The organism is Klebsiella sp. 141240, from assembly GCF_050600805.1.
In the GTDB taxonomy this organism is placed as follows: Bacteria; Pseudomonadota; Gammaproteobacteria; order Enterobacterales; family Enterobacteriaceae; genus Klebsiella; species Klebsiella aerogenes.
In genome coordinates this window covers 56,497-171,233 of record NZ_JAQIRK010000008.1, presented here as the reverse complement: position 1 = coordinate 171,233, position 114,737 = coordinate 56,497, and the positions used below count along the sequence as shown (strand labels likewise).

Genomic DNA, 114,737 nt, shown 5'->3' with positions numbered 1-114,737 from the left:
GCCATTTTCTGCAATCAAACCGGAGCACGTGGTCCCTGCGATCACCAAAGCGCTCGATGATTGCCGGGCTGCGGTGGAAAGCGCGGTGGCGCACGGCGCGCCGTATAGCTGGGAAAATCTTTGCCAGCCGCTGGCGGAAGTGGACGATGTGCTGGGACGCATCTTCTCGCCAATCAGCCATTTGAATTCGGTAAAAAACAGCCCGGAGCTGCGTGAAGCCTACGAACAGACGCTGCCGCTGCTCTCCGAGTACAGCACCTGGGTCGGCCAGCATGAAGGTCTGTATAAAGCCTACCGCGACCTGCGCGACGGCGACAACTACGCCACCTTGAATACCGCGCAGAAAAAAGCGGTCGATAACGCGCTGCGCGATTTTGAATTATCCGGGATTGGCCTGCCGCCGGAAGCGCAGAAACGCTACGGCGAAATCGCCGCGCGCCTCTCTGAACTTGGCAATCTGTACAGCAACAACGTGCTTGATGCCACCATGGGCTGGAACAAGCTGGTGACCGACGTCGCCGACCTCGCAGGCATGCCGGAAAGCGCGCTGGCCGCCGCTCAGGCCCAGGCGCAGGCGAAAGAGCAGGAAGGGTATCTGCTGACCCTGGATATCCCGAGCTACCTGCCGGTGATGACCTACTGCGATAACCAGGCGCTGCGCGAAGAGATGTATCGCGCCTATTCCACCCGCGCCTCCGATCAGGGGCCGAACGCCGGTAAATGGGATAACAGCCCGGTGATGGCTGAGATCCTCGCGCTGCGTCACGAGCTGGCGCAACTGCTGGGCTTTGACAGCTACGCCTTTAAATCTCTGGCCACCAAAATGGCCGAAAACCCGCAGCAGGTGCTCGATTTCCTGACCGACCTCGCAAAACGCGCGCGTCCGCAGGGCGAGAAAGAGCTGGCTCAGCTGCGTGCTTTCGCCAAAGCCGAGTTTGGCGTCGATGAACTGCAGCCGTGGGATATCGCTTACTACAGCGAAAAACAGAAGCAGCATCTCTACAGCATCAGCGATGAGCAGCTGCGCCCGTATTTCCCGGAAAACAAAGCCGTTAACGGCCTGTTTGAAGTGGTTAAGCGTATTTATGGTATTACCGCCAAAGAGCGTACCGATGTCGATGTGTGGCATCCGGAAGTGCGTTTCTTCGAGCTGTATGACGAAAATAACGAGCTGCGCGGCAGCTTCTATCTCGACCTGTATGCCCGCGAACATAAACGCGGCGGGGCGTGGATGGATGACTGCGTCGGCCAGATGCGTAAGCTGGATGGTTCCCTGCAGAAACCGGTCGCTTATCTAACCTGTAACTTCAACCGTCCGGTAAACGGTAAACCGGCGCTGTTCACGCACGATGAAGTGATCACCCTGTTCCACGAGTTCGGCCATGGTCTGCATCATATGCTGACCCGCATTGATACCGCCGGCGTTTCCGGCATCAGCGGGGTGCCGTGGGATGCGGTCGAGCTGCCGAGCCAGTTTATGGAAAACTGGTGCTGGGAGCCGGAAGCGCTGGCCTTTATCTCCGGTCATTACGAAACCGGTGAACCGCTGCCGCAGGAGCTGTTGGAGAAAATGCTGGCGGCGAAAAACTACCAGGCGGCGATGTTTATTCTCCGCCAGCTGGAGTTCGGTCTGTTCGATTTCCGTCTACACGCGGAATATTCGCCGGAGCAGGGGGCGAAAATCCTCGAGACGCTGGCCGAGATTAAAAAACAGGTCGCCGTGGTGCCGGGCCCAACCTGGGGCCGCTTCCCGCATGCGTTCAGCCATATCTTCGCGGGTGGCTATGCCGCGGGCTACTACAGCTATCTGTGGGCCGATGTATTGGCGGCAGATGCCTTCTCACGCTTCGAAGAAGAGGGGATTTTCAACCGTGAAACCGGTCAGTCATTCCTCGACAATATCCTGAGCCGCGGCGGTTCCGAAGAGCCGATGGAGCTGTTCAAACGCTTCCGCGGGCGCGAGCCGCAGCTGGACGCGATGCTTGAGCATTACGGGATCAAAGGCTGATTGCTACGTGAAGATCTGCTTAATTGATGAAACAGGCGCCGGTGACGGCGCCTTATCTGTTTTGGCCGCCCGTTGGGGGCTGGAGCATGATGCTGAGAATCCGATGGCGCTGGTGCTGACGGACGCGCATCTGGAGCTGCGTAAGCGCGATGAGCCAAAGCTTGGCGGCATCTTTGTCGATTTCGTCGGCGGCGCGATGGCCCATCGGCGCAAGTTTGGCGGCGGCCGCGGTGAAGCGGTAGCCAAAGCGGTGGGCATTAAAGGCGATTATCTGCCGGATGTTGTCGACGCTACCGCCGGGCTGGGGCGTGATGCCTTCGTGCTGGCGTCGGTCGGCTGTCGCGTGCGGATGTTGGAGCGTAATCCGGTGGTCGCCGCGCTGCTCGACGATGGTTTGAAACGTGGCTATGCCGATGCGGAGATCGGCGGCTGGCTGCAGGAGCGCTTACAGCTGATTCATGCCTCCAGCCTCAATGCGTTGACCGATATCACCCCGCGCCCGCAGGTGGTGTATCTGGATCCGATGTTTCCCCATAAGCAGAAAAGCGCGCTGGTCAAAAAAGAGATGCGGGTATTTCAGTCGCTGGTGGGGCCGGATTTAGACGCCGATGGTCTGTTGGCGCCAGCGCGTCAGCTGGCGACCAAACGAGTGGTGGTGAAGCGTCCGGACTATGCGCCGCCGCTGGCGGATGTCGCCACGCCGAACGCGGTGGTGACCAAAGGACATCGTTTTGATATTTACGCCGGTACGCCGGAGTAATATTACGCCGTGGTAGTATTTCCCGGATAGCGGCGCAAAGCGCCTTATCCGGGCTACTTATTGAGGCCTAACGCGGCCAACTATTCTGAAAGAAATCATTCTCTAATAGATAGCTTAAGTTTTCAGCCTGCCATGGGCAACCGAGGCATTTGCCAGGCATTTCAACTTCAATGGGCGCGATCGGATTGGTATATATTAGCGCGAACTTTCGCCAGAGAACGTTGCGCATTTTAATTTCGCGTATATCAGTATAAGGGATGCGCTGGTAATTATCTTTGTAATCATAAAACAATGAAAGATTAAGCTGGACTATTTGTGTGTCGGCGAAGTACAGCACCGCTGGCTTCGAACGAATAAGACCATGAACATATTTTCGTTCATCAATGGTTTCATTTGGCAATAATTCGCTAAGTATCTGGAGCAAGTTATCCCTTTTAAACCCATTATTCATAATAATTCCTTTTATCTATGATTTATTTACCGGACGCTTGTGTTTGAAATGTGTTCGCGGTTTTTCATATGTATTAATTAAGGCCACGTATCTTGCAGAGTAGTTTATCATACTAAAAACACCACAAATAATATGGTAATAAAATAAGACTTATGCTTATTTTCCTGCGGAGATATTTGGGGTCTATATCAAATATATTTTTATATTGATATTATAAATAAAAAGCGGTGACCGGATAGATAGAGCATTAGAAAGTAGCCCGACTCGCGTAGCGCAAGCCGGGAACCGCAATACTTAAACAAACGGCGCCAGCGGATCGGCAATCTCAAACGCGGCGGCTTTATCGGCTTTCGGCGGATAGATAAGTTCGCTGACGATCGACACCTTCACCTTTTTTGCCTCTTCGCGCGTCAGTTTCACCTGCTGATCCCAACCCTCGGTGTAAACCGCGCCCCAGGCGCCGAGATCCAGACAGGTAACGTAGGTTTCCTGGCGATAGGGCAGCGGCGCGACGCCCAGCAGGCCGGCGGCGGCGTTATTACCGGCGAATTTACCGAGCAGGATAGCGTGCTGGCAAGTCATCAGGGCGTGATTGCCCTTATCATCGGTCGCGGCATAGGCCACGTCGCCGGTCGCGTAGATATCATCGTAACCCACCACCTGTAGTTCGGCGTTGACATGCAGACGCCCTTGACGGTCGCGCGGCGCATCGATTTGCGCTGTTAGATTATTCGCCTGCACGCCGACGGTCCAAATCACGGTCTGCGAGTCGATACGCTTTCCGTCTTTCAGGTTCACGCCAGCGGCATCGACGCTTGCCACTTCAGCATTCACAAGCCACTCGACGCCCAGTTCTTTTGAGGCCTGAATGATGACTTCACGCAGCGCATCGCTGTATCGAGAGCCCGGCTGCGGACCGCGTTCAACTACGACTACTCTGGTCTTAGAATTCGAGCCGAAGATCGCGCGCAGCTTGGTCGGTAATTCCATCGCCATCTCGATACCGGTAAAGCCGCCGCCGCAGACTACCACGGTGTTGCGCGCATCGCTTTGCGGACGCTGTGCTAAAGCAATTAAGTGGTTTTCCAGCGTCGTAGCGCTTTCGAGCTGATCGAGGTCGAAAGCGTGCTGTGCCGCGCCCGTGACCATCGCGCGGTTGACGTGACTACCGCTCGCCAGGACTAAACGATCCCAGTGCTGAGCGTGGCTTTCGCCGTTGCTATCGGTCCAGGTTACCGTTTTATCCGCAGGATGGATCTGCGACACGCTGCCACGAAGAAAACGGATCCCGGTAGCATCGAACAGCGGCTGTAGCGGCGCAACCAGCGACGGTACGTCGCTTTCGTAGAAACGAGGACGAATGCGCAGCTCAGGCTGCGGCGCAATGACTGTGATATCAACGGCCTGCTGTTGATTTTTTTCCGCTAAACGCGCGGCGCTCAGGGCCGCCCACATCCCGGCAAAACCGGCGCCTACGATCAGGATTTGTTTACGCATCTTTTTTTCACTCGCTGTTAACTACGATTCATTTACTCGGATTTTATTGGTCGTAGTTAAGAAAAGCAATGCCTCTCACGCGATCCTGAGGATCCTTTAGCAGCGTTTTTATTTAATATACTGATAAATAATAAATTAAATTTTTGTCTTGCGAGGGGAGATATCAGATATCTGGAATGAGGCGGTGGGAAAAGCTACAATAACTCAGATTAATATTGGCTGAGATAAGTGAATGGCATTTTACAGTTCCGGAGTTGAGTACGGCATCCATAGCCTGATGTGTATGGTGGACAGCAAAGGCGACGCCCGCGATATGAGCGTGCGCGAAATCGCCGAGCTGCAAAACGTGCCCTACGATTATCTGGCCAAGATTTTTACCCGCCTATCGAAAGCGGGCCTGGTGCGCAGTATTGAAGGCAAAGGCGGCGGCTTTCAGCTTGCCAGAGCGGCTGAGCACATCACCGTGTTGGATGTTGCCAACGCTATTGATGGCGAAAAGCGTATTTTCGAGTGCCGTGAGATCCGCCAGCGTCTTGCGGTGTTTGATGAGCAGCCGCCGCAGTGGGCCTGCGAAGGTATTTGCGGTGTGCGTGCGGTCATGGATATGGCGCAGCAGCGAATGGAAGAGGCGTTAGGCCAGCATACTATCCTCGATCTGGCGCGTAAGATGTACCGTAAAGCGCCGGATGAGTTTGTGATTGAAGTGCAGGAGTGGATCGCGGCGCGTAAGAACTAGGCCGCGCGCCCCGGCGGTTGTCGCCGGGGCGGCTAACGGGTTACTCGGCGCTGGCCGGGGTATTGATCATCCGGTTCAGCCACGGCACCATAAAGGCCATCACCACCGTCACCGCCAGGGTCACGAGGCCAATTTTACTAAACACGTTGGTGTAGATCGGCAGCGTCTGCAGCGGGTCGGTTATATTTTCCGGCACCGCGGTGAAGGTCGCGACATAGCCGCCCATCAGGAACGCGGCGGCCTGTGTCAGGAACCACATCCCCAGAATAAAGCCCATCAGCCGCTGCGGAACCAGCGCGGCGACCATCGCCAGTCCCAGGGCGCTAATCAGCAGTTCGCCGAGACTCTGGAACAGATAAACCAGCACGATAAACCATGGCGAGGTGAGCCCCTGCGGGTCGGCAAACCACATCCCGGCCGCGGCGGCGGTCAGAAAGCCCAGCGCGCAGAGGAACATGCCGAGAGTGAATTTCATCGGCATGGTCAGGTCTTTACCTTTGTTGCCAAGACGGGTGTAGATAGCCGCCAGTACCGGGCTGGCGACCACCACCCAGAACGGGTTCAACGCCTGGAAACTCACCGGGTTAATCGCGATGCCGAGAATGTCGTGATGCACGTTATTGATGGCGAAGAAGTTCAGCGAGGTTGGCATCTGGGCGTACAGGATATAAAACACCACCGCTTCGAGCATCAGGATGAAGGCGACGAACATCTTGTTGCGGCCGGTTTTATCGAGGCGGAAGGCTTCGCGGAAGAAGAAAATCGTCACCACGATGGACAGCACAATCAGCACCAGGTTGGCGATTTTAACGTTATGCATCAGCCAGGCGCAGAGGAAAATCATCACCACGGTGCCGACCAGCACGTACAGCAAATTACGGAAACTCAGCGGCTGATGATCCGGGGTTGAACCGATATCTTTCACCATTCCGCGGCAGGCGAAGTAGACCAGCAGCGCGACGATAAGCCCGGCGCCGCACAAGTTGTAGGTCACCGCGTAGCCGAACTTATCGGCAATAACCGGCGCCAACGACAGCGACAGTAGCGAGCCGATGTTAATCGACATATAAAACAGGGTGAAGGCGCCGTCGAGACGGGCGTCTTTCGGCGGATAGCATTTTGACAGTAGGCTCGCTGGATTGGCTTTAAACAGCCCATTGCCGACGGCGATAGTGCCAAGCGCGATAAAGATAAGGTCGGGTTTGAGCAGCGACAGGCCGGTCATAAAGTAGCCGATAGCCAGCACGACGGCGCCGAGCACCAGCGTGCGTTTGGTTCCCAGCAGATGGTCACCGACATAGCCGCCGATGGAAATGAGGCCGTAGACCAGCGCCGCAAAGGCGCCAAAGGTGATAAATGCCTGTTCCTGAGAGAAACCAAGCTGTTTAACAAAGAACACCGCCAGGATGCCCTGGACGCCGTAATAGCCAAAACGCTCCCATAACTCTACAAAAAAGATCATGAAGAACGGACGGGGTTGCTGTAGCAAACCCGTAGGTGCAGTTGTTTTCATATTCCTTCGCCTTTTAGTGCTATCCCAAAAAGTATGAACGCGTCTGCCAAAACGCGCCGAAAAAGTCTGATGGCCCATAATGATTCGGCCATTGGCTGAATGTATAGATTATTATATAGATATTAATTCTAATAAATGGTTGATCACACTAACCGATATTAATTATCTGGATTGATATCCTGATGGGGTCAATGGGATTCAGGCGGGATGCAGCATAAAAACAAAAACGCCCGCAGGCGCGGGCGTTGGCTGGCGAGGAAAAGCGATTATTCGTCTTCTTCGTCGCGCAGCGGTACGATCAGCATATCAACGTGAACGGTGTTGATCAGCTGACGCGCGGAGGACATCAGCTTGCTCCAGAAGTCCTGATGGTGACCGCAGACCACCAGGTCCATATCATATTTTTTAATCGCGTCGACCAGCACCTGGCCAAGATCGCCGCTGCCGCTCAGGGTTTCGGTAATCGGGTAGCCGGCGTTGGTGGAAAGCTCGGTCAGCGCGTGGTGCGTCTCTTCAGAGATGCGTTTCTGCATGTCGCCCAGATTGACATCGATAAGACCGGTGTAGAGGTCGGAGTAATTCACATCCACGTGAATCAGGGAAACTTTCGCATTGTAGGGACGCGCCATAGAAACCGCTTTCTCTACCAGCACTTTGCTTTCCGGTGATAGGTCTACTGCAATAAGAATGTGTTTGTAAGCCATAGTGTTACTCCTTCCATAAGTTGTCGATGACCGTTGGACCAGACAGCCTGTGCTGTCGATTCGCCCGCGTCCTGCAAGCTAGATTCGCGGGGGGTAAGCCTTTAAGGACTTAATTGTAGAAGATAATTTCTACAATATAGCGCCCCTCGCACTCCGTCAATGCACCTGGTTCACCGTTAGTTAAACAAATTATTCCGTCTTACGTATTGATAACGATTAACCTTGTGGTAAAAAAATTAACTGATCTCCTACACTATTTAATGAGCCGGTCGGATAAATAAACGTGACCGGAATCGCACTCTTTTACTGTACGGTGGGTTGGATGATATTGGGGAGCGGTAGTCCCGGAGGGATCTCCGTGGATGGGTCGCCGGGGAGGAAGTATGATCAGCACTGTTGCGCTGTTTTGGGCCCTGTGTATCGTTTGTGTGGTGAATATGGCACGTTACTTCTCATCGTTGCGTGCATTATTGGTTGTGCTACGTGGTTGCGATCCCTTGCTCTATCAATATGTTGATGGCGGAGGTTTTTTCACCTCGCATGGGCAGCCCAGTAAACAAATGCGGCTGGTTTGGTATATCTATGCCCAACGATATCGCGACCATCATGATGACGAGTTTATTCGTCGCTGTGAGCGTGTTCGCCGGCAGTTCATCCTGACCAGCGCGCTGTGTGGTCTGGTGTTGGTGAGTATGATTGCGTTGCTTATCTGGCATTGAGCCGTGCTGAATAGACGGCAAAAAAAATGGGCCAGTTTCCTGACCCATTTTTCGCATGACTACTGCTTAGATAAGCTTCAGAGCCAGCCAGTACAGCACGCCTGACAGCAAAATGGCTGCCGGCAGGGTGAGTACCCATGCCATCAGAATGCTGGTGACGGTTTTCTTCTGCAGACCGCCGCCATCAACGAGCATTGTCCCCGCAACCGAGGAAGAGAGCACGTGGGTGGTGGAAACCGGCATCCCGGTGTAGCTGGCAAGGCCGATAGACACCGCGGCGGTCATCTGGGCGGACATACCTTGCGCGTAGGTCATACCCTTCTTACCAATCTTCTCGCCGATGGTGGTCGCCACGCGGCGCCAGCCGATCATGGTGCCAATACCCAGCGCCAGCGCGACCGCCATAATGATCCAGATTGGCGCGTACTCGATGGTGCTCAGCATATCGGTTTTCAGTTTCTTCAGCAGGCGCTGGTCGTCAGAGCTCACATCCGGCAGTTTTGCCACTTTGTCGGTGGTGTCGGAGATGCAGAGCATAATACGACGCAGCTGGCCGCGCTGATCCACTGACAGCGAATCGTAGCTTTCCGTTCCGGTGAGCATCGTCTTCACGCGGTCAAGCGCATTGATGGTGTTCGCCGGATGGCAGTGGAACTCGCCGTTGGCCGCGGTGTTGGTCTCCGGTGACGGAACCAGTTGATCAACGCCGGTGGCTTTCTTCAGCAACTCAGGGCGCTGTTGGAAGAAGGTTTCCACGTTGTTGACCGCATCGCGGGTACGAGTGATTTCGTAACCAGATGCGTTCATGTTGACCACGAAGCCCGCCGGCGCGACGCCAATCAGTACCAGCATGACCAGACCAATGCCTTTCTGCCCATCGTTGGCGCCGTGCGAGAACGACACGCCGATAGCGGACAGGATCAGCGCGATACGGGTCCAGAACGGCGGTTTTTTCTTACCGTCTTTCTTTTCGCGTTCCGCTGGGGTCAGGTGGATACGAGCGCGTTTTTTGGTACCGCTCCAGTAACGACGCAGAATGAAAATCAGGCCGCCTGCTACCACCAGGCCAACGATCGGCGAGACGATGAGCGAGGCAAAAATGCCGATGACTTTCGGGATATTCAGTGCATCCACCACTGAAGTACCGGTCATCAGCGCATTGGTTAAACCAATACCGATGATGGCGCCAATCAGGGTGTGAGAACTGGAGGCCGGGAGGCCGAAATACCAGGTTCCGAGGTTCCAGATGATTGCCGCCAGCAGCATAGAGAACACCATGGCGAGGCCATGTGCGGAACCCATGTTAAGCAGCAGGTCCGTTGGCAGCATATGCACGATGGCATAGGCTACGCTGAGACCGCCCAGCAGAACGCCGAAAAAGTTGAAGAGTGCCGCCATCGCAACAGCAAGCTGCGACCGCATTGCGCGAGTGTAGATCACCGTTGCAACAGCGTTTGCGGTATCATGAAAACCGTTAATCGCTTCGTAAAACAGTACAAAAGCTAAAGCAAGCAATAACAATAGTCCGGTATGTAAATCCAGACCGGCAAATAAATGTAGCATAGGACGTTACGCCATTTTGAGGACATGAACGCGGCGCATTATCAGTGACTTTAGCGGCGCGGGCAAAGTGAAATATAGACTTTTTTTGATTTTCTTCCTGTTTGGGTTTTACCCGGTTGGGAGTAATCCTATATCTTTCAAAGACGTAACTGATTGTTGTTTTTTTCGTGCTGGTGTGACCAGAGTGAAATATTTACAATTCCCGACAATTCGGGAATGAGGAAAGTTGAGTGGAAAGGTTTGATGCCATTGTGATCGGCGCCGGTGCGGCGGGAATGTTTTGTGCGGCGCAGGCGGGGCAGTTGGGCTGCCGGGTACTGCTGCTCGATAATGGCAAAAAGCCGGGGCGCAAAATCCTGATGTCCGGCGGTGGCCGCTGCAACTTTACCAACATGTATGTCGAGCCCGCGGCGTATCTCAGCCAAAACCCGCATTTTTGCAAATCTGCGCTGGCGCGCTACACCCAGTGGGACTTTATCGAGCTGGTTGGCAAATATGGCATCGCCTGGCATGAGAAGACCTTAGGTCAGCTGTTTTGCGATGATTCAGCGGAGCAAATCGTCAACCTGCTGTTGTCTGAATGTGAAAAAGGCGGCGTACAGATCCGTCTGCGCAGCGAAATTCTCAGCGTCGAACGCGATGAACAAGGCTACCGGCTACAGGTGAACGGCGAAACGCTGGCGGCGAAGAAGCTGGTAATCGCCTCCGGCGGTCTGTCGATGCCGGGGCTGGGCGCATCGCCGTTTGGTTACAAGGTGGCTGAGCAGTTCGGCCTGAAGGTGCTGCCAACCCGCGCCGGGCTGGTGCCGTTTACTCTGCATAAACCGCTGCTTGAACAGCTGCAGGCGCTTTCCGGCGTTTCGGTGCCAGCTACCATTACCGCCGAGAACGGTACGCTGTTCCGCGAAAATTTGCTGTTTACCCATCGCGGCCTTTCCGGCCCGGCGGTGCTGCAGATTTCCAGCTACTGGCAGCCCGGTGAGTTTGTCACCGTCAACCTGCTGCCGGACTGCGATCTTGAGGCATTCCTCAACGAGCAGCGGGGCGATCATCCGAACCAAAGCCTGAAAAACACCCTTGCGATGCAGTTGCCGAAGCGGCTGGTCGAATGTTTACAGCAGCTTGGGCAGATACCTGATGTGACACTGAAGCAACTGAACGTTCGCGATCGGCAGACGCTGGTGGAGACGTTAACTGCCTGGCGCGTGCAGCCGAACGGCACTGAAGGTTATCGTACTGCTGAAGTGACGCTCGGCGGTGTGGATACCAACGAACTTTCGTCACGTACTATGGAAGCGCGTAAAGCGCCGGGGCTTTACTTTATCGGTGAAGTGATGGACGTCACCGGCTGGCTCGGCGGCTATAACTTCCAGTGGGCGTGGTCAAGCGCCTGGGCCTGCGCGCAGGCGCTGGCGGAAGTTTAATCGAAGGACCCGGGCATCCTGATGCCCGGGCTTTTTCGATCAGTTCAGCCCAAGAAAATACTGGGCGATTTTGAAATAGATAATTAATCCGGTGCCATCAATCAGCGTGGCGATAAACGGCGCGGAAACCACCGCCGGGTCGATACCGATCCGCTTAAGCAACATCGGAATAACCGAAGACACCACCGCGCTCCACAGAGTAATGCAGACCAGCGTCAGGCTGACGATCAGCGTGATTTCCATGCCAATCCCCATCATCCAGGCGCGCAGGCAGCCCGCCAGACCCAGTGTCAGGGCAATCAGAAACGAGGTCGACACCTCTTTGCGGATTACCCGTCCCATGTCACGTAAGCGTACTTCACCCAACGCCATCGAACGCACCAGCGTTGAGGTTATCTGAGTTCCGCTGTTGCCGCCGGTGCCGATCAGTAACGGGATGAAGAAGGCCAGCGCGATGGCCGATTCCAGCGCCTCTTCAAAATGCTGCAGCACGCTGCTGGTGTAGGCTTCGGCAACAAACAGCAGCAATAGCCAGACCGAACGTTTCTTCCACAGCGTCCACGGACTGATTTCCAGATACGGTTTTTCCAGCGGTAGCGTCGCCCCCTGCAGTTGGGCGTCTTCGGTGACGTCATCCTCCAGCAGATGAGCAATTTCTTTTTCCATCAGGCAGCCGACCAGCTCGCCTTTATCGACAACCGGCACCAGATCGAGGCCGCGCTCGGTGAGTTCGGCAATGACCTGAGGGCGCTCATCGTCGGGTTTAACGCGGAACAGACAGCTGTCCATCAGGTAGCGAATAGACTGGCCTACCTCTGCTTCCTGCAATAGTTTTTTGACTGATAAGCTGCCGCGCAGCTTGTTACCGGCGACGACAAATACCTGGCCGGGAATATCGTCGCTGGCGAGCTGCGAGATAAAGTGTTCACGCGCCTCGTGGACGCTGAAATGTTCCTGCAGCGTAATAAAGTCGGTACGCATGTACTGGGCGATAGCATCGCCGTCGAAGCCAGAGGTCGCCTGATGCGCGGCGCAGAGTTGAATGGAAGACATGATTAAAATCCCTATAAAAAATCACTCATAGGGGCGAACAAGACAGGGTTAGCGCAGGCAGATCCCTACGTCCTGGTTTTAGCACTGCATAACGTATCTGAACGGTTATGACCGCCAGAAGTTACCTTGGCAACACCTTGATTCGATGGAAGCCTGTATTTCCCTGAGTGGTCTCTCTCGATACCAACAGGGCGGTAACTTGTATTTATGCAGGAGCCTCGCCATAACGAGATCGTTAAATGAGGCGCCATTATTAGCGAACAGGGATAATTAACAAAGCGTATAGTTTATGTGGTTTATCAACTGTTGATAAACCACATAAATCATTCTCAATTTTTTATGGATTTAGCAGCTTAATTTTCAAGGTTTTTATCATCCCCTAAACACCGCAAATGCCCATGCCGCACGCCGCGCTGGGCAATCACCTCGTCGGCAAAATGCTGTACTTCGTCCATGTTGCCTTTCAGCACCGCGATCTCCAGACAGTCATCATGATTGATGTGGACATGTAACGTGGCGACCGAAAGATCGTGATGCTGATGCGAAGAGGCGACCAGCCGGCTCGCCAGTTCGCGTTTTTCATGCTCATACACGTACGACAGGACCGCATAGCCGCGCTGCGCCGCCTGCTGTAGCGGATTGTGGTGGAGCGCGTCACGCAGAATATCGCGCACCGCTTCCGAGCGGTTGTGGTAGCCGCGGTGGGCGCTGTGCGCGTCGAGCGCGGTCAGCAGGTCATCATCCAGAGTCAGGGTTACGCGCTGCATGGCATGGCCTCGTTAAGCAGAGTGTGGGGAAAGGGCGGGAGCACCGCGCGCTGTAGCGCCTGTCCGGCAGCGGATGTAAGGCGCAGCGGCAGACTAACCGTTGCCGTTTCAACGATGCGTCCGCTATCCATCACCAGCACCCGCTGGCAAAAACGCTCCACCAGCCGCAGGTCGTGGGTGATAAACAGGCAGGCGGTGGCGAACTGCGCCTGCAGGCGTTTGAGCAGGGCGATAATTTCCGCCTGAAGCATTAGATCGAGATTCGATACCGCTTCGTCGAGAATTAATAGCTGCGGACGGACCACCAGCGCCCGCGCCAGGCACACGCGCTGCAGCTGTCCGCCGCTGAGCTGCGCCGGACGCTTGTCGAGCAGCGCCGGGGCGAGATCAACCGCCAGCAGCATCTCCTCCACCCGCTGCGTACGCTCATCGCGCGATAAACTAAGCAGGTGCCGCAGCGGCTCGCTGATAATCTCGCGTACCGTTTTGCGCGGATTCACCGCGCTAATGGCATCCTGAAACACCAGCTGAATATCGCGGCGAAAGGCGCCGGTCGCTTCCCCCTTCAGGGAGGTCAACGACGCGCCGCGCCAGGCGACATCGCCATACCGCGGCGTTTCGAGACCGACCAGCATCCGCGCCAGGGTACTTTTGCCGCAGCCGCTGCGCCCGAGCAGCGCCACCGTTTCACCGGGGGCGATATCGAACTGGATATCGCGCAATACCCGGCCATGATGGGGGTAATCGTGGCTCACTGCGTTTACGCTGAGTAAATTCATGGTGTTTTCTCCAGACCATACAGCGCCAGATGGGCGGCCAGCAGGCGCTGGCTGAGCGGGTGCTGTGGGGCGCTAAATAGCGTGTTGACGTCGCAGCGTTCAACGAGACGGCCGTTTTCCATCACCGCCACGTCATGCGCCAGACGGGCGACAACGCCCATATCATGCGTCACCAGCAGCAGCCCCTGCCCGCGGTTGGCGACGATATCCGCCAGCAGGTCGAGAATGCGCGCTTGGGCAACGGCATCAAGGTCGGTGGTCGGCTCGTCGGCGATAATAAACGGCGCGCGGCTGAGCAGGGCCAGGGCCACCATCATCCGCTGCAGCATGCCGCCGCTCATCTCGAAGGGGTAGCGCTTAAGTAGCGAGAGCGGATTTTCCAGCCCCACTTCTTCCATCGTCGCCAGCAGGGCGGCGTTATTGACTTCGTAACCCGCCGCCCGGCAGGTTTCCCACGCGTGCGCCGCCATGGTATGTAGCGGATTAAAGGCGCTGCGCGGATTTTGCATAATGGTGGCGATGATCGAGCCGCGCAGCTGTTCACCATACACCGGGATACCATCGAGCAGCACCCGGCCCGCGATTTGCCTGACGCCAGGCGGTAAAATACCGAGCGTGGCGGCGCAGGTCAGTGATTTACCGCTGCCGCTACTGCCGAGCAGTGCCAGAACCTGACCGCGGCGCAGGGTAAGGGAAACGTCGCTGACCAGCGGACGGTCGGCGACGAGCGAAAGTTGTTCCAGTTGGATCTTTTGCGGCATCAGTGGTTATGCTCCGCGATCAGCTGAGGATCGAGACGATCGCGCAGCGCGTCGCCTACCAGGTTAAAAGCCATCACGCTGATAAACAGCGCCAGCCCGGGCCAGACCATTTGCAGCGGCTGCGTCCAGATATACTGACGGGCGTCGTTGATCATCACCCCCCATTCCGCCGTCGGCGCGCTGACGCCGAGGCCGAGGAACGACATACCGGCCACGTGCAGCATCATATGACCGATATCCAGCGAGGCGAGCACCAGTAGCGAAGGGATCACCGCGCCGGCCAGATGGTCACGGAACAAGGGCCAATGTCCCGCGCCGCTCAGGCGCGCGGCGAGAATAAACTCGCGCTGGCGCAGAGAGACCACCAGGTTACGCACCATCCTTGCGTACCAGGCCCAGTGCGACAGCGCAATGGCGATAATCACGTTGCTAAGACCGGTACCGAGTACGCCGACCATAAAGAACGACAGTATTGAGGTTGGGAAGGTCATAAATAGTTCGGCCAGGCGCATCAGGCCGCGATCGACGCGGCCGCCCACCATCCCGGCGCTGCCGCCCACCGTAAGGCCTATCAGCAGCACCAGCAGCAGGCAGGCCATCACCGCGCCCAGCGAGACGCGGGTGGCGGCGAGAAGGCGCGAGAAAATATCCCGGCCGAGATGATCGGTGCCGAGCCAGTGGGCGTCACCTGGAGAGAGCAGACGTTGATGGAGATCGATGGCCGCCGGGTCATAGGGCAGCCACCAGCCGCTGCTCATGGCGATTGCCGCCAGCAGCGCAATAATGAGTAGCGCCAGTTTTACCGGCCAGCGGAAGGTTGCGAACAGCGTCATACGGTAGCCTCCTCATGGCGACGCAGGCGCGGATCGAGCGCGGCGTTAAGCAGGTCGACCGCCAGATTGGCCAGCACGAACACCGCCACCATCATCAGGGTGAAGCATTGGATCACCGGGTAGTCGCGATTGAAAATCGCGGAAACCGCATAGCGACCGACGCCGGGCCAGGCGAAGATATTTTCGATGATCATCGTGCCGCCAATCAGCTCGCCGATGTGCATACCCAGCGCCGTCACTACCGGCAATGTCGCGTTACGCAGCACGTGTCGCCGCTCCACCTGACCCTCGCTCAGCCCGCGCAGACGCGCCCAGACCACGTGGCGCTGGCTGGACACTTCCAGCATGCTGGCGCGCAGCAGACGGGCATTGATCGCCAGCGACATCAGGGCGATGGAAAACGCCGGCAGCAGCAGATGTCGCCAGCCGCCGTAGCCCATTGCCGGCAGCCAGCGCAGATGGACGGAAAAGAGCATCACCAGCAAAAAGGCCAACCAGAAGTTGGGCATTGAGACGCCGAGGAAGGCAATCAAACGTACGGCGAAATCGGGTAATCGGTCGCGATGGCGCGCGGCCCAGATCCCCAGCGGCAGCGAGGTCAGCAGAATAATCACCAGCGCCGCGCCGGTGAGCTGTAGCGTCGCGGGCAAAAAATGCAGCAGGTCGTCCAGCACCGGGCGCTGGCTGGCGTAGGAGACGCCAAAATCGAGATGCAGCGCGCGCCACAGCCAGTGTATATACTGCAGCGCCAGCGGCTGATTGAGCCCGAGCTGCTCGCGGGTAGCGGCAATCATTTCGCTGGTGGGCGGCACGTTAGAAAGGCGCAAATAGTCCAGCGCCGGGTCGCCGGCGCCAAGACGTAACAACAGGAAGATGATCGCCGAGGCGGCAAGCAGCATCAGCGGCAGCGGTAGCAGGCGGCGAAGGAGATATTTCAACATCATGGTGCCACCGGCGTAATGAGTTCTAACGGCAGATCGGTGGTCACCGGCGCGAAGGGCACTTTGCCCAGCGTTTTGCGGGCGACGGACATCAGCGAGACGTAGCTTATCGGCAGATAGACCGCTTCGTTGTGCAGACGGGTGAGGATATCGCGATACAGTTCGCGACGGCGGCCTTCGTCGGTGGTAGTCAGTACCTCTCCTATCTCTTGATCAATCACTGCTTTATCCGGCAGGCCGCGCTGCGCCTGATAGTCGGCGTGCGAAGCGACGCGCATTGAGCTCATAAACGCGTGCGGGTCGAAGGGCGCGCCCCAGGTATGGTTGAAGATCATCGTGAAGCGGCCATCGTGCTGGCGGGCATAGATACTGCTCTCCTCTTCGCCGACCAGCCCGACATCGATACCTACCTGGCGCAGGTCGGCCTGGATAATTTCCGCCATCGACTTAGCCAGCGCATCGGTGCCGATAAAAGCCAGTTCAAGTCGCAACGGGCGCCCGTCTTTTTCACGAATATCCTTGCCGGATATTCGTTTCCAGCCAGCGCTTTCCAGTAGCGTTCGGGCTTTATCTGGATTGAAGCGGCGCGGCGGCAGATCATCCGGCGCGTAAGGTACCGACGGTGCGAAAAGCGCGTCGGCGACCTGCTGAGTGCCGTACAGCACGCCGTCAATGAGCGCCTGTTTATTGACGGCATAGTTAAGCGCCTCGCGTACCGCCAGTTCATTCGTTGGCGCTTGCAGCGTATTGAGCGCCAGCATCACGGTTTGCGACGGGGCGGAAAGACGCGTGCGGTACTCGTCCTGCTGGCGAAAACGGGCGAACGTATCCAGCGGCAGTAGCCCTTCATCGCCGTATAGCAGATCAACTTCACCGGTTTCAAAGGCGACCGCCCGGCTGGTGGCATCGGGGATCACTTTCACGGTGACTTTCTCAAGCGCCGGTTTTTTGCCCCAGTAGCGCGGGTTGCGTACCAGTACATCCTGCTGATTAGGCTGCGAGCTGGCCAGCATCCACGGACCGGTGCCGATGGGCGCCTTGATGCCTCGCTGCGTACTACCGTCAACAAACTGCGAGGGGGCGATAAAACGAAACGGGCGGGGAAGGGCGAGTTCCTGTAGGAACGGGTAGTAGGCGCTTTTCAGGGTGATTTGTAGTTCGTTATCGCTGAGCGCTTGAACGTCCGTTATTTGATTGGTCAACTCCAGCCAGGCGTGCCGCTGGCGGTTGGCCAGCACCGCCTGAAAATTGGCCACCGCGGCCTGGGCGTTAAAAGGTTCGCCGTTGGAAAAGTAGACATCATCCCGCAGGGTGAAACGCCAGATTTTACCATCGGCTGAGTGGATCCAGCGGGTAGCCAGCCAGGGGGTAACCCGGCCATTAGCCTGATATTTGACTAGCGGCTCATACACCATACTTTGGGCGAACATTTGGTTCGGCGTATACAAATGTGGATTAAGAGGACCGACGTTAACCGGCCAGGCGATGGCGATTTCATGCATGGCGGCGGGCGCGAGCAGAGGAATGCAGGCGCAGAGCGCCAGCAAGGTGGTGCGGAAAATAGACAAGGTTTACATCCAGAAGGAACGAAAAGTATGACGATTTTAATAATTTGTCATACTTAAGGAGTAACCTGGATCAATATGTTGGGAGAAAACCATAACAAAATCATATGTAGCATATGATTACGATTGTCTGAACAAATCCAGCAGGGTGGTGACCTGTTCATCGAGCGGAGCCAGGTCCCGCTTCACTATCAAATGCAGCGGCGTGGCGCGGCGGGCACCATGGCTCAGCGGCAGCGCTTTCAGCACGCCCTGTTCCAGGTGTGCGCGGATTCGCTCCTCAGGTAACCAGCCGAATCCCACCTGATACAGCACCGCATCTATAGCGGCATCAATAGTAGAAAAGGTCCAGGCATCGCGCGTGGATGAGGCATCGCCGCTACGGTCGGCAATGCGGATCAGCGGCCAGGGAGCCAGCGCGTTGTCGTCCAGCAATTCATCCGATTGCGACAGCGGATGGTCGCGATGGGCGACCGCGATAAAGTCGATATTCATCAGCCATTCACCGCGCCCGGTAATATCCTGGCGACGGGTTAAGACCATCACGTCGGCCTCGCTGCGGACGGCGCTTGCCTCATCGACGTTTTCCAGCACTTCGGTCAGCCGAACCTGAGTTTGCGGGTAGCGTTGCTGAAACTGACGCAGAATGGCGAACAGCCGCTGGCGGGGAAAAATGCTGTCGACGACCAGATCCAGCCGGGTGCGCGCGCCGTTGCGCAGCGTCGCGGCGTGGGTCTCAACCCACGAAAAGGCCTTCAGTAGCGGTTTCACCTGATTGAGCAACAGTTCGCCAGCGGGCGTCAGCACCGCCCGCCGCCCGGACGGCGCCAGCAGCGCCACTCCTAAACGTTCCTGCAGCAGCGCCAGGTTATAGCTCACCGAAGACTGGCTGCGGTTGGTCTCTTCCGCGGCTTTGGCAAAGCTGCCCAGCTCAATCACCTTTTCCAATAGCGCCCATTGTTCCAGCGTGGTCTTGTGCATAATTCATCTAAAAATTAGATTATTTTCATCCAAACATAGCGTTATTCATTCAATTTTTAAAGCCGTATTCTTACCTCAACGAAACAGAGGAGAATAAATAATGAGCACTTTCGATAAACATGACCTCAGCGGCTTTATCGGTAAACATCTGGTTTATACCTACGACAACGGCTGGAACTACGAAATTTACGTTAAAAATGGCACCACCCTGGATTATCGTATTCACAGCGGCATCGTTGCCAACCGGTGGGTGAAAGACCAGCATGCGTACATCGTGCGGGTAGGCGAAAGCATTTATAAAATTTCCTGGACCGAACCAACCGGTACCGACGTCAGCCTGATCGTCAACCTGGGCGACAAACTGTTCCACGGCACCATTTTCTTCCCCCGCTGGATCATGAATAACCCGGAAAAAACCGTCTGCTTCCAGAACGATCATATTCCGTTAATGAACGCCTATCGTGACGCCGGCCCGGCCTACCCGACCGAAGTGATTGATGAATTCGCGACTATTACCTTTGTTCGCGATTGCGGCGCGGATAATAACGAAGTTATTAATTGCCCTGCTAATGAATTACCTGCTGATTTTCCTGCAAATTTGTAATACAGCAGAAATAATTCTGTGATCTAACGCTAATTTTTACCGATAGATTAAAACGTAAATAAATATTTATTGCGGGCTGGTTGACGATTCGTTTACTTTTACCCGTTAAGCCCCAGTTTTCTCTATGAAACTGGGGCTTTTTACTACTAATTCCTGCCATAAGAAAATACTATCCATCTGATTCTCAATGAGATATTACTATTCTCGCGAAAAATATTAATTTCTTAATATTATCCTAAGCAACAGCGACTAGATTTATAACCGTCGAAATACCCTGGAATGAAATGTGGCGGTGAACCGACTTCATTTTCATTTTGTTTAAGTCCGCTGGCGCAGGATATTTCTTTCTACCGACCCCCTTTTTTAGTGGGTTATTAATAGAACAGGAAAAAGATGAGCGAATTTCTGCCGTTTTCGCGCCCGTCGATGGGCGACGCAGAGCTGGCTGCGCTGCGTGAAGTTTTGCAATCAGGATGGATTACTACCGGTCCTAAAAACCAGGCGCTGGAAGAAGCATTTTGCCAACTGACCGGCAACCGCCACGCTATCGCCGTCAGCTCCGCCACCGGCGGTATGCACGTCACGCTAATGGCGATGGGCATTGGCCCTGGCGACGAAGTGATCACCCCTTCGCAAACCTGGGTGTCGACGTTGAATATGATCTGTCTGCTGGGCGCTACGCCGGTGATGATTGATGTCGATCACGACAATCTGATGATTACCCCTGAGGCGGTGGAAGCGGCGATCACCTCGCGGACGAAAGCGATTATTCCCGTCCACTACGCGGGCGCGCCTGCGGATATCGATGCGATCCGCGCCGTTGGCGAGCGCCACGGTATTCCGGTTATCGAAGATGCCGCGCATGCCGCGGGAACGCACTATAAGGGCCGCCATGTCGGCTGGCGCGGCACCGCGATTTTTTCGTTCCACGCGATCAAAAATATGACCTGTGCCGAAGGGGGGCTTATCGTCACCGATGATGACGAGCTGGCTTCCCGCATCCGCAGCCTCAAATTCCACGGCCTGGGCGTTGACGCCTACGACCGCCAGACCCACGGCCGCGCGCCGCAGGCGGAAGTGATTACACCCGGCTTCAAATACAATCTGGCCGATATCAACGCCGCGTTGGCGCTGGTGCAGTTGGATAAGCTTGCGCAGGCGAATCAACGTCGCGCTGCAATCGCCCAGCGCTACCTGCGCGAGCTGGCGGATACCCCGTTTAAGCCGCTGACCGTTCCGGCATGGGATCACCAGCACGCCTGGCACCTGTTTATTATCCGCGTTGATGAAGCGGCCTGCGGCATCAGCCGCGATGCCCTGATGGAAAAACTCAAAGCCATGGGCATAGGCACCGGTCTGCACTTCCGCGCGGCCCATACGCAAAAGTATTACCGCGAGCGTTTTCCTGAAGTTTCGTTACCGAATACCGAATGGAACAGCGCGCGCATTTGTTCCATCCCGCTGTTCCCGGATATGACCGACGACGATGTCACCCGCGTCATTACCGCGCTGCATCAGTTGTCAGGACGTTGATATGCTTACTTATCCTCCCGTAAAAAAAGTCTCGGTGGTTATCCCGGTTTATAACGAACAGGATAGTCTGCCGGAGCTGCTGCGTCGTACCGACGCCGCCTGTGCGACGCTAGGGCGCCAATATGAAATTCTGCTGATCGACGACGGCAGCAGCGACGATTCCGCGCGCATGCTGACCGAGGCCGCCGAAGCCGAAGGCAGCCACGTGGTGGCGGTGCTGTTGAACCGTAACTACGGCCAGCACTCGGCGATTATGGCCGGTTTCAGCCATGTCACCGGCGATCTGATCATCACCCTTGATGCCGACCTGCAAAACCCGCCGGAAGAGATCCCGCGGCTGGTGGAAAAAGCCGATGAAGGCTACGACGTGGTCGGTACCGTACGTCAGAACCGTCAGGACAGCATCTTCCGTAAATCTGCCTCGAAGATGATTAACCGCCTGATTCAGCGAACCACCGGTAAAGCCATGGGTGATTACGGCTGCATGTTGCGCGCCTATCGCCGCCATATCATTGACGCCATGCTCAACTGCCATGAGCGCAGCACCTTTATCCCGATTCTGGCGAATACTTTCGCCCGCCGGGCGGTCGAGATCCCGGTGATGCACGCCGAGCGCGAATTCGGCGACTCCAAATACAGCTTCATGCGTCTGATTAACCTGATGTATGACCTGGTGACCTGTCTGACCACCACCCCGCTGCGTTTACTGAGCATATTTGGCAGCGTGATAGCCCTGTTGGGCTTCGCCTTCGGCCTGCTGTTGGTGGTGCTGCGTCTGGCTTTCGGTCCGCAGTGGGCGGCTGACGGGGTGTTCATGCTCTTCGCCGTGCTGTTCATGTTCATCGGCGCTCAGTTTGTCGGTATGGGCCTGCTCGGGGAGTATATCGGCCGCATCTATAACGATGTTCGCGCCCGTCCCCGTTACTTTATTCAACGTGTTGTTCGTCAGCCGGAAACGGCGTCTCAAGAGGAAGATCGTTCATGAAAGCAGTAGTCTTCGCTTATCACGATATGGGTTGCGCAGGTATTCAGTCACTGCTGGATGCCGGTTATGAAATCGCCGCTATTTTTACCCATCCGGATAACCCTGGCGAAAACCATTTCTTTGGTTCCGTTGCCCGTATTGCCGCCGAGCAAGGTATCCCGGTATGGGCGCCGGAAGATGTCAACCATCCGCTGTGGATTGAACGTATTCGCGAGATGAAGCCGGATGTGCTGTTCTCGTTCTACTACCGCAACCTGCTGTGCGATGAGATCCTGAATATCGCGCCGAAGGGGGCTTTCAACCTGCATGGTTCTCTGCTGCCGAAATACCGCGGTCGCGCGCCGCTGAACTGGGTGCTGGTCAACGGCGAAAGTGAAACCGGCGTGACCCTGCACCGAATGGTTAACCGCGCCGACGCGGGCGATATCGTCGCTCAACAAGCTGTGGCTATCGGCCCGGATGAAGCGGCGCTGGCGCTGCACCGTAAACTGTGCGCCGCCGCCTCCGATCTGCTGGGCCAGGCGCTGCCGGCTATCCGTGAGGGTAAGACTCAGGAACGCGCGCAGGACCACAGCCAGGCGACCTACGTGGGTCGTCGTACCCCGGAAGATGGGCGTCTCGATTGGGACAAACCGGCGCAGACTCTGCACAATCTGGTGCGCGCGGTGTCCGATCCGTGGCCGGGCGCCTTCGCCTATGCCGGCGCGAATAAATTTATCGTCTGGAAATCCCGCGTGCGCGCCGACCTGCCAGCAGCCAAGCCCGGCACCGTGATCTCTGTCGCGCCGCTGGTAGTGGCCTGTCAGCAGGGGGCGCTGGAAATCGTCACCGGCCAGACCGAACGCGGCGTTTATATGCAGGGAACCCAACTGGCGCAGGCGCTGGGGCTGGTGACCAGCGCGGTACTGAGCAGCAAACCGGTGGTGGCGATTAAGCGCCGTACCCGCGTGCTGATCCTCGGCGTCAACGGCTTTATCGGTAACCATCTGACCGAACGTCTGTTGCAGGACGACAACTATGAGATTTACGGCCTGGATATCGGCTCTGACGCCATCAGCCGTTTCCTCGATAACCCGCGTTTCCACTTCGTAGAAGGCGATATCAGCATTCACTCCGAGTGGATCGAATACCACATTAAGAAGTGCGATGTGGTACTGCCGCTGGTCGCGATCGCTACGCCTATCGAATACACCCGTAACCCGCTGCGCGTGTTCGAGCTGGATTTCGAAGAGAACCTGAAGATTATCCGCGACTGCGTGAAATACAATAAGCGCATCATTTTCCCGTCGACCTCGGAAGTGTACGGCATGTGCACCGACAAAAACTTCGACGAAGATACCTCCAACCTGGTGGTCGGGCCGATCAACAAACAGCGTTGGATCTACTCGGTTTCTAAACAGCTGCTGGACCGCGTGATCTGGGCCTATGGCGATAAGAACGGCCTCAAATTCACCTTGTTCCGTCCGTTCAACTGGATGGGACCGCGTCTGGATAATCTTAATGCCGCGCGTATCGGTAGCTCCCGCGCCATCACTCAGCTGATCCTCAATCTGGTGGAAGGTTCGCCGATTAAGCTTATCGAAGGCGGTAAGCAGAAGCGCTGCTTCACCGATATCAGCGACGGTATCGAAGCGCTGTTCCGCATCATTGAGAACAAAGACGGTCGCTGCGATGGACAGATAATCAACATCGGTAACCCGGAAAACGAAGCGAGCATCAAAGAGCTGGCGGAAATGCTGCTTGCCTGCTTCGAGCGCCACCCGCTGCGCGATCGCTTCCCGCCGTTCGCCGGTTTCCGTGAAGTGGAAAGCAGCGATTACTACGGTAAAGGTTACCAGGACGTTGAGCATCGTAAGCCAAGCATTCGTAACGCAAAACGTTGCCTGAACTGGGAACCGACCGTCGAGATGGAGGAGACCGTTGAGCACACTCTGGACTTCTTCCTGCGCACCGTTGAGCTCACGGACGATAAAAACTCATGAAACAAGTCGGCTTACGCATAGATGTCGATACCTTTCGCGGGACGCGTGATGGCGTACCGCGGCTGCTGGCCCTGCTGGGCAAGCACGGGATTCAGGCAAGCTTCTTTTTCAGCGTCGGGCCGGACAATATGGGGCGCCATTTATGGCGCCTGGTAAAACCGAAGTTTCTGTGGAAAATGCTGCGCTCTAACGCGGCGTCGCTGTACGGCTGGGATATTCTGCTGGCCGGTACCGCGTGGCCGGGGCGCAGGATTGGCGCGGGTAACGAAGAGGTTATTCGCGCCGCCGCGCAGATCCATGAAGTGGGCCTGCATGCCTGGGACCACTACAGCTGGCAGGCATGGAGCGGCGTGTGGCCGCAGGAACGTCTGACGCTGGAAGTGGAACGCGGTCTGCTCGAACTGGAACGCATTATCGGTCGCCCGGTGACCTGCTCAGCCGTCGCCGGCTGGCGCGCCGACCAGCGGGTGGTAAAAGCGAAAGAATCCTTCGATTTCCTCTACAACAGCGATTGTCGCGGCACGCGGCCATTCCTGCCGCAGCTTGGCGGCGGGGCCTCCGGCACCGTACAAATCCCGGTGACGCTTCCCACCTGGGATGAAGTGGTCGGTAGCGCCGTCGATATCGCCGGCTTTAACCGCTATCTGCTGGACTGCATCCATCGCGACAAGGGAACGCCGGTCTATACCATCCACGCCGAAGTGGAAGGCATTGCCTACGCTGACCAGTTCGATGCGCTGCTGACCATGGCGGAGGAAGAAGAAATACAATTTTGCCCACTGAGCCAGCTGTTGCCCGCTGACTTTAGCGAGCTGCCGTCAGGCAAAGTGGTCCGTGGTGAACTGGCTGGCCGGGAAGGTTGGCTTGGACGTGAACAATTACTGGGCTCGGGTGTATGAAAAGCATTCGTTATGGCGTCTCTCTGGTTGTGCTCTTTGCGCTGTATTACTTATTGCCGCTGAATTTCCGTTTGCTGTGGCAGCCTGATGAAACCCGTTATGCCGAGATCAGCCGTGAAATGCTGGCTTCCGGCGACTGGGTTGTGCCGCATCTGCTGGGTTTGCGTTACTTTGAAAAGCCAATTGCCGGTTACTGGATTAACAGTATCGGCCAGTGGTTATTCGGCCATAATAACTTCGGCGTGCGTTTCGGTGCGGTTTTCGCCATTACCGTCAGCGCGTTGCTGGTGGCGTGGCTGGCGTGGCGTATTTTCCGCGATAAACGCGTGGCGATCCTGTCGCCGGTTATCTTCCTCACCGCGCTGCTGGTATACGGTATCGGAACCTACGCGGTGCTGGACCCGATGATCACCATGTGGCTGGCGCTGGCGATGTGCAGCTTCTGGGGGGCCTCCCAGGCGCAGAGCCGCGGCGGTAAGATTTTAGGTTATGTCTTGCTGGGCTTCGCCTGCGGTATGGGGGTGATGACCAAGGGCTTCCTGGCGCTGGCGGTGCCGGTAGTTGGCGTGCTGCCGTGGGTGATTGCGCGTAAGCGCTGGCGCGAAGTGCTAACCTACGGTTGGCTGGCGGTAGTGGTCTGTACGTTGGTGGTGCTGCCGTGGGGGCTGGCTATCGCTAATCGCGAACCGGATTTCTGGCGCTATTTCTTCTGGGTCGAACATATTCAGCGTTTCGCCGAGAAAGACGCCCAGCATAAAGCGCCGTTCTGGTACTACATTCCGTTCCTGATAGCCGGAAGCCTGCCGTGGCTGGCGCTGCTGCCAGGCGCGCTCAAGCGCGGCTGGGTCGAACGCGATGATGCCCGCGGCGCACTGTATCTGTTAGGCTGGGTGGCGATGCCGTTCCTGTTCTTCAGCATCGCCAAAGGAAAACTGCCGACCTACATTCTGCCGTGCTTTATGCCGCTGTCGATTCTGATGGCCCGCTACGCGCTGGATGCCGCGAAGGCGGGGGCGAAAGCGTTGCGCATCAACGGCATGATCAACCTCGGTTTTGGCCTGATCGGCCTGGTCGCGGTGCTGGTGGTCTCACCGTGGGGCGTCATGCATAAACCGGTGTGGACGAAGATCGAGCTGTATAAATGTCTGCTGGCGGCGATCGCCTTTGCCGTATGGGCGCTAATGGGCTGGTTGGCAATCAAGGACAATGGTCGTCGCTGGACGCTGGCCGCCATCTGCCCGCTGGGGCTGGCGCTGCTGGTGGGCTTCGCTATTCCGGATCGGGTTATTGACAGTAAACAGCCGCAGTTCCTGGTGGATATCGTGAGTGAATCGCTGGCGCCAAGCCGCTATGTACTGACCAACAGCGTCGGTATCGGCGCGGGGCTGGCGTGGGAGCTCAAGCGTGACGACATCATTCTGTATGACAAGCAGGGGGAGCTAAAATATGGCCTCGGCTGGCCGGATGCGCAGAGCAAATTCCTGGCGACTCACGAATTTGCTGATTGGCTGGCGGCGCACCGCCAGCAGGGTCCCATCTCTCTGGTGCTGCTGATGGATAAAGGTGAAACGATGAACGAACTGGCGTTACCGAAACCTGATAACTCCTACGAGCTGGGGCGCGTGGTGTTTATTCAGTATCTGCCGCAATGAGTGTCTGGTTCTGTCTGGTACTCGCCAGCCTGCTTAGCTGCGCCGGCCAGCTGTGCCAGAAGCAGGCGACCCGGCCGTCCCGTAGCGGGCGGCGCGGGCGGCATATCCTGGTCTGGTTGGGATTAGCCCTGCTGGCGCTCGGCGGCGGTATGCTGCTGTGGCTGGGGGTACTGCAGGCAATCCCGGTCGGTATTGCCTATCCGATGCTGAGCCTCAATTTTGTCTGGGTGACGCTGGCGGCATGGGGCATCTGGCGCGAGCCGGTGGCGCGCCGCCACTGGCTTGGCGTCGGGCTGATCGTAGTCGGTATCGCCGTTCTGGGGAGTAGCGTCTGATGGGCTTAATCTGGGCGTTATTGAGCGTTGGCCTCGTCAGCGGCGCACAGCTGCTGTTGCGCAGCGCGATGGTCGAACTGCCGCCGTTGACCGATATCCTGACCTTCCTCAATCATCTGCTGCATTTTCGCACCGGTACCTTCAGCCTGGGTTTCGGCCTGGTTGGCTATCTGCTGTCGATGGTCTGTTGGTATTTCGCGCTACACCGCTTACCGTTGGCCAAAGCTTACGCGCTGCTAAGCCTGAGCTATATTCTGGTGTGGGCCGCCGCCATCTGGCTGCCCGGCTGGCATGAACCGTTTTACTGGCAATCGCTGCTGGGCGTGCTGATTATTATCGCCGGCGTGCTGACCATCTTCTGGCCGGTCAAGCCGCGCCGTTAAAACATTGAATGTGCGCTGCCGTCAGCTTAAACGGCGTTGGCGTACAGACCGCAATACTTAACCCTTCATATTGAATCTGGCTCAATGACAGCGCGCCGTGAAAGGCGCTGTCCACAGAGGCCATCTGCCAGGCGCTGCCGCCGCGTTGTTTCACCAGCGCTTCTTTGCGCGTCCAGATACGCCAGAAGGTGGCTAACTGTCGCTTCGGCGGTTCACGCTCCAGTTCCAGGTGCTCGCCCTCGCTGAACAGGGCGTTAGCCAGCCGCTGCCAGCCGTTGCGCGGGCGAATCACTTCGATATCGCAGCCAACCTCGCCTTCATCGCTCAGCAGTAGGGCAATATGGTTGCCGCTGTGGCTAAGGTTAAACCACCGCTCGCAGCCGGGCGGGAAAGCCGGTTTACCCTGTTCGCCATACTGAATATCCATTAGCGGGGTAGTCGCATGCGCCAGCAGCGCGCGCCCGGCAAGCCAGCTGGCCCGCCGCGGACCGTCCGGCGCCTGCGCCATCAGCACAGGCGGCAACGGCAGGGCGCTAAGGGTTGAGATGTGGCCGAGGATAAGCTGATACATCTTACGGCCAGCGCTGAATAATGATTGAGGTGTTAATGCCGCCGAAGGCGAAGTTGTTGCTCTGCAGGAATTCACAATCAATCTTGCGCGATTCGCCCATGATGTAGTCAAGATTACCGCAGTTAGCATCCGGATTATGCAGATTCAGCGTAGGCGCGAACCAGCCCTCGCGCATCATCTGCAGGCTCATCCATGCCTCCAGCGCCCCGCAGGCGCCAAGGGTATGGCCGAAATAGCTTTTCAGCGAGGAGATCGGCACATTGTCGCCATAAATCGCCGCCGTCGCCTGGCTTTCGGCGATATCGCCGCGGTCGGTCGCGGTGCCGTGGGCCGAAATGTAGCCAATATCCCGGGCGCTTAAGCCCGCCATTTTTAACGATTGTTCCATGCAGATCTGCATGGTTTCGCGCTGCGGCTGGGTGATATGCGCGGCATCGCAGTTGGTGGCGAAGCCGATGATTTCGCCGTAAATAGTCGCGCCGCGCGCTTTGGCGTGCTCCAGCTCTTCCAGTATGAGAGTACCGGCGCCTTCGCCTATCACCAGCCCATCGCGCTGTTCATCGAACGGGGCGGGGGTGATCTCGGGCTGTTCATTACGCTGGCTGGTGGCGAACAGGGTGTCGAATACCGCGGCTTCCGACGGGCATAGCTCTTCTGCGCCGCCGGCGACCATCACCGTTTGATAACCGTGGCGAATGGCTTCCCAGGCGTAACCGATCGCCTGGCTACCGGAAGTACAGGCGCTTGACGTCGGAATAACGCGGCCGCGCAGACCGAAAAACAGCCCGGTATTAACCGCGGTAGTATGGGGCATCATCTGCACGTAGGTGGTGCCGGTAATATTGTTGGTGTGCTTTTCCGTCAACATGGTAGCGAACTCGCTCACCGGGCCGGTACTGCCGGTTGACGAGCCGTAAGCGATGCCGGTCTCGCCGTTGCTCAGCACGGCATCGTCGATAAGCCCGGCCTGCTCGAGCGCCAGTTCAGTGGCGCGGGTAGAAAGTAGCGACACGCGGCCCATCGCGCGAATACGCTTACGGGTATAGTGGGCCGGAAGGGTGAAATCATCGATCGGCGCGCCCAGTAGCGTATGCAATCCGTCGTAAATGCGCCACTCCGGCATGGCGCGCACGGCGTTTTTATATCTCTGCAGCCCCGCCGAAACATCCTGCCAGTTGTCGCCAAAGGCGGTGACGCCGCCCATCCCGGTAATGACCACACGACGTGTCATAACATCCCTCCATTGATTGAAATGACCTGCCGGGTAACATATCCCGCTACATCCGACATTAAATAACTAGCAAGCCCCGCGACCTCGTCCGCCTGTCCCATACGTTTCATCGGGATCATCGACATCGCCTCTTTTAGCGCAGCCTCTTCCATTTCGATCATCCCGGTGTCGATAAGCCCCGGGGCGATGCAGTTCACGGTGATTTTGCGTTTCGCCAGTTCAATGGCCAGCGCTTTGGTGGCGCCGATGATCCCCGCCTTAGCGGCGCTATAGTTGACCTGGCCGCGGTTGCCCATGACGCCGGAAACGGAAGATAGCGTGATGATACGCCCGCCCTGACGCGCGCTAATCATCGGCATGATGCACGGATGAATAACGTTGTAGAAACTGTCGAGGTTGGTGTGGATCACCGCGTCCCAGTCATCCTCGCCGAGCGCCGGGAAGGCGCCGTCGCGGGCGATGCCGGCGTTGCTGATAATGCCGTACCATGCGCCGTGTTCGGCCATATCCTGCTCAAGCACTTCGCGACACTGCGCGCGGTTGGCGACATCAAAACTCAGTAGACGACCCGAGCCGCCAGCCGAGGTAATCGCCTCCAGCGTTTGCTGTGCGCCCGACGCATCGCGATGATAGTGGATGCCTACGACAAAGCCATCCGCCGCCAGCTGACAGGCGATAGCGCGACCGATGCCTTTACTGGCACCGGTGACCAAAACTGAACGACTCATTCTGACGCTCCTTGTTGAAATAGGGTGTTAAGTTCTGTTGGCGTCGGCTGGAAGGTATTGACCCGTCCGCTTGCCAGTTCTTCATTGCCTGCCGTAATGGCGCATTCGAAGCTGCCGAAACGCTCGTCCTGCATTAACAGCTTCACGGTAACGGACAGCGCCTTGCCGCCCGGTAGGCATCCTGTCGCGCAGACTAACTCGCGTGCGCCAAGCACCATACCTAGTGCGATGGACGTTTGCCCCCGCTGTTGGCGGTGCCATCCGGACCAGACGCCAACGGTTTGCGCCATGAGTTCCAGGGCGAACCAGCCGGGGAGATTGCCCTCTGCATCGAGAAACGGCGCCAGGACGCCATGGGGAGAGACAGTGACCCCGCAGGTAGCGGTTTCGTCGGTGACATTGATGACCTCTTCCAGCAGCAGCATTGGCGACTCGTGCGGTAAATAAGCGCCGGGCGATAAATAGTGGCTCATTGAATGCTCCCGAGCAGAATGCTGGCGTTATTGCCGCCAAAGGCAAACGAGTTCGACAGGATAATCGGCCGCGACAGCGGCAGGGGGCGTTCGATAATCCCGCACGGCGGAAGGGTGGCGTCGCGCGGCGACTGGCTGAAATCCTGCGCCGGCAGCGGCAGATTGCGTTGCAGGATCAGCATGCCGATGGCGGCTTCGGTGATCCCCGCCGCGCCCAGCGTATGCCCGGTCAGATGTTTGGTGGAGCTGCATGGAACCTGCTCGCCAAATAGCGCGTTGACGACGTGAGACTCTATCCGATCGTTAAGCGGCGTGGCGGTGCCGTGCAGGTTGATATAGCCCACCTGTTCAGGGGCGATCCCCGCATCCTCCAGCGCCTGCTGAATGGCGCGGATCGCCCCTTCTCCTTCAGGATGCGGGGCGGAAATATGCCAGGCGTCGCTGGACTCGCCGATACCCAGCAGCGCGACAGGCTGCGGTTCGCGGGTCAGCAGCATCAGCGCCGCCCCTTCGCCGATGGTGATGCCGCAGCGATCGCGGCCAAACGGCTGGCACAGGGTCGTGGAGAGCGACTCCAGACTGTGAAAACCGTTGATCGGCATACGGCTGAGGGTATCCGCGCCGCCGACAATCGCCGCATCCGCCAGCCCGGCTTCAATCAGTCGGCGCCCACTGATAATCGCTCTGGCGCTGGAGGAGCAGGCGGTTGACAGCGTAAATGCCGGGCCATCCAGCGCCAGCCAGTGGCTGAGAAAACGCGATGGGTCTCCCAGCTCCTGCTGCGGATATTGCCAGGCCGCGCTTTCCGCGCCGCTAAGGGTCGAAGTGACGTGCGCGTCGCCCTCATCCAGCCCCGAGGTGCTGGTGCCAAGTACCACGGCAACGCGCTCCCGCCCGTACTGGGCGATGGCGTCATCCACCTGCGGCTGAATTTGCGCCAGCGCCGCCAGCAGCAACTGATTATTGCGCGAACGATGGGCGCTAAAGGTATCGGGAATGGCGGGTAATTCGCCGTCCACGCCTGCGAAAACCGCCTGCGGATGTCCCTGTAGCCACCCCTCGCGTGGGCGCATGCCTGGCGCGATACCGCGAACCAGATTGGCGGCGATTTCATGATTATCGCGCCCCAACGCGTTAATCATGCCGACGGCAGAAATGTAGATCATCTCAGTCACCCAGGTATTGAATGGTGATGTGGTATTTAAAGACGTGCTGTTCGATGCTTATCGGCACGCGCTTGCCTTTGCGGTTGATATAGGTGATTTCCGTGACCAGCTTCCCGCGCGCGTTACGCAGTTCGCGTTTGTCGCCGCGGTCGGTCAACGTCCACCCTTTTGGCAACTGCGGCATCCATGCGCTAACCGGCCAGTGGCTGAGCATCACGTCGGCCAGTACCTGGCTGGCTGGCGGCAGTTGCGGAACCACCATCGACTGTTCAGCATGCAGCCCTCTTTCATCATAGGTCACCAGGAACAGGCGGATACCGACGGACGACAGGCCCGCCAGCGTGAGCTTTTTATCATCGGCATTAAGCATGACCAGCAGCGACTGGGTTTGGCCGTTGAAGCTGCCGGTGAGTAACTGCTGCGAGTCTATGGCCGGCGAGATGCCAGGCGGCGGCAACGTGACGCGCGTACCCGGTTCCAGCCACGCCTGCGGACGGCCTTTCGGCTCCGGCTCCGGCTGCGAATGGCTGCAGCCGGCCAGTAATAAGGCGGCGAGTAGCGCGAAGGCGCGCCAGAATGATGGTCTTATCATCGTCTTTTTTTCTCTTTTTTGGTCGGCATCGCCAGCGGCGAAAGCAGGAAGGCGGTGAAAATGCCGCTTACCAGAACAATACCAAAACTACTAATGGCCTGAGTGGCGCTAAAGACCAGCATGCCAAGCGTCAATAAGGTGGTCATCATTGCCAGCGTGACCGCCAGCAGCGATGTCAGCGGCGTGCCGCGCGGGTTGCTGAAAAACAGCGTGTAGTTAATGCCGATGCCCAGTACCAGCACCAGCGCCAGCAAGGAGAACAGGTTAACCGGGTGGCCGCTAAGCGCCAGCGCCGCCAGCCCGCAGCCCAGCGACAATACGGACGGCACCAGGCTTATTAGCCCTTTGCGCCAGCCAAGGCGGATAACGGCGCCACAGGCAATCACCGCCAGCGCAACGCCCAGCAGCCCGGTTAAAATATGGCGGTAGAGCGCGAATAGATCATCGAGGCTACTTTTACGATCTACCCATGCTATACCACCAGGAAACAGCTCGCTCAGCATGCCCACCTCTGCGCTGTTTCTCACGCCTTCAACCGGTACCAGCACGCCGCTTTCGCCATCCGGCAGCGTCAGCCACAGCAGCCGCCAGCCTTCGCTGGCCGGGCTGGCAAGCCAGTCATCGACCGTTACCGGCATGGCGCTGAGCTCGGGATTTACTGCTGGCATTCCGGCGTTTTGTAACGCTTTTGCTACCGCAGGCGCTGCATTTTTCAGTAACGTTAAATCCTGCTGCTGGCGTTTGAGTGAATTCAGCGGAATAGCGCGATATCCGCTGATTAATCCATCGGTTTTTGCATGTTCCAGCTGTAAGGTAAACCTCTCCAGGATCTCCAGCGTTTGCTGGGCGGATTCGCCGTAAACCACAAACCACTTCTGGTCGACGCTTTGTCCGGTGAGCGCGGTAATCGCTTTTTCCTGAGCCAGGATATCCTGCGGCAGCGCCTGGAGCTGCGAAATATCATCATCCACCCGCAGCGTCGCGAGCCCCGCCAGCGACAACAGCGCCAGCGCAACGGGAAGGCCGATGGACAGCTTTTTATTGCGCCGCCAGGCGGCGAGCCAGCGCAACAGCAACACCATCGCCGGCACCGGGCGCACGGGGAGCCCCCGGCATAGCCATGGATGCCAGAAAATTACCGTCAGGCATGAGGCGCTCAGGCCGACCGCCGCGAATAGCGCCATCTGGCGAATCGCCGGAAAGGGAGCCAGCATCATAATCAGATAAGCCGCCACGGTGGTGAGCAGCGCCAGCAGCAGCGCATGACGCACTTTGACGAGGCTTTGCCACGGGGTTAATTCCGCGCCATGCACCATCCGTTCGGTCAGATAATAGAGCGTATAGTCGGCGGAGATGCCGATGATGCTCATGCTCATCACCAGAGTCATCAGATGCAGTTCGCCAAATAGCAGCAGCGTGACGACGGTGCCCGCCAGCGCGCCGATCGCAATGGAGAGCAGGCACAGTAGCAGCGGGCGCAGGGAGCGGAATACCGCCACAATCAGTAGGATCACGCCAAGCAGGGTGGCTACCCCAAGGGTGGAGATATCCTGTTTGGCCTGCTGGCTGGCGTAATCGCTGTAGAACACGGTGCCGCGTGACAATAGCTGCGCCTGCGGATGCTGCGTTTTCCACTGCTTCTCCAGCTCGCCGAGCGTAGTGACCAGCCGGTGCGTCTGCTGCATATCGAATGAGGAACCCGCCAGTTCGCCATGCAACAGATACCAGAGGTTGCCCTGGGCGTCTTTGGTCACCAGCCAGCCATCCTGCAGCTGCATCCGCTGGCCGCTTTTCGCCATCGCCAGCTGCGAGCCGCGCATCAGCATCAGCGGATCGTTTTGCAGTTCTTTGCCGCTGACGCCGGAAAATGCCGAATAGAGCTGCGAGAGGATCCATTGCGCCTGCGCTTCGCCGCCGTTTTGCAGGCGCGCGCGGGTAGCGGGGTCAATTAAACCGTTACGATGTTGCCAGAAAAACGCGCCCCAGGCCTGCTGGCTCTCAGCATCCATTGGGCCTTTTACCTCGGCCAGCGCTTTCGATGTTTGCAGCAGTCGCAGCCAGTCGCGGGCCACCTGCGGATCGGCCTGTTTACCGGGGCTGACCAGCCACACCAGTTGGCGGTCAAGACGCTGCATAAAACCGTCGTTCAGGCCAGGCGGGATTGCGCCAAGCGTCTGCTTCGGCAGCATAGCCAGTACGCTGCTGTTAAGCCGGGCCTGCGGCAGCAGCGCCAGCAGCGCGCCCGCCAGGATCAGACAGACGATAGCCCATAACAGCGCAGGGCGTTTACTGGGCGGCAAAGCGTTGGCGTTCGTCATCGGTCAGTTGCGCTGGCGTCAGTTGATGTTGGGAAAGCGTAATATCGGTGCGATCGCCTTGTTTGTCGTTGAGCTGAATATGCTCCAGATAGGTTTTTCCGGCCAAATCGATGCGGGCGAAAATCTTATCCAGCGGCGTAGTGATGGGCGTCAGGCGCAGCGTCCACTGGCCTTCGCCTTTATCGGCAAATTCTACGCGGAAGTTCTCTTCCAGGACTTTACGATCCGCCTGGAACAGCGCGCGTAGCAAATGGTTGAACTGGAACATCTGCGGGTTGTTTTCAGCGGTGATGGTCTGCGGCGGCTGACCGTTAATTGCCTGCACCATCCGTTTGTCATCCAGCAACAGCTGCATTGGGAACGGCGAGGTTTGGTCCCACAGTAAACCCTTATCGCGGGCGATCAACATCTGTCCCTGGGATCGCAGCGGCTGCGGCAGATCCTTAATCGTGCGAACTTGATCAAAGTGGGCGCGCACCACCGGCTGTTCGGTAAAACGTTGTTGCAGGGTATCAAGCGTCAGGGCGCTGACTAACGGGCTGATAAACAGCCCTAACAGCAGCAGTAATCTCATGGTGTGACCCCCATGCGTTCAAACAGGATATCCGGGCTGACGAAACACATCTCGCGGCTATTTTCGTCCACCGCGACCTGGATGGTGTAGCCGGTGGTGGTACGTTTGCCGCTATCGGCATCAAAAATTTCGTAGCCAATGCGTAGACGGTTCTCAAACTCTTCTATCCGCGCGCGGACGCGAATGCGTTGCTCGAAGGTGATAACGTCGCGGTATTTCACGCGGGTATCGACCACCGGCCACAAATAACCAGAATCTTTCATCTGCCGGTAGCCGTAGTTGAACTGGTTAAGCAGCGCCTCACGGGCAATTTCGAAGTAGCGGAAATAGTTGCCATGCCACACGACACCCATCATATCGATGTCATGAAACGGAATTGTCAGCTCTACTTCAGCAGTAAAACGGGGATCGTTAAGCACCCTTTACTCCTTGTCTTTGGGATCCGGCAGATGCCAGAAATCGAAAAAGTTGAACCAGTCGAGCGGCGACTGCAGCGCGTAGTGTTCCAGCCGTTCGGCGTAGCGGTCGATGATGTGTTGCAATGCCTGCTGGCGTTCGGCGCGCGGCAGCAGCAGCGGATCGGCGAACGGTTCGCAGTAAATGCGTAGTTTGCTCTGTTGGCGTAGGGCGAAAATCAAATTAACCGGGCAGCGCAAAATGGCTGCCAGGATAAACGGCCCTTGTGGAAAGGGGGCGGCTTGCCCCATAAAACGGCTCCAGCAGACGCGCCATTCACCGCCGCGCTGCGGGTTAACCGCAATACGGTCGCCGACAATAGCGATCCATTCGCCGCGATCCAGCTTTTCTTGCAGCAACATGGCGGTTTCCGGGCCGATATCGGTCACCAGCATCAGGTTCAGCCCGGCCTGAGGCGCCATCTCCGCCATAATTTGTTTAAAACGTTGCGCGTTTTCGCTGAACACCAGGGCGTTGATGGTTTTGCTGCCCTGCAGTTGCGCCAGCGCGCGGCAGGCTTCGACATCGCCGAGATGCGAGGCCAGCAGTAGTTTTCCTCGCGGGTCGCTAATATTTAGCGTCTCCTCGGCGCCTGCGGCAAAGACCACGTCGCGACCAAACTGTAACTCGCCGCGCCAGCTGGCGATTTTATCCAGCATCGCCTCGCCAAAGCGCAGGAAATGCCGGTAGCTGGTCAGAGTTGGCGGTAACGGCATCTGGCGCGCGGAGAGCTGTTCGCGCGCGCGGGTTATCCATTGTTGCGACGCGCGGCGCGCCGTCGCGGCCGTCAGCCAGTACACACCGACTACCGGATAAAGCAGCAACGAGAATGCCTTGCGCCCCAGCAGTCGCCACACCAGCAGCATCAGGCGCATTCCCCATAATCCTTTTACCTCCTGCTGGCGCGCCCAGTGCGGCGAGGCGCGGCGAAACAGCAGGGAGGGGATCCGCGGCAGCATGCCGAGGAACAGACGCGTGTGCATCAGCGAGATGCGGCAGTTATCTTTGAAGGCATCAAAATGCGACAAACCGTCCGGTGGATAGGTCACGCGGGTCGGAATAAAGTAGCTGGTGTTCCCCTGCCAGTAGAGGCGCACCATTACTTCGGTATCGAAATCCATGCGCTGGCCGAGCGTCACGCGCTGCGCCAGCCGCAGCGTTGGCATCACCGGATAGACGCGAAAGCCGCACATGCTGTCTTTCAACTGCAGTGATAGCGTTTCAATCCATACCCAGATGTGGGTTATCCAGCGCCCGTACAGGCGCGAACGCGGGATGGAGTCGTCGTAAATCGGCTGCCCGGAAATTAACGCTTCGGGGTGGGCCTGCGCCAGCGCCAACAGTTGCGGAATATCTTCGATGGCGTGCTGACCATCGGCATCGACCTGCACCGCGTGGCTGAACCCAGCTTCCGCAGCGGCCTGTAGTCCACGGATCACCGCAGCGCCTTTGCCTGCGTTCCGGGGTAAGCGGATTAGGGTCAGATTGGCAGTTTCCGCCGACAGCCGATCCAACTGCTGCCGCGTGCTGGTATCGCTGCCGTCGTCCACCACGATGCAAGGCAGGCCAAAGGGCTGCAGGCGCGCCAGCACTCGCGGCATCATTGCGCCGTGGTTATAGCAGGGGATCAGCACGCAGGGAGAGAAATCTAACGGCATAAGCGAATTTTCCCGCTGCTGGCGGTGTGTCGCGCTTCGCCGTCGTGGCGCAGATAGCTAAACGTAAGAGTCTGGCGCGCTTCCTGCCAGTTGAGGGCGAGCGTAACGGTTGTGTCCGGCAATAGCGGCGACTGAAACTTCACGTTCTGAACGCTGTGAAAACGCCAGCCGGGGGCCAGCAGCGTGGTGGCGTAATGCATCGCCCAGTCCATCTGCGCGACGCCGGGTAGTAGCGGCTGCACGGCAAAATGGCCGCGAAACCAGAATAGCGCCGGATCGAGATATAGCACGATTTCAACCCGATCGGCTTGCGGCTGACGGCGCTCAATTTCATGGGGCTTCACGAAATAACTCCTGTAATTGCGCGTAGACACGCTTGTTCATGCTGTTAACGGGGAGCTCGTCAATCACCCGCCAGTAACGAGGGATAGCCACAGGCTCCAGCAAGGCGCGCAGCGCTTTCCGCCACTGTAATTCCTGGCTTTTCCCCCAGCGGCGGCGGGTATCGTCGTCCAGCACTAACAACGCGCCAACGCTCTGGCGGCTGCCGCGGGTAATCGGCACGACGGCGGCCTCAAGAATGCCATCCAGCTCCAGTAATCGGTGTTCCACTTCGCTTAGTGAAATGCGCTTCTCTTCAATTTTAACCACCCGGTCGCGACGACCTGCCAGCTGGAATTGACCACTTTCATTGAATTGCAGAATGTCATCGACAACCAGGCCGTTATCGTCGGCGATTAGCGGCGAAAAAAGACGGAATGTGTCGCCATGCGGCTGAAAACGGATGCCGGTGAACGGCTGCCATGGCGTGTCATCCTGCAGGCGCTGACGGCAGGCGATAACCCCGCTTTCCGTGCTGCCGTAGATTTCATCCGGCCAGACAGCAAGCCAGCTGGCGGTTTGCATCGCATCCTGCCAGAGCAGCTTGCCGCCGGCGGACAAAATCATCGTGACCGGTGGTGGGGGCAACTGGCGATCGAGACGTTTGAGGAAAGCCGGACTGCTGATAAACAAATAATGATGATCATGGCTTAATGCCGCTAACTGCTCGGCGTACTCAATCATCGCCGCGTGCAGCGGCAAACCCAGCGCCATTGGCAAAAACAGGCGGAACGTCAGGCCATATAAATGCTGTGGCGCGACCGATGCCACTACTCTGATATCTGCCAGGCGTCCGGCATAGTGCGCAGCTAACAGCGCCGCCTCGCGGTCGAGACTCTTGACGGGCTTACTAATTCGCTTCGGTTCACCGGTAGAACCGGAGGTAAAAAGCTCAATATCGGCGTCATCGTCGATTGCCGGGAATGCGTATTCGTGGGGGGCGGCCGTCATTGCGGAATGCACAACCTGTACCGGCCCGCGACACGCCAGCGCCTTATCGCTCAATATGCCGTCGAAAAGCGCCCGCTGCTCGTTTAATAGCGACGCTCGGCTATGGCCAGGGAGCACAGGTGTTTTCCCCGCATGCAGCGTGGCCAACAGCGCAACCATAAACAGGTAGCTGTTGTCAAAACAGAGCGCCCAGCGCTCGCCTGGCTGCTGTTGCAAGCAGGAAAGCAAATGAGCGACATCGTAGCGCAGATGCGCCAGCGTCCAGCGGCGCTCTTCCTGCCACGCAATCAGAGTTTGCGGCGGGCGCGGGGCGCTGAGCCACTGGGCCAGCGTGAGGGGCTGCATCATGGTTTATCTCGTTTAATCACCCGCTGACGCACCAGCCACTCGCCGGCCATCAACATCCCTATTAGCAGATAGGAAATCATGCCGTTCCAGGCCGTCCACAGCGACATGTCGCCATGCAGCGCGGTAAATAGCGCAATACCGCCGTTGCCAACGAAAAAGGCGCACCAGATTTGGGTAACCCGGCGGGTGTAACGCACCGCACGTTCAGGAAGAGCCGGTTCCCGCAGCCGCGCCAGGCGCTCGACTATCGGCATGCTTGACCACAACGAGCCGCCAAACACTGCCAGCATCACAGTGTTCACTACTACCGGATAAAACAGCAGCAACTGATGGGCTTTTAGCAGATAGCTGGCAATGCACAGCGTCATGCCGGTTGCCGCTACGACCTGAGTGACCACGTTCAGCGGCCCCGCCTGTCGCCGGGTCTGGCGAAAGCGTAAAAACAGCAGTAGCGCCATTAACGGTAGTAACCATTGCAGACTGTTATGCGCCAGGCCAAACCAGACTAAAAACGGCCAGGCCAGCAGCATTACCCCTGTCATTAACGGAACGACCGGCAGCGAGCGGATGCCCGACACGGTGAATTACGCTTCTTTCAGTAAGTGTTCTACCGCATCGACGACATCCTGCACGGTGCGTACGGTTTTAAACTCTTCTGGCTTGATTTTCTTACCGATTTTCTTTTGCAGATGGACGATCATGTCGATGGCGTCGATGCTGTCCAGTTCGAGATCTTCGTACAGGCGGGCCTCAGGTTTAATATCCTGCGGATCGATTTCAAATACCTTCACCAGCAGCGAGGAGACTTCTTCGTAAATGGCTTGTTGTTCGGTCATGACGGTTCTCCTCAGGCACGCTGCGCTTGAATAAATGATGCCAGCGTGGCGACGGAGAAGAAGTGCTGGCGCATCTCTTCGCTTTCAGCCGACAGCACCACGCCATACTGATTTTTCACCGCCAGCCCCAGCTCCAGCGCATCGATGGAGTCCAGACCCAGGCCATCGCCAAACAGCGCGGCGTCGGTGTCGATATCATCTGCGGACAACTCGTCCAGGTTCAATGTACTGATTATCAGATTCTTAATTTCAAGATAAAGCGCTTGCATCATTAATTCCTGTTTCAGGTGTAGTGCCTGATTCTAATTTAAGCAAAATATGCCGGTTTAACTGCCGTGCGGCCAGCGCCGGTTCTTGTTTATTTGCCTCGTAAAACTGGTCTATCCGCAGCCGTTCTCCGACTTCGACGGTAAATAACGGCTTCGTTCGCGGCGCGTCGTACCATTTGCTCTGTTTACCCAGCATATGCTCGGTACAACGGATGATGACGACGCGCAAGTCGCTGCCGCAGCGCACGGCGATATTGGCCGCGCCGCGCTGCAGCTGCATTTTTTCCCCCGGCACCGTTCGGGTTCCTTCCGGGAAAATCAAAATAGTATCGCCCTGCTGTAAGCGCTGCCGGCTGGCCGGGAGCAGGGCATCGGCCCGATCGTTAATTAAATAATCTGCCGCGCGGATCACGCCGCTGACAAATGGGTTTTTCAGCAACGCGCTTTTCACCAGACAGTCGGTCTCCGGCATCACCGAGGCCAGCATCACGTAGTCGATAAGGCTGGGATGATTAGCGACCACCAGGCAACCGCGCTCCTGATGTAAAATATCGCGTCCTTTGATCTGGTAATCGAGTACGCCGACGCCTTTTACCACGCCGAGAAAACAGCGGAAACTGAGCGAAATACTGCGCCGTGCTATACGGCGGCGTCGGGCCCTATCGCGCACCAGGACCAGCAATAGATTGAACCAGACGACAGAGAGCAGCAGCCCGCCAAGGCCAAACAGCGCGAAACAAACACCGGTCATTGCCGCGCGCCAGAGCCGATTGAGCCGACACAGAAGCGCGTTCATGAACGGCTCCATTGCCACTGCACGCGTTCTCCTGGCAGCGTGAATGCGCGCGCATTTTGCAAATAATACTGTAAAAACAACAGGCTTTGCGGCAGCGCAATCTCTTCGACTGCATCATGGCGTTGTGCTTTACACTGCCATTCGCTTCCCGCTTCAATGACCCACGCCACCGCGTAGGGCCAGGTTGGCATCGTTGGTGGTAGCTGCGAGTGATAAAACTCCGGCAGAAAACCATCGAAATCAACCATCAAGATGCGCTGATAGCCCGCCTGTAGTAGAGCCATCACTTCATATAAACCCTGCTGGAAAGTATCGCGACCGGCAGAAAGGGATGACGACGCAATGGGCTTTTTCGCCGCAATCGTCAAATTACCGACGGCGGAATTATGTACCGACAAGGCGAAATCGGTAGGCGAGACCGCCTGCTCCATCGCCAGGGCGTGGAGGATCCGATAGTTACGCTCTAGTTCACCGTGACGGCTGGTATAGAGCACAGCATCGATCGCATGGCGGCGCAGCATCGCCAGCCCACACTCCACGGCTAGCCTGCTGCCGGAGCTAAGTCGGCGGGCGGTCATCATCGGTAATTCGCTAAGTTTGGCCGGCGCTGCGGCTGGATCGATGGCGTGCAAATGCTGTGACCACCGTTGCCACTGCTCGGTGCCACTGACTCCAGGCGCGAAGGCCTGCCAATCAACTATGTTAAATGAAAATGTCATCTACACGCGTCCGCGAAAAATCAATTATTTTTCTGACATATCAACAAGGTATGTCCAACGCCCAAATTATCGTGACGTTGTTCTACCCGGAAACCCGCCATTTCCAGATAGCGATAAAACTTCTCTACGCTGTAGAAACGACTGTTGCCGTTGGCCATACAGGTAAAGTAGAGCGAAGACGCATTCAGACTAAATGATGCTGCTTCAAACTTTTGCGCATCCCAGAACAGCTCCAGAATACACAGGCGCGCGCCGGGTTTCATGACCTGCGCGACGTTACTGAGTAGCGTGATAATTTGTTCCGGGGAAAAGCAGTCAAGGAACTGGCTCATCCACCAGATATCCGCCTCTCCTGGTAAGGGGGCGTCACTCAGCATATCCACAGCATGACAGTCAATGCGGTGGGTAAGGCCCGCATTTTCTATATTTTCGCGGGCCAGCGCAATTTGTTGTGGCAAATCTAATAACGTAATCGCGATATTTTCATCATACTGGCAGCAGCGTAGCGCCCACTTACCGGTATTTCCGCCGACATCGTACAGGGTTGCGGGCCGGCTGGCGAATACATGTGGCAGCGCGGCGCTAAAGGCACCGTCGGAATAGTAATGATCGAAAGCAAACCAGCTTTTACGCGCCGCTTGCGGAAGTTGCGATAATGCCGGGTAAATCGTTGGCCACTCACCAAAAACTTTTAAACCAGATGGTTTACCTTCCTGTAACGCATTTTCCAGAAAGAATAATCCCTGATAACAAACGTCCTGAGTAAAATCCATATTTACACGGGTCATCGTATCATGGAGTAAGAAATGTCCCACTTTAGCGAGGTAATAGCGTTCTTCTTTATAGGTAACAATACGCCCGCTTAATCCCATATCCAGCAAAACGCCTACAGCATATTCATTTCCCTCACAATTTTCGCTAATTGCTTCAAGGGTCGCGCCGCGTTTACCTTGCCGATCGAGATAATCCAGGATGCCTGAGTTACGCAGACATAACGCGGTTTGAAAGAGCATAGGGGCGAAAGCGATGCGTTGCGCTTCCGTGATAGCATCCAGTGCGCTAAGAGAGTCCTGTTGGTACACGTTCGGCACAACCTTTTTCAATCAATGAGAGGGGAACGGGCCAATACTGGCCCGTTGAGGAGTTACTTCTGCAACGCCGTATTAGCGGCGAGGGTAACCTGAATATCTTTATCGAGATTGTGCACCCAGCGATTATAGTTTCTATGAATCTTTCCGCCGGAAGCCATTAGATTAAGGCTGCTCACGTAATTAATAGAATAGCTTGTTGCTGAGTAGTTAATTTTAATATCCGCGGAGTGGGCTCGGTTTTGCAAATGCCCTTTGATAACGCCAGGACCTGCATCGGACATAATCCATTCACGTTGAATACCCGCCTGGAGAATAGCATTCTTGACCTGAGCTTCGGTATGACCCGCGCTAACCGTAGTCTGGACCTGTTCAATCGGCGCAGTGCGCGCGCAACCCGCCAGCGCGCCGACAACCGTGGCGGCAACAATCCAATGAATAACCTTTTTCATGAATACTCCCTATCGATATATTTGTTGAGAAAATACTTAGGTCAATGTCAAAAATAATAATATCGTCGTGATGTCGTGTTTTTATTCAGGTTGTTTATTTAATTTGTTTTACTTTAAAAATGTGACAAATAAATATCCTAATGTTATAGGAATGCTGATTTTCGGATAAAGCGACGGCGCAGGTATGCTGCGGGGTGAAGTATAAGTAAATTAACTCCGCTTAATCAATGAATATAATCGGTAAGTTATGTCTTAATTTTACGCATTTTAAATCGCCAATCGCCGTTGATTTATTGCCAGGGTAATATTGCGGCTAAGGGCTGCTTTTCTGTACACGTCGTGGTAATAGTGAAGCGTGTCATATCAATTTGGTGGAACCTAATGCCTGAACCCGTCGCCGAACCGGCGCTCAGTGGACTGCGCCTCAATCTGCGGATTGTCTCCGTCGTAATTTTTAACTTTGCCAGCTATCTCACTATCGGCCTGCCGTTGGCGGTTCTGCCAGGCTACGTTCACGATGTGATGGGGTTTAGCGCCTTCTGGGCCGGGCTGGTGATTAGTCTGCAGTATTTCGCCACGCTGTTGAGCCGACCGCACGCCGGGCGCTACGCCGATCTGCTTGGACCGAAAAAGATTGTCGTTTTCGGCCTTTGCGGCTGTTTCCTGAGTGGTTTGAGCTATCTGCTGGCGGCCTGGAGTAGCGGCTGGCCGTTGCTGAGTCTGCTGCTGTTATGTCTGGGACGAGCGATCCTCGGCATTGGCCAGAGCTTCGCCGGCACGGGCTCGACGCTATGGGGTGTAGGCGTTGTCGGCTCGCTGCATATCGGGCGGGTGATTTCGTGGAACGGCATTGTGACCTACGGCGCGATGGCGATGGGCGCGCCGCTGGGCGTGCTGTGCTATTCATATATTGGCCTCGGCGGCCTGGCGATGGTCATTATGGCGGTCGCTTTGGTGGCTATCCTCTGCGCGCTACCGCGAACGGCGGTGAAAGCGACGAAAGGTAAAGCGATGTCATTTCGCGCGGTGCTCGGCCGGGTTTGGCCTTACGGCATGGCGCTGGCGTTGGCTTCTGCCGGCTTCGGGGTGATCGCGACCTTTATAACTCTGTTTTATGACGCAAAAGGCTGGGACGGCGCGGCCTTTGCGTTAACGCTGTTCAGCTGCGCGTTTGTCGGCACGCGGCTGCTTTTTCCCAACGGTATTAACCGCCTCGGCGGCCTGAACGTGGCAATGCTCTGTTTTAGCGTGGAGGTTATTGGTCTGCTGCTGGTGGGCTTTGCACTGACGCCGCTGATGGCGAAAGTCGGGACTTTCCTCACCGGCGCGGGGTTCTCTCTGGTTTTCCCTGCGCTCGGCGTAGTCGCAGTAAAAGCAGTACCGCAGCACAATCAGGGCTCGGCGCTGGCGACCTATACCGTATTTATGGATTTGTCGTTGGGAGTGACCGGGCCGTTGGCCGGTCTTTTGATGGCGTGGACCGGGATACCAACGATTTATCTGGCGGCGGCAGGGCTGGTGATGGCGGCGCTACTGATGGGCTGGCGGTTAAAAAAACGGCCCCCGGTAGTTGAACCGGAGGCCGCTGCATCAGGGCAATAAAATTAGTTAATGACCAGCGTGTTGACGATGCTTTCTGCTTCGGTCTGCGCCTGTTGCTGGTTGTCCGCTGGCAGAGTGACCTGCAGGGTCAGCAGTTTGTCATCGACTTTACCGAGCAGCACGGAGGACCATGCGGTCTGCCCTTTGGCGGAAATAATGCTGTCCAGTTGCTGTAAGGTGTGGCCTTTGATCTCAATCGATTTGTTAGACACGACCTGCAGCTGCGGGTCGCGGCTGCGCTGCTGATCTTCCAGACGTTTGGACAGCACCGCCAGATCTTCATTAGTGCTGTCGCCGACGATCACAATCACCGCTTTCTGGCCGGTGGCGTCGGAATAGACGTGCATATTGTTGGCCTGGGTGCCGAGCTTACCGCTCTGGTCGGCCATACCTGCCGGCAGAGTGAAGCTCAGTTTACCATCCAGCAGGCTAATCGCCTGGCCGCTGGTGTTGCTCTCTGCTGCTGCCCCGACGGTCGGCGCTTTTGAATCGCTGTTATCACAGGCCGCAAGCCCCATAACCAGCAGGCCAATACCGACATATTTAACCAAATTGCGCATTGACATCTTCCTTTCGATAAACGGCCATTAACGGCTCATCCGGTTATCTTATCACAACCGTTAGCGAGTACCTTTAACCTGGCTGCAATGCCGACAAATCAGATTTATCCGCCAGTCTTTTCAACAGCATATTCAACAGCACGCCGTACATCGGCAAGAAGAAGACGATGCTGATAAGTACTTTGAAGCAGTAGTCGACGATGGCGATTTCCCCCCAGTGGGCGGCCATAAACGGATCCGGGCTGCGCCAGAAGGCGATGAAGAAGAAGGCCAGGGTATCGCTGACGTTACCGAACAGGGTCGACGCCGTCGGCGCCAGCCACCAGCGACGATTCTGACGCAGGCGGTTGAAGACGTGGACGTCGAGAATTTGCCCCAGCGCATAGGCCATAAAACTGGCGGCGGCGATACGGGCGACGAACAGATTAAAGGTGCCCAGCGCGGCAAAGCCCTGCCACTCGCCCATATAAAACAGCGCCGAAATGCCATAGGAAATAATCAGCGCCGGGATCATCACCGCGAAGATGATGCGTCGCGCCAGCGGGGCGCCAAAAATGCGCACCGTCAGATCGGTGGCGAGAAAAATAAAGGGAAAACTGAACGCGCCCCAGGTGGTATGGAAACCAAAAATGGAGATCGGCAGCTGGACCAGATAGTTGCTGGAGGTGATCACCAGCAGATGAAATAGCGAAAGCCAGACGAGCGCTTTCTTACGCTGTACGGTAGTAAAGGGATTCATATTGTGACCTTTTTATGCCCGTCATGCTTCATATCAATGAAGGAATCGGGAGCGGAACGTTGGGGTGAGGGAACCCAATTAAAAACGGCTGCATGATACTGCGTTGAGAGCGTAATGCAATGGTTGTTTTTCGCGCAAACGTTAACCTGGCTTGCGTACTGGCGAAGTGGGGGTAAACTAGGGCCGTTTTGTTGAAGTGAGATAAAAATGAGCGAACTTTTCTCCAGTCCTGACCATACGCTGGACGCCCTTGGGCTCCGCTGCCCGGAGCCGGTGATGATGGTGCGTAAAACCGTGCGTACCATGCCGGTGGGCGAGACCCTGCTGATCATTGCCGACGACCCGGCGACGACCCGCGATATCCCCGGTTTTTGCCTCTTTATGGAACATGAACTGGTGGCGCAGGAAACCGAAGCCCTGCCGTACCGCTATCTGATCCGTAAAAGCCACTGAACCCATCCCGGATAGCGGCGCGTTGCGCCTTATCCGGGCTACCCAACGATCTGGAACCGTGCTGCGCAAGCAGGGAATATCGCTTCAACATTACTTTTTACGCAATAACCGCAGAGCGTTAGCCGTTACCAGCACCGTCGCGCCGGTATCCGCCAGCACCGCCAGCCACAACCCGGTCAGGCCGAGAAGGGTCGTGACGAGAAAAATCCCCTTTAACCCTAAAGCGATGGCGATATTCTGGCGAATATTGGCATGGGTGGCGCGCGCGAGCGAAATCATCTGCGCCAGGCCGGTGAGGCGATTATGAGTCAGCGCCGCGTCGGCGGTCTCCAGCGCTACATCGGTGCCGCTGCCCATTGCAATACCGATGGTCGCCGCTTTCATCGCCGGGGCATCGTTGATGCCGTCGCCGACCATTGCCAGCGGCGCGTTGGCGTTAAGCGCCATCACCGCTTGCACTTTGTCTGCCGGCAGCAATCCGGCGCGGAACTCCAGACCCAGTTCATTGGCGATAGCCGCCGCAGCGCGCGGGTTATCCCCGGTGAGAATCACCCCCTGTACGCCCAATTGATGCAGCTCATCCACCGCCTGACGCGCATCGTCGCGCAGGGTATCGCGCAGCGCCAGAATGCCGAGCAGGGTATCATCGCGCAGCACCAGCACCACCGTCTGTCCGGCGCTCTCCAGTTGCTGGATCTGCGCCTCATGTTCAGCAGGTGCGGCCTTACTGGCCGCGCAGATTAAGATGCGGCTGCCGTTGACCTCGGCCTCTATCCCGGAACCGGCCAGCGCCCGCTGGTTGTGCGCAACGGGAATAGTCAGCTTACGCTGCTGCGCTTCGCGTACGATAGCCTGCGCCAGCGGGTGGCTGGAGCCTTGTTCAACCGCTGCCGCCAGTGCCAGCAGGCCGTTTTCATCAACGTCGGCGGCGGCGATAACGCGGGTGACCTGCGGTTGGCCGATGGTCAGAGTACCGGTTTTATCGAACGCCACCTGGCGCACCTGGCCCAATTGTTCCAGCGCCGCACCGCCTTTAATCAGCGCCCCGCGCCGTGCGGCGACCGCCAGACCGGAGGTAATCGCCGCCGGGGTGGAGATGACCAATGCGCAAGGGCAGCCGATTAACAGCAGCGTTAAGCCTTTATAGATCCACGGCAGCCAGGCGCTGGCGAAGAACAGCGGCGGTACGATGGCAACCAGCAGGGCGACCACCATAATGGCCGGGGTGTAGATCCGGCTGAAGCGATCGATGAAGCGTTCAATCGGCGCCCGGCGCTCCTCGGCTTCTTCAATCAGTTTGAGGATCCGGTCAATGGCGCTATCTCCCGGTTCGGAGATAACGGTCAACTGCACCAGCCGATCGACGCTGGTGGCGCCCGCCGCTACGCGCTCGCCGGCTTTACGTTCCACCGGTACCGATTCGCCGGTCAATGCGCTTTCATCGAAGCTGGCAAACGGTGATAGCAGCTCGCCATCGGCCGGCAGACGCCCGCCGGCGGCGACCTCAATCACATCGCCGGGGCGAAGGTCACGTTGGGCGACGGTCTCACGCTCGCCGTTGCGCAGGCGAACGGCGGTATCAGGTTTGAGCGCCATCAGGGCGCTCACGCCCTGGCGCGCGCGGCTGGCGGCCCAGCCTTCAAGCCGTTCGCCGATCAGAAACAGCAGCAGAACCATTGCCGCTTCGGCGGTGGCACCGATAAACAGCGCGCCGATAGCGGCAACGCTCATCAGCGTTTCAATGGCAAACCAGCTGCCGCTTTTAATCAACCGCAACGCCTGGCGGGCAACCGGCCACAGGCCGACGAGGGTAGTGGCGACAAACGCCAGCTTGCCGAACGGGTGGTTAAACTGTTCGAGCCCCCAGCTGAGCGCCATCATCACTACCAGACTCAATAACGCCAGGTTTTCCTGCAGCCATGAACGTTGCGGTTTCTCTTCCTGCGGCGCGTCAGCATCGCGCAGGGTATAACCCGCGGCGCGTACCGCGTTTTCGACCTGCGAACGGATATCGCTTTCGGCGTTGACCAGCAGCTTCTCGGTGGCGAACAGCACCTGCACCTGGCTGACGCCGTCGATTTGGCGCACGGCGGTTTCCACCTTGCGGGCGCAGGCCGCGCAGTCCATGCCGTCTACCTGCCAGCTATAGCGGGCGCCGTTGAGCGGGTGCTCAGCGGCGGCGGTTTCCCCGGCGCAGGCGCGATCGGCACAGCAGCTTTCAGCGGGCTCTGTCGCCGGGGTAAATTTGAATGACGAGAACTGGGGGACTTTTTTGTCCTGAGATTCTGGTGTCGACATGGCACCCTCCGGGTAATGATAATTTTCTCATTACCCGCAGGATACACTCTGGAGTCGACTCCAGAGTCAAGCAGTAAATTACAGATACAGCGCGCGAACGATCAGGAAGTGCCCGGCAAAGTAGAAGGCCGCGGAAATGGCGTTATCGGCGCGGAAACGACGGCGATAGTGGCTAATCAACCAGACGGCGTTACCCAACAGCAGCGAAGCGGCGCCAAGGAAGCCGGAAAGCGCAGTATCGGTCGGCCGCACGAACCACAGTTCACCCGCCAGCCACACCATCACCAGGGTCATACCGATAAAGGTCAGCACCGGCATGCGCATCTCTTCCAGGCGCGTCCAGATAATTGCCAGCAGCAGCGCGCCGAGAACCAACAAGACCAGCGGCAGCGGCCAGAAGAACGATAGCGTCATCTGGCTGGCGAACCAGATCGTATACAGCAGATGAGAGAGGAAGAATGCGCCGACCGCGTACATCACCCGCTGGCGCGGCAGCAGGGTTAAGGCATCGCCGAGCAGCGAAGCGCACAGGCCCGCCAGCACCAGGTAGCTAATGGCGTTGAACATCGGCGCCTGCCAGGCTAACAGCAGCAACAGAAGCAGGGTGACCGGTTTAAAGACCCAGCGCTGCCAGGCCGGCCCACGATAGGACGCATCGACGTATAGCCATGCGGAGAAACAGACAGCAATAAACGACCAAAGCATAGTAAGTCCCTGTATCTGTTATCATTAAATAAGCGATTGCGCTTACGGTACTGGATCTCAGTGTAGTGGTTTGGGCCAGAAGATGACAACGTTATTCAATGCGCGTTATCCTTATTCCTGATAATTCTTATGGGTACGCAAATGAGTAAAGTTCCGCTATTTTTTGTGCTGGTGGTCGCGGTGATTGTGGTGGCGGCCTCGTTTCGCTATGTGCAGCAGCGCCGGGAAAAAATGGATAACGACGCCGCGCCGCTGTTGCAGAAGCGGGTGGTGGTCAGCAATAAGCGGGAAAAGGTGATTAACGATCGCCGTTCGCGCCAGCAGACGGTGACGCCAGCCGGCAGCGAGATGCGTTATGAAGCGAGCTTCCGCCCGGAAAATGGCGGACTGGAAGTGGTGTTCCGCCTTGATGCGCCGCAATATCACGCGCTGAGCGTCGGCGACCGGGGAATGTTGAGCTATAAGGGCTCAAGATTCGTCGACTTTGTTGCCGATAACTGAGCCCTGGATTAACCGTTACTTTTTCTTCAGCGTGGCCTTTAGCTTTTTCTGCCAGGCCACCAGTTCAAATACGCCGAAGATGAAAATACGAATTTGCTCAAAACGGCTCAGCGGCGGCGCGTCTTTCGTCTGCGTCGCTTTCAACAGCGTCAGCTGCAGGCCATGCATCAGAATCATAAAAATCAGCGCCACGTTAACGAAGATATTCAGCGGTTTTGGGAAAGGTTGAAACAGATTCAACAGCAAAAACGCCCAAACGCATAGCATCAGCAGGCGGCCTAAATTAATCAGCATGGTTTTCTCCTTGTGCCTCGCGTTGATACAGGCGGTAGGCGACCTGTCCGGCGACTTTTTCGCGATACAGTTGCCAGTTTGCCGGAACCGGCGGTAGTCCGTTTTCTACTTCGCTCTCGACATAAATCAGCGCTTCATCAGCGAGCCAGTGGTTTTTTTCCAGCAGGCTGAGCGTTTCTTCCAGCAGCCCTTTGCGGAAGGGGGGATCGACGAAGACAATGTGGTGCGGCGTGCCCGGCTGGCTGAGAAACGCCAGCGTGTTGGTGTTGACCACCTTGCCGTTGCTGGCTTTCAGCGTCGCGAGATTTTTTTGTAGCTGCTGCGCGACGCCGCGCTCCATTTCCAGTAGCGTGGTGCTGGCGGCATAGCGTGATAGCGCTTCCAGCCCCAGCGCGCCGCTGCCGGCGAAGCAGTCAAGGCAGTGGGCGTCGACCATCGACGGCGCCAGCCAGTTAAAAAGCGTTTCCCGAACCCGGTCGGTGGTCGGGCGCAGACCCGGGCTCTCCGGCACCGGTAATTTACGGCCCCGCCACTGTCCGCCGATAATGCGGATCTGGCCGCTGCCTGCGTGATTTGGTTTCTTCATCTCTTTGCTCAAGTCTCAACTTCCAGCCTGCTATTCTAACGATCGAAGACCATTGACGAAACCTTAATCCGGGGGCGGTGATGCGAGTTAAGTTAAGTGATAGACTATCCAACTAATTTCATCATTTTTTCAGCTTCTGAATCGGTTGTATCGAAGCTGCGCCATGAATAAACAGCGAGGAGTGTGGTCGCAAATGGCAAAAGAGAAAAAACGTGGCTTCTTTTCCTGGCTGGGCTTTGGGCAAAAAGAACAGGCTCAGGAAAGCGAAACAGAACAAAAAGTAGAAGAACAACAAGAGGTTGCGGAACAGACTCCGGCGGCGGAAACGCCTGCGGAAACCGTACCCGCGGCGGAAACGGTAAAAGAAGACCCGGAGGCCTTTGCTGCCGAGGTCGTAGAAGTTACCGAACAAGTTGTTGAGAGCGAACTGCCGCATCCGGTGGCGACCGAAGCCGTTTCGCAAGAAAACGTGGCTGAATCGCCAGTGGCGGAAGAAATTTCTGTCCCAGAGACCGCTTTTGAAGAAGCGCCGGTTGTTCCTGCGGTAGAAGAAAAAGTCGCTGAACCGCTGGTTGAAGAGGTGATTGCCGAGCCGGTTATCGCCGAAGCGGTCGCTGAACAGACGCCGGAAGAGGTTATCGTCGCGGAGCCTGAAGTCATCGAAGATGAGGTCCTCCCGGAAGAGTCTGAAGCCGAATTAAGCGATGAAGAGCTTGAAGCGCAGGCGCTGGCGGCGCAAGACGTCGAAGAGGCGCCGGAAGAGCTGGCGGAAGAAGACGCGGAAACTCAGGAAGCGCCGCAGCAGGAGCAGGAAAAACCGACCAAAGAAGGTTTCTTCGCCCGCTTAAAACGCAGCCTGGTAAAAACCAAACAGAATCTGGGTTCCGGATTTATCAGCCTGTTCCGCGGTAAAAAAATCGACGACGATCTGTTTGAAGAGCTGGAAGAACAGCTGCTGATTGCCGACGTTGGGGTGGAAACCACGCGTAAGATTATTACCAATCTTACCGAGGGGGCCAGCCGTAAGCAGCTGCGAGATGCCGAGGCGTTATACGGTCTGCTGAAAGAAGAGATGAGCGAGATCCTGACGAAAGTTGAGGAACCGCTGAATGTTGAAGGGAAAACGCCATTTGTTATTCTGATGGTCGGCGTTAACGGCGTGGGTAAAACCACTACGATCGGTAAGCTGGCGCGTCAGTTCGAGCAGCAGGGTAAATCGGTGATGCTGGCGGCGGGGGATACTTTCCGCGCGGCGGCGGTGGAACAGCTGCAGGTTTGGGGCCAGCGTAACGAGATCCCGGTGATTGCCCAGCATACCGGCGCTGATTCAGCCTCGGTTATTTTTGACGCCATTCAGGCGGCGAAAGCGCGCAATATTGATGTGCTGATTGCCGATACCGCGGGTCGTCTGCAGAATAAATCGCACCTGATGGAAGAACTGAAGAAGATTGTCCGCGTAATGAAGAAACTGGACGTCGACGCGCCGCATGAAGTTATGCTAACCATCGACGCCAGCACCGGGCAGAACGCGATTAGCCAGGCCAAACTGTTCCACGAAGCGGTGGGGCTGACCGGCATTACGTTGACTAAGCTTGACGGAACCGCGAAGGGCGGGGTTATCTTCTCTGTGGCTGACCAGTTCAGTATTCCGATTCGCTATATTGGCGTCGGCGAACGTATTGAAGATCTGCGTCCGTTTAATGCGGGCGACTTTATTGAGGCACTTTTTGCCCGAGAGGATTAAGAATGATTCGCTTTGAACAAGTCAGCAAAGCCTATCTCGGTGGGAGACAAGCGCTGCAGGGGGTGACATTCCACCTGCAGCAGGGCGAGATGGCGTTCCTGACCGGCCATTCCGGCGCGGGGAAAAGTACCCTGCTGAAGCTTATCTGTGGTATCGAACGGCCGAGCGCCGGGAAAATTCTGTTCAGCGGCCATGATATCAGCCGCCTGAAGAGCCGCGAGGTGCCGTTCCTGCGCCGCCAAATCGGCATGATTTTCCAGGACCACCACCTGCTGATGGATCGCACCGTGTTCGATAATGTGGCGATCCCGCTGATTATCGCCGGCGCCAGCGGCGATGATATTCGCCGCCGCGTATCCGCAGCGCTGGATAAAGTCGGGCTGCTGGACAAAGCGAAAAATTTCCCCATCCAACTCTCCGGTGGTGAGCAACAGCGCGTGGGCATTGCCCGCGCGGTGGTCAACAAGCCGGCGGTGCTGCTGGCGGATGAACCGACCGGTAACCTCGATGAGGCGCTCTCGGAAGGGATTTTACGTCTGTTTGAAGAGTTTAACCGCGTAGGTGTAACGGTACTGATGGCGACGCACGACCTGGGGCTTATTTCCAGCCGTCCGTACCGCGTCCTGACGCTGAGCGACGGTCATATGCATGGAGGCCATCGGGGTGAATAAGCGCGACGCAGTGAACCAGATTCGCCAGTTCGGCAGCAAGTTCGATCGTCTCCGTAACGCCACCGGCGGCGGCAACGGCGGGCGTAATGCGCCAAAAAGGCCAAAAGCGGCGCCGAACCCGGCATCGCGGAAGAGTAACGTCTTTAACGAGCAGGTGCGCTACGCCTGGCACGGCGCGTTACAGGATTTAAAAAGCACGCCGCTGGCGACCTTCCTCACCATCATGGTGATCGCCATTTCGCTGACGCTGCCGAGCGTCTGCTATATGGTCTACAAAAACGTTAACAGCGCGGCGTCGCAGTATTATCCGTCGCCGCAGATCACCGTCTATCTGGAAAAAACGCTGGATGACGATGCGGCGGCGCGGGTGGTTGGCCAGCTGCAGGCGGAGCAGGGCGTTGAGAAAGTAAATTACCTGTCGCGAGATGAGGCGCTGGGCGAGTTCCGTAACTGGTCCGGGTTTGGCGGCGCGCTGGATATGCTGGAAGAGAACCCGCTGCCGGCGGTGGCGATTGTGGTGCCGAAGCTCGATTTCCAGAATACCGATTCGCTTAACACCCTGCGCGATCGCGTCTCCCGTATTCAGGGTGTCGACGAAGTGCGCATGGACGATAGCTGGTTTGCGCGCCTGGCGTCGCTGACCGGGCTGGTCGGCCGGGTGTCGGCGATGATCGGCGTGCTGATGATCGCCGCGGTATTCCTGGTGATTGGCAACAGCGTACGTCTGAGCATCTTCGCTCGTCGCGACACGATTAACGTCCAGAAGCTGATCGGCGCTACCGATGGTTTCATCCTGCGTCCGTTCCTTTACGGTGGCGCGCTGCTGGGCTTCGCCGGGGCGTTTTTGTCGCTGATCCTGTCGGAGATTCTGGTGATGCGCCTCTCTTCGGCGGTAACCGAAGTGGCGAAAGTGTTTGGTACTAAATTTGAACTCAGCGGCTTAGGCTTCGATGAGTGCCTGCTGATGCTAATCGTCTGCTCGATGATTGGCTGGGTCGCAGCCTGGCTGGCGACGGTGCAACATTTACGTCACTTTACCCCCGACTAAAAATTTTCTGGTATAATCTTTCCCTGCACTGAATATCTCTCTGCAGGGAAAGAGTCCCTGTTCGCCTCTTCCCTAATCTTTCATCTCCATGTCACATTTTGTGCGTAATTTACTCACAACGTTGCATGGAACTTGTGGATAAAATCACTGTCTGATACTACTGTGGGTGATATTCTCGTTGCTCATAAATGCTGGCATGTTTGTTGCCTGATGGGGACAAGATCATGTCAGACACTATCGATTGAGAGGATTTGAATGACCAAAGAAATGCAAACTTTAGCTTTAGCCCCCGTTGGTAACCTGGAATCGTACATCCGGGCAGCCAACACTTGGCCGATGTTATCGGCTGATGAAGAGCGGGAGCTTGCTGAAAAGCTGCATTACCAGGGCGATCTGGAAGCAGCGAAAAAGCTGATTCTGTCTCACCTGCGCTTTGTTGTTCATATTGCTCGTAACTACTCGGGCTATGGCCTGCCGCAGGCGGACCTGATTCAGGAAGGTAACATCGGTCTGATGAAAGCCGTACGTCGTTTCAACCCGGAAGTGGGTGTGCGACTGGTTTCCTTCGCCGTGCACTGGATTAAAGCGGAAATCCACGAATACGTGCTGCGTAACTGGCGTATCGTTAAAGTCGCAACCACCAAAGCGCAGCGTAAGCTGTTCTTCAACCTGCGTAAAACCAAGCAGCGTCTGGGCTGGTTTAACCAGGACGAAGTGGAAATGGTTGCCCGCGAGCTGGGTGTGTCGAGCAAAGACGTGCGTGAGATGGAATCACGTATGGCAGCGCAGGACATGACCTTTGATATGTCGTCCGATGACGAATCCGATAGCCAGCCGATGGCACCGGTGCTCTATCTGCAGGACAAAACGTCTAACTTTGCCGACGGCATCGAAGACGATAACTGGGAAGAGCAGGCTGCTAATAAACTGACTGACGCGATGCAAGGCCTGGACGAGCGTAGCCAGGACATCATCCGCGCTCGCTGGCTGGACGAGGACAACAAGTCCACGCTGCAGGAGCTGGCGGATCGTTATGGCGTCTCGGCTGAACGTGTTCGTCAGTTGGAAAAGAACGCGATGAAAAAACTACGCGCCGCTATCGAAGCCTAATCTTCGTCTTTTAACGCCGTAGTAAATTGAGCCTCTGCTGTTTCAGCGGGGGCTTTTTGTTTTATATCCCCGTCACACCCGTTTTCTCTCCCGGCGCGAATTGCCGCGACGTTTAGCTTCAGTCACATAACTTTTACATCTCCTGCAAATTGTTGTTTCAAATTCTGAAAAATGGGGTATGTTTTGGCATAGTGTGCTGCAAAAGCGCAGGCGGCAGACCCAAATACAGTCATACTATTCTTGGTATGGACTAAAAATCAGAATAATGCGCTAACAAACAACATCACAACAAATGCAAAAACCATAATAATGGGGAGCCTCAGGATGAATATGAAGGGTAAAGCGTTACTGGCAGGATGTATTGCTTTAATTATGAGCGGTTCCGCGCTGGCGGAAGACATTAAAATTGCCGTCGTGGGAGCGATGTCCGGCCCGGTTGCCCAGTATGGCGACCAGGAATTTACCGGCGCGGAGCAGGCGGTAGCCGATATCAACGCTAAGGGCGGCATCAAAGGCAATAAATTGCAGATCGTAAAATATGACGATGCCTGCGACCCGAAACAAGCGGTGGCGGTCGCGAACAAAGTGGTGAATGACGGCATTAAATACGTTATCGGTCACCTGTGTTCATCATCCACCCAGCCGGCATCTGACATCTATGAAGACGAAGGCATCCTGATGATTACCCCTGCGGCAACCGCACCGGAGCTGACGGCGCGCGGCTATAAGCTGATTCTGCGCACCACCGGTCTCGACTCCGATCAGGGCCCGACGGCGGCGAAATATATTCTCGGCACGGTGAAGCCGCAGCGCATCGCTGTTGTTCATGACAAACAGCAATATGGCGAAGGGCTGGCGCGCTCAGTCCAGGAAAACCTGAAGAAAGGCGGCGCCAACGTGGTGTTCTTTGACGGTATCACCGCCGGTGAGAAAGATTTCTCTACCCTGGTGGCGCGTCTGAAGAAAGAAAATATCGACTTCGTCTACTACGGCGGTTATCACCCGGAAATGGGACAGATCCTGCGCCAGGCGCGCGCAGCCGGCCTGAAAACCCAGTTTATGGGCCCGGAAGGCGTGGCTAACGTTTCCCTGTCAAACATCGCCGGCGAGTCGGCAGAAGGCCTGCTGGTCACCAAACCGAAGAACTACGATCAGGTTCCGGCGAACAAACCGATTGTGGATGCCATCAAAGCGAAGAAGCAGGATCCGAGCGGCGCCTTCGTGTGGACCACCTATGCGGCGCTGCAGTCGCTGCAGGCGGGGTTAAATCAGTCTGAAGATCCGGCGGAAATCGCGAAATACCTGAAAGGGGCGAAGGTGGATACCGTCATGGGGCCGCTGTCGTGGGATGAGAAAGGCGACCTGAAAGGATTCGAGTTCGGCGTGTTTACCTGGCATGCTAACGGTACAGCGACCGACGCCAAATAATTTAACCTGCGCCTTTCACGCCGCAGATGCGTTGTCTGCGGCCCTCAACCCCGGTCACTTACTGATGTAAGCTCCCGGGGATTTCGGGTCTTGACGCCTTGCTGCAACGCGAAATGCTGGGTTAAATGTGAGGGCGCCTTTCACGCCGCAGATGCGTTGTCTGCGGCCCTTAACCCCGGTTGCGCTGCGCTTACCGGGGCTACGGCTTAATGCTTCTCCCAACCATTCTGCTGGGCGCTGAAACCGAGCGCCTGCATAAATGCCGCCATCACGCCGCGGTCTTCCACCCCACTATCGGCAACGCGCCAGCTATTGATATTCGGGTTATCGCTTAACGTCTCTTCCACTAAATATTGCCCAACGCCGCGGCGGCGGGTGACTTCACGCACGCACAGATCGCTGAGCTCGCCTTCGACGCCGCGCAGGGTAACGCGTACGGCGCCGAGCAGGCGTTCGTTAAAGCGGGCGGCGTAAATACGATGGTTTTCATCCAGCGTCAGCGCCGCAGGGTCCTGCGACGGCCAGATTTTGCCTAAATCAATGCGATCCTGATCGCTGAAGTGCTGTAAACGGATAATAGTGAGCTTCATACGCGGCAGTTCCAGTCAAAACAGATGCGACAGTGTACTCAAATTTCTTGTTTGGCGGGGCGCTGTTTTGCACTCATTCATCAGGGGATTCGTTTTCCTGGTTGCACGGGGGTAGCGCAATACATCATGGATCGAAAAATAAGCAGAATTTTAACCTGATATGTAGCGTTTTATTCCGCCTTATATGCCGTTATTTTATGCTGTGAACTGGACTTTTTTTTGTTTATCTTCGCCTAAAACCAGAATATTATCTTTTCTTAATCACCTGAAAAATAGAGATTTTAATCATAATTCAGGTAAAAAACTGCGCTAAACCATTAAACTTCATGGTAAAAATGGCGTTGTTTAATAAAAGCACAGAATGCTTTTTAACCATAAAAATACAAAACATTTACATCACATCACGAACGGGGTTCTGAAGCATGAAAAGGAACGCGAAAACGATCGTCGCGGGAGTCGTTGCATTAGCGATTTCCCACGCGGCGATGGCAAAGGATATTAAAGTCGCCGTCGTCGGCGCGATGTCTGGCCCGGTTGCCCAGTGGGGCGATATGGAATTCAACGGCGCGCGCCAGGCGATTAAAGACATTAACGCCAGCGGCGGCATTAAAGGCGACAAACTGATTGGCGTCGAATATGACGACGCCTGCGATCCGAAACAAGCGGTCGCGGTCGCTAACAAAATCGTCAATGACGGCATTCAGTACGTTATTGGCCACCTCTGTTCCTCCTCCACCCAGCCGGCTTCGGATATCTATGAAGATGAAGGCATCCTGATGATCTCCCCTGGGGCGACCAATCCGGAACTGACCCAGCGTGGCTACCAGTACATCATGCGTACCGCAGGTCTTGACTCTTCCCAGGGGCCGACCGCCGCGAAATATATCCTCGAACACGTGAAGCCGCAGCGTATTGCGATTATTCATGACAAGCAGCAGTACGGCGAAGGGCTGGCGCGTTCCGTGCAGGACAACCTGAAGAAAGCTGGCGCCAATATCGTCTTCTTTGATGGCATCACCGCCGGCGAGAAAGACTTCTCCGCGCTGCTGGCGCGCCTGAAGAAAGAGAATATCGACTTTGTCTACTACGGCGGCTACTACCCGGAAATGGGGCAGATGCTGCGCCAGGCGCGCTCCGTCGGCCTGAAAACGCAGTTTATGGGGCCGGAAGGCGTCGGTAACGCCTCGCTGTCCAACATCGCCGGCGCGGCGGCGGAAGGTATGCTGGTGACGATGCCAAAACGCTATGACCAGGATCCGGCCAACAGCGCTATTGTTGATGCGCTGAAAGCGGATAAAAAAGATCCGAGCGGCCCGTACGTCTGGATCACCTATGCCGCCGTTCAGTCGCTGGCGCAAGCGATGGACAGAACCGGCAGCCAGCAGCCGCTGGATTTAATTAAAGATTTGAAAGCTCACGGCGCGAAGACCGTGATTGGGCCGCTGAATTGGGATGAAAAAGGCGATCTGAAGGGATTTGAATTTGGTGTCTTCCAGTGGCACGCGGATGGTTCATCCACCGTCGCTAAGTAAGACGCGTTATCCCACCGCCCGCACCGCGCGGGCGGCATGAAAAAGGTTACCTTATGTCCGAGCAGTTTCTCTATTTTCTGCAGCAAATGTTTAATGGCGTCACGCTGGGCAGTACCTATGCGCTGATCGCCATCGGCTATACGATGGTTTACGGCATTATCGGCATGATTAACTTCGCCCACGGCGAGGTCTACATGATCGGCAGCTACGTCTCGTTCATGATTATCGCCGCCCTAATGATGCTGGGGATCGATACCGGCTGGCTGCTGGTCGCCGCAGGCTTTATCGGCGCTATCATTATTGCCAGCGCCTACGGTTGGAGTATCGAGCGTGTAGCCTATCGGCCTGTACGCAGCTCCAAGCGACTGATTGCGCTGATTTCCGCCATCGGGATGTCGATATTCCTGCAGAACTTCGTCAGCCTGACCGAAGGCTCGCGCGATGTTGCGCTGCCGAGTCTCTTTAACGGCCAGTGGATTGTCGGCCACAGCGATAATTTCTCCGCCACTATCACCACCATGCAGCTGGTCATCTGGGTCGTTACCTTTATCGCCATGTTGGCGCTGACGTTGTTTATTCGCTATTCGCGAATGGGCCGCGCCTGTCGCGCCTGTGCGGAAGATCTGAAAATGGCGAGCCTGCTGGGCATCAATACCGACCGCGTTATTGCGCTGACCTTCGTCATTGGCGCGGCGATGGCGGCGGTCGCAGGCGTTCTGCTGGGGCAGTTCTACGGCGTTATTAACCCCTACATCGGCTTTATGGCCGGGATGAAGGCCTTTACCGCCGCCGTGCTCGGCGGTATCGGCAGTATCCCTGGCGCGATGATCGGCGGCCTGATTCTGGGTATCGCCGAGGCGCTCTCTTCTGCCTATCTCAGCACCGAATATAAGGACGTCGTCTCCTTCGCGCTGCTGATTCTGGTGCTGTTAGTAATGCCGACCGGCATTCTGGGCCGCCCGGAGGTAGAAAAAGTATGAAACCGATGCAAATTGCGATGGCGCTGCTTTCCGCCGCGATGTTCTTTGTTCTGGCGGGCGTCTTTATGGGCGTGCAGCTGGAACTGAATGGCACCAAACTGGTGGTCGATACCGCCGCCGATATTCGTTGGCAGTGGATCTTTATCGGCACCGCGGTGGTCTTTTTCTTCCAGCTGCTGCGCCCGCTGTTCCAGAAAGCGGTTAAGAACGTCTCCGGGCCGAAATTTATTATGCCGGCGATTGACGGGTCGACGGTCAAGCAGAAGCTGTTCCTGATAGCCCTGCTGGTCATTGCCGTGGCCTGGCCGTTTATGGTGTCGCGCGGCACGGTGGATATCGCCACCCTGACGATGATTTATATCATCCTTGGTCTCGGGTTGAACGTGGTGGTTGGGCTTTCCGGCCTGCTGGTATTGGGCTACGGCGGGTTTTACGCCATCGGCGCCTATACCTTTGCGCTGCTTAACCACTATTACGGTCTCGGTTTCTGGACCTGCCTGCCGCTGGCCGGCCTGGTCTCCGCGGCGGCTGGCTTCCTGCTTGGCTTCCCGGTGCTGCGTCTGCGCGGCGACTACCTGGCGATTGTGACCTTAGGCTTTGGCGAGATCGTGCGCATTCTGCTGCTCAACAATACCGAGATCACCGGCGGGCCGAACGGTATCAGCCAGATCCCGAAACCGACCTTCTTTGGTCTTGAATTTAGCCGTACCGCCCGCGAAGGCGGCTGGGATACCTTCAGCAACTTCTTTGGCCTGAAGTACGATCCCAGCGACCGGGTGATTTTCCTCTACCTGGTGGCGTTGTTGCTGGTGGTGCTCAGCCTGTTCGTTATTAACCGTCTGCTGCGGATGCCGCTCGGGCGGGCGTGGGAAGCGCTGCGTGAAGATGAAATCGCCTGCCGTTCGCTGGGCCTGAGCCCGACGCGCATCAAGCTGACCGCCTTTACTATCAGCGCCGCGTTTGCCGGCTTCGCCGGCACGCTGTTCGCCGCGCGCCAGGGCTTCGTGAGCCCCGAATCCTTTACCTTCGCCGAGTCGGCCTTTGTGCTGGCGATCGTCGTGCTGGGTGGGATGGGCTCACAGTTTGCAGTGATCCTGGCGGCTATTCTGCTGGTGGTATCGCGCGAGCTGATGCGTGATTTCAACGAATACAGCATGTTAATGCTCGGTGGGTTGATGGTGCTGATGATGATCTGGCGTCCGCAGGGGCTGCTGCCGATGACGCGTCCGCAGCTGAAGCTGAAAAACGGTCAGGCGAAAGGAGAGCAGGCATGAGTCAGCCAATATTATCCGTGAATGGCCTGATGATGCGTTTTGGCGGCCTGCTGGCGGTCAATAACGTCTCCCTTGAGCTACGTCCGCAGGAAATCGTTTCCTTAATTGGCCCAAACGGCGCGGGAAAAACCACCGTTTTTAACTGCCTGACCGGTTTCTATAAACCTACCGGCGGCACTATTATGCTGCGCGACCAGCATCTGGAAGGGCTGCCGGGGCAGCAGATTGCGCGGATGGGGGTGGTACGAACCTTCCAGCACGTGCGTCTGTTCCGCGAAATGACGGTAATTGAAAATCTGCTGGTGGCGCAGCATCAACAGCTGAAAACCGGCGTCTTCTCCGGCCTGCTGAAAACGCCGGCCTTCCGTCGCGCGCAGAGCGAAGCGCTGGATCGGGCCGCCACCTGGCTTGAGCGTATCGGCCTGCTGGAGCACGCCAACCGTCAGGCCAGCAATCTGGCTTACGGCGACCAGCGCCGGCTGGAGATTGCCCGCTGTATGGTGACGCAGCCGGAGATCCTGATGCTCGACGAACCGGCGGCGGGGCTTAACCCGAAAGAGACCAAAGAGCTGGATGAGCTTATCGCCGAGTTGCGTAGCCATCACAACACCACCATCCTGCTTATCGAACATGATATGAAGCTGGTGATGGGCATTTCCGATCGCATCTACGTCGTGAACCAGGGGACGCCGCTGGCCAACGGGACGCCGGAAGAGATTCGTAATAACCCGGACGTGATCCGCGCCTATTTAGGTGAAGCATAATGGTGGTGACGCATAAGATGGAAAAAGCGATGTTAACTTTTGACAATGTCAGCGCCCACTACGGCAAGATCCAGGCGCTGCACAACGTCAGCCTGCATATCAAACAAGGTGAGATCGTCACGCTTATCGGCGCCAACGGTGCGGGGAAAACTACCCTGCTCGGTACGCTGTGCGGCGATCCGCGGGCCTCCAGCGGGCGCATTGTCTTTGACGGTAAGGATATTACCGACTGGCAGACGGCGAAAATCATGCGTGAAGCGGTGGCGATCGTGCCGGAAGGGCGGCGCGTCTTTTCGCGCATGACGGTAGAAGAGAACCTGGCGATGGGCGGTTTTTTTGCCGACCGCGACCAGTTTCATACCCGCATCAAATGGGTGTATGAGCTGTTCCCGCGTCTGCATGAACGCCGTATTCAGCGCGCCGGCACCATGTCCGGCGGCGAGCAGCAGATGCTGGCGATCGGTCGCGCTCTGATGAGCCAGCCGCGCCTGCTGCTGCTTGATGAGCCCTCATTAGGGCTGGCGCCGATTATCATTCAGCAGATTTTCGACACCATCGAGCAGCTGCGTGAGCAGGGGATGACTATCTTCCTGGTGGAGCAAAACGCCAACCAGGCGCTGAAGCTCGCCGATCGCGGCTACGTACTGGAAAACGGTCACGTGGTGCTTGAGGATACCGGCGACGCGCTGTTGGCCAACGAGGCGGTGCGCAGCGCCTATCTCGGCGGTTAGTTCATCGTAACCCGGCGTCGTTCACTTCGCCGGTTTGTAGCCCGGGCGAGGCGCTTGCGCCGACCCCGGGAGCAGAACGCACAAATACATTTAAAAGAGCCTGTTGGCTCTTTTTTTGTACATGTATGTTGTACAATAAAAGAGTACAGCTTTGGAGGTTTTTATGAGAACGGTTAACTATAGCGAAGCCCGGCAAAATCTGGCCGATGTGCTGGAAAGCGCAGTGACAGGTGTACCTGTGACCATTACCCGTCGTGGGCATAAATCAGCAGTCATCATTAGCGCAGAAGAGTTTGAACGCTACCAGGCGGCCAGAATGGATGATGAGTTCGCGGCTATCATGGCGGTTCATGGTGATGAGATCAGGGAGCTTGCGGATAAATGACGCTGCAGATTATCTCAGCGGAAGAGATAATACAGTTTCACGACAGGCTACTCCGCGTCACGCCTGGCGTTGCCGGTATGCCCGATCCGGGGCGTGCCGAAGCGATAATGTATAGGGTGCTAAATAAAATTGAATATGAAGGTGTGACAGACGTGTGGCGACTCGCTGCGATGCATCTGCTGGCGATTTCTCGCGGTCATCTATTTAATGATGGTAATAAGCGTACGGCACTGTTTATCACCCTGCTTTTTTTAAAGCGAAATGGAATTATATTGCCAGCGAATCCAGACTTCGTCGGCATGACCGTCGAGGCAGCAGCAGGGCAACTTACCCTGGAACAGATTGTCGCGCGTTTGCGCGGATGACGGTTAACTCGTTGCAACCCGGCGGCTTCGCCGGTTTGTAGCCCGGGCGAGGCGCTTGCGCCGACCCCGGGAGCCGATCGTACAAATATTATCCGTGTCTCAGCTCCCACTTTACTTCCCCCGTCCTTTCATCGGCTTGTCATCTCTCTGACCCGTTACTATCTTTTTTTTGTAATAAAAAAGTTATTTTTCTGTAATTCGAACATGTCATGTTACCCCGCGAACATAAAACGCGTGAAATCGCGCATCCGGAACAACAAGAGAGATAACCGATGATATCGTTACGACATACAGCTTTAGGACTGGCGCTGAGCCTGGCAGTTGCCGGTCAGGCACTGGCAGTAACCACCATCCCTTTCTGGCACTCGATGGAAGGGGAACTGGGTAAAGAAGTTGATTCTCTGGCGCAACGTTTCAACGCGGCCAATCCTGATTACAAAATTGTTCCGGTGTATAAAGGCAATTACGAGCAAAGCCTGAGCGCCGGTATCGCCGCCTTCCGTACCGGCAACGCGCCGGCGATTCTGCAGGTGTATGAAGTCGGCACCGCTACCATGATGGCGTCAAAAGCCATTAAGCCGGTGTACCAGGTCTTTAGCGATGCGGGTATTAAGTTCGATGAATCGCAGTTCGTGCCGACGGTGTCCGGTTATTACACCGACTCAAAAACCGGCCATCTGCTCTCCCAGCCGTTTAACAGTTCCACACCGGTGCTGTACTACAACAAAGACGCCTTCAAGAAAGCGGGCTTAGACCCTGAGCAGCCGCCGAAAACCTGGCAGGATCTGGCGGCCTATACCGCGAAGCTGAAAGCGGCCGGAATGAAGTGCGGCTACGCCAGCGGTTGGCAGGGCTGGATCCAGATTGAAAACTTCAGCGCCTGGCACGGCCTGCCGGTCGCCACGAAAAATAACGGTTTTGACGGCACCGACGCGGTGCTTGAGTTCAACAAGCCGGAGCAGGTGAAACATATCGCCCTGCTCGAAGAGATGAACAAGAAGGGCGATTTCAGCTATTTCGGGCGTAAGGATGAATCCACCGAGAAGTTCTATAACGGCGACTGCGCGATCACTACCGCCTCATCCGGCTCGCTGGCGGATATTCGTCAGTATGCGAAATTCAACTATGGCGTCGGCATGATGCCTTACGACGCCGATGTGAAAGGCGCGCCGCAGAACGCCATTATCGGCGGGGCCAGCCTGTGGGTGATGCAGGGCAAGGACAAAGAGACCTACACCGGCGTGGCGAAGTTCCTCGACTTCCTGACCAAACCGGAAAACGCCGCCGAGTGGCACCAGAAAACCGGCTACCTGCCGATTACCACCGCGGCCTACGATCTGACGCGCCAGCAGGGCTTCTATGATAAGAATCCAGGTGCTGATATCGCCACCCGCCAGATGCTGAACAAGCCGCCGTTGCCGTTCACCAAAGGCCTGCGCCTGGGCAACATGCCGCAAATTCGCACCATCGTTGATGAAGAGCTGGAGAGCGTGTGGACCGGCAAGAAAACCCCGCAACAGGCGCTGGATTCCGCCGTTCAGCGGGGGAATCAACTGCTGCGCCGTTTCGAGCAAGCAACCAAATCGTAATCTGTAACTTGCCCGGTGGCGCTGCGCTTACCGGGCCTACGATGTGCCCTATGTAGGCCGGGTAAGGCGTAGCCGCCACCCGGCATTGTTCAGGAATAAAATCTTCATGTCATCATCCCGTCCGGTATTCCGCTCGCGCTGGCTGCCCTATGTTCTGGTCGCGCCGCAGCTGATTATCACGCTGATTTTCTTTATCTGGCCCGCGGGCGAAGCGCTGTGGTACTCGCTGCAGAGCGTCGATCCGTTTGGCCTTTCCAGCCAGTTTGTCGGCCTGGATAACTTCGTCACGCTGTTCCACGACCCGTACTATCTGGACTCTTTCTGGACGACCATAAAATTCAGCACCCTGGTAACCGTCAGCGGCCTGCTTATTTCGCTGTTTTTTGCCGCGCTGGTCGACTATGTGGTGCGCGGCAGCCGCTTTTATCAAACGCTGATGCTGCTGCCGTATGCCGTGGCCCCCGCCGTCGCGGCGGTGCTATGGATCTTCCTCTTCAATCCCGGACGTGGGCTGATCACTCATTTCCTCGGCGAATTGGGTTACGACTGGAACCACGCGCAAAACAGCGGCCAGGCGATGTTCCTGGTGGTCTTCGCCTCGGTCTGGAAGCAGATAAGCTACAACTTCCTGTTCTTCTTCGCCGCGCTGCAGTCGATCCCGCGTTCGCTGGTTGAGGCCGCCGCCATCGACGGCGCCGGGCCGATTCGTCGCTTCTTCAAGCTGGCGCTGCCGCTGATTGCGCCGGTGAGTTTCTTCCTGTTGGTGGTCAACCTGGTTTACGCCTTCTTCGATACCTTCCCGGTGATCGATGCCGCCACCGCCGGCGGCCCGGTGCAGGCAACCACCACCCTAATCTACAAAATTTATCGCGAAGGTTTCGCCGGGCTCGATCTTTCCGCTTCCGCCGCGCAGTCGGTGGTGCTGATGTTCCTCGTCATTATCCTGACGGTGGTGCAGTTCCGTTACGTTGAAAGTAAGGTGCGTTACCAATGATTGAGAACCGTCGCGGGCTGACGATTTTCAGCCACACCATGCTGATTCTGGGCATTGCCGTCATTTTATTCCCGCTGTACGTCGCCTTCGTGGCGGCGACGCTGGATAACAAATCGGTGTTCGAAACGCCGATGACGCTGATTCCCGGAGGGCATCTGCTGGAGAACATGAAGACCATCTGGGTGAACGGGGTCGGCGTCAACAGCGCGCCGTTCTGGCTGATGATGCTCAACAGCTTCATCATGGCGTTCGCTATTACGGTAGGCAAAATCGTGGTGTCGATGCTTTCGGCTTTCGCCATCGTCTGGTTCCGCTTTCCGCTGCGTAACCTGTTCTTCTGGATGATCTTTATCACCCTGATGCTGCCGGTCGAGGTGCGTATTTTTCCGACGGTGGAAGTGATCGCCAACCTCAAAATGCTCGACAGCTATGCCGGGTTAACGCTGCCGTTGATGGCTTCGGCTACTGCCACCTTCTTGTTCCGCCAGTTCTTTATGACTCTGCCGGACGAGCTGATTGAAGCGGCGCGTATTGATGGCGCTTCGCCGATGCGCTTCTTTCGCGACATCGTGCTGCCGCTGTCGAAAACCAACCTCGCCGCGCTGTTCGTTATCACCTTTATCTACGGCTGGAACCAGTATCTATGGCCGTTGCTGATTATTCAGGATGTGAATCTTGGCACCGCCGTCGCCGGTATTAAGGGCATGATCGCCACCGGTGAAGGTACTACCCAGTGGAATCAGGTAATGGCGGCGATGCTGCTGACCCTGATCCCGCCGGTCGTCATCGTTTTAGCCATGCAGCGCGCGTTTGTGCGCGGCCTGGTCGATAGTGAGAAATAAAATGGCTGGTTTAAAACTACAGGCAGTAAGCAAAAGCTGGGATGGCAAAACCCAGGTAATTCAACCGCTGACGCTGGACGTGGCGGACGGGGAGTTTATCGTCATGGTCGGCCCGTCGGGCTGCGGGAAATCAACGCTGTTGCGGATGGTTGCCGGACTTGAACGAGTGACCAGCGGCGATATCTGGATTGACCGTAAACGGGTGACCGAAATGGAACCGAAGGATCGCGGCATCGCGATGGTGTTCCAGAACTATGCGCTTTATCCGCATATGAGCGTGGAAGAGAACATGGCGTGGGGATTGAAGATTCGCGGCATGGGTAAGGGATTGATTGCCGAGCGCGTGCAGGAGGCGGCGCGTATTCTTGAGCTGGATGGCCTGCTCAAGCGCCGCCCGCGGGAACTGTCCGGCGGTCAGCGCCAGCGCGTGGCGATGGGCCGCGCCATCGTGCGTGACCCGGCGGTATTCCTGTTCGACGAACCGTTGTCAAACCTCGATGCCAAGCTACGCGTGCAGATGCGTCTGGAACTGCAACAGCTGCATCGGCGCCTGAAAACCACCTCGCTGTATGTCACCCACGATCAGGTCGAAGCGATGACCCTTGCCCAGCGGGTGATGGTGATGAATAAGGGTATTGCCGAGCAGATCGGCACGCCGGTCGAAGTGTACGAAAAGCCCGCCAGCCGCTTTGTGGCAAGCTTTATAGGCAGCCCGGCAATGAATCTGCTGGAGGGGCGGGTGAGCGATGACGGCGGCCGCTTTGAGCTGGAAGGCGGCATACAACTACTGATGAATCACGAGCATCGACGCTACGCCGGGCGTAAAATGACTCTCGGTATTCGCCCGGAGCACTTTATTTTAAGCTCGCAGGCGCAAGGCGGCATCCCGCTGCTGATGGATACGCTGGAAATTTTAGGTGCCGATAACCTCGCCCACGGGCGCTGGGGAGAGCAGAAGCTGGTGGTCAGATTGCCGCATCAGCAGCGCCCGGCGGGCGGCAGTAATCTATGGCTGCATCTGCCATTGGAACATCTGCACCTCTTTGATGGTGAAACAGGACAACGCGCATGAGTAACTGGCCTTATCCCCGCATCGTCGCCCATCGCGGCGGCGGTAAACTGGCGCCGGAGAACACCCTGGCGGCTATCGACGTCGGCGCCCGCTACGGGCACACGATGATTGAATTTGACGCCAAGCTGTCGAAGGACGGGCAGATCTTTCTGCTGCATGACGATAACCTCGAACGCACCAGCAACGGCTGGGGCGTGGCGGGCGAGCTGGCGTGGGACGATCTGCTGAAGGTTGATGCCGGCAGCTGGTTCAGCCGCGAGTTTAAGGGCGAACCGCTGCCGCTGCTCTCCCAGGTAGCGGAGCGTTGCCGTCGTCACGGTATGATGGCGAATATCGAAATTAAGCCGACTACCGGGCAAGGGCCGCAGACCGGCAAAGTGGTGGCGCTGGCCGCGCGCGATTTGTGGAAAGGCATGACCGCGCCGCTGCTCTCATCCTTTGAAATTGATGCGCTGGAAGCGGCGCAGGAAGCCGCGCCCGAGCTGCCGCGCGGGTTGCTGCTGGATGAGTGGCGCGATGACTGGCGCGAATTGACCACCCGGCTGGGCTGCGTGTCAATTCATCTCAACCACAAGCTGCTGGATGCGGCGCGGGTGGCGAGCCTGAAACAGGCCGGCCTGCATATTCTGGTGTATACGGTCAACAAACCCCAGCGCGCCGTCGAGCTGCTGCGCTGGGGCGTAGACTGCATCTGCACCGATGCTATTGACGTCATCGGGCCGAATTTCCAGCCTTAAGACTGATTTGCGGCGGACGATCTTTACGGGTTAGTCTGCCGCAGCATCCCGCCGTTGTTGTTCGGCAGTACCTGCGGTTGCGTATTGAGATTGCCGCCCTGCGCCGCGCGCTGCTGATTGGACTGCAGCTGATTTTGCAAATGCTGTTGCTGCATATGCGTCTGATTATTCAGATTCTGCTTCAGCATGCTTTGCTGCTGCTGTTGCTGCACCTTCATCTCATTTTGCATACGCTGCTGGCTGGGCACCACATAACCCGGCTGGTTAGGGTTGTTATCGATGTTAATCGGCTGTGCTAAAACGCCGAGCGGCATCAGCGCCGCCAGGAATAAAATCGCTTTCATTGTTTTCTCCTCCCGTGCGTGGGATCACTTAAGTGTACCTCGAATTCGCCATAACAATGATTTTTTAGGAGTTATCAACCAGGCTTAAGCCGGGAGATAAAACCTACTTTTCAGGAGTAAGACAATGATAAAAACAACAATATGGCGTCAGGTGGTCATCGCAGCGTTACTGGCGGGGGGCAGCTTTACCGTTGCCGCCAATCCGCCGCCCCCGCCGCCTGTCTCGTATGGCGTTGAGGAAGATGTGTTTCACCCGGTGCGCGCCCAGCAGGGGATGGTGGCCTCGGTGGATGCGCTGGCGACCCGCGTCGGCGTAGATATTCTGCGTCAGGGCGGCAACGCCGTCGATGCAGCGGTTGCCGTTGGCTATGCGCTGGCGGTGACGCATCCGCAGGCCGGTAATATCGGCGGCGGCGGGTTTATGATGCTGCGAACTAAAGACGGTAAAACCACGGCGATCGATTTCCGCGAGATGGCCCCGGAACAGGCCACCCGCGATATGTTCCTTGATGAACATGGCAATCCTGACAGTAAAAAATCGCTGACTTCACATCTCGCTTCCGGCACGCCAGGCAGCGTCGCGGGCTTCTCCCTCGCGCTGGAAAAATACGGCACTATGCCGCTGAATAAGGTGGTCCGCCCGGCGATTAAGCTGGCGGAAGAGGGGTTTATCGTTAACGATGCGCTGGCTGACGATTTAAAAACCTACGGCAGCGAAGTGATCCCGCAGCATGAAAACAGCAAAGCGATTTTCTGGAAGAACGGCGAGCCGCTGAAAAAAGGCGACCGGCTGGTGCAAAAGAATCTGGGTAAAAGCCTGGAGCTGATTGCCGAGCACGGCCCGGACGCCTTCTATAAAGGGGCTATCGCCGACCAGATTGCCGGTGAGATGAAAAAACACGGCGGGCTTATCACCAAAGCCGACCTCGCCAACTACAAGGCCGTGGAGCGTACGCCGATTAGCGGTGAATATCGCGGCTATGAGGTTTACTCCATGCCGCCGCCGTCCTCTGGCGGGATCCACATCGTGCAGATCCTCAATATCCTCGAAAACTTCGATATGCAGAAATATGGTTTTGGCAGCGCCGACGCCATGCAGGTAATGGCGGAGGCGGAGAAACACGCCTATGCCGACCGTTCTGAATATCTCGGCGACCCTGACTTCGTCAAAGTGCCGTGGCAGGCGTTGACCAGCAAGGCTTACGCCAAAGCGATAGCCGCCGAGATTGACGTGAACAAGGCGAAGCCTTCCAGCCAGATCCGTCCGGGCAAGCTGGCGCCGTATGAAAGCAACCAGACCACCCACTTCTCGGTAGTCGATAAAGACGGCAATGCGGTGGCGGTCACCTATACGTTGAATACCACCTTTGGCACCGGCATCGTGGCCGGCGACTCCGGAATTATACTCAACAACCAGATGGATGATTTCTCGGCGAAGCCCGGCGTGCCTAACGTTTATGGTTTAGTCGGCGGCGACGCCAATGCGGTAGGGCCGAAAAAACGCCCGCTATCGTCGATGTCGCCGACGATTGTGGTGAAAGACGGGAAAACCTGGCTGGTGACCGGTAGCCCGGGCGGTAGCCGTATTATTACCACCGTGCTGCAAATGGTGGTCAACACCATTGATTTCGGAATGAACGTCGCGGAGGCCACCAATGCGCCGCGCTTCCACCACCAGTGGCTGCCGGATGAACTGCGGGTAGAGAAAGGTTTTAGCCCGGATACCGTGAAATTGCTGGAAGCGAAAGGGCAGAAAGTCGCGCTGAAAGAGGCGATGGGTAGTACCCAGAGCATTATGGTGGGGCCGGATGGTACGCTGTATGGCGCTTCCGATCCGCGTTCGCCCGGTGATTTGACCGCGGGGTATTAAGTCTTAGCGCTATCCCGGCTTGCGCTATGCTTTGCCGGGATAGTTATGAGGGTTAGGGCTGCGGAGAATACTGCCGATCGGCCGTGGACCAGCGAAAAATCGTTTTATGCTTATCGATGACATTAACAAGCTGCAAATCATGAAAACCATCGGATGTGGTCGGCAAAATTTTAAGGATAGATTTACTCTCGCTGATATCGTGTTTTCGGGTGCCGTCGTCATTCCATTCGCCAGCGATATCCGCATACTGGTAGACCAAAGCGGCAAAGATATTGATTATCTTATCGCCTTTAATTATGTATAGCTCCAGTACTTCATAAAAGGCGCCGCCGCCGGAGTAGGCGTTTGAATAGCCACCGCGGACGCCAAATGCCATGGTATCTGGCGCGATTCGGTAAGGCGCCAGATCGAGTTTGCTGTAATATTGTAAGGGTTGTAGCGTTTCGTCATCGGCTTCGCGTGCCACCCTTTTCGACCACAGAGAAAGCTTGTCCAGTGCCTCTTCGGTGCGTGCAATCGGCTGTAGCCGCTGGTTTTGCCAGCGAAAAACACCGAGGAACAGCTTATTGACGCGTCTGCTGTTGTCATCTTCAGGGCAGCTGGCGCTGCCATATTTTTTAAGTTTTTGGGCATCTTCCGCCGTATCGGCAAAACAAGCGATACCAATATATGTGCCATCTTTTCCCCAAGGTTTAGCGCCCGTTATGATCAATCGATCGACACTTTCTTCTGGGGCAACCCATTGTATCCATTCTTTTTCTTCTAACCCTGCGGGCAAGGTGCCAAATCCATTTTCTGGAGCTGTTCCTGTCATTTGCTCAGCGTAAATCAGTTTCCCTTCTGAAGAATGAATGGCATCCGGTACGGCATCGAGATTATTTACGGTAATTGCAAAAGCTGGCGCCATGAAAGTCAGTAACGCCAGCGTAGCGGTGGGAAGAAACTTCATTATGCATCCTTGCAGTTAAGCGTTAAGTCTTGAGGTTATCCTGTCCAGCTTATTTTATGCGCGCCATATAATACGCATCCACATACTCACCGTTGCGCAGCGCATAGCGCCTGCCGGTGCCTTCGATCTCAAAGCCATACTTCTTATACACCGCGACCGCCGGGGCGTTATCGGCGAACACCGTCAGCTCAATGCGCTCGACCCGCAGCCAGTTGTCGCACATATCAATCATGGTACGCATCAGGGCGCTGGCGACGCCGCGGTTATGCCAGCGCGAATCTACGCTGATACCAAAATCGGCGACGTGGCTACGGCGGGGGCGTTGGACGACGGCAATGCATAAATGCCCCACGACTTGCCCATCGATACAGGCCACCAGCTGCTTCACGCCCGGCGTATCGGTTAGCCGCTCCCGCCACATATGCTCCGATGGATGAGGAACCTGTAGCGTGTTGTGATACACCTCCGGCTGGGCGTGAATTTGACGAATCGCGTCAACATCTTTCGGTTCAGCATGGCGTATCACGATGTCACTCATTCCTTGTTCCTCATTTGGTTGAAAAGACCCTTTAAACATCACTGACTCCGGCGTTTGAGTCAACACGCATTAATTGCAAAAAAAAGTAGACAAGTGCGAATGAGAATGATTATTATTGTCCTGCATTCAGGGAGACCCTTGCGGAAAGCCTGAAAGCACGACATTGCTCACATTGCTTCCAGTATTACTTTAGCCAGCCGGGTGCTGGCTTTTTTTTGCGCTCATTTCAGGCGTGTTGCGATTTGGCGGATTTCACCGCTTCTTCTGCGACCAGGCCGACGATATTGTTTTTATTTTTGCTCTCCGCCGCGGCCAACACTTCGGCGCTGCCGGTAAAGAGGCCGCCCTTTTTAATCGCCAGCGTGCGATAGGCGAGGGTGCCGTCGAGGTTGCCATGTTCCTCAATAGCGATGCTATCGCCACGGCACTGGCCATGTACCTTGCCGTCGACGATCAGCTCCCGGCAGCTGATATTGCCCTCCACGTGACCCTCGCGCATCACCTTAATCAGATGTTCTTTGGCCTCAATGTTGCCGGTGACCTGGCCATGTATATAAACATGGCCGCAGGCGACGATGTTGCCGACAAAATGCACCCCGCTGGCGATCACCGTGGTTTCCTGTTTTTTGATGCTTGCTGTTTCTGGCTCTGCTGCCGCCACGGTTGGCACAGCGACTTCAGCAGCCTGCGCTTCGGTTTTATTTTTCTTCATAAACATAGCGTTAATTTTTTCCCGTTGGGTATGAATAAGGAAAGCGAAGAGGGTACAGGCGGCCGCCAGGCGCGCCAGCGCGGTCTCATCGCTAAACCAGGCGATTAGTGCGAGAAGCCAGAAAAAAATGGCGCAGTTTATGGCGAAATACGTTTTTTCCATCAGCAGCGGCTGGCTACTCCGTTAGTCTTTAGCAACGTCCTGGTTTTGCCCTCCACTTATCCGCAGTTTCGTCATTGGGATCAAGACTTTCTGTTGAAAAATGGCGTTTTAATCGCTTATTAATCAATCTCTTATTAAAAATTACGTATGAGTGATAACCGAAATATTTTGCCGGTGAATTTTCCTGCTTAGAGGAAAAGGGGGATGAAGTGAGCCGCCTGCTTGCGCTATGGTTAAAGGCAGCACATCAACTAAGGACAGCGTTATGATTCTGCACTGCGCATTTATTGGCTTTGGTAAAAGCACGACCCGCTACCACCTTCCTTACGTCCTGCATCGCAAAGACCGCTGGCACGTCGCGCATATTTATCGCCGCAGCGCCAGGCCGGAAGAACAGGCGCCGGCGTATTCCCATATCCATTTCACCAGCGACCTCGATGAAGTACTGAGCGACCCGCAGGTCAAGCTGGTAGTGGTCTGCACCCATGCCGATAGCCACTTCGAATACGCGAAGCGGGCGCTGGAAGCAGGGAAAAACGTACTGGTTGAAAAACCCTTCACCCCGACGCTTGCAGAGGCGAAGACCCTGTTCGCGCTGGCGAAAAGCAAAGGGTTGACGGTAACGCCTTACCAGAACCGCCGCTTCGACTCCTGTTTCCTGACCACCAAAAAGGTGATTGAAAGCGGTAAGCTCGGCGAGCTGGTGGAAATTGAAAGTCATTTTGATAACTACCGACCGGTGGCGGAAACCCTCCAGGGGGGACCGCAAAGCGGCGATTTCTACGGCCTCGGGGTGCATACCATGGACCAGATCATTTCGCTGTTTGGTCGCCCGGATCATGTTTCCTACGATCTGCGATCACTACGCAATAAAGCCAATCCCGATGACACGTTTGAAGCTCAACTGTTTTATGGCGACCTGAAAGCGATCGTCAAAACCAGCCATCTGGTGCAGATTGACTACCCGAAATTTATCGTTCATGGCCATAAAGGCTCGTTTGTGAAATACGGCATTGACCAGCAGGAGACCAGCCTGAAGGCCAACATTATGCCGGGCGACGCGGGGTTCGGCGCTGATGATAGCGTGGGGCAACTGGTGTACATCAACGAGGCGGGCGTGGCGGTACGTGAAGAGGTGCCGCTGGAAACCGGCGACTACGGACGAGTGTATGACGCGCTGTATGACACCCTCGTTAACGGCCGGCCGAATTACGTCAAGGAATCTGAAGTTCTCACCAATATGGAGATTCTGCAGCGCGGCTTTGAACAGCCTTCTCCGGCTACTATTACCCTCGCGAAATAAGAAAATCTGGCTCCTCGTCGCTTGTTCATATTTTTTGAACAGAGGAGTCAATTTTCACCCTCTATGATCGCCGGCGGAATGGGTCCACACTTACTCCATCGAAAACATACGGGGGTGCAACATGATCTACTTACGCAAAGCTAACGAACGTGGCCACGCTAACCATGGCTGGCTGGATTCCTGGCATACTTTCTCTTTCGCCAACTACTACGACCCGAACTTTATGGGGTTCTCCGCGCTGCGCGTGATTAACGATGACGTAATCGACGCCGGCCAGGGGTTTGGCACCCATCCGCACAAAGACATGGAAATCCTGACTTATGTGCTGGAAGGCGCGGTTGAGCACCAGGACAGCATGGGTAACAAAGAGCAGGTTCCGGCTGGCGAGTTCCAGATTATGAGCGCGGGTACCGGCGTACGTCACTCTGAGTACAACCCGAGCAGCACCGACCGCCTGCGTTTGTATCAGATCTGGATTATTCCAGAAGAAACCGGCATTACGCCGCGCTACGAGCAGCGCCGCTTTGATGCCGCGCAGGGCAAACAGCTGGTACTGTCGCCAGATGCGCGCGAAGGGTCGCTGAAAGTGCATCAGGATATGGAACTGTATCGCTGGGCGCTGCTGAAAGATGAGCAGTCGGTTCACCAGATTGCCGCGGAACGTCGCGTGTGGATCCAGGTAGTGAAAGGCGAAGTGACGATTAACGGCACTAAAGCCACCACCAGCGATGGTCTGGCGATTTGGGACGAGCAGGCGATTTCGGTTCACGCCGACAGCGATAGCGAAATACTGCTGTTCGATCTGCCGCCGGTTTGATAGTTATCTGAGCCAGGTTAAATAAATTGCGCAACCTTCTCCAACATCGGGGAAGGTTGCGCTTTGTCCGTGATAAACTGAGAAAATGTTTCCCAGCCGATCACAGTCAGGACGATGAAAAAGAAAAGACCCGTACTTCAGGATGTAGCCGATCTTGTCGGCGTGACCAAAATGACGGTCAGTCGCTATTTACGTAACCCGGAACAGGTTTCTGAGGCCCTGCGTGGCAAGATTGCCGTTGCACTCGATGAGCTGGGTTATATTCCCAATCGCGCTCCTGATATTCTCTCCAACGCCACCAGCCGCGCCATCGGCGTGCTGCTACCCTCGTTAACCAACCAAGTCTTCTCGGAAGTGCTACGCGGCATTGAAAGCGTCACCGACGCCTTCGGCTATCAAACCATGCTGGCGCACTACGGCTATAAGCCGGAGATGGAAGAGAAGCGTCTCGAATCAATGCTTTCCTGGAACATTGACGGCCTGATCCTCACTGAACGTACCCACACGCCGCGCACGTTGAAAATGATTGCAGTGGCCGGGATCCCGGTGGTTGAGCTGATGGACAGCCAGTCGCCGTGCCTCGACATTGCCGTCGGTTTCGATAACTTCGAAGCGGCGCGGCAGATGACGGCGGCGATTATCGCCCGCGGTCACCGCCACGTTGCTTATCTCGGCGCGCGTCTTGATGAACGTACTATCATCAAACAGAAGGGGTACGAGCAGGCGATGCTTGATGCTGGCATGACGCCCTACAGCGTGATGGTGGAGCAATCCTCTTCTTACTCGTCAGGGATTGAGCTGATGCGTCAGGCGCGTCGCGAATATCCACAGCTCGACGGCATCTTCTGCACCAACGATGACCTCGCGGTCGGCGCGGCGTTCGAGTGTCAGCGTCTGGGGCTGAAGATCCCGGACGACATGGCGATAGCCGGTTTCCACGGTCACGATATCGGTCAGGTGATGGAGCCGCGTCTCGCCAGCGTACTGACCCCGCGCGAGCGCATGGGGCGCATCGGCGCCGAGCGCCTGCTGGCGCGCATCCGTGGAGAGACGATTACCCCTAAGATGTTAGATTTAGGTTTCACATTGTCACCGGGCGGATCTATTTAAACCGACAAGTTTGAAGTAGATCACACATATTCACATCTGGCACGAATGGTTATTGCTTCTCCCTGGGTCCGGCATGACAATGTTACCGATAACAGTTACCCGTAACACTTGCCCGTAATCATTAATCAGTACGCCGCCTTCGCGCTGTATCAGTCAGCTCCGACGCGGCGTACCAGTCCAGTGGGAGGACGCTTTGAGCACGACTAACCATGATCACCACGTCTATGTCCTGATGGGCGTTTCCGGCAGCGGTAAATCCGCCGTCGCCAGCGAAGTGGCGCATCAACTGAAAGCCGCGTTTCTCGATGGCGATTTTCTGCATCCGCGCAGCAACATCACCAAGATGGCTTCCGGCGAGCCGCTGAACGACGATGACCGCACCCCTTGGCTGCAGGCGTTGAATGACGCGGCATTCGCCATGCAGCGCACCAACAAAGTTTCGCTGATCGTCTGTTCGGCGCTGAAAAAAAGCTACCGCGACATTCTGCGCAAGGGCAACCCGAACCTCTCCTTTATCTACCTGAAAGGCGACTTCGACGTGATTGAAAGCCGTCTGAAGGCGCGTAAAGGGCACTTCTTCAAAACCCAAATGTTGGTGACGCAGTTTGAAACACTGCAGGAACCAGGCGCTGACGAAAGCGATGTGCTTATCGTCGATATCGACCAGTCACTGGAAGGCGTGGTCGCCAGCACCATTGAGGTGATTAACAAAGGCAGTAACTAGTGAGTACTTTAACGCTTGTTTTAACAGCAGTCGGCTCGGTATTGCTGCTGCTGTTTTTAGTCATGAAGGCGCGTATGCACGCCTTCGTGGCTTTGATGGTGGTTTCTATTGGCGCAGGTCTCTTTTCCGGTATGCCGCTGGATAAAATCGCGGCGACGATGGAAAAAGGGATGGGCGGCACGCTGGGCTTCCTGGCGATAGTCGTCGCGCTGGGCGCGATGTTCGGTAAAATTTTGCATGAAACCGGCGCGGTCGACCAGATTGCGGTGAAAATGCTGAAGTCCTTCGGCCACAACCGCGCGCACTATGCGATTGGCCTGGCCGGCCTTATCTGCGCGCTGCCGCTATTCTTTGAAGTGGCGATCGTGCTGCTGATTAGCGTCGCGTTTTCCATGGCGCGCCATACCGGCACTAACCTTGTAAAGCTGGTGATCCCGCTGTTCGCCGGCGTAGCCGCCGCCGCGGCATTCCTGCTGCCAGGGCCTGCGCCGATGCTGCTGGCTTCCCAGATGCACGCCGATTTCGGCTGGATGATCCTGATTGGCCTCTGCGCCGCTATTCCGGGGATGATTATCGCCGGCCCGCTGTGGGGCAACTTCATCAGCCGCTACGTTGAGCTGCATATTCCTGACGATATCAGCGAACCGCATCTCGGCGAAGGCAAAATGCCGTCCTTCGGCTTTAGCCTCTCGCTGATCCTGCTGCCGCTAGTGCTGGTCGGCCTGAAAACCATCGCCGCGCGCTTTGTGCCGGTGGGATCCACCGCCTATGAATGGTTCGAGTTTATCGGCCACCCATTCACCGCGATTCTGGTTGCCTGCCTGGTAGCGATTTACGGCCTGGCGGTACGTCAGGGGATGGCGAAAGATCGCGTGATGGAGATCTGTGGCGCGGCGCTGCAGCCGGCGGGGATTATTCTGCTGGTGATTGGCGCAGGCGGCGTCTTCAAGCAGGTACTGGTTGACTCCGGCGTCGGCCCGGCGCTCGGCGAAGCGCTGACTGGCCTGGGTCTGCCGATTGCGATTACCTGCTTCGTGCTGGCGGCTGCCGTGCGTATTATTCAGGGCTCCGCGACCGTGGCGTGTCTGACGGCGGTCGGCCTGGTGATGCCGGTCATTGAGCAACTGAACTACAGCGGCGCGCAAATGGCGGCTCTCTCCATCTGTATCGCAGGTGGTTCGATTGTGGTGAGCCACGTAAACGATGCCGGCTTCTGGCTGTTCGGTAAGTTCACCGGCGCCAGCGAAGCGCAGACGCTGAAAACCTGGACGATGATGGAAACCATCCTTGGCACCACCGGCGCCATTGTCGGGATGATTGCTTTCCAGCTGCTGAGCTAAGTAAAAATAATTTCCCCGGACGCCACTACGGTATCCGGGGGAAAAACCAGGGTAATACCGCTTACCCTGGATTCTCTTCGGTAACACGCTTTTTTCCCCTCTTTTCCACTTCCTTTTGCCGTGAATATCAGCTCTACGACAATGATCGTATTGCTCGTCAGGCCTTGCGGCACAAGGCTTTGTTCGTTTTTTTTCGCAAGCGTGAAAGCGATATTTTTCGCGCTGAATCCATAATCAGGATCAATAAAATAGCGACGGAAAATATTCCATTACGCGGGTTATTTGCCCGATAATCTTTACGCTTTTTATGACTATCAGCGACGGTAGGCGGAGTGCGGGATAAGTTGCTTTTCTGATTGGCGCGCAATCATTGATTAATTTCACTTGCGACTTTAGCTGCATTTTGTAATGTGAAGGACATCCCAGTTGGAAACTGGCCTGGCACTAACAGCACACACCTCGCAGGAATACGTTATGAAAAATGTTGGTTTTATCGGTTGGCGTGGAATGGTCGGCTCTGTTCTCATGCAACGCATGGTGGAAGAGCGTGATTTCGACGCCATTCGCCCTGTTTTCTTCTCCACCTCTCAGTTAGGTCAGCCCGCGCCGTCATTCGGCGGCAGTACCGGGGGGACGCTTCAGGATGCATTCGATCTGGAAGCGCTGAAGGCGCTGGACATTATTGTTACCTGCCAGGGCGGCGATTACACCAACGAGATTTACCCGAAGCTGCGCGAAAGCGGCTGGCAGGGGTACTGGATTGACGCGGCGTCTTCGCTGCGCATGAAAGACGATGCGATCATTATTCTCGACCCGGTTAACCAGGATGTGATTACCGCTGGCCTGAATAACGGCATTAAAACCTTCGTCGGCGGCAACTGTACGGTGAGCCTGATGCTGATGTCCCTCGGCGGCCTGTTTGCCCATGACCTGGTGGAGTGGGTCAGCGTGGCGACCTACCAGGCGGCTTCCGGCGGCGGCGCGCGCCATATGCGCGAACTGCTGAGCCAGATGGGCCAACTGCATGGCCACGTGGCGAGCGAGCTGGCGAACCCGGCTTCCGCGATTCTCGATATCGAGCGCAAAGTGACGTCGCTGACCCGCAGCGGCGATCTGCCGGTCGATAACTTTGGCGTGCCGCTGGCGGGCAGCCTGATCCCATGGATCGACAAACAGCTTGATAACGGCCAGAGCCGCGAAGAGTGGAAAGGCCAGGCGGAGACCAACAAAATTCTCGCCACCGCGTCGCCGATCCCGGTCGATGGTCTGTGCGTGCGCGTCGGCGCGCTGCGCTGCCACAGCCAGGCGTTTACCATCAAGCTGAAGAAAGATGTTTCTATCCCGACCGTTGAGGAACTGCTGGCCGCGCATAACCCGTGGGCCAAAGTGGTGCCAAACGATCGCGACATCACCATGCGCGAGCTGACCCCAGCCGCGGTGACCGGTACCCTGACCACCCCGGTAGGGCGCCTGCGTAAACTGAACATGGGTCCTGAGTACCTGTCGGCCTTTACCGTCGGCGACCAGCTGCTGTGGGGCGCCGCCGAACCGTTGCGCCGCATGCTACGACAGCTGGCGTAAACGCAGGACAAACGATAAGGGGTGTGGATACACCCCTTTTTTTTGCGTAATACAAGGAGTAAACGCGGATGTTGGATTTTTCCCCACGGAGGTAACGCAGCCTTGGCTATGCTTTAAGTAAGGAGTTCCTTACCTGAAGGTGGGACGGAGCAGGAGGATGCACGTTGGTGCTGCGCCGTTCAGGTCAAAAAAGTCGCCGGTTACAGGAAAGGGCGACACTTACAACAGGATGAAAGCATGTCGAATCGAATCGATAGAGACGTGATTAATGCGCTTATTGCAGGTCATTTCGCGGATCCCTTTTCCGTGCTTGGCATGCACCGCACCGAGGCGGGGCTGGAAGTTCGCGCATTATTACCAGACGCCACCGAAGTGTGGGTTATTGAACCGAAAACCGGGCGTAAAGTCGGCAAACTCGAATGCCTCGACTCGCGCGGATTCTTTAGCGGCCTCCTGCCGCGGCGTAAAAACGCTTTTCGCTACCAGCTAGCCGTCACCTGGCACGGACAGCAAAACCTGATTGACGACCCTTACCGTTTCGGCCCGCTGCTGCAGGATGTTGACGCCTGGCTGTTGTCCGAGGGAACGCACCTGCGCCCTTACGAAACCCTGGGCGCGCACGCCGACACCATGGATGGCGTCACCGGTACGCGCTTTTCGGTTTGGGCGCCTAATGCCCGGCGGGTTTCCGTAGTGGGGCAATTTAACTACTGGGATGGTCGACGCCATCCGATGCGCCTGCGCAAAGAGTCTGGTATCTGGGAACTTTTCATCCCCGGCGCGCTTAATGGCCAGCTGTATAAATTCGAGCTGATCGATGCCCACGGCAATCTGCGCGTCAAAGCCGACCCTTACGCCTTTGAGTCGCAAATGCGCCCGGAAAGCGCGTCGCTTATCTGCGATTTGCCGCCCAAAGTCGAACAGCCGGCGGAACGCAAAGCCGCGAACCAGTTCGATGCGCCGATCTCTATCTATGAAGTGCACCTCGGTTCCTGGCGCCGCCATACCGACAATAACTTCTGGCTAAGCTACCGCGAACTGGCGGACCAACTGGTGCCCTACGCAAAATGGATGGGCTTCACCCACCTTGAACTGCTCCCGGTGAACGAACACCCGTTCGACGGTAGCTGGGGCTACCAGCCGACCGGCCTCTACGCGCCGACACGCCGCTTCGGCACCCGTGAAGATTTCCGCTATTTCATCGATGCCGCCCACGCCGCGGGCCTTAACGTGATCCTCGATTGGGTTCCGGGTCATTTCCCGGCGGATGACTTTGCGCTGGCCTCATTTGACGGCACCTCGCTGTATGAACACAGCGATCCGCGCGAAGGTTATCACCAGGACTGGAATACCCTTATCTATAACTACGGCCGCCGCGAAGTCAGCAATTACCTGGTGGGTAACGCGCTGTACTGGATCGAGCGCTTCGGCATTGATGCGCTGCGCGTCGACGCGGTGGCGTCGATGATCTACCGCGACTATAGCCGTAAAGCGGGCGAGTGGATCCCCAACGAATACGGCGGGCGGGAAAATCTTGAAGCGATCGAGTTTCTGCGTAACACCAACCGTATTCTCGGCGAGCAGACGCCAGGGGCGGTAACGATGGCGGAAGAGTCCACCGATTTTGCCGGCGTGACGCGCCCGCCCGCCGACGGCGGCCTCGGCTTCTGGTTCAAATGGAATCTCGGCTGGATGCACGACACGCTGGATTATATGAAACTCGATCCAGTCCATCGTCGCTACCATCACGACAAAATGACCTTCGGCATGCTCTACAACTACACCGAGAACTTCGTGCTGCCGCTCTCCCACGATGAAGTGGTGCACGGCAAAAAATCGATTCTCGACCGCATGCCGGGGGACGCATGGCAGCGCTTTGCCAACCTGCGCGCCTATTACGGCTGGCTGTTCGCCTTCCCGGGCAAAAAGCTGCTGTTTATGGGCAATGAATTTGCCCAGGGCCGCGAGTGGAATCACGACGCCAGTCTCGACTGGCATCTGCTGGAGGGCGGCGACAACTGGCACCATGGCGTCCAGCGGCTGGTGCGCGACCTGAACCACACCTACCGCCACCATAAAGCGCTGCATGAACTTGATTTCGATCCCTACGGCTTCGAATGGCTGGTGGTCGACGATCATGAGCGTTCGGTATTTATCTTTGTGCGCCGCGATAAAGCCGGCAATGAGATTATCGTCGCCAGCAACTTCACCCCGGTGCCGCGCCACAACTACCGTTTCGGCATTAACCAGCCGGGACGCTGGCGCGAAGAATTGAACACTGACTCGATGCATTATCACGGCAGTAACGCCGGAAATGGCGGCGTGGTTGAGAGCGAGCCCGTCGCCAGCCATGGCCGTCAGCATTCGTTGTCGATTACCCTGCCGCCGCTGGCGACCATCTGGCTGGTACGGGAGGCCTGATGACGACGCTTGCCGCGGGAAAACCGGCGCCTTTGGGCGCCAGCTATGACGGCAAAGGGGTGAACTTCACCTTGTTTTCCGCCCACGCCGAGCGGGTGGAGCTCTGCGTGTTCGACCAGCAGGGCAACGAGCGGCGCTACGACCTACCGGCGCGCAGCGGCGACATCTGGCACGGCTGGCTGGCCGATGCGCGTCCGGGGCTACGCTACGGTTATCGGGTGCACGGGCCGTGGGATCCGGCGCAGGGGCATCGCTTCAATCCGGCCAAGCTGCTGCTCGACCCTTGCGCGCATCAGGTGGCGGGTGAACTGTTGGACGACGAGCGTCTGCATGGCGGTATGCATGAAGCGGATGCCCGCGATAGCGCAGCCATCGCGCCAAAGTCGCAGGTAGTCGATCTGCATTACGACTGGCTCGGCGATAAACCGCCGCGCACGCCGTGGGGCGAAACGGTCATTTATGAAGCCCACGTCAAAGGGTTGACCTGGCTGCATCCGGAGCTGCCGGAGGCGATCCGCGGCACCTATCAGGCGCTGGGCCACCCGTTGATGATCGACTATTTCCGCCGCCTGGGTATTACCGCGCTGGAGCTAATGCCGGTAGCGCAGTTCGCCAGCGAACCCCGCCTGCAGCGGATGGGGCTGAGCAACTACTGGGGCTACAATCCGCTGGCGCTGTTTGCGCTGGAGCCGCGCTACGCCAGCCAGCCGCAGCGGGCGCTCGATGAGTTCCGCGATGCGGTGAAAGCGCTGCACGCGGCGGGTATTGAGGTGATCCTCGATATCGTGCTGAACCATAGCGCGGAAATCGATCTTGAAGGGCCGACAGTCTCCCTGCGCGGTATCGATAACCGCAGCTATTATTGGATCAGGGACGACGGCGATTATCACAACTGGACCGGCTGCGGTAACACGCTCAACCTCAGTCATCCTGGCGTGGTGGAGTATGCCCTGCAGTGCCTGCGATTTTGGGTTGATGAGTGCCACGTTGACGGTTTTCGCTTCGACCTGGCGTCGGTGATGGGGCGCACGCCGGAATTTCGTCAGGACGCGCCGCTGTTTGAGGCCATTCGCCGCGACCCGGTATTGTCGGCGCTCAAGCTGATTGCCGAACCCTGGGATATTGGCCAGGGAGGTTATCAGGTGGGGAACTTCCCGCCGCTGTTTGCCGAATGGAACGACCATTTTCGCGATACCGCGCGCCGTTTCTGGCTGCAACAAAACGTGTCGTTGGGTGACTTCGCCCAGCGCTTCGCCGCCTCCAGCGACCTCTTTGCCCGCGATGGCAAGCGGCCTGCGGCGACGATCAATTTGATCACGGCGCATGATGGCTTCACCCTACGTGATTGTGTCTGTTTCAATCAGAAACACAATCAGGCGAACGGTGAAGAGAATCGCGATGGGACTAACAATAACTACAGCAACAATCATGGTATAGAGGGATTAGAAGCCAATCTTGCCGTGATTGAGCGGCGGCGCGATAGCGTACATGCGCTCCTGACCACGCTGCTGCTGTCGCAAGGAACGCCGATGCTGCTGGCGGGCGATGAGCATGGCCATAGTCAGCACGGAAACAATAATGCGTACTGTCAGGACAATGCTTTGACCTGGCTGGACTGGCGGCGGGCAAATCACGGATTAACCGCGTTTGTCGCCGCGCTTATCCACCTGCGTCGGCGCATTCCGGCGTTAACTCGTAATCAGTGGTGGCAGGAGCATGACGGCAACGTGAGCTGGCTCAATCAGCGCGGAGAACCGTTAAACGCCGACGAGTGGCAGCATGGCGCCGCGCGGCTGCAAATCCTGTTATCCGATCGCTGGTTGATCGCGCTGAATGCCACCGCTGAGGTGGCGGATATGGTTTTACCCGCGGGGGAGTGGCGCGCCGTTCCTCCATTCGCCGGAGAGGATAATCCGGTCATCATGGCTGTCTGGCATGGGCCCGCGCACGGAGTTTGCGTATTTCAAAGGTCATAGTCCCTGGGGGTTTTCGGCGCGTTCATGATGAATGCGCCGTGAAGCAGGGGAATCAAAAGGAGTTAATCATGGTTGGGCTTGAAAAGAACGATCCGTTGATGCTGGCGCGTCAACTTCCTCTCAAATCGGTGGCGCTGATCCTTGCTGGCGGGCGTGGTACCCGGCTTAAGGATTTAACCATTAAGCGCGCGAAGCCTGCCGTCCACTTTGGCGGTAAGTTCCGTATTATCGACTTCGCGTTATCTAACTGTCTTAACTCAGGTATTCGCCGCATCGGCGTGATTACCCAATACCAGTCGCATACCCTGGTGCAGCATATCCAGCGCGGCTGGTCTTTCTTCAGCGAAGAGATGAATGAGTTTGTCGATCTGCTACCGGCGCAGCAGCGGGTACACGGTGAAAACTGGTATCGCGGTACGGCCGATGCGGTGACGCAGAACCTCGACATTATTCGTCGCTATAAAGCCGAATATGTGGTGATCCTCGCCGGCGACCACATCTACAAACAAGACTACTCGCGCATGCTGATCGACCATGTCGAAAAAGGCGCGCGCTGCACCGTCGCCTGCATGCCGGTGCCCATCGAAGAAGCATCCGCTTTTGGCGTGATGGCGGTTGACGAAAGCGAGAAGATCATCGAGTTCGTCGAGAAACCGGCCAACCCGCCGGCGATGCCGAACGACGCTACCCGCTCGCTTGCCAGTATGGGCATCTATGTCTTTGATGCGGATTACCTTTATGAACTGCTGGCCGCCGACGATCTCGACGAAAACTCCAGCCACGACTTCGGCAAAGATATCATCCCGAAAATTACCGAAGCTGGCATGGCTTATGCACATCCTTTCCCGCTCTCCTGCGTGCAGTCCGACCCGCAAGCCGAGCCGTACTGGCGCGATGTGGGTACGCTGGAAGCCTACTGGAAGGCCAACCTCGACCTGGCCTCGGTGACGCCGGAGCTGGATATGTACGACCAGCACTGGCCTATCCGTACCCACATGGAATCGCTGCCGCCGGCGAAGTTCGTCCAGGACCGCTCCGGCAGCCACGGCATGACGCTGAACTCGCTGGTTTCCGGCGGTTGCATTATCTCGGGCTCGGTGGTGGTGCAGTCGGTGCTGTTCCCGCGGGTGCGGGTGAATTCGTTTTGTAACATTGATTCGGCAGTCTTATTGCCGGATGTCTGGGTCGGGCGCTCGTGCCGCCTGCGCCGCTGCGTGATAGATCGCGCCTGCGTCATCCCGGAAGGGATGGTTATTGGGGAGAATGCGGAAGAAGATGCCAGCCGCTTCTATCGTTCAGAAGAAGGGATCGTGCTGGTTACGCGCGACATGCTGCGGAAACTGGGGCACAAACAGGAGCGATAATGCAGGTTTTACACGTATGTTCAGAGATGTTCCCGTTGTTAAAAACCGGCGGTCTGGCTGACGTTATTGGCGCGCTGCCTGCGGCGCAGATAGCAGACGGCGTGGATACCCGCGTGCTGCTGCCGGGGTATCCGGATATCCGCCGCGGGATTACCGACGCGCAGGTTGTCACCCGCCGGGATACCTTTGCCGGGCGCATCACCCTGCTGTTCGGCCATTTTAACGGCGTCGGTATCTATCTGATCGACGCGCCGCATCTCTACGATCGTCCGGGGAGCCCGTATCACGACGCCAACATGAATGCCTATACCGACAACGTGCTGCGCTTTGCGTTGCTCGGCTGGGTGGGTAGCGAAATGGCCTGCGGGCTGGATCCATTCTGGCGCCCGGAGGTGGTGCACGCTCATGACTGGCACGCGGGCCTGACGCCGGCTTACCTGGCGGCGCGCGGACGGCCGGCGAAATCGGTGTTTACGGTGCACAATCTCGCCTACCAGGGGATGTTTTACTCCTGGCATATAAATGAGATAGAGCTGCCGTGGTCGTTCTATAACATGCACGGCCTCGAATTTAACGGCCAGATCTCGTTCCTCAAAGCCGGGCTGTACTATGCCGACCATATCACGGCGGTGAGCCCAACCTACGCGCGGGAAATCACCGAACCGCAATATGCCTACGGCATGGAAGGGCTGCTGCGCCAGCGCCAGCACGAGGGCCGCTTGTCCGGCATCCTTAACGGCGTCGATGATAGTATCTGGAATCCGCAAAGCGATCTGCTGCTGGCGGCGCGCTATGACCGCGATAGTCTGGAAGAGAAAGCCGAGAATAAACGACAGCTGCAAATCGCCATGGGGCTGAAGGTGGATGACAAAGCGCCGCTGTTCGCCGTGGTGAGCCGCCTGACCAGCCAAAAAGGGCTTGATCTGGTGCTGGAGGCGCTGCCGGGCCTGCTGGAGCAGGGCGGGCAACTGGCGCTGCTGGGCGCCGGCGATCCGGTACTGCAGGAGGGCTTCCTCGCCGCCGCCGCCGAACATCCGGGCCAGGTCGGCGTGCAGATTGGCTATCACGAGGCGTTTTCGCACCGCATCATGGGCGGCGCCGATGTGATTCTGGTTCCCAGCCGCTTTGAACCATGCGGCCTGACTCAGCTGTATGGCCTGAAATACGGCACCCTGCCGCTGGTGCGCCGCACCGGCGGTCTCGCCGATACCGTGGCCGACTGTTCGCTGGAAAACCTCGCCGACGGCGTCGCCAGCGGCTTTGTCTTTGAGGACAGTAACGCGGTGTCGTTGCTGCGGGCCATCCGGCGCACCTTTGTGTTGTGGTCGCGGCCATCGCTGTGGCGCTACGTTCAGCGTCAGGCGATGAATATGGACTTTAGCTGGCAGGTGGCGGCGAAATCCTATCGTGAACTCTATCAACGCTTGATGTAATCACAGGAGCTATGGCTATGAATGCACCCTTTAGTTATGCATCACCGACGCTGAGCGTTGAGGCGTTAAAGCATTCTATCGCGTATAAGCTGATGTTTATCATCGGCAAAGATCCGGCGATCGCCAACAAACACGAATGGCTGAACGCCACCCTGTTCGCCGTTCGCGACCGCATGGTCGAGCGCTGGCTGCGTTCAAACCGCGCCCAGCTGTCGCAGGAAGTGCGGCAGGTTTACTATCTGTCGATGGAGTTTTTGATTGGTCGCACCCTCTCTAACGCGCTGTTGTCGTTAGGGATTTATGAAGATGTGAATAATGCGCTGGCCGATATGGGGCTCGATCTGGAAGAGCTTATTGATGAAGAAAACGACCCCGGTTTAGGCAACGGCGGTTTAGGGCGCCTGGCCGCCTGCTTCCTCGATTCTCTGGCGACGCTGGGCCTGCCGGGCCGCGGCTACGGTATCCGCTACGACTATGGGATGTTCAAGCAGAACATCGTCGACGGGCGGCAGAAAGAGTCGCCGGATTACTGGCTGGAGTACGGCAACCCGTGGGAGTTCGAACGCCACAATACGCGCTATAAAGTGCGTTTCGGCGGCCGCGTGCAGCAAGAAGGGAAAAATACCCGCTGGATAGAGACCGAAGAGATTATCGCCGAAGCCTACGATCAGATTATCCCCGGTTTCGATACCGACGCCACCAACACCCTGCGGCTGTGGAGCGCGCAGGCCAGTAGCGAAATCAACCTCGGTAAATTCAACCAGGGCGACTACTTCGCGGCGGTGGAAGATAAGAACCACTCCGAGAACGTTTCGCGGGTGCTGTACCCGGATGATTCCACCTATTCCGGGCGCGAGCTGCGCCTACGTCAGGAGTATTTCCTGGTCTCGGCGACGGTGCAGGATATCCTCAGCCGCCACTACCAGCTGCACCGCACCTACGACAATCTGGCGGCGAAAATCGCCATTCACCTCAATGACACTCATCCGGTGCTGTCGATCCCTGAGCTGATGCGTCTGCTGATCGATGAGCACAAATTTAGCTGGGATGAAGCCTTCGAGGTGACCTGCCAGGTCTTCTCCTATACCAACCATACGTTGATGAGCGAAGCGCTGGAGACCTGGCCGGTCGATATGCTGGGGAAAATCCTGCCGCGCCATCTGCAGATTATCTTCGAGATTAACGATTACTTCCTCAAGACGCTGCAGGAGCAGTATCCCAACGATACCGCGCTGCTCAGCCGTACCTCCATCATTGATGAATCTAATGGTCGCCGGGTACGTATGGCATGGCTGGCGGTTGTCGTCAGCCATAAAGTCAACGGCGTATCCGAGCTGCATTCGCGCTTAATGGTCGAGTCGCTGTTTGCCGAGTTTGCGAAGATTTTCCCGATGCGCTTCACCAACGTCACCAACGGCGTTACGCCGCGGCGCTGGCTGGCGTTGGCAAACCCGCCGCTGTCGCAGGTGCTGGATGAGAATATTGGCCACACCTGGCGCACCGACTTAAGCCAGTTGAGCGATCTGCTTCAGCATATTGATTACCCGACGGTGAACCAGGCGGTGCGCCGCGCCAAGCTTGAGAATAAGCAGCGGCTGGCGAACTATATCGCCCAGCAGTTGAACGTGGTGGTCAATCCCAAGGCGCTGTTTGATGTGCAGATCAAACGTATCCACGAATATAAACGCCAGCTGATGAATATCCTGCACGTCATCACCCGCTACAACCGGATCAAAGCCGATCCGCAGGCGGAGTGGGTGCCGCGGGTGAATATCTTCGCCGGTAAGGCCGCGTCGGCCTACTATATGGCGAAGCATATTATTCATCTGATCAACGATGTGGCGGCGGTGGTGAACAACGATCCGCAGATTGGCGATAAGCTAAAAGTGGTGTTTATCCCTAACTACAGCGTGAGCCTGGCGCAGCTGATTATCCCGGCGGCGGATCTCTCCGAGCAGATTTCGCTGGCGGGAACGGAAGCGTCCGGTACCAGTAATATGAAGTTTGCGCTCAACGGCGCGCTAACCATTGGTACGCTGGATGGCGCTAACGTCGAGATGCTGGAGCACGTTGGCGAAGACAATATCTTTATCTTCGGTAATACCGCGGAACAGGTAGAAGCCCTGCGCAGCAACGGCTATAAACCGCGCGACTATTATGAGCAGGATGAGGAGCTGCATCAGGCGTTGACGCAGATTGGCACCGGCCTGTTCAGCCCGTCGGAGCCTGGTCGCTACCGCGACCTGCTGGATTCGCTGATCAACTTTGGCGACCACTATCAGGTACTGGCGGACTACCGCAGCTATGTTGATTGCCAGGATAAGGTGGACGAGCTGTACCGCCATCCGGAGGAGTGGGCCAATAAAGCGATGATGAACATCGCCAACATGGGCTATTTCTCATCCGACCGCACGATCCAGGAGTACGCCAAACATATCTGGCATATCGACCCGGTTCGTTTGTAATCGATTAAGTATCAGCAAAACGGGGCCAGTTGGCCCCGTTTCTGTTTGTGTAGTAAACGTTTTATTCGGAAAAGTGCCGGGAGGGATTCAGGCTATTGCGGGAATATACTATTGACGTGAATTTGCCAGCAGTACGATAAATGCTCAAATAGTCTACGTTCATAGCCTAATAGCTATAATGTTGATGATAGCCTTTAGGCATGGGTTCCCGGTCCGCGCTTTTTTTGCTTTTGATCCTCTTCGGAAAGCTATCGTTTTATGTGCGGGCAATAAGGATGGCATGAATGAGAAACGTTTTTACAAAGAGATGATTACCCTGGCTGATAGAGAATTCAGCCAGCACCTGACTAAGGAGCGATAATGGGCATGCTAAAAGAACTCATGGCGAAACAGAGTCCTGAAAGCCAGCAGCGTATTGCAGCGAAAGCGGCAGAGATACGTCAGTCTGTCGCTTTAAACTTGCTTCGCGAAGAGTTACAAATTTCACAAACGGAGATGGCTGCGGCTATGGGGGTTAAGCAGCCAACGATCGCTAAAATGGAACAGGCTGATAACGACCCGAGGCTTTCGACCCTAAAGCGCTACATTGCGGCCTTGGGTGGGGAACTAAGTATAAATGTCACGTTGCCGACTGGAAAAAAAGTCTCGTTTAATTTGTGAATCGGTAACCCGGGTCAGGCGCAAGCCGTAGATACGGTTATTGCCCGGCGGCGCTACGCTTGCGCGGGCCTACAGACTGTAATGTAGCCCGGGCCAGGCGTAAGCCGCCGCCCGGGGTATGTCAGGACGCTAACGACAGTTCAGACTTTCCCGTATGTTGCGCCAGCCACTCGCTGATGCGCGCCTGCTGCTCGGCATTCAGCCACATACCCTGCTTGGTACGGCGCCAGATAGCGTCATCCAGGCTGCGAACCCACTCGTGTTCGACCAGGTACTTCAGCTCGGCTTCATAAAACTCGTGGCCAAAATCTTCTCCCAGATCGGCAAGCGAGGTCGCTTCGCCAAGGATCCACTCGCTGTTGCTGCCGTAGGTGCGGGCATAGTGGCGGGCCATTGATTCGCTGATAAATGCGAAGCGACGGCGCAGTTTCGCCGCGTAGTCGTCGCGGTCGCCGCCGATATCGCCGCCGGGCAGAACGGCGGTTTTGGTCCACGCCGGGCCAATCCCCTGATAATACGGCGTCAGTTTTTCCAGCGCATGTTCCGCCAGTTTGCGGTAGGTAGTAAGCTTGCCGCCGAATACCGACAGCAGCGGCGCCTGACCGTTCTCATCGTGAATATCGAGCGTATAGTCGCGGGTAATCGCCTGCGGTGAGTCGGACTCATCGTCGCACAGCGGCCGCACGCCGGAGTAAGTCCAGACGATATCGTCGCGCGACAGCGTCTTTTTAAAGTGCGCGTTGTAGACGTTCAGCAGGTAGTTGATCTCTTTATCATCGATCGCTACTTCTTTCGGATCGCCGTTGTACTCGACGTCGGTGGTGCCGATAATCGAGAACTCATCCATCCACGGGATGACAAACACGATACGTTTATCTTCGTTTTGCAGGATATAGGCCTGCTTCTGGGTGTGCACGCGCGGCACCACGATATGGCTGCCTTTGATCAGGCGAATGCCATACGGCGAGCGCAGATGCATGCCTTCATCGAAGAAATGTTTCACCCACGGGCCGGTAGCGTTAACCAAACCGCGCGCGTGCCAGGTGAATTTTTCGCCGCTATCGATATCTTCCGCTTCCACCACCCACAGGCCGTTTTCGCGTTTTGCCGAGATAGCGCGGGTGCGGGTGCGAACCTCGCCGCCTTTACGTACCACCATCTGGGCGTTGGCAAGAACCAGACGCGCATCGTCGACCCAGCAGTCGGAATATTCGAAACCGCGCACGATTTCCGGCTTAAGTACCGATTCCGCGCCAAAGCGCAAACCGGTCGAGCCCGGTAGGCTGGTGCGTTTGCCGAGGTGATCGTATAAAAACAGACCGATACGAATCATCCACGCCGGGCGCAGATGCGGGCGATGCGGTAAGCGGAAGCGCATCGGGAAGGCCAAATGCGGCGCCATTTTTAATAACACCTCGCGCTCCGCCAGCGCTTCGCTGACCAGGCGGAATTCGTAGTGTTCCAGGTAGCGCAGGCCGCCGTGAATCAGTTTCGAGCTGGCGCTTGAGGTGGCGCAGGCAAGGTCTCTCGCTTCCAGCATCAGCACGGATAAACCGCGCCCGGCGGCGTCTGCCGCGATACCGGCACCGTTGATGCCTCCGCCTATCACAATCAGATCTTTGATTTCCACGCTCACACCTCGTTCGCTTTCGTTTAAGCTCATAAATGTTCGATATCGCTCACTATAGCAAACAAACGCGCTTTTGGTAACATCAAAAAAACATTTCAGAGTGATGCATGTAACATATTGGCGTTTATTTACCGCCTGACGGTACACTAGCGGGTAAAATCAGGGTCGGTCATCGCCCGTCATGAAGTGCAATAGAGAAGAGAATCATGGAACAATTTGAATGTATCAATGTAGAAGAAGCGCATCAGAAACTGCATCAGCAGAAGGCGGTGCTGGTCGATATCCGCGACCCGCAAAGCTATGCCATGGGGCACACGCCGGGCGCGTTTCATTTGACCAACGATACCCTGGGCGCTTTTATGCGCGATAACGATTTTGAGACGCCGGTGATGGTGATGTGCTACCACGGCAACAGCAGTAAAGGCGCCGCGCAGTATCTGCTGCAGCAGGGCTTCGAGAACGTCTACAGCGTCGATGGCGGTTTTGACGCCTGGCATCGTCATTTCCCGGCGGAAGTCGCGCACGGCTCGCTATAAGCGCGGTACGGTATATACTAGCCCCCTTTGTGTGGAATAAGCGATCCGCTGTATGTTAATGATTACCTCTTTTGCCAACCCGCGCGTGGCCCAGGCGTTTGTCGACTATATGGCGACGCAGGGGGTCATCCTGACTATCCAACAGCACACGCAGAGCGATGTCTGGCTGGCAGATGAAAGCCAGGCCGCGCGGGTGCAGGCCGAGCTGGCCCGTTTTCTCGAAAACCCGGCCGACCCGCGCTATCTCGCCGCCAGCTGGCAATCGGGGCATACCAATAGCGGATTGCATTACCAACGCTTTCCTTTTTTAGCTACCCTGCGTAACAACGCCGGGCCGTTTACGTGGGCGATTTTGCTGGCCTGTATCCTGGTCTTCATTCTGCAAAACGTTCTGGGCGATCAGACGATGATGATCTGGCTTGCCTGGCCCTACGATCCTTCGCTGAAATTCGAAGCCTGGCGCTACCTTACCCATGCTTTCATGCACTTCTCGCTGATGCATATTCTGTTTAACCTGCTATGGTGGTGGTACCTCGGCGGTGCGGTGGAGAAGCGCATCGGTAGCGGCAAACTGGTGGTGATTACCATTATCAGCGCTCTGCTGAGCGGATTCGTCCAGCATCAGGTTAGCGGCCCGTGGTTCGGCGGTTTGTCGGGGGTAGTCTATGCGTTAATGGGCTATGTCTGGCTGCGCGGCGAGCGCGACCCGCAGAGCGGTATTTATCTGCAGCGTGGTCTGATCCTCTTCTCTTTAGTGTGGTTAGTGGCTGGATGGTTTGATGTTTTCGGCATGTCGATCGCCAATGGCGCGCACGTGGCGGGCCTGGCAGTCGGGCTGGCGATGGCGTTTGTCGATACGCTAAATGTGCGAAAACGAACGTAGAGATTCCCAGGGATATTTCATGAAACAAACACAACGTCATGACGCGATTATCGAGCTGGTAAAAAAACAGGGATACGTCAGTACCGAAGAGCTGGTGGAGCAGTTTGCCGTCAGCCCGCAGACTATCCGTCGCGATCTGAATGATTTAGCGGAACAAAAAATGATCCTGCGCCACCACGGCGGCGCGGCGATGCCTTCCAGCTCGGTCAACACCTCGTGGCACGACAGGAAAGCAACCCAGACGGCGGAAAAAGAGCGTATCGCGCGGAAAGTGGCGAGCGAAATACCCGACGGCGCAACCCTGTTTATCGATATCGGCACAACGCCGGAAGCGGTGGCCCACGCGTTGCTCGATCATAATGACCTGCGGATTGTGACCAACAATCTCAACGTCGCGAATACGCTGATGGTGAAAGACGATTTTCGCATTATCCTCGCCGGCGGCGAGCTGCGCAGCCGCGATGGCGGGATCATCGGCGAAGCGACGCTCGATTTTATCTCCCAGTTCCGTCTCGACTTCGGCATTCTTGGTATAAGCGGTATTGATAGCGACGGTTCGCTGCTGGAGTTTGATTACCATGAAGTGCGCACCAAGCGGGCGATTATCGAAAACTCGCGCCACGTGATGCTGGTGGTGGATCACTCGAAGTTTGGGCGTAATGCGATGGTGAACATGGGCAGCATTAGTATGGTCGATGCGGTTTATACCGATATCATGCCGCCCGCAGGCGTGCTGAAGGTGATTAAAGACAACAACCTGCAGCTGGAGCTGTGCTAAACAGCGTTATACCCCGTATCCCATCATTTTGAGCAACCGCTGGGCATGCTGAACGGCATCCTGGCGGTGCGCGACGCCCAGTTTCTGATATAGATTGCGAATATGCGTTTTAATCGTGGTGGCCGCAACATCCAGTTCGCCGGCGATCTGCTCGTTGCTGTAACCGGAATAGATAAGCCCTAACACCTGCCATTCGCGCTGGGTCAGCGGACTGGTGCGGATAAGCTCCGGCACTTCCGGGTGGTTCAGCAGCCGTTCGACGAAGCTCTCGTCGAAGTGGGCGAATTTATGTCGATGATGCTGGTTAATATCGCGCAGGATGCGCTGCGCGCGGTGCTGCTCCAGCTCCGGCAGCGTATTCAGTTGAATCAGCTGGCGCAGCTGCTGGGCCATGGCTTCGCCTTCAATCACGAAGTGGTTGATAAAGCCGGTGCGGTTAGCCAGGGTTAAGGCTTCCATTAACACTTTTTGCGCCTCGCCCTTGCGGTCCGCCTGCCAGTACAGCTGGTTCAACAGCAGCAGGTTACGGTTGATATCGCTCATCAGCCGCAGCGAGCGGGCGTTTTCATTTAACTCTTCCAGCACCATTTCGGCGGAATCAAAATCACCGAGCAGGATCTGTGCGCGGGCAATGTTGCGCCACTGGCTTTGCAGGAAGTGGTTATTGGCGAATTCAGGTTTCGGCGTCTGGCGCAGCCAGTTGGCCGCTGCGGTTTTATCACCGGTCATCTGCCAGTAGATCACCCGCACTTTGTCGGCGTTAGAGACCCAATCGCTGTGATAGTGGCCGTTGCCCAGCAGATTTTCCAGGCGGTTTAATAAGCTGCGGGCGTTGTCGAGATCGCCGCGCGCCAGCGAGCACTGCACCATCAACGCCAGGCACTGCAACTGCTGCTGCGGCTGGTAGTTTGCCAGCACAGCGATGCCGCTGCGGGCGCTTTCTTCTGCTTCATCAAGACGCGCCCACGCCCACAGCAGCTGCGCGCGGATGCGCAACAGGAACTCATGCATCGGCAGCTGTTCAAGATGCTGATCGCGGATAAGCTGGAAAGCTTTATCCTGAATCTCCCATGCCGCCTGCAGGAAGCCCTGGGCAAACAGAATCTCGCTCTGCTGAATCATGCTCCACAGGGCGTAGTGCCAGACGTCATGACGGCGAGCCATCTGTTCTGTTTGCTGCATCACCGCCAGCGATTTGCTCAGATGGCCTTTGCAGTGCAGCACTTCGCCGTGAACGGAAGTGGCGACGATGCGGCTGTAATAGCTCGCCAGCGGCAGTTCATCCAGCGCCACCATTGCCAGACGCTCGGCTTCGTCCTGATCGCCGGCGTTGATAGCGACCTGCGCGCGCAGGGCGTTGAAATCGCCGTGCATCGCGGTATCCATTTCGACATCCATCTCCTGCTCGGCGCGGGCCAGCAGGGTATTCACTTCGCTATAGCGATGCTGGCTCTGCATCAGCCAGGCCTGTAATAGGATCAGCCGCGGGTTTTCCAGCAGGTTCGACCACGGCAGCGCCGCCAGCGATTGTTCCAGCAGACCCAGCTCGCTGTGGTTGAACATGCCCCAGGCGTGGTTGAGCAAAATATCGCGCAGCATGGCGGCATCGCCAGCGGCAAGCGCATGATGGATGGCTTCGGTGGGGAACCCCTGCGCCATCCACGCTTCGGCGGCGGCGCGGTGAATTTCCGGTAGCTCGGTGGCCATTTCCCACTGACAGCGCTGGCGCAGGAAGTTGCCGAATAGCGGGTGATAGCGGAACCACTCGCCGGAGTCATCCATCCGGTGCAGGAACAGCCCCTGACGTTCGATCTCTTCCAGCTGCATCTGGCCGTTCTCTTCGCCGGTGACGCGGACGATAAGCGCGTCATTCATCGAGCGCAGCAGCGAGCTTTTTAACAAGAAGCTGCGGGTACGGGCATCGACGTTATCCAGCACTTCATCGACCAGATAGTCGGAAAGGTGGCTGGCGTTAATCCCGGCGAGACGACGGGCGGAGTGCTGGGCTGAGGTGTTTTTCTGCCGGGCGGAGAGGGCGATGAGCTGCAGGGCGGTGGCCCAGCCGGCGACGTCATCGCACAGGCGACTGCTGTCATCGGCTTCAATGGGGGAGGCGAGGCGGCAGTCAAAGAACTGTTTCGCCTCCTGATGAGTAAAAGCCAACTGTTGGCTGCCGATTTCCAGTAACTGCTCGCGCACCCGTAGGTTGGCGATCCCCAACTGCGGCAGGTTGCGCGACAGCACTACCAGCGTCATGGTCTCTGGCTGATGGCGCAAGAAGAAGCGCATGGCATCGTGGATCACCGGATTGGTAATCAGGTGATAATCATCAATGACCAGGTACAGCGGACGCTGCCAGTCGGCAAGCTCAATAAACAGCTGCGCAAACAGCGACGGCAGGCTGGCGTACTGGCGCTTTTGCACCATGGCTTCGCTGGCGGCGCAGTGGCCGCCTGTCGCCTGTTGAATCGCCGCAATCAGATAGCTGGCGAAGCGCTCTTGTTGATTATCGCCTTCATCGAGCGAAAACCAGCCAAGGTCATGTTTACCCGAAGCCCACTGCGAAACGAGCGTGGTTTTGCCGTAACCTGCCGGGCTGGTCACCAACGCGAGACGATAATTGTTCGCGCCGGAAAGTTTCGCCAGCAACCGTTCGCGAACCACAGTGTGTTCAAGACGGGATGGACGACTTAATTTTGACGGAATCAACATAGTTCACTTTTTCGCTGTGCAAGAAAGGGACGGGGATTTTTTTTGCGCTTCGTAATTAATGACTCCTAAGGTCGGTGATAATGAAAGTTATTGCAAGTTATGTCCAAAATTGATGCTCTTGAATTTGCTCTCGGTCACAATTTCTCGCTTCGGTTTTTAATTAGCTTTAAACCGGTACCAGAACGCGTCATGCCTCGGTTTACGACGGTTTCGTCCGGGACGAAATTACTTTACCCAGCATTTTTTGTAGTTGATTGTTTTTATTAAATTATCGTCAGTGGATTCTTAGGGTTAATCTATTTCACGTATTTTTGTCATGGCATCTTTTTATTCTGTCAGTAGTTTATTTTTTATTTCACGATAATGGCACGAGCGAATTTGGCTTTGCGCTATGAATTGCGCTGTAACAAATTTGCCGTTCGTTGCGCTGGCGAAATTATTGTTCTACACGCGCAATAGGGCGGCGAATTCCCGACGACGAGCTAACGTTAAAGTGGCCGCGATCACAATTTTCGCTCATCCCCGCTACTCCTCCCTGTCTAATCCCCCTCGGGAGGAGGCAGCGGCCTCGGGAGGTCGGCACACTAAGGCTAACGTTTTAGTAAAGGACCAGGATTTCTTATGTCACAGACTTCTTTTAACCAGGCTCAGTTTCAGGCTGCACTGACGCGTCAGTGGCAGCGTTTCGGTTTATCGTCAGCCGCAGAGATGACCCAACGCCAGTGGTGGCGTGCGGTCAGCGGCGCGCTGGCGGAGCTTTTGGCGGCGCAACCGGCGGCGGAAGCCGTTAAAGGACAGCGCCACGTTAACTACATTTCGATGGAGTTCCTGATCGGTCGCTTGACCGGTAATAACCTGCTCAACCTGGGCTGGTATGAAGGGGTGAGCGAGACGCTGAAGGCGTACGACATCCAGCTGACCGACCTGCTGGAAGAAGAGACCGATCCGGCGCTGGGCAACGGCGGCCTGGGCCGTCTGGCGGCCTGCTTCCTGGATTCTATGGCCACCGTTGGTCAATCGGCGACCGGCTATGGCCTGAACTATCAGTACGGCCTGTTCCGTCAGTCCTTTGCCGACGGTCAGCAGATGGAAGCGCCGGACGACTGGGGACGCGGCAGCTATCCGTGGTTCCGCCACAACGAAGCGCTGGATGTGCAGGTAGGCATCGGCGGTAAAGTTAGCAAAAGCGGCGAATGGCAACCGGCTTTCGTGATTACCGGCGAAGCCTGGGATCTGCCGGTGCTTGGCTATCGCAATAACGTCGCGCAGCCGTTACGCCTGTGGCAGGCGAAGCATGCCCATCCGTTCAACCTGACCAAATTCAACGACGGCGATTTCCTGCGCGCGGAGCAGCAAGGTATCGACGCGGAAAAATTGACCAAGGTGCTGTATCCGAATGACAACCACCTGGCGGGGAAAAAACTGCGCCTGATGCAGCAGTACTTCCAGTGCGCCTGCTCGGTGGCGGATATTTTGCGTCGCCACCATCTGGCTGGCCGCAAGCTGCATGAGCTGGCGGATTATGAAGTGATCCAGTTGAACGACACCCATCCGACCATCGCCATCCCGGAGCTGCTGCGCGTGCTGATTGATGAGCACCAGATGAGCTGGGACGATGCATGGGCCATCACCAGCAAAACCTTCGCTTATACCAACCATACGCTGATGCCAGAAGCGCTGGAGTGCTGGGATGAGAAGCTGGTCAAGGCGCTGCTGCCGCGCCACATGCAGATAATCAAAGAGATTAACGACAGATTTAAACTGCTGGTGGAGAAAACCTGGCCGGGCGATAAGCAGGTGTGGGCGAAGCTGGCGGTGGTGCATGACAAACAGGTTCGCATGGCCAACATGTGCGTGGTGAGCGGCTTTGCGGTGAACGGCGTCGCGGCGCTGCACTCCGATCTGGTGGTTAAGGATCTGTTCCCGGAATATCACCAGCTGTGGCCGAACAAATTCCATAACGTGACCAACGGCATTACGCCGCGTCGCTGGATTAAACAGTGTAATCCGGCGCTGGCTGCCCTGCTTGATAAGACGCTGAAGAAAGAGTGGGCCAACGATCTCGACCAGCTGATCAAGCTGGAGAAATACGCTGACGATGCCAAATTCCGTCAGGTTTATCGCGACATTAAGCAGGCGAATAAAGTGCGTCTCGCTGAGTTCGTGAAGCGGCGTACCGGGATCGACATCAACCCACAGGCGATTTTCGATATCCAGATTAAGCGCCTGCACGAATACAAACGCCAGCACCTCAACCTGCTGAACATTCTGGCGCAGTATAAAGAGATCCGCGAAAACCCGCAGGCCGACCGCGTACCGCGCGTCTTCTTGTTTGGCGCCAAAGCCGCGCCGGGCTACTACCTGGCGAAGAATATTATTCTGGCGATCAACAAGGTGGCCGAGGCGATCAACAACGATCCGCTGGTGGGCGATAAGCTGAAAGTGGTCTTCCTGCCGGATTACTGCGTATCGGCGGCGGAAATGCTGATCCCGGCGGCGGACGTCTCCGAGCAGATTTCCACGGCGGGTAAAGAGGCCTCCGGTACCGGCAACATGAAGCTGGCGCTGAATGGCGCATTGACCGTCGGCACCCTTGATGGCGCCAACGTTGAGATCGCCGAGCAGGTTGGCGAGGACAATATCTTTATCTTCGGCCATACCGTGGAAGAAGTTAAGGCGTTGAAGGCGAAAGGCTACGATCCGCTGAAATGGCGTAAGAAAGACAAGCTGCTGGACGCGGTGCTGAAAGAGCTGGAAAGCGGTAAATATAGCGGCGGCGACAAACACGCCTTTGATCAGATGCTGCATAGCCTGCTGCAAGGCGGCGATCCGTACCTGGTGCTGGCTGACTTTAGCGCTTACGTCGCGGCGCAGAAGCAGGTGGATGAACTGTATCGCGACCAGGAAGCCTGGACCCGCGCGGCGATCCTCAACACCGCGCGCTGCGGCATGTTCAGCTCCGACCGTTCTATTCGTGATTATCAGCAACGTATCTGGCAGGCAAAACGCTAAGGACAGGCCTATGGAGAATAAACGCCTTGATAACGCCGCGCTGGCGGCGGGGATCAGCCCCAGCTATATCAATGCGCACGGGCAGCCGCAGTCGATCGCGGCGGCCACTAAACAACGCTTGCTGGATGCTATGCATCGTACCGCTACTGCCGCGAAAGCGGCGGTAGAGCCGCTGCCCAGCGTCAAGGTTTTTACCCACGGTAAAAAAATGCAGCTGCCGGTCGCGGGGAGCGGGACGTTTCACTGGCTACTGACGACCGAAGAAGGTAAGCAGTATCAGGGTGAGACGCGCGGCGGCGAAACGCTCACCCTGCCGGGGAGATTGCCGACAGGCTATCACACCCTAACCCTCACGCGGGACGGCGAACGCTGGCATTGCCGGGCGATCGTCGCCCCGGCGCGATGCTACGAACCGCAGGCGCTAAAAGAGGGCAAAAAGCTATGGGGCGCCTGCGTCCAGCTCTACACCCTGCGTTCTGAGAACAACTGGGGCATCGGCGACTTCGGCGATCTACGCGCCATGCTGCCGGAAATCGCCCGTCGCGGCGGCGCGTTTATCGGCCTCAACCCGATTCACGCGCTCTATCCGGCGAACCCGGAGAGCGCCAGCCCGTACAGTCCGTCATCGCGCCGCTGGCTTAACGTCATCTATATCGACGTCAACGCGGTGGAAGATTTCCAGCGTAGCCCTGCCGCGCAGGCATGGTGGCAGCTTGCGGAAACCCAGCAGGCCTTGCAGGCCGCGCGGCAGACCGCTGATGTCGATTATACCGCCGTCACAGCGCTGAAGCTGACCGCGCTGCGTCTGGCGTGGGCCGAGTTTTCTACGCGTGAAGATGAGCAAATGGCGGAGTTCCGCCAGTTCGTGCTACGCGAGGGCGAAAGCCTCTACTGGCAGGCGGCGTTTGATGCGCTGCATGCGTGGCAAAGTCAGCAGGATCCGATGCGCTGGGGCTGGCCGGCATGGCCGGAGGCGTATCAGAGTACGAGCAGCCCGCAGGTGAAAACTTTCTGTGCGGAACATGCCGATGAGGTGAGCTTCTATCTGTGGCTACAGTGGCTGGCTTATACGCAGTTCGCCGCCTGTTGGCACACCAGCCAGCAGGACGGGATGCCGATTGGCCTGTATCGCGATCTGGCGGTCGGCGTCGCTGAAGGCGGATCGGAGACGTGGTGCGATCGCGAGCTGTATTGCCTCAGGGCTTCCGTCGGCGCGCCGCCGGACATCCTCGGCCCGCTGGGACAAAACTGGGGCCTGCCGCCGATGGATCCGCATGTGATGGCTGCCCGCGCCTACGAGCCGTTTATCGAACTGCTACGGGCGAATATGCAAAACTGCGGCGCATTGCGTATTGACCACGTGATGTCGGTGCTGCGCTTGTGGTGGATACCGTATGGCGAAACCGCCGACCATGGCGCCTATGTGCAGTATCCGGTGGATGACCTGCTGGCGATCCTGGCGCTGGAGAGCCAGCGGCACCGCTGCATGGTCATTGGCGAAGACCTCGGTACCGTACCGGTTGAAATCGTCGGCAAGCTGCGCAAAAGCGGCGTTTACTCGTATAAAGTGCTCTATTTCGAAAATGGCCCTGATAAAACGTTCCGCGCGCCGAAGGCTTATCCGCAGCAGTCGATGGCGGTCGCGACGACCCACGATCTCCCGACGCTGCGCGGCTATTGGGAGAGCGGCGATTTGACGCTCGGGAAGACGCTGGGTCTGTATCCGGATGAAGTGGTGCTGCGCGGCTTATATGCCGATCGCGAACAAGCAAAGCAGGGGTTGCTGGATGCGCTGCATCGGCACGGCTGTTTGCCGAAGCGCGCCGGGCATAAAGCCTCGCTGATGGCGATGACCTCAACGCTTAATCGCGGGATGCAGCGCTACATCGCCGACAGCAACAGCGCCCTGCTTGGACTGCAGCCGGAAGACTGGCTGGAGATGGCTTCACCGGTCAACATCCCGGGCACCAGTACCGAGTATCCCAACTGGCGGCGTAAGCTTACCGTGACGCTCGAGCAGATGTTTGCCGATGCGCAGGTGAATAAGCTGATTAAAGATCTGGATAAGCGCCGCAAAGCCCGCTAATCCAGAGAGAATTCCCCGGTGGCGCTGCGCTTACCGGGGCTACGGTTGAGAGCCGAAGAACAAAAAGGGAACGAGGATTACACCACCATCCCCAGGACCGTAGCCCGGATAAGGCGCTTTGCGCCGCTATCCGGGAAACGAATAATAAAAAGGCCGGGGCGCATGATGCGCACCCGGCCTTTTTTATCTCAGGGAACGAGGGTTACACCACCATCCCCAGCAGCAGACAACCAACCAGGCCGCACACGGAAATGATGGTTTCCAGTACCGACCAGGACTTGATGGTCTCGCCAATGGTCAGGTTGAAATACTCTTTGAACAGCCAGAAACCTGGATCGTTCACGTGCGAGAAGATAACGCTACCGGAACCCACGGCGATAACCATCAGCTCCGGGCTAACGCCGGTGGTGGCAATCAGCGGCGCGGCGATACCACCCGCGGTGATAGCGGCAACGGTCGCTGAACCCAGCGCAATACGCAGCACCGCGGCGATAGACCACGCCATAAACAGCGGTGACATATTGGATTCGTGCATGATAGAAGCGATGTACTTATCCATGCCGCTATCCACCAGCACCTGCTTAAAGGCGCCGCCGCCGCCGATGATCAACAGCATCATGGCAATAATTTTAATAGAGGAGGTCAGCGTATCGTTGATCTGCTCCATGGAACGGCCGCGGTTCAGGCCGAAAGTGAACAGCGCGATCAGCACCGCAATCAGGGTCGCCATCACCGGGTCGCCGAAGAACTCGGCAACGGGCAGGAAGGCGTGGCCCTTCGGCAGAACCATCTCGGCGACGGCGCGCATCGCCATCAGGATCACCGGTACCAGAGAGGTCCAGACGCTGACGCCAAAGCCCGGCATCTCTTCTTCGGTGAAGGTTTTCGGGTTGTGCAGGCCTTCCGGGATCGGCTTATCAATACCTTTCAGGAAACGGGCGAAAACCGGACCGGCGAGAATAACCGTCGGGATAGCCAGAATCGTACCGTAGAGCAGCGTTTTGCCCATATCGGCGTGGAAAATTGTCGCGATAGCGGTCGGGCCCGGGTGCGGCGGCAGGAAACCGTGGGTGACGGAGAGCGCCGCGGCCATCGGTACGCCAACGTACAGCAGCGGGATACGCGCGGAAGCGGCGATGGTAAAGACCAGCGGCAGCATCAGCACGAAACCGACTTCATAGAACAGGGCGAAACCGACGGTGAAACCGGTCAGTACAACGGCCCATTGAATATGTTTTTTACCGAATTTATCAATCAGGGTGGTGGCGATACGCTGCGCGCCGCCGCAGTCCGCCAGCATTTTACCGAGCATAGCGCCGAAGCCCATGATCAGTGCGAGGCTGCCGAGCGTGCCCCCGACGCCGTTTTTGATGGATACGATGACTTTATCCAGAGGCATACCCTGCATTAATCCGACGGCGAGCGCCACCAGAACCAGAGCGATGAAGCCGTTCATTTTGAAACGGATCATCAGCAACAATAACAGGGCAACCCCGATAGCTACGATGACTAATGGCATGATTTACCTGGCCTTAACTTGTTATGGGTAACGTTAAAGTCTGAACATCTACAGTATCCGTTCCGCAGAGGAACAAGGATGTCTTGCACCGTAAAGCTGGCATATTCCTGACCCAGAGAAAGGATAGCTGGCTATTTTTTTGTCGGTGGTGCTTGTCGTGGATGATACGGGTAACATGTGAGCTTTGAGAATGCCCTGAACCGGGTAAATTTTAAATATGAGACTTAAGTCATACTCTCTGCCGGGTTTTTGCCGTGCCGGCTAGTCAGAAATGTTGTGCGGTAACATGCGGGAAGGAGAAGTCACCCGGCAAGCGGTTGTTGCCGGGCGAGAAGGCGGAAGCTTAGTAGTAGGAGTGCTCGCCGCGCTGGTGTTCGGTCAGGTCGCGCACGCCTTTCAGCTCCGGGAATTCGTTCAGCAGCTGCTTTTCGATCCCTTCTTTCAGGGTCACGTCGACCATCGAGCAGCCGTTGCAACCACCGCCGAACTGCAGGATAGCCAGACCGTCTTCGGTGATTTCCATCAGCGAGACGCGACCGCCGTGACCGGCCAGCTGTGGGTTGATCTGCGACTGCAGCAGGTACTCCACGCGCTCCATTAGCGGGGCATCGTCGGAAACCTTACGCATTTTGGCGTTCGGCGCTTTCAGCGTCAGCTGGGAACCGAGTTGGTCAGTGACGAAGTCGATTTCAGCATCTTCCAGATAAGGCGCGCTGAGTTCATCAACATACGCGGTCAGCTGTTCAAATTTCAGCTCCGTGTCGGTGTCTTCCACCGCATCCGGTGGGCAGTAGGATACGCCGCACTCAGCGTTTGGGGTGCCGGGATTAATCACAAATACGCGAATTTGCGTCCCTTCTTCCTGATTTGCCAGCAGTTTGGCAAAGTGCGCTTGTGCAGCATCGGAAATACGGATCATAGCGTTGGCCTAATAGTTGACTATTTTACTGGGTTATAATACGCCCATCAGCGGGGGTCTACAAGGTACGGCATACACACCATACCTGAACCGTCGCGGCGCCGTTTCGCAAAAGCAGGCGGGAAATCTCGGCGACGGTGCTTCCGGTTGTGACGACATCATCCACAATGGCGATATGGTGGCCCCGAACGGATAATTCAACCTGGAAAGCATTTTTCAGGTTCTGCTTACGTAATCTGGCGCTTAACTGATGCTGTGTTGCGGTACGCCGGATTCGCTTCAGCGCATCGCCGCGCCAGGCGCAACCCATCCAGTGCGCCAGCGGGCGACATAGCGCCTCGCTTTGGTTAAATCCCCGACGCCAGTGGCGGCGTTGCCAAAGAGGCACGCTGATAATCCGGTCCACTGGCGGCAGCCCGCGGTTAAGGCGCAGGCGCAAAATAAGCAGTCGCGCCAGCGCGGGTCCCAACTCCGGATGAGGGGCAAACTTGAACTGATGTACCAGTCCGCTTAGCGGCGGGGCATAGCTATTCACCGTCACCAGCCGCTGCCAGGGCGGCGGTTTTTGCAGGCAGCGTCCGCAGGGGACGTTAGAGGCCGATGCCGGTAGGCCGCACTGCGGGCAGAGTGATTGTGAGATGAGCAACGAGGCGGTGCAGCGCGAGCAAATCCCCCAGTGAGCGATAGCCAGCGGCATTTGGCATAGCCAGCATAAGCCGTGTGCTGTTAGCATAATTCCCCTCATAGTGATGGAAAGAGAACAGTAACTGATGAATGACATCTGGTGGCAAACCACGGGCGAAGGAAATTGTCATCTTGTGCTGCTGCACGGATGGGGGCTGAATGCCAACGTGTGGGATTGCATCACGCCGGAACTGGCTACGCATTTTACCCTGCACCTGGTGGATCTGCCGGGCTATGGCCGCAGCGGTGGTTTTGGCGCTTTAACGCTTGAAGAGATGGCGCAGCAGGTCGTTGAAAAAGCGCCGGAGCAGGCCATCTGGCTTGGCTGGAGCCTGGGCGGGCTGGTGGCGAGCCTGGTGGCGCTGCAGCACCCGCAACGCGTGCAGGCGCTGGTGACCGTCGCTTCTTCGCCGTGTTTTGGCGCGCGCGACCAGTGGCCGGGGATTAAACCGGAAGTGCTGAGCGGCTTCCAGCAACAGCTTAGTGAAGATTTCCAGCGTACCGTCGAGCGTTTTCTCGCCCTGCAAACCATGGGTACCGAAAGCGCGCGCCAGGACGCCCGGGCGCTGAAAAGCACCGTTCTGTCGCTGCCGATGCCGCCTGCCGAGGTTCTCAACGGCGGGCTGGAAATCCTCAAAACCGCCGATTTGCGTCAACCGCTCGCCGCGCTGACCATGCCGTTTTTGCGTCTCTATGGCCGCCTGGATGGGCTGGTGCCGCGTAAAATCGTTCCGCTATTGGATGAGCTGTGGCCGCAAAGTGAGTCTATCGTCTTCGAAAAGGCGGCCCATGCGCCGTTTATTTCACATCCCCAGCCATTTTGTGAGCCTCTGATCGCGTTGAAAAAGCGGCTGAATAATTATTTTTAGCGCCGCGTGGTAAATCATCAGGATCGGGCAATACTTAGGTTGTTGCGGTGGTTGATTATTTCGTTTTTGCCGCCGCAAACTAACAATAACAACCTTATGGAGAGTAAAGGCTATGAAACTTGTTACAGGTATTGTTGCATCTCTGGTGATTGGCTCCCTCTCTTTTGGCGCGTTCGCGGCGAAAGAGATCCAGAAAGATGAAGTCGCGAAGATGAATCTGACCAAGGTCGGCAGCATCACGACTTCCCGTACCACGTCGCCGATGGACGCGAAGCGCGATCTGTCGAAGAAGGCGGATGAGTTGGGCGGTAAGTACTTCGTGGTCATTGCCGGCGAGAAGAACGAGAAGACGGTTCACGCGAACGCCGACGTGTATAAGTAAGCCTGATTTTCCCTGCCAGCGCTGTGCCTGGCAGGGCTAGCAAATCGCACCGCAGATAGCCCGGACAAGGCGCTACGCGCCGCCATCCGGGATGTCTATTCAGCGCAAAGACCACCACTCCCGCAGGCAGGTTTTACCCTCCGGGCAGCTTTTACAGCTGCCGGAAAGGCAGCCATCGGCATCTTCGGTCATCTTGACCGCTTTCCCCATCGCTTCCAGGCGGCTTAACATGGCGTCGATCAGCGGCCGCGGCGTATGCAGGCGGGCGCTCAGCTGTGCGGCCTCCATGCGCCCCTGCAGGGCCAGCATATCGCGTACTTCGATTAACGATGCCATGATGATTGCTCCTTAATGGCAGTCGCCGGCCGGACTCTGGCAGCAGGACGTCGGGGTTTTACGCGTCGCCAGCAGGGAAACATCCACCCGGCTCCGCGCCCGACGCAGCAGGCCAAAGACCACGACGTTAAACAGAATCACCGCCAGAATACACACCAGGCTGTAGCGCGGGTGCTGGCTAAAACTCACGGTCTGGTAGTACAGCGTCGATAGCGAGTAGGCGATATTAAGCCCCCACAGTACCGAGAACATCATCCAACCGCGGCTGGATTCACGGGCAATTGCCCCCATCACGGAAATGCATGGAATATAGAGCAGGACGAAAATCAGGTAGCTGTACGCGGCGGCGGCGCTGCCGAATTTGCTGCCCATCACGCCCATGGCGCCGGTTTCCATTTCGCCATCGCCTTTGCTTGCTTCAATCGGGTTCGCCAGCACGCTCAGGCTAAAGGTGTCTTTCAGCCCCTGCCAGGTTTCATCGACGGCGGCTAACAGCTCGTCGCCAAGGCTAAACTCCTGTGGGTTAAACTCTTCATTCTGGATATCTTCCGCGGTGTAGAGGGTGTTCAACGTACCGACCACCACTTCTTTCGCCATCGCGCCGGTAAACAGGCCGACGGTTGCCTGCCAGTTATCTTCGTGCACGCCAATGGGCTTAAACACCGGGGTAATCACCCGGCTGACCGAAGCCAGCGCCGAGTCGTTGATGTTATCGACCACTTTGCCGCTGAGCGAGAAGCTGTTCAGCGCGCTGAGGAAAATACTGACGATGACAATCACCTTACCGGCGCGCAGGACGAAGCCTTTCAGGCGCTGCCAGGTCTGGATAACCAGGCTCTTGATGTGCGGTACGTGATACACCGGCAGCTCCATCACAAACGGCGAGGCTTCGCCGCGCATAATGGTGTATTTGAGCATCAGGCCGGTGAGGATCGCCATCACGATGCCCAGCACGTACAGTGAGAAGACCGCCAGCGCGCCGTTCTGCCCGAAGAAGGCAGCGGCGAAGACCGCGAAAATCGCCAGTCGCGCGCCGCAGGACATAAATGGCGCCATCATGATGGTCATTAGCCGTTCACGCGGCGCATCCAGCGTACGGGCGCCCATTACCGAAGGCACGTTACAGCCGAAACCGACGATCAGCGGCACGAAGGATTTCCCCGGCAGGCCTAACGCCTGCATCAGGCGGTCCATCACGAAGGCCGCGCGCGCCATATACCCGGAGTCCTCAAGGAAAGAGAGGAACAGGTACATCATGCCGATTTGCGGCACCAGCGGCAGCACGGTATTGATACCGCCGCCCAGCCCTTGCGCGAGGAATACGGTCAGCCAGTCCGGGAAGTGCAGGGTGTAGCCCAGCCACTGGATGCCGTGAATGAAGATAGCCACCGAACCGGCGTCGAAAATCGGCTGCAGGGCGCCGCCGATGTTGATAGCCAGCAGGAACATCAGGTACATCACGAACAGGAAGATCGGTAAGCCGAGGAAGCGGTTAAGGATAATTTTATCCATCGCCGTGGTGAAGCGGCTCGGCTCGGCGGTCAGGGTGTTACTGACGGCATCGCATACCGCGGCGATACTTTGATAGCGGGCATCGGCGATATACAGCGCCGGATCGTCCATCTCGCCGCTCAGGTTAGCCAGCGCCAGATCGAGTTTGTCGGCGGCGTTGCCGGCGAAAGCGCGGCTATAAATATCGCCTTCCAGCATCTGCAGCCCCAGCCAGCGGCGCTGACGCAGCGGCATATCAGCAGGCATCGCCTGCGCCAGCATATCGGCTTCGCGCTGCAGAGATTGTGGATAGTGCACCAGTTCCAGCGGCTGATTTTTCTCATGGCGGTCAAGCGCCATTTTTAGCGCTTCGATACCGCGGCCGCGGGTGGAGACCAGCGGTATCACCGGGCAACCGAGACGGGCCGCTAACGCGTCGACGTCGATGCGGATTTGCTGCTTTTCGGCAATATCGAGCATGTTTAGCGCGACGACGCAGGGAATACCCAACTCCAGCAGTTGCAGAGTCAGATAGAGGTTACGTTCCAGGTTCGAGGCGTCGATGACGTTAATCAGCAGGTCGGCATCGCCGCTGAGAATATAGTGACAGGCAATCTGTTCGTCGAGCGACGTCTGCGAGGAGATGGTGGTCAACGAATAGGTGCCCGGCAGGTCGACCAAGGTGACCTGGTGGTCGGTGGTGGTGAAGGCGCCTTCTTTACGCTCAACGGTGACCCCCGCCCAGTTACCCACCCGTTGGCGCGCGCCGGTTAGTTGATTAAATAACGTTGTTTTGCCGGAATTAGGATTACCAATTAAACCAACGGTTAATTTTTTCATTTTTTCAGACTCTTAGTGCTGGGTCAGGTGTTATTGCGCAACCGCTTCCAGTTCAATTAACGCGAGGTCTTTTTTACGTAATACCAGGCTCACGCGCCGGGTCTCAATATGAATAGGATCGCCCAGCGGCGCCACGCGTACGACATGAAACGAAGAGCCGGGCAACATTCCCAGGGAGAGCAGTTTCTGCCGATAAGCCGGGCTAATATCGCGGGAAAAACCGGTGATTTTCCACACACTATCAGGAGTGAATTGCATAGGGCCTACTTGTTATCGCTAACCGAAAAGAGAATTTCCATACGCGGCGGTTAAAGCGGCGCTGGGGGCTATAGCCAACGAAGAAGAATAAAATTTAACTGATAACGATGATAATGAGAATGGTTTGTATCATCAATACATGACAAGGATAATAAATGCGGTTTTCCTGGGAATTTGCTTATTTTTTGATATGACGCAAGAACGTCGCTGTAGCCAAAAATAAGGGAAAAATTAATTTCTTCACTTAATGTTTAATAAAGGTTTCATTAGTTAACAGAATGAAACTTTATAAATTTCGAACTTATTGAAAGGTTACTGGAATATATTAATCGAGGCTCAGGCATTAAAAAGCGGAAAATTGCCCCTCGTAGAGAGGGGCAGGGAAGGATTAACGTTTTTTTCCCATCGCGGCGGCCAGCGCATCCATCATCGCGCTGTTGCCGGCTGGCTGAGCATCGCGACCGCGCGGCTTCGCCGCTTTTGCCGCCGGGCGGTTACCCTGCGGGCGATCGTTGCCGCCGCCGCGGCGCGCGTTGCTGTCGCCCGGTTGTTCATCCAGGCGCATCGTTAACGCGATGCGTTTACGCGGCAGGTCCACTTCCATCACCTTCACTTTGACGATATCGCCCGCTTTGACCACGGTATGCGGGTCTTCAACGAACTTATTCGACAGCGAAGAGATATGGACCAGGCCATCCTGGTGCACGCCGATATCGACGAAGGCGCCAAAGTTGGTAACGTTGGTGACCGCGCCTTCCAGAATCATCCCCGGCAGCAGGTCGTTCATCGTCTCAACGCCGTCGGCGAACTGGGCGGTTTTAAACTCAGGGCGCGGATCGCGGCCCGGTTTTTCCAGCTCTTTGATGATATCGGATACCGTCGGCACGCCGAACTTATCATCGGTAAAATCAGAGGCTTTCAGGTTGCGCAGCTCGCTGCTGTTGCCCATCAGATCTTTCAGCGCCTGCTGGGTTGCGGCCAGAATACGCTCGACCACCGGGTAGGCTTCCGGGTGAACGGTTGAGGCGTCCAGCGGGTTATCGCCGTGGTTAATACGCAGGAAGCCTGCGCACTGCTCAAAGGCTTTCGGCCCCAGACGGCTTACTTTCAGCAACTGCTGGCGGTTATGGAACTGGCCGTTCTCGTCGCGCCAGGCGACGATATTCTGCGCCATCATGCGGGTCAGGCCGGCAACGCGGGTTAACAGCGCCACCGAGGCGGTGTTAAGGTCAACGCCGACGGCGTTAACGCAGTCTTCCACCACCGCATCCAGCTTACGCGCCAGCTGCGTCTGACTAACGTCATGCTGATACTGACCGACGCCGATTGATTTCGGATCGATTTTCACCAGCTCGGCCAGCGGATCCTGCAGACGGCGGGCGATAGAGACCGCGCCGCGTAGGGAAACATCGAGGTCCGGGAACTCTTGCGCCGCCAGTTCGGAAGCCGAGTAGACCGATGCGCCGGCTTCGCTGACGATCACTTTCTGGGCGGTTACTTTCGGGAACTGTTTTTGCACGTCGAGGAAGAAACGCTCGGTCTCGCGGGAAGCGGTACCGTTGCCGATAGCCACCAGCTCAACGTTATGTTTCTCGCACAGCGCCGCCACGACGACGGCGGCTTTAGCCGCCTGGCCGGTGTGCGGGTAGATGGTATCGGTGGCCACCAGTTTGCCGGTGCCGTCGACTACCGCCACTTTTACGCCGGTACGCAGGCCCGGATCGAGCCCCATGGTGGCGCGCAGGCCGGCAGGCGCGGCCATCAGCAGGTCATGGAGGTTACGGGCGAATACGTTAATCGCTTCGTCTTCCGCGCGTTCGCGCACGGTGCCCATTAATTCGGTTTCGAGGTGCATCAGCACCTTGATGCGCCAGGTCCAACTGACGACGCCTTTGCGCCAGCTGTCCGCCGGGGCATTATTCAGGCGCAGGCCGAGATGATCGATAATGATCTGCTCGCAGTGGCTCTCTTTCGGCGGCTCGTCAAACTGCGGGTCGGCGTTGAGCGACAGCTGCAGCACGCCCTCATTGCGCCCGCGGAACATCGCTAGCGCGCGGTGCGACGGCACGGAAGCGATCGGTTCATGGTGGTCGAAGTAATCGCGGAATTTAGCGCCTTCTTCTTCCTTGCCGCTGACGACGCTGGCCACCAGGTGGGCGTTTTTCCACAGATAATCACGCACCTTCGCCAGCAGGGCGGCGTCTTCCGCGAAACGCTCCATCAGAATATAGCGCGCGCCGTCGAGAGCGGCTTTACTATCCGCCACGCCTTTATCGGCATCGATATAGTTTGCCGCTTCGGTTTCCGGATCGTGGGAAGGCTCATTCCACAGCAGATCGGCCAGCGGTTCGAGACCGGCTTCAATAGCGATTTGCCCACGGGTGCGGCGTTTGGGTTTGTACGGCAGGTAGAGGTCTTCGAGCTCGGTTTTGCTGAGGGTGGCGTTGATGGCTTTTTCCAGCGCTTCGTTGAGCTTGCCCTGTTCGCCGATCGATTTGAGGATCGCCTGGCGGCGGTCTTCCAGTTCGCGCAGATACCCGAGGCGAGTTTCCAGATTACGCAGCTGCGTGTCATCCAGACCGCCGGTGACTTCCTTACGATAACGTGCAATAAACGGCACGGTGTTCCCTTCATCAAGCAGGCGAACGGCAGCTTCTACCTGTTCGGCTCTGGCCTGAAGTTCACCCGCAATAATGCGGCAGAGCGAATCATTCATCATCGGTTTTATTCATCATTAGGGTCAAAAATCTGGGGATAGTTATACGGGGTGACAGGCTAAAATGCCAGCCGCGACCGGGTTCTCTCGGAATGTTCCGGCGCTATTTCACGTATTCAATTTCATTGACGTACCAGCTGGCTTCGCCTGCCGGAGTGTTAACGATAGCCAGGTCGCCCACCTCTTTCTTTAGTAAGGCGCGCGCCATTGGCGAATCGATAGAGATATAGTCTTTGCGGCCGAAGATTTCATCGTAGCCGACAATGCGAAAGCGCTTGGTATCGCCATTGTCGTTCTCGATTTCCACCCACGCGCCGAAGAACACTTTGCCTTCCTGCTGCGGGGAATAATCGACGATTTTGAGATTTTCCAGACACTTGGTGAGATAACGCACCCGGCGGTCAATTTCGCGCAGGCGCTTTTTATTGTACTGATAATCGGCGTTTTCGCTGCGGTCGCCAAGACTCGCCGCCCAGGTCACTTTCTTGGTGACTTCCGGGCGCTCTGTACGCCACAAGTAATCCATCTCTTGCTTCAGTTTTTCATACCCTTCACGGGTGATCAGCGGCGTTTTCATCTGTGGTTCATCCAAAATAATCTCGTCCCGCCGTACCTTAACCAGCCGTTTCGGCAAGGTAAAGCGGTGGGCGAAGAAATCGCGGCTACTGGCTGCGGGTAAAAATGGTAATCACCTGATCAATATGGTTTTTCATTGCTTTCTTTGCCGCACGGACGTCGTGGGCCTCAATGGCTTCAAGGATCGCGCGATGCTCTTGTTCCGAGCGATGCGGCATATCGTCCGGCGTATAGTGGCGCTGCAGCATGCGGAACATACTGCCGTAGCGGTGGCCGAGGAGGTGGCCGATGATAAACGCGTACGCCGGGTTACCGCTGGCCTGAGCGATACGGATATGGAACAGGCGATCGCCGGGATGGGTGGTTGAACCGGCACGGTTATCGCGACAGTTCTGTTCAAAGGCCTCGCGGATAGCGGCCAGCTCCTCGGGGCTGGCATGGCGCGCCGCCAGCGCGGCGGTTTCCGGTTCTATTAACAGACGCGCCTGCAGCAGAGAAAATGGCGGTAGTTCGGCGTTAAAATCGAGGTCTATGTTGAGTTCGTCGTCGATCTCCGTCCACTGGTCGCGACCGGCCTGCGCCATCACCGGCTCTTTGGTGGCGACGAGCGGCGTCTGCGATTTGACGATTACCCCGTTGCCGACGCGCACGTCCACCAGGCCAATCACCTCCAGCGCAATCAGCGCTTCACGTACCGATGCGCGGCTGACGTTCAACTGCTGGGCTAAATCTCGCTCAGACGGCAGACGGCTGCCGGGCGGAAATTCGTTGTTCTCAATTAATCGCTTGAGTTGGTCTGCTATCTGTCTGTAAATCCTTTGGTTTTCCAGTCTGGTAATCGGCATGTTTCACCTTTGCTCATGCGATAGACAGTGATAAAGCGCACAAATATTGGCCAGCACACTTGAGTGTTTGTTAGTCGAGTGTAATTAATTGGTTAACCAATGTGCCGTTTGTGGCCGTTTTTGCAACATCTGAGCTTCACGATAGCGGGTTATGCCTGACTTGTCATGCGAAAGGTCAGGCCTTTGACTACCACTAATGGCCTGACCATTAGTCCTTTAGACCAGGGGAGAGAAATGGAACTAACCGGAAAACGCGTTCTGATTACCGCCGCAGGGCAGGGGATTGGCAATAGCTGCGCGCGGCTATTTGCCGCCGCTGGCGCGGAAGTGATTGCCAGCGATATCAACATTGCCGGATTGAGCGATATCCCCGGCGTGCAGCCGCTGCAGCTGGATGTCACCCGCGCCGACGCCATTGCCGCCGCCGCGGAAACGCTGGGCCCGCTGGATGTCTTGTTCAACTGCGCCGGGGTGGTGCATAGCGGCAGCATTCTTGAATGTAGCGAGCGGGAGTGGCAGTTCGCTCTCGATCTGAATGTCACCGCCATGTTCCACACGATTCGCGCCTTTTTGCCGACGATGATCGCCCGCGGCGGCGGCTCGATTATCAACATGTCATCGGTGGCTTCCAGCGTGAAAGGGGTACCAAACCGCTTCGCCTACAGCGCCAGTAAAGCGGCGGTCATTGGCCTGACCCGCTCGGTCGCCGCAGATTTCGTCACCCAGGGCATTCGTTGTAATGCGATTTGTCCGGGCACCGTCGATTCACCTTCGCTGCGTGGACGTATTGCCGAGCAGGCTCGCGAACAAGGGTTGAGCGAAGAGGCGGTTTATGAGGCGTTTGTCGCCCGCCAGCCTATTGGCCGCATTGGCAAGCCGGAAGAGATCGCCCAGCTGGCGCTGTATCTGGCTTCCGACGCCAGCGCCTACACCACCGGTACGGTACAGATTATTGACGGCGGCTGGAGCAACTAACCGCGCGGCGCTTTATTTCACTATCAGGAAAACGCATGAAATTACTCCGTTTTGGCAATCCCGGCAGCGAGCGTCCGGGCGTACTCGACAACGACGGTCGCCTGCGCGACCTATCGAACTATGTGACCGATCTGCGTGGCGACGCGCTGCTGCCGGAGAGTCTGGCGCGTCTGCGCCAGCTGGATCTCTACAGCCTGCCGCTGGTAGAGGGTAATCCGCGTATCGGCGCCTGCGTTGGCGGTATCGGTAAATTTATCTGCATCGGCCTGAACTATGCCGATCACGCCGCAGA

109 protein-coding genes, 1 pseudogene and 1 riboswitch (2 of these 111 only partly in view) are annotated in these 114,737 nt (G+C 56.8%); of the genes and pseudogenes, 56 read left to right on the top strand and 54 right to left on the bottom strand.

Annotated features, from left to right (window positions below; genetic code table 11):
• Positions 1-2,008, top strand: partial view of an oligopeptidase A gene (prlC, locus tag PGQ95_RS16125; RefSeq protein WP_430918711.1) — the 3' portion only. Its footprint begins 35 nt before the window's first position; only the last 2,008 of its 2,043 coding nucleotides appear in the window; the start codon falls outside the window, past its left edge; the stop codon is at positions 2,006-2,008.
• A gap of 7 nt (positions 2,009-2,015) precedes the next feature.
• On the top strand, positions 2,016-2,768 hold the full coding sequence (rsmJ, locus tag PGQ95_RS16120; RefSeq protein WP_430918709.1) for a 16S rRNA (guanine(1516)-N(2))-methyltransferase RsmJ: 753 nt from the start codon (positions 2,016-2,018) through the stop codon (positions 2,766-2,768).
• Between the two features lie 67 nt (positions 2,769-2,835).
• Here the strand turns inward: rsmJ and PGQ95_RS16115 are convergent, their stop codons facing one another.
• Complete coding sequence (locus tag PGQ95_RS16115; RefSeq protein WP_271032812.1) at positions 2,836-3,219, bottom strand: hypothetical protein; 384 nt, start codon at positions 3,217-3,219, stop codon at positions 2,836-2,838.
• A gap of 294 nt (positions 3,220-3,513) precedes the next feature.
• Positions 3,514-4,716: an NAD(P)/FAD-dependent oxidoreductase gene (locus tag PGQ95_RS16110; RefSeq protein WP_430918706.1), complete on the bottom strand. Its 1,203-nt coding sequence runs from the start codon at positions 4,714-4,716 to the stop codon at positions 3,514-3,516.
• 232 nt (positions 4,717-4,948) lie between these two features.
• Between PGQ95_RS16110 and PGQ95_RS16105 the strand changes: the two genes are divergently transcribed.
• Entirely contained in the window at positions 4,949-5,452 is a 504-nt protein-coding gene (locus PGQ95_RS16105) for an RrF2 family transcriptional regulator (protein ID WP_015369269.1), read from the top strand.
• Between the two features lie 40 nt (positions 5,453-5,492).
• Here the strand turns inward: PGQ95_RS16105 and dtpB are convergent, their stop codons facing one another.
• Together dtpB and uspA are read right to left on the bottom strand one after the other, a co-directional pair.
• Entirely contained in the window at positions 5,493-6,965 is a 1,473-nt protein-coding gene (gene dtpB / locus PGQ95_RS16100) for a dipeptide/tripeptide permease DtpB (protein ID WP_047076082.1), read from the bottom strand.
• 266 nt (positions 6,966-7,231) lie between these two features.
• On the bottom strand, positions 7,232-7,669 hold the full coding sequence (uspA, locus tag PGQ95_RS16095; protein WP_004145166.1) for a universal stress protein UspA: 438 nt from the start codon (positions 7,667-7,669) through the stop codon (positions 7,232-7,234).
• Between the two features lie 383 nt (positions 7,670-8,052).
• Between uspA and uspB the strand changes: the two genes are divergently transcribed.
• On the top strand, positions 8,053-8,388 hold the full coding sequence (gene uspB / locus PGQ95_RS16090; protein ID WP_015703743.1) for a universal stress protein UspB: 336 nt from the start codon (positions 8,053-8,055) through the stop codon (positions 8,386-8,388).
• Between the two features lie 66 nt (positions 8,389-8,454).
• Here the strand turns inward: uspB and pitA are convergent, their stop codons facing one another.
• Positions 8,455-9,951, bottom strand: coding sequence for an inorganic phosphate transporter PitA (gene pitA, locus PGQ95_RS16085; protein WP_045397146.1), 1,497 nt, complete (start codon positions 9,949-9,951; stop codon positions 8,455-8,457).
• Positions 9,952-10,181: 230 nt separating this feature from the next.
• Here pitA and PGQ95_RS16080 point away from each other — a divergent pair, with 230 nt between their 5' ends.
• A complete protein-coding gene (locus tag PGQ95_RS16080; protein WP_430918704.1) occupies positions 10,182-11,375 on the top strand; it encodes an NAD(P)/FAD-dependent oxidoreductase in 1,194 nt (397 codons plus the stop codon).
• A 39-nt stretch (positions 11,376-11,414) separates the two neighbouring features.
• Here PGQ95_RS16080 and PGQ95_RS16075 read toward each other — a convergent pair whose 3' ends face one another.
• The 8 genes from PGQ95_RS16075 to PGQ95_RS16040 form a co-directional block, all read right to left on the bottom strand.
• Positions 11,415-12,428: a magnesium transporter gene (locus tag PGQ95_RS16075; RefSeq protein ID WP_015369274.1), complete on the bottom strand. Its 1,014-nt coding sequence runs from the start codon at positions 12,426-12,428 to the stop codon at positions 11,415-11,417.
• Positions 12,429-12,484: 56 nt separating this feature from the next.
• Positions 12,485-12,666: riboswitch (M-box (ykoK) riboswitch) on the bottom strand.
• Between the two features lie 115 nt (positions 12,667-12,781).
• Complete coding sequence (gene nikR / locus PGQ95_RS16070; RefSeq protein WP_430918701.1) at positions 12,782-13,195, bottom strand: nickel-responsive transcriptional regulator NikR; 414 nt, start codon at positions 13,193-13,195, stop codon at positions 12,782-12,784.
• Entirely contained in the window at positions 13,183-13,974 is a 792-nt protein-coding gene (gene nikE / locus PGQ95_RS16065) for a nickel import ATP-binding protein NikE (protein WP_430918699.1), read from the bottom strand. The genes nikR and nikE overlap by 13 nt, the downstream gene beginning before the upstream one ends.
• Positions 13,971-14,735 carry a nickel import ATP-binding protein NikD gene (locus PGQ95_RS16060; RefSeq protein WP_430918697.1) on the bottom strand — a complete coding sequence of 255 codons (765 nt, stop codon included), beginning with the start codon at positions 14,733-14,735 and terminating at the stop codon, positions 13,971-13,973. Before PGQ95_RS16060 ends, nikE begins: the two co-directional genes overlap by 4 nt.
• On the bottom strand, positions 14,735-15,568 hold the full coding sequence (gene nikC, locus PGQ95_RS16055; RefSeq protein ID WP_113373986.1) for a nickel ABC transporter permease subunit NikC: 834 nt from the start codon (positions 15,566-15,568) through the stop codon (positions 14,735-14,737). Before nikC ends, PGQ95_RS16060 begins: the two co-directional genes overlap by 1 nt.
• Positions 15,565-16,509 (bottom strand): nickel ABC transporter permease subunit NikB, encoded by a 945-nt coding sequence (gene nikB / locus PGQ95_RS16050; protein ID WP_430918734.1) that lies wholly within the window; start codon positions 16,507-16,509, stop codon positions 15,565-15,567. Before nikB ends, nikC begins: the two co-directional genes overlap by 4 nt.
• A complete protein-coding gene (gene nikA, locus PGQ95_RS16045) occupies positions 16,509-18,077 on the bottom strand; it encodes a nickel ABC transporter substrate-binding protein (protein WP_430918695.1) in 1,569 nt (522 codons plus the stop codon). The genes nikB and nikA overlap by 1 nt, the downstream gene beginning before the upstream one ends.
• A gap of 117 nt (positions 18,078-18,194) precedes the next feature.
• The gene (locus PGQ95_RS16040; protein WP_063415720.1) at positions 18,195-19,055 is read right to left on the bottom strand and encodes a LysR family transcriptional regulator; all 861 of its coding nucleotides are present in this window, start codon (positions 19,053-19,055) and stop codon (positions 18,195-18,197) included.
• A gap of 97 nt (positions 19,056-19,152) precedes the next feature.
• On the opposite strand from PGQ95_RS16040, the gene PGQ95_RS16035 reads away from it, so the two are divergent.
• The 8 genes from PGQ95_RS16035 to arnF all read left to right on the top strand — a co-directional run bounded on the left by PGQ95_RS16035 (position 19,153) and on the right by arnF (position 27,428).
• Positions 19,153-19,659: a phenolic acid decarboxylase gene (locus tag PGQ95_RS16035; protein WP_162750190.1), complete on the top strand. Its 507-nt coding sequence runs from the start codon at positions 19,153-19,155 to the stop codon at positions 19,657-19,659.
• Positions 19,660-20,052: 393 nt separating this feature from the next.
• Positions 20,053-21,192: a UDP-4-amino-4-deoxy-L-arabinose aminotransferase gene (arnB, locus tag PGQ95_RS16030; protein ID WP_045397116.1), complete on the top strand. Its 1,140-nt coding sequence runs from the start codon at positions 20,053-20,055 to the stop codon at positions 21,190-21,192.
• Position 21,193: 1 nt separating this feature from the next.
• Positions 21,194-22,177 (top strand): undecaprenyl-phosphate 4-deoxy-4-formamido-L-arabinose transferase, encoded by a 984-nt coding sequence (gene arnC / locus PGQ95_RS16025; protein WP_113373983.1) that lies wholly within the window; start codon positions 21,194-21,196, stop codon positions 22,175-22,177.
• Positions 22,174-24,159, top strand: a complete 1,986-nt coding sequence (arnA, locus tag PGQ95_RS16020) for a bifunctional UDP-4-amino-4-deoxy-L-arabinose formyltransferase/UDP-glucuronic acid oxidase ArnA (protein WP_063447380.1) — start codon at positions 22,174-22,176, stop codon at positions 24,157-24,159. Before arnC ends, arnA begins: the two co-directional genes overlap by 4 nt.
• Positions 24,156-25,058: a 4-deoxy-4-formamido-L-arabinose-phosphoundecaprenol deformylase gene (gene arnD, locus PGQ95_RS16015; protein WP_087859018.1), complete on the top strand. Its 903-nt coding sequence runs from the start codon at positions 24,156-24,158 to the stop codon at positions 25,056-25,058. The genes arnA and arnD overlap by 4 nt, the downstream gene beginning before the upstream one ends.
• Positions 25,055-26,710, top strand: coding sequence for a lipid IV(A) 4-amino-4-deoxy-L-arabinosyltransferase (gene arnT / locus PGQ95_RS16010; protein ID WP_430918693.1), 1,656 nt, complete (start codon positions 25,055-25,057; stop codon positions 26,708-26,710). The genes arnD and arnT overlap by 4 nt, the downstream gene beginning before the upstream one ends.
• Positions 26,707-27,045, top strand: coding sequence for a 4-amino-4-deoxy-L-arabinose-phosphoundecaprenol flippase subunit ArnE (arnE, locus tag PGQ95_RS16005; protein WP_045397101.1), 339 nt, complete (start codon positions 26,707-26,709; stop codon positions 27,043-27,045). Before arnT ends, arnE begins: the two co-directional genes overlap by 4 nt.
• Positions 27,045-27,428, top strand: coding sequence for a 4-amino-4-deoxy-L-arabinose-phosphoundecaprenol flippase subunit ArnF (gene arnF, locus PGQ95_RS16000; protein ID WP_045397099.1), 384 nt, complete (start codon positions 27,045-27,047; stop codon positions 27,426-27,428). Before arnE ends, arnF begins: the two co-directional genes overlap by 1 nt.
• Here the strand turns inward: arnF and acpT are convergent.
• From acpT to PGQ95_RS15905, 19 genes are all read right to left on the bottom strand, one after another.
• Positions 27,412-27,999 (bottom strand): 4'-phosphopantetheinyl transferase AcpT, encoded by a 588-nt coding sequence (acpT, locus tag PGQ95_RS15995; protein WP_271032817.1) that lies wholly within the window; start codon positions 27,997-27,999, stop codon positions 27,412-27,414. The genes arnF and acpT overlap by 17 nt on opposite strands.
• Before the next feature lies 1 nt (position 28,000).
• Positions 28,001-29,230, bottom strand: coding sequence for a beta-ketoacyl-ACP synthase (locus PGQ95_RS15990; protein WP_213317328.1), 1,230 nt, complete (start codon positions 29,228-29,230; stop codon positions 28,001-28,003).
• Entirely contained in the window at positions 29,227-29,958 is a 732-nt protein-coding gene (locus tag PGQ95_RS15985) for a 3-ketoacyl-ACP reductase FabG2 (protein ID WP_113373979.1), read from the bottom strand. The genes PGQ95_RS15990 and PGQ95_RS15985 overlap by 4 nt, the downstream gene beginning before the upstream one ends.
• Positions 29,955-30,431 (bottom strand): 3-hydroxy-fatty acyl-ACP dehydratase, encoded by a 477-nt coding sequence (locus PGQ95_RS15980; RefSeq protein WP_113373978.1) that lies wholly within the window; start codon positions 30,429-30,431, stop codon positions 29,955-29,957. Before PGQ95_RS15980 ends, PGQ95_RS15985 begins: the two co-directional genes overlap by 4 nt.
• Positions 30,428-31,597 (bottom strand): beta-ketoacyl-[acyl-carrier-protein] synthase family protein, encoded by a 1,170-nt coding sequence (locus PGQ95_RS15975; RefSeq protein ID WP_430918690.1) that lies wholly within the window; start codon positions 31,595-31,597, stop codon positions 30,428-30,430. Before PGQ95_RS15975 ends, PGQ95_RS15980 begins: the two co-directional genes overlap by 4 nt.
• 1 nt (position 31,598) lies before the next feature.
• Entirely contained in the window at positions 31,599-32,189 is a 591-nt protein-coding gene (locus tag PGQ95_RS15970; protein WP_430918688.1) for a DUF3261 domain-containing protein, read from the bottom strand.
• Positions 32,186-34,507, bottom strand: coding sequence for an MMPL family transporter (locus PGQ95_RS15965; RefSeq protein WP_430918686.1), 2,322 nt, complete (start codon positions 34,505-34,507; stop codon positions 32,186-32,188). Before PGQ95_RS15965 ends, PGQ95_RS15970 begins: the two co-directional genes overlap by 4 nt.
• Complete coding sequence (locus PGQ95_RS15960) at positions 34,476-35,081, bottom strand: outer membrane lipoprotein carrier protein LolA (protein ID WP_087859027.1); 606 nt, start codon at positions 35,079-35,081, stop codon at positions 34,476-34,478. The genes PGQ95_RS15965 and PGQ95_RS15960 overlap by 32 nt, the downstream gene beginning before the upstream one ends.
• Entirely contained in the window at positions 35,078-35,500 is a 423-nt protein-coding gene (locus PGQ95_RS15955) for an acyl-CoA thioesterase (protein ID WP_087859028.1), read from the bottom strand. Before PGQ95_RS15955 ends, PGQ95_RS15960 begins: the two co-directional genes overlap by 4 nt.
• A gap of 3 nt (positions 35,501-35,503) precedes the next feature.
• Positions 35,504-37,195, bottom strand: a complete 1,692-nt coding sequence (locus tag PGQ95_RS15950) for a glycosyltransferase family 2 protein (RefSeq protein ID WP_430918684.1) — start codon at positions 37,193-37,195, stop codon at positions 35,504-35,506.
• Positions 37,186-37,539: a hydroxymyristoyl-ACP dehydratase gene (locus PGQ95_RS15945; RefSeq protein WP_087859030.1), complete on the bottom strand. Its 354-nt coding sequence runs from the start codon at positions 37,537-37,539 to the stop codon at positions 37,186-37,188. The genes PGQ95_RS15950 and PGQ95_RS15945 overlap by 10 nt, the downstream gene beginning before the upstream one ends.
• Positions 37,526-38,875, bottom strand: a complete 1,350-nt coding sequence (locus tag PGQ95_RS15940; RefSeq protein ID WP_430918682.1) for an AMP-binding protein — start codon at positions 38,873-38,875, stop codon at positions 37,526-37,528. Before PGQ95_RS15940 ends, PGQ95_RS15945 begins: the two co-directional genes overlap by 14 nt.
• Positions 38,872-39,453 (bottom strand): hypothetical protein, encoded by a 582-nt coding sequence (locus PGQ95_RS15935; RefSeq protein ID WP_430918680.1) that lies wholly within the window; start codon positions 39,451-39,453, stop codon positions 38,872-38,874. The genes PGQ95_RS15940 and PGQ95_RS15935 overlap by 4 nt, the downstream gene beginning before the upstream one ends.
• A gap of 6 nt (positions 39,454-39,459) precedes the next feature.
• On the bottom strand, positions 39,460-39,711 hold the full coding sequence (locus PGQ95_RS15930; protein WP_047047899.1) for an acyl carrier protein: 252 nt from the start codon (positions 39,709-39,711) through the stop codon (positions 39,460-39,462).
• An 11-nt stretch (positions 39,712-39,722) separates the two neighbouring features.
• Positions 39,723-39,980 (bottom strand): phosphopantetheine-binding protein, encoded by a 258-nt coding sequence (locus PGQ95_RS15925; RefSeq protein WP_045397051.1) that lies wholly within the window; start codon positions 39,978-39,980, stop codon positions 39,723-39,725.
• The gene (locus tag PGQ95_RS15920) at positions 39,961-40,776 is read right to left on the bottom strand and encodes a lysophospholipid acyltransferase family protein (protein WP_430918678.1); all 816 of its coding nucleotides are present in this window, start codon (positions 40,774-40,776) and stop codon (positions 39,961-39,963) included. Before PGQ95_RS15920 ends, PGQ95_RS15925 begins: the two co-directional genes overlap by 20 nt.
• Positions 40,773-41,495, bottom strand: a complete 723-nt coding sequence (locus PGQ95_RS15915) for a beta-ketoacyl synthase chain length factor (RefSeq protein WP_430918676.1) — start codon at positions 41,493-41,495, stop codon at positions 40,773-40,775. Before PGQ95_RS15915 ends, PGQ95_RS15920 begins: the two co-directional genes overlap by 4 nt.
• 20 nt (positions 41,496-41,515) lie before the next feature.
• On the bottom strand, positions 41,516-42,577 hold the full coding sequence (locus PGQ95_RS15910) for a methyltransferase (protein WP_123273284.1): 1,062 nt from the start codon (positions 42,575-42,577) through the stop codon (positions 41,516-41,518).
• 62 nt (positions 42,578-42,639) lie between these two features.
• Positions 42,640-43,035: a hypothetical protein gene (locus tag PGQ95_RS15905; protein WP_113373969.1), complete on the bottom strand. Its 396-nt coding sequence runs from the start codon at positions 43,033-43,035 to the stop codon at positions 42,640-42,642.
• 381 nt (positions 43,036-43,416) lie between these two features.
• Between PGQ95_RS15905 and PGQ95_RS15900 the strand changes: the two genes are divergently transcribed.
• The gene (locus PGQ95_RS15900) at positions 43,417-44,637 is read left to right on the top strand and encodes an MFS transporter (protein WP_430918674.1); all 1,221 of its coding nucleotides are present in this window, start codon (positions 43,417-43,419) and stop codon (positions 44,635-44,637) included.
• Positions 44,638-44,639: 2 nt separating this feature from the next.
• Here the strand turns inward: PGQ95_RS15900 and PGQ95_RS15895 are convergent, their stop codons facing one another.
• Positions 44,640-45,197, bottom strand: coding sequence for a DcrB family lipoprotein (locus PGQ95_RS15895; protein ID WP_045397026.1), 558 nt, complete (start codon positions 45,195-45,197; stop codon positions 44,640-44,642).
• A 73-nt stretch (positions 45,198-45,270) separates the two neighbouring features.
• The gene (locus PGQ95_RS15890; protein WP_213317318.1) at positions 45,271-45,936 is read right to left on the bottom strand and encodes a 7-cyano-7-deazaguanine/7-aminomethyl-7-deazaguanine transporter; all 666 of its coding nucleotides are present in this window, start codon (positions 45,934-45,936) and stop codon (positions 45,271-45,273) included.
• Positions 45,937-46,143: 207 nt separating this feature from the next.
• On the opposite strand from PGQ95_RS15890, the gene tusA reads away from it, so the two are divergent.
• On the top strand, positions 46,144-46,389 hold the full coding sequence (gene tusA / locus PGQ95_RS15885; RefSeq protein ID WP_015703711.1) for a sulfurtransferase TusA: 246 nt from the start codon (positions 46,144-46,146) through the stop codon (positions 46,387-46,389).
• A 90-nt stretch (positions 46,390-46,479) separates the two neighbouring features.
• On the opposite strand, the gene zntA is transcribed toward tusA, so the two are convergent.
• A complete protein-coding gene (gene zntA / locus PGQ95_RS15880) occupies positions 46,480-48,687 on the bottom strand; it encodes a Zn(II)/Cd(II)/Pb(II) translocating P-type ATPase ZntA (protein ID WP_430918671.1) in 2,208 nt (735 codons plus the stop codon).
• A gap of 78 nt (positions 48,688-48,765) precedes the next feature.
• On the bottom strand, positions 48,766-49,392 hold the full coding sequence (locus tag PGQ95_RS15875) for a lysoplasmalogenase (protein ID WP_015369312.1): 627 nt from the start codon (positions 49,390-49,392) through the stop codon (positions 48,766-48,768).
• 141 nt (positions 49,393-49,533) lie between these two features.
• Here PGQ95_RS15875 and PGQ95_RS15870 point away from each other — a divergent pair, with 141 nt between their 5' ends.
• Positions 49,534-49,893, top strand: coding sequence for a DUF2500 domain-containing protein (locus PGQ95_RS15870; protein WP_162750185.1), 360 nt, complete (start codon positions 49,534-49,536; stop codon positions 49,891-49,893).
• 15 nt (positions 49,894-49,908) lie between these two features.
• Here PGQ95_RS15870 and PGQ95_RS15865 read toward each other — a convergent pair whose 3' ends face one another.
• Positions 49,909-50,187, bottom strand: a complete 279-nt coding sequence (locus PGQ95_RS15865) for a DUF1145 family protein (RefSeq protein ID WP_015369314.1) — start codon at positions 50,185-50,187, stop codon at positions 49,909-49,911.
• Complete coding sequence (rsmD, locus tag PGQ95_RS15860) at positions 50,177-50,773, bottom strand: 16S rRNA (guanine(966)-N(2))-methyltransferase (protein ID WP_015703709.1); 597 nt, start codon at positions 50,771-50,773, stop codon at positions 50,177-50,179. Before rsmD ends, PGQ95_RS15865 begins: the two co-directional genes overlap by 11 nt.
• A gap of 193 nt (positions 50,774-50,966) precedes the next feature.
• Between rsmD and ftsY the strand changes: the two genes are divergently transcribed.
• From ftsY to livJ, 5 genes are all read left to right on the top strand, one after another.
• Positions 50,967-52,517 (top strand): signal recognition particle-docking protein FtsY, encoded by a 1,551-nt coding sequence (ftsY, locus tag PGQ95_RS15855; RefSeq protein ID WP_308957689.1) that lies wholly within the window; start codon positions 50,967-50,969, stop codon positions 52,515-52,517.
• A 2-nt stretch (positions 52,518-52,519) separates the two neighbouring features.
• Complete coding sequence (ftsE, locus tag PGQ95_RS15850) at positions 52,520-53,188, top strand: cell division ATP-binding protein FtsE (protein ID WP_015369317.1); 669 nt, start codon at positions 52,520-52,522, stop codon at positions 53,186-53,188.
• On the top strand, positions 53,181-54,236 hold the full coding sequence (ftsX, locus tag PGQ95_RS15845) for a permease-like cell division protein FtsX (protein ID WP_015369318.1): 1,056 nt from the start codon (positions 53,181-53,183) through the stop codon (positions 54,234-54,236). Before ftsE ends, ftsX begins: the two co-directional genes overlap by 8 nt.
• Before the next feature lie 255 nt (positions 54,237-54,491).
• Positions 54,492-55,346, top strand: coding sequence for an RNA polymerase sigma factor RpoH (rpoH, locus tag PGQ95_RS15840; protein ID WP_002920815.1), 855 nt, complete (start codon positions 54,492-54,494; stop codon positions 55,344-55,346).
• 324 nt (positions 55,347-55,670) lie between these two features.
• The gene (gene livJ, locus PGQ95_RS15835; protein ID WP_015369319.1) at positions 55,671-56,774 is read left to right on the top strand and encodes a branched chain amino acid ABC transporter substrate-binding protein LivJ; all 1,104 of its coding nucleotides are present in this window, start codon (positions 55,671-55,673) and stop codon (positions 56,772-56,774) included.
• Positions 56,775-56,980: 206 nt separating this feature from the next.
• On the opposite strand, the gene panM is transcribed toward livJ, so the two are convergent.
• Positions 56,981-57,364 (bottom strand): aspartate 1-decarboxylase autocleavage activator PanM, encoded by a 384-nt coding sequence (gene panM, locus PGQ95_RS15830; protein ID WP_045375774.1) that lies wholly within the window; start codon positions 57,362-57,364, stop codon positions 56,981-56,983.
• Between the two features lie 422 nt (positions 57,365-57,786).
• On the opposite strand from panM, the gene livK reads away from it, so the two are divergent.
• The 12 genes from livK to ugpQ all read left to right on the top strand — a co-directional run bounded on the left by livK (position 57,787) and on the right by ugpQ (position 68,629).
• Complete coding sequence (gene livK / locus PGQ95_RS15825; RefSeq protein WP_087859044.1) at positions 57,787-58,896, top strand: high-affinity branched-chain amino acid ABC transporter substrate-binding protein LivK; 1,110 nt, start codon at positions 57,787-57,789, stop codon at positions 58,894-58,896.
• A gap of 53 nt (positions 58,897-58,949) precedes the next feature.
• The gene (livH, locus tag PGQ95_RS15820) at positions 58,950-59,876 is read left to right on the top strand and encodes a high-affinity branched-chain amino acid ABC transporter permease LivH (protein ID WP_015369323.1); all 927 of its coding nucleotides are present in this window, start codon (positions 58,950-58,952) and stop codon (positions 59,874-59,876) included.
• A complete protein-coding gene (gene livM, locus PGQ95_RS15815) occupies positions 59,873-61,150 on the top strand; it encodes a branched chain amino acid ABC transporter permease LivM (protein WP_015369324.1) in 1,278 nt (425 codons plus the stop codon). The genes livH and livM overlap by 4 nt, the downstream gene beginning before the upstream one ends.
• Positions 61,147-61,914, top strand: a complete 768-nt coding sequence (gene livG / locus PGQ95_RS15810) for a high-affinity branched-chain amino acid ABC transporter ATP-binding protein LivG (protein WP_015369325.1) — start codon at positions 61,147-61,149, stop codon at positions 61,912-61,914. Before livM ends, livG begins: the two co-directional genes overlap by 4 nt.
• Before the next feature lie 17 nt (positions 61,915-61,931).
• Complete coding sequence (gene livF, locus PGQ95_RS15805) at positions 61,932-62,645, top strand: high-affinity branched-chain amino acid ABC transporter ATP-binding protein LivF (RefSeq protein ID WP_086538103.1); 714 nt, start codon at positions 61,932-61,934, stop codon at positions 62,643-62,645.
• 163 nt (positions 62,646-62,808) lie between these two features.
• On the top strand, positions 62,809-63,030 hold the full coding sequence (locus tag PGQ95_RS15800; protein WP_004174006.1) for a type II toxin-antitoxin system Phd/YefM family antitoxin: 222 nt from the start codon (positions 62,809-62,811) through the stop codon (positions 63,028-63,030).
• Complete coding sequence (locus PGQ95_RS15795) at positions 63,027-63,395, top strand: type II toxin-antitoxin system death-on-curing family toxin (RefSeq protein WP_430918668.1); 369 nt, start codon at positions 63,027-63,029, stop codon at positions 63,393-63,395. Before PGQ95_RS15800 ends, PGQ95_RS15795 begins: the two co-directional genes overlap by 4 nt.
• Positions 63,396-63,667: 272 nt before the next feature.
• Entirely contained in the window at positions 63,668-64,984 is a 1,317-nt protein-coding gene (gene ugpB / locus PGQ95_RS15790) for a sn-glycerol-3-phosphate ABC transporter substrate-binding protein UgpB (RefSeq protein WP_316425069.1), read from the top strand.
• Positions 64,985-65,090: 106 nt separating this feature from the next.
• Positions 65,091-65,978, top strand: coding sequence for a sn-glycerol-3-phosphate ABC transporter permease UgpA (gene ugpA, locus PGQ95_RS15785; protein ID WP_015369328.1), 888 nt, complete (start codon positions 65,091-65,093; stop codon positions 65,976-65,978).
• On the top strand, positions 65,975-66,820 hold the full coding sequence (gene ugpE, locus PGQ95_RS15780; RefSeq protein ID WP_015369329.1) for a sn-glycerol-3-phosphate ABC transporter permease UgpE: 846 nt from the start codon (positions 65,975-65,977) through the stop codon (positions 66,818-66,820). The genes ugpA and ugpE overlap by 4 nt, the downstream gene beginning before the upstream one ends.
• Position 66,821: 1 nt before the next feature.
• Positions 66,822-67,892, top strand: coding sequence for a sn-glycerol-3-phosphate import ATP-binding protein UgpC (locus tag PGQ95_RS15775; protein ID WP_430918666.1), 1,071 nt, complete (start codon positions 66,822-66,824; stop codon positions 67,890-67,892).
• The gene (ugpQ, locus tag PGQ95_RS15770) at positions 67,889-68,629 is read left to right on the top strand and encodes a glycerophosphodiester phosphodiesterase (protein WP_430918664.1); all 741 of its coding nucleotides are present in this window, start codon (positions 67,889-67,891) and stop codon (positions 68,627-68,629) included. Before PGQ95_RS15775 ends, ugpQ begins: the two co-directional genes overlap by 4 nt.
• Before the next feature lie 23 nt (positions 68,630-68,652).
• Here ugpQ and PGQ95_RS15765 read toward each other — a convergent pair whose 3' ends face one another.
• On the bottom strand, positions 68,653-68,973 hold the full coding sequence (locus PGQ95_RS15765) for a DUF2756 family protein (RefSeq protein WP_430918662.1): 321 nt from the start codon (positions 68,971-68,973) through the stop codon (positions 68,653-68,655).
• Between the two features lie 124 nt (positions 68,974-69,097).
• On the opposite strand from PGQ95_RS15765, the gene ggt reads away from it, so the two are divergent.
• Entirely contained in the window at positions 69,098-70,843 is a 1,746-nt protein-coding gene (gene ggt, locus PGQ95_RS15760; RefSeq protein ID WP_113373960.1) for a gamma-glutamyltransferase, read from the top strand.
• Positions 70,844-70,895: 52 nt separating this feature from the next.
• Here ggt and PGQ95_RS15755 read toward each other — a convergent pair whose 3' ends face one another.
• The 3 genes from PGQ95_RS15755 to PGQ95_RS15745 form a co-directional block, all read right to left on the bottom strand.
• Complete coding sequence (locus PGQ95_RS15755) at positions 70,896-71,792, bottom strand: hypothetical protein (protein ID WP_430918659.1); 897 nt, start codon at positions 71,790-71,792, stop codon at positions 70,896-70,898.
• Positions 71,793-71,841: 49 nt separating this feature from the next.
• A complete protein-coding gene (gene yhhY / locus PGQ95_RS15750) occupies positions 71,842-72,330 on the bottom strand; it encodes an N-acetyltransferase (RefSeq protein ID WP_430918657.1) in 489 nt (162 codons plus the stop codon).
• 226 nt (positions 72,331-72,556) lie between these two features.
• Complete coding sequence (locus tag PGQ95_RS15745; protein ID WP_430918655.1) at positions 72,557-73,204, bottom strand: bactofilin family protein; 648 nt, start codon at positions 73,202-73,204, stop codon at positions 72,557-72,559.
• A gap of 265 nt (positions 73,205-73,469) precedes the next feature.
• Here PGQ95_RS15745 and PGQ95_RS15740 point away from each other — a divergent pair, with 265 nt between their 5' ends.
• The 13 genes and pseudogenes from PGQ95_RS15740 to PGQ95_RS15680 all read left to right on the top strand — a co-directional run bounded on the left by PGQ95_RS15740 (position 73,470) and on the right by PGQ95_RS15680 (position 90,398).
• Complete coding sequence (locus tag PGQ95_RS15740) at positions 73,470-74,507, top strand: oxidoreductase (protein ID WP_430918653.1); 1,038 nt, start codon at positions 73,470-73,472, stop codon at positions 74,505-74,507.
• Positions 74,508-74,628: 121 nt separating this feature from the next.
• Positions 74,629-75,324, top strand: a complete 696-nt coding sequence (locus tag PGQ95_RS15735) for a pirin family protein (protein ID WP_015369337.1) — start codon at positions 74,629-74,631, stop codon at positions 75,322-75,324.
• 114 nt (positions 75,325-75,438) lie between these two features.
• Positions 75,439-76,434, top strand: a complete 996-nt coding sequence (gntR, locus tag PGQ95_RS15730) for a gluconate operon transcriptional repressor GntR (RefSeq protein WP_411325904.1) — start codon at positions 75,439-75,441, stop codon at positions 76,432-76,434.
• A 193-nt stretch (positions 76,435-76,627) separates the two neighbouring features.
• A complete protein-coding gene (gene gntK / locus PGQ95_RS15725) occupies positions 76,628-77,158 on the top strand; it encodes a gluconokinase (RefSeq protein ID WP_015369339.1) in 531 nt (176 codons plus the stop codon).
• Positions 77,158-78,498 carry a gluconate transporter gene (gene gntU / locus PGQ95_RS15720; RefSeq protein ID WP_015369340.1) on the top strand — a complete coding sequence of 447 codons (1,341 nt, stop codon included), beginning with the start codon at positions 77,158-77,160 and terminating at the stop codon, positions 78,496-78,498. Before gntK ends, gntU begins: the two co-directional genes overlap by 1 nt.
• A gap of 474 nt (positions 78,499-78,972) precedes the next feature.
• A complete protein-coding gene (gene asd / locus PGQ95_RS15715) occupies positions 78,973-80,079 on the top strand; it encodes an aspartate-semialdehyde dehydrogenase (protein ID WP_015369342.1) in 1,107 nt (368 codons plus the stop codon).
• Between the two features lie 237 nt (positions 80,080-80,316).
• Positions 80,317-82,500: a 1,4-alpha-glucan branching enzyme gene (gene glgB / locus PGQ95_RS15710; protein WP_213794140.1), complete on the top strand. Its 2,184-nt coding sequence runs from the start codon at positions 80,317-80,319 to the stop codon at positions 82,498-82,500.
• On the top strand, positions 82,500-84,476 hold the full coding sequence (gene glgX, locus PGQ95_RS15705) for a glycogen debranching protein GlgX (protein ID WP_113373955.1): 1,977 nt from the start codon (positions 82,500-82,502) through the stop codon (positions 84,474-84,476). The genes glgB and glgX overlap by 1 nt, the downstream gene beginning before the upstream one ends.
• Positions 84,477-84,544: 68 nt before the next feature.
• Positions 84,545-85,840 carry a glucose-1-phosphate adenylyltransferase gene (gene glgC, locus PGQ95_RS15700; protein ID WP_015703688.1) on the top strand — a complete coding sequence of 432 codons (1,296 nt, stop codon included), beginning with the start codon at positions 84,545-84,547 and terminating at the stop codon, positions 85,838-85,840.
• Positions 85,840-87,273 (top strand): glycogen synthase GlgA, encoded by a 1,434-nt coding sequence (glgA, locus tag PGQ95_RS15695; RefSeq protein WP_430918651.1) that lies wholly within the window; start codon positions 85,840-85,842, stop codon positions 87,271-87,273. The genes glgC and glgA overlap by 1 nt, the downstream gene beginning before the upstream one ends.
• A 17-nt stretch (positions 87,274-87,290) precedes the next feature.
• Positions 87,291-89,738 (top strand): glycogen phosphorylase, encoded by a 2,448-nt coding sequence (gene glgP / locus PGQ95_RS15690; protein WP_047047942.1) that lies wholly within the window; start codon positions 87,291-87,293, stop codon positions 89,736-89,738.
• Positions 89,739-89,937: 199 nt separating this feature from the next.
• Positions 89,938-90,099, top strand: a pseudogene (locus PGQ95_RS15685) (type II toxin-antitoxin system RelE/ParE family toxin); the annotation flags it as partial.
• Entirely contained in the window at positions 90,099-90,398 is a 300-nt protein-coding gene (locus PGQ95_RS15680; protein ID WP_430918649.1) for a helix-turn-helix domain-containing protein, read from the top strand. The pseudogene PGQ95_RS15685 and the gene PGQ95_RS15680, both read left to right, overlap by 1 nt.
• Positions 90,399-90,519: 121 nt before the next feature.
• On the opposite strand, the gene glpD is transcribed toward PGQ95_RS15680, so the two are convergent.
• Entirely contained in the window at positions 90,520-92,028 is a 1,509-nt protein-coding gene (gene glpD, locus PGQ95_RS15675) for a glycerol-3-phosphate dehydrogenase (RefSeq protein WP_020077778.1), read from the bottom strand.
• A gap of 206 nt (positions 92,029-92,234) precedes the next feature.
• On the opposite strand from glpD, the gene glpE reads away from it, so the two are divergent.
• Genes glpE through PGQ95_RS15660 form a run of 3 tightly spaced genes read left to right on the top strand, consistent with a single transcriptional unit; the run spans position 92,235 to position 94,225 of the window.
• Complete coding sequence (gene glpE, locus PGQ95_RS15670) at positions 92,235-92,564, top strand: thiosulfate sulfurtransferase GlpE (protein ID WP_015369349.1); 330 nt, start codon at positions 92,235-92,237, stop codon at positions 92,562-92,564.
• A 52-nt stretch (positions 92,565-92,616) separates the two neighbouring features.
• A complete protein-coding gene (gene glpG / locus PGQ95_RS15665; protein ID WP_015703685.1) occupies positions 92,617-93,447 on the top strand; it encodes a rhomboid family intramembrane serine protease GlpG in 831 nt (276 codons plus the stop codon).
• A 19-nt stretch (positions 93,448-93,466) separates the two neighbouring features.
• Positions 93,467-94,225: a DeoR/GlpR family transcriptional regulator gene (locus PGQ95_RS15660; protein WP_015369351.1), complete on the top strand. Its 759-nt coding sequence runs from the start codon at positions 93,467-93,469 to the stop codon at positions 94,223-94,225.
• Positions 94,226-94,231: 6 nt separating this feature from the next.
• On the opposite strand, the gene malT is transcribed toward PGQ95_RS15660, so the two are convergent.
• Positions 94,232-96,937 (bottom strand): HTH-type transcriptional regulator MalT, encoded by a 2,706-nt coding sequence (gene malT / locus PGQ95_RS15655; RefSeq protein WP_045394833.1) that lies wholly within the window; start codon positions 96,935-96,937, stop codon positions 94,232-94,234.
• A 621-nt stretch (positions 96,938-97,558) separates the two neighbouring features.
• Between malT and malP the strand changes: the two genes are divergently transcribed.
• Together malP and malQ are read left to right on the top strand one after the other, a co-directional pair.
• Positions 97,559-99,949, top strand: a complete 2,391-nt coding sequence (gene malP / locus PGQ95_RS15650) for a maltodextrin phosphorylase (protein WP_430918647.1) — start codon at positions 97,559-97,561, stop codon at positions 99,947-99,949.
• Between the two features lie 10 nt (positions 99,950-99,959).
• Positions 99,960-102,035, top strand: coding sequence for a 4-alpha-glucanotransferase (gene malQ, locus PGQ95_RS15645; protein ID WP_430918645.1), 2,076 nt, complete (start codon positions 99,960-99,962; stop codon positions 102,033-102,035).
• A 202-nt stretch (positions 102,036-102,237) separates the two neighbouring features.
• Here the strand turns inward: malQ and gntT are convergent, their stop codons facing one another.
• The 3 genes from gntT to gntX form a co-directional block, all read right to left on the bottom strand.
• Entirely contained in the window at positions 102,238-103,554 is a 1,317-nt protein-coding gene (gene gntT / locus PGQ95_RS15640) for a gluconate transporter (protein WP_015369355.1), read from the bottom strand.
• Positions 103,555-103,897: 343 nt separating this feature from the next.
• The gene (gene nfuA, locus PGQ95_RS15635; RefSeq protein ID WP_430918643.1) at positions 103,898-104,473 is read right to left on the bottom strand and encodes a Fe-S biogenesis protein NfuA; all 576 of its coding nucleotides are present in this window, start codon (positions 104,471-104,473) and stop codon (positions 103,898-103,900) included.
• A 58-nt stretch (positions 104,474-104,531) separates the two neighbouring features.
• Positions 104,532-105,206, bottom strand: a complete 675-nt coding sequence (gene gntX / locus PGQ95_RS15630) for a DNA utilization protein GntX (RefSeq protein ID WP_430918641.1) — start codon at positions 105,204-105,206, stop codon at positions 104,532-104,534.
• Positions 105,207-105,243: 37 nt separating this feature from the next.
• Here gntX and bioH point away from each other — a divergent pair, with 37 nt between their 5' ends.
• Positions 105,244-106,026 carry a pimeloyl-ACP methyl ester esterase BioH gene (bioH, locus tag PGQ95_RS15625; protein ID WP_348876554.1) on the top strand — a complete coding sequence of 261 codons (783 nt, stop codon included), beginning with the start codon at positions 105,244-105,246 and terminating at the stop codon, positions 106,024-106,026.
• Positions 106,027-106,138: 112 nt separating this feature from the next.
• Positions 106,139-106,408 (top strand): YdgH/BhsA/McbA-like domain containing protein, encoded by a 270-nt coding sequence (locus PGQ95_RS15620; RefSeq protein WP_015369359.1) that lies wholly within the window; start codon positions 106,139-106,141, stop codon positions 106,406-106,408.
• 99 nt (positions 106,409-106,507) lie between these two features.
• Here the strand turns inward: PGQ95_RS15620 and feoC are convergent, their stop codons facing one another.
• From feoC to PGQ95_RS15590, 6 genes are all read right to left on the bottom strand, one after another.
• Positions 106,508-106,744 (bottom strand): [Fe-S]-dependent transcriptional repressor FeoC, encoded by a 237-nt coding sequence (gene feoC / locus PGQ95_RS15615; protein ID WP_049060791.1) that lies wholly within the window; start codon positions 106,742-106,744, stop codon positions 106,508-106,510.
• Between the two features lie 12 nt (positions 106,745-106,756).
• Positions 106,757-109,075: a Fe(2+) transporter permease subunit FeoB gene (gene feoB / locus PGQ95_RS15610; protein ID WP_087859060.1), complete on the bottom strand. Its 2,319-nt coding sequence runs from the start codon at positions 109,073-109,075 to the stop codon at positions 106,757-106,759.
• A 30-nt stretch (positions 109,076-109,105) separates the two neighbouring features.
• Positions 109,106-109,333, bottom strand: a complete 228-nt coding sequence (gene feoA, locus PGQ95_RS15605) for a ferrous iron transporter A (RefSeq protein WP_087859061.1) — start codon at positions 109,331-109,333, stop codon at positions 109,106-109,108.
• Between the two features lie 388 nt (positions 109,334-109,721).
• Positions 109,722-112,052, bottom strand: a complete 2,331-nt coding sequence (locus tag PGQ95_RS15600) for a Tex family protein (RefSeq protein WP_047065870.1) — start codon at positions 112,050-112,052, stop codon at positions 109,722-109,724.
• A 100-nt stretch (positions 112,053-112,152) separates the two neighbouring features.
• A complete protein-coding gene (gene greB / locus PGQ95_RS15595; RefSeq protein WP_113373948.1) occupies positions 112,153-112,626 on the bottom strand; it encodes a transcription elongation factor GreB in 474 nt (157 codons plus the stop codon).
• Positions 112,627-112,711: 85 nt separating this feature from the next.
• Positions 112,712-113,470, bottom strand: coding sequence for a FadR/GntR family transcriptional regulator (locus PGQ95_RS15590; protein ID WP_430918638.1), 759 nt, complete (start codon positions 113,468-113,470; stop codon positions 112,712-112,714).
• Between the two features lie 234 nt (positions 113,471-113,704).
• Here PGQ95_RS15590 and PGQ95_RS15585 point away from each other — a divergent pair, with 234 nt between their 5' ends.
• Together PGQ95_RS15585 and PGQ95_RS15580 are read left to right on the top strand one after the other, a co-directional pair.
• Entirely contained in the window at positions 113,705-114,445 is a 741-nt protein-coding gene (locus PGQ95_RS15585) for an SDR family oxidoreductase (protein WP_430918635.1), read from the top strand.
• Positions 114,446-114,480: 35 nt separating this feature from the next.
• Positions 114,481-114,737, top strand: the start of a protein-coding gene (locus tag PGQ95_RS15580) for a fumarylacetoacetate hydrolase family protein (protein WP_087859063.1). Its footprint extends 595 nt past the window's final position; the window shows 257 of its 852 coding nt (coding positions 1-257); its start codon is at positions 114,481-114,483; the stop codon falls past the right edge of the window.

Coding starts and splice junctions, on each gene's coding strand:
- PGQ95_RS16115 (WP_271032812.1), bottom strand. CDS start 3,219: ATGAATAATGGGTTTAAAAGGGATAACTTGCTCCAGATACTTAGCGAA.
- PGQ95_RS16110 (WP_430918706.1), bottom strand. CDS start 4,716: ATGCGTAAACAAATCCTGATCGTAGGCGCCGGTTTTGCCGGGATGTGG.
- PGQ95_RS16105 (WP_015369269.1), top strand. CDS start 4,949: ATGGCATTTTACAGTTCCGGAGTTGAGTACGGCATCCATAGCCTGATG.
- dtpB (WP_047076082.1), bottom strand. CDS start 6,965: ATGAAAACAACTGCACCTACGGGTTTGCTACAGCAACCCCGTCCGTTC.
- uspA (WP_004145166.1), bottom strand. CDS start 7,669: ATGGCTTACAAACACATTCTTATTGCAGTAGACCTATCACCGGAAAGC.
- uspB (WP_015703743.1), top strand. CDS start 8,053: ATGATCAGCACTGTTGCGCTGTTTTGGGCCCTGTGTATCGTTTGTGTG.
- pitA (WP_045397146.1), bottom strand. CDS start 9,951: ATGCTACATTTATTTGCCGGTCTGGATTTACATACCGGACTATTGTTA.
- PGQ95_RS16075 (WP_015369274.1), bottom strand. CDS start 12,428: ATGTCTTCCATTCAACTCTGCGCCGCGCATCAGGCGACCTCTGGCTTC.
- nikR (WP_430918701.1), bottom strand. CDS start 13,195: ATGCAGCGCGTAACCCTGACTCTGGATGATGACCTGCTGACCGCGCTC.
- nikE (WP_430918699.1), bottom strand. CDS start 13,974: ATGAATTTACTCAGCGTAAACGCAGTGAGCCACGATTACCCCCATCAT.
- PGQ95_RS16060 (WP_430918697.1), bottom strand. CDS start 14,735: ATGCCGCAAAAGATCCAACTGGAACAACTTTCGCTCGTCGCCGACCGT.
- nikC (WP_113373986.1), bottom strand. CDS start 15,568: ATGACGCTGTTCGCAACCTTCCGCTGGCCGGTAAAACTGGCGCTACTC.
- nikB (WP_430918734.1), bottom strand. CDS start 16,509: ATGTTGAAATATCTCCTTCGCCGCCTGCTACCGCTGCCGCTGATGCTG.
- PGQ95_RS16040 (WP_063415720.1), bottom strand. CDS start 19,055: ATGCACAAGACCACGCTGGAACAATGGGCGCTATTGGAAAAGGTGATT.
- arnB (WP_045397116.1), top strand. CDS start 20,053: ATGAGCGAATTTCTGCCGTTTTCGCGCCCGTCGATGGGCGACGCAGAG.
- arnC (WP_113373983.1), top strand. CDS start 21,194: ATGCTTACTTATCCTCCCGTAAAAAAAGTCTCGGTGGTTATCCCGGTT.
- arnA (WP_063447380.1), top strand. CDS start 22,174: ATGAAAGCAGTAGTCTTCGCTTATCACGATATGGGTTGCGCAGGTATT.
- arnD (WP_087859018.1), top strand. CDS start 24,156: ATGAAACAAGTCGGCTTACGCATAGATGTCGATACCTTTCGCGGGACG.
- arnT (WP_430918693.1), top strand. CDS start 25,055: ATGAAAAGCATTCGTTATGGCGTCTCTCTGGTTGTGCTCTTTGCGCTG.
- arnE (WP_045397101.1), top strand. CDS start 26,707: ATGAGTGTCTGGTTCTGTCTGGTACTCGCCAGCCTGCTTAGCTGCGCC.
- arnF (WP_045397099.1), top strand. CDS start 27,045: ATGGGCTTAATCTGGGCGTTATTGAGCGTTGGCCTCGTCAGCGGCGCA.
- acpT (WP_271032817.1), bottom strand. CDS start 27,999: ATGTATCAGCTTATCCTCGGCCACATCTCAACCCTTAGCGCCCTGCCG.
- PGQ95_RS15990 (WP_213317328.1), bottom strand. CDS start 29,230: ATGACACGTCGTGTGGTCATTACCGGGATGGGCGGCGTCACCGCCTTT.
- PGQ95_RS15985 (WP_113373979.1), bottom strand. CDS start 29,958: ATGAGTCGTTCAGTTTTGGTCACCGGTGCCAGTAAAGGCATCGGTCGC.
- PGQ95_RS15980 (WP_113373978.1), bottom strand. CDS start 30,431: ATGAGCCACTATTTATCGCCCGGCGCTTATTTACCGCACGAGTCGCCA.
- PGQ95_RS15975 (WP_430918690.1), bottom strand. CDS start 31,597: ATGATCTACATTTCTGCCGTCGGCATGATTAACGCGTTGGGGCGCGAT.
- PGQ95_RS15970 (WP_430918688.1), bottom strand. CDS start 32,189: ATGATAAGACCATCATTCTGGCGCGCCTTCGCGCTACTCGCCGCCTTA.
- PGQ95_RS15965 (WP_430918686.1), bottom strand. CDS start 34,507: ATGACGAACGCCAACGCTTTGCCGCCCAGTAAACGCCCTGCGCTGTTA.
- PGQ95_RS15960 (WP_087859027.1), bottom strand. CDS start 35,081: ATGAGATTACTGCTGCTGTTAGGGCTGTTTATCAGCCCGTTAGTCAGC.
- PGQ95_RS15950 (WP_430918684.1), bottom strand. CDS start 37,195: ATGCCGTTAGATTTCTCTCCCTGCGTGCTGATCCCCTGCTATAACCAC.
- PGQ95_RS15940 (WP_430918682.1), bottom strand. CDS start 38,875: ATGATGCAGCCCCTCACGCTGGCCCAGTGGCTCAGCGCCCCGCGCCCG.
- PGQ95_RS15930 (WP_047047899.1), bottom strand. CDS start 39,711: ATGACCGAACAACAAGCCATTTACGAAGAAGTCTCCTCGCTGCTGGTG.
- PGQ95_RS15925 (WP_045397051.1), bottom strand. CDS start 39,980: ATGCAAGCGCTTTATCTTGAAATTAAGAATCTGATAATCAGTACATTG.
- PGQ95_RS15920 (WP_430918678.1), bottom strand. CDS start 40,776: ATGAACGCGCTTCTGTGTCGGCTCAATCGGCTCTGGCGCGCGGCAATG.
- PGQ95_RS15915 (WP_430918676.1), bottom strand. CDS start 41,495: ATGACATTTTCATTTAACATAGTTGATTGGCAGGCCTTCGCGCCTGGA.
- PGQ95_RS15905 (WP_113373969.1), bottom strand. CDS start 43,035: ATGAAAAAGGTTATTCATTGGATTGTTGCCGCCACGGTTGTCGGCGCG.
- PGQ95_RS15900 (WP_430918674.1), top strand. CDS start 43,417: ATGCCTGAACCCGTCGCCGAACCGGCGCTCAGTGGACTGCGCCTCAAT.
- PGQ95_RS15895 (WP_045397026.1), bottom strand. CDS start 45,197: ATGCGCAATTTGGTTAAATATGTCGGTATTGGCCTGCTGGTTATGGGG.
- PGQ95_RS15890 (WP_213317318.1), bottom strand. CDS start 45,936: ATGAATCCCTTTACTACCGTACAGCGTAAGAAAGCGCTCGTCTGGCTT.
- tusA (WP_015703711.1), top strand. CDS start 46,144: ATGAGCGAACTTTTCTCCAGTCCTGACCATACGCTGGACGCCCTTGGG.
- zntA (WP_430918671.1), bottom strand. CDS start 48,687: ATGTCGACACCAGAATCTCAGGACAAAAAAGTCCCCCAGTTCTCGTCA.
- PGQ95_RS15875 (WP_015369312.1), bottom strand. CDS start 49,392: ATGCTTTGGTCGTTTATTGCTGTCTGTTTCTCCGCATGGCTATACGTC.
- PGQ95_RS15870 (WP_162750185.1), top strand. CDS start 49,534: ATGAGTAAAGTTCCGCTATTTTTTGTGCTGGTGGTCGCGGTGATTGTG.
- PGQ95_RS15865 (WP_015369314.1), bottom strand. CDS start 50,187: ATGCTGATTAATTTAGGCCGCCTGCTGATGCTATGCGTTTGGGCGTTT.
- rsmD (WP_015703709.1), bottom strand. CDS start 50,773: ATGAAGAAACCAAATCACGCAGGCAGCGGCCAGATCCGCATTATCGGC.
- ftsY (WP_308957689.1), top strand. CDS start 50,967: ATGGCAAAAGAGAAAAAACGTGGCTTCTTTTCCTGGCTGGGCTTTGGG.
- ftsE (WP_015369317.1), top strand. CDS start 52,520: ATGATTCGCTTTGAACAAGTCAGCAAAGCCTATCTCGGTGGGAGACAA.
- rpoH (WP_002920815.1), top strand. CDS start 54,492: ATGACCAAAGAAATGCAAACTTTAGCTTTAGCCCCCGTTGGTAACCTG.
- livJ (WP_015369319.1), top strand. CDS start 55,671: ATGAATATGAAGGGTAAAGCGTTACTGGCAGGATGTATTGCTTTAATT.
- panM (WP_045375774.1), bottom strand. CDS start 57,364: ATGAAGCTCACTATTATCCGTTTACAGCACTTCAGCGATCAGGATCGC.
- livK (WP_087859044.1), top strand. CDS start 57,787: ATGAAAAGGAACGCGAAAACGATCGTCGCGGGAGTCGTTGCATTAGCG.
- livH (WP_015369323.1), top strand. CDS start 58,950: ATGTCCGAGCAGTTTCTCTATTTTCTGCAGCAAATGTTTAATGGCGTC.
- livM (WP_015369324.1), top strand. CDS start 59,873: ATGAAACCGATGCAAATTGCGATGGCGCTGCTTTCCGCCGCGATGTTC.
- livG (WP_015369325.1), top strand. CDS start 61,147: ATGAGTCAGCCAATATTATCCGTGAATGGCCTGATGATGCGTTTTGGC.
- livF (WP_086538103.1), top strand. CDS start 61,932: ATGGAAAAAGCGATGTTAACTTTTGACAATGTCAGCGCCCACTACGGC.
- PGQ95_RS15800 (WP_004174006.1), top strand. CDS start 62,809: ATGAGAACGGTTAACTATAGCGAAGCCCGGCAAAATCTGGCCGATGTG.
- PGQ95_RS15795 (WP_430918668.1), top strand. CDS start 63,027: ATGACGCTGCAGATTATCTCAGCGGAAGAGATAATACAGTTTCACGAC.
- ugpB (WP_316425069.1), top strand. CDS start 63,668: ATGATATCGTTACGACATACAGCTTTAGGACTGGCGCTGAGCCTGGCA.
- ugpA (WP_015369328.1), top strand. CDS start 65,091: ATGTCATCATCCCGTCCGGTATTCCGCTCGCGCTGGCTGCCCTATGTT.
- ugpE (WP_015369329.1), top strand. CDS start 65,975: ATGATTGAGAACCGTCGCGGGCTGACGATTTTCAGCCACACCATGCTG.
- PGQ95_RS15775 (WP_430918666.1), top strand. CDS start 66,822: ATGGCTGGTTTAAAACTACAGGCAGTAAGCAAAAGCTGGGATGGCAAA.
- ugpQ (WP_430918664.1), top strand. CDS start 67,889: ATGAGTAACTGGCCTTATCCCCGCATCGTCGCCCATCGCGGCGGCGGT.
- PGQ95_RS15765 (WP_430918662.1), bottom strand. CDS start 68,973: ATGAAAGCGATTTTATTCCTGGCGGCGCTGATGCCGCTCGGCGTTTTA.
- ggt (WP_113373960.1), top strand. CDS start 69,098: ATGATAAAAACAACAATATGGCGTCAGGTGGTCATCGCAGCGTTACTG.
- PGQ95_RS15755 (WP_430918659.1), bottom strand. CDS start 71,792: ATGAAGTTTCTTCCCACCGCTACGCTGGCGTTACTGACTTTCATGGCG.
- yhhY (WP_430918657.1), bottom strand. CDS start 72,330: ATGAGTGACATCGTGATACGCCATGCTGAACCGAAAGATGTTGACGCG.
- PGQ95_RS15745 (WP_430918655.1), bottom strand. CDS start 73,204: ATGGAAAAAACGTATTTCGCCATAAACTGCGCCATTTTTTTCTGGCTT.
- PGQ95_RS15740 (WP_430918653.1), top strand. CDS start 73,470: ATGATTCTGCACTGCGCATTTATTGGCTTTGGTAAAAGCACGACCCGC.
- PGQ95_RS15735 (WP_015369337.1), top strand. CDS start 74,629: ATGATCTACTTACGCAAAGCTAACGAACGTGGCCACGCTAACCATGGC.
- gntR (WP_411325904.1), top strand. CDS start 75,439: ATGAAAAAGAAAAGACCCGTACTTCAGGATGTAGCCGATCTTGTCGGC.
- asd (WP_015369342.1), top strand. CDS start 78,973: ATGAAAAATGTTGGTTTTATCGGTTGGCGTGGAATGGTCGGCTCTGTT.
- glgB (WP_213794140.1), top strand. CDS start 80,317: ATGTCGAATCGAATCGATAGAGACGTGATTAATGCGCTTATTGCAGGT.
- glgX (WP_113373955.1), top strand. CDS start 82,500: ATGACGACGCTTGCCGCGGGAAAACCGGCGCCTTTGGGCGCCAGCTAT.
- glgC (WP_015703688.1), top strand. CDS start 84,545: ATGGTTGGGCTTGAAAAGAACGATCCGTTGATGCTGGCGCGTCAACTT.
- glgA (WP_430918651.1), top strand. CDS start 85,840: ATGCAGGTTTTACACGTATGTTCAGAGATGTTCCCGTTGTTAAAAACC.
- glgP (WP_047047942.1), top strand. CDS start 87,291: ATGAATGCACCCTTTAGTTATGCATCACCGACGCTGAGCGTTGAGGCG.
- PGQ95_RS15680 (WP_430918649.1), top strand. CDS start 90,099: ATGGGCATGCTAAAAGAACTCATGGCGAAACAGAGTCCTGAAAGCCAG.
- glpE (WP_015369349.1), top strand. CDS start 92,235: ATGGAACAATTTGAATGTATCAATGTAGAAGAAGCGCATCAGAAACTG.
- glpG (WP_015703685.1), top strand. CDS start 92,617: ATGTTAATGATTACCTCTTTTGCCAACCCGCGCGTGGCCCAGGCGTTT.
- PGQ95_RS15660 (WP_015369351.1), top strand. CDS start 93,467: ATGAAACAAACACAACGTCATGACGCGATTATCGAGCTGGTAAAAAAA.
- malT (WP_045394833.1), bottom strand. CDS start 96,937: ATGTTGATTCCGTCAAAATTAAGTCGTCCATCCCGTCTTGAACACACT.
- malP (WP_430918647.1), top strand. CDS start 97,559: ATGTCACAGACTTCTTTTAACCAGGCTCAGTTTCAGGCTGCACTGACG.
- malQ (WP_430918645.1), top strand. CDS start 99,960: ATGGAGAATAAACGCCTTGATAACGCCGCGCTGGCGGCGGGGATCAGC.
- gntT (WP_015369355.1), bottom strand. CDS start 103,554: ATGCCATTAGTCATCGTAGCTATCGGGGTTGCCCTGTTATTGTTGCTG.
- nfuA (WP_430918643.1), bottom strand. CDS start 104,473: ATGATCCGTATTTCCGATGCTGCACAAGCGCACTTTGCCAAACTGCTG.
- gntX (WP_430918641.1), bottom strand. CDS start 105,206: ATGCTAACAGCACACGGCTTATGCTGGCTATGCCAAATGCCGCTGGCT.
- bioH (WP_348876554.1), top strand. CDS start 105,244: ATGAATGACATCTGGTGGCAAACCACGGGCGAAGGAAATTGTCATCTT.
- PGQ95_RS15620 (WP_015369359.1), top strand. CDS start 106,139: ATGAAACTTGTTACAGGTATTGTTGCATCTCTGGTGATTGGCTCCCTC.
- feoC (WP_049060791.1), bottom strand. CDS start 106,744: ATGGCATCGTTAATCGAAGTACGCGATATGCTGGCCCTGCAGGGGCGC.
- feoB (WP_087859060.1), bottom strand. CDS start 109,075: ATGAAAAAATTAACCGTTGGTTTAATTGGTAATCCTAATTCCGGCAAA.
- feoA (WP_087859061.1), bottom strand. CDS start 109,333: ATGCAATTCACTCCTGATAGTGTGTGGAAAATCACCGGTTTTTCCCGC.
- PGQ95_RS15600 (WP_047065870.1), bottom strand. CDS start 112,052: ATGATGAATGATTCGCTCTGCCGCATTATTGCGGGTGAACTTCAGGCC.
- greB (WP_113373948.1), bottom strand. CDS start 112,626: ATGAAAACGCCGCTGATCACCCGTGAAGGGTATGAAAAACTGAAGCAA.
- PGQ95_RS15590 (WP_430918638.1), bottom strand. CDS start 113,470: ATGCCGATTACCAGACTGGAAAACCAAAGGATTTACAGACAGATAGCA.
- PGQ95_RS15585 (WP_430918635.1), top strand. CDS start 113,705: ATGGAACTAACCGGAAAACGCGTTCTGATTACCGCCGCAGGGCAGGGG.